The 115,343-nt window shown below is 72.1% G+C and carries 100 protein-coding genes, 1 tRNA gene and 1 other RNA gene (1 of these 102 running past the window's edge); 36 read left to right on the top strand and 66 right to left on the bottom strand.

Going from position 1 to position 115,343, the window contains the following annotated elements; genetic code table 11:
* Positions 1 to 113 carry the end of a DUF4153 domain-containing protein gene (locus SM450_RS02185; RefSeq protein WP_474617933.1) on the top strand. Its footprint begins 2,116 nt before the window's first position, so only the last 113 of its 2,229 coding nucleotides appear in the window; the start codon falls outside the window, past its left edge; the stop codon is at positions 111 to 113.
* A gap of 154 nt (positions 114 to 267) precedes the next feature.
* On the opposite strand, the gene SM450_RS02180 is transcribed toward SM450_RS02185, so the two are convergent.
* The 8 genes from SM450_RS02180 to SM450_RS02145 form a co-directional block, all read right to left on the bottom strand.
* Positions 268 to 1,101, bottom strand: a complete 834-nt coding sequence (locus SM450_RS02180) for a fumarylacetoacetate hydrolase family protein (protein WP_474617932.1) — start codon at positions 1,099 to 1,101, stop codon at positions 268 to 270.
* Positions 1,098 to 2,150, bottom strand: coding sequence for a fumarylacetoacetate hydrolase family protein (locus tag SM450_RS02175; RefSeq protein WP_474617931.1), 1,053 nt, complete (start codon positions 2,148 to 2,150; stop codon positions 1,098 to 1,100). The genes SM450_RS02180 and SM450_RS02175 overlap by 4 nt, the downstream gene beginning before the upstream one ends.
* Positions 2,147 to 3,232 (bottom strand): ABC transporter substrate-binding protein, encoded by a 1,086-nt coding sequence (locus SM450_RS02170; RefSeq protein ID WP_474617930.1) that lies wholly within the window; start codon positions 3,230 to 3,232, stop codon positions 2,147 to 2,149. The genes SM450_RS02175 and SM450_RS02170 overlap by 4 nt, the downstream gene beginning before the upstream one ends.
* A gap of 69 nt (positions 3,233 to 3,301) precedes the next feature.
* Positions 3,302 to 5,302 (bottom strand): oxidoreductase, encoded by a 2,001-nt coding sequence (locus tag SM450_RS02165; RefSeq protein WP_474617929.1) that lies wholly within the window; start codon positions 5,300 to 5,302, stop codon positions 3,302 to 3,304.
* Positions 5,299 to 6,054 (bottom strand): N-acyl homoserine lactonase family protein, encoded by a 756-nt coding sequence (locus SM450_RS02160; protein WP_474617928.1) that lies wholly within the window; start codon positions 6,052 to 6,054, stop codon positions 5,299 to 5,301. The genes SM450_RS02165 and SM450_RS02160 overlap by 4 nt, the downstream gene beginning before the upstream one ends.
* Positions 6,051 to 6,902: an ABC transporter permease gene (locus SM450_RS02155; RefSeq protein ID WP_474617927.1), complete on the bottom strand. Its 852-nt coding sequence runs from the start codon at positions 6,900 to 6,902 to the stop codon at positions 6,051 to 6,053. The genes SM450_RS02160 and SM450_RS02155 overlap by 4 nt, the downstream gene beginning before the upstream one ends.
* Entirely contained in the window at positions 6,899 to 7,723 is an 825-nt protein-coding gene (locus SM450_RS02150) for an ABC transporter ATP-binding protein (RefSeq protein ID WP_474617926.1), read from the bottom strand. The genes SM450_RS02155 and SM450_RS02150 overlap by 4 nt, the downstream gene beginning before the upstream one ends.
* Before the next feature lie 25 nt (positions 7,724 to 7,748).
* On the bottom strand, positions 7,749 to 8,660 hold the full coding sequence (locus tag SM450_RS02145) for an aminopeptidase (protein WP_474617925.1): 912 nt from the start codon (positions 8,658 to 8,660) through the stop codon (positions 7,749 to 7,751).
* Positions 8,661 to 9,075: 415 nt separating this feature from the next.
* Between SM450_RS02145 and SM450_RS02140 the strand changes: the two genes are divergently transcribed.
* Genes SM450_RS02140 through SM450_RS02120 form a run of 5 tightly spaced genes read left to right on the top strand, consistent with a single transcriptional unit; the run spans position 9,076 to position 13,544 of the window.
* Positions 9,076 to 9,864 (top strand): cyclase family protein, encoded by a 789-nt coding sequence (locus SM450_RS02140; RefSeq protein ID WP_474617924.1) that lies wholly within the window; start codon positions 9,076 to 9,078, stop codon positions 9,862 to 9,864.
* Positions 9,865 to 9,904: 40 nt separating this feature from the next.
* On the top strand, positions 9,905 to 10,381 hold the full coding sequence (locus tag SM450_RS02135; protein ID WP_474617923.1) for a RidA family protein: 477 nt from the start codon (positions 9,905 to 9,907) through the stop codon (positions 10,379 to 10,381).
* A 5-nt stretch (positions 10,382 to 10,386) separates the two neighbouring features.
* Positions 10,387 to 11,772 carry an MmgE/PrpD family protein gene (locus SM450_RS02130; RefSeq protein ID WP_474617922.1) on the top strand — a complete coding sequence of 462 codons (1,386 nt, stop codon included), beginning with the start codon at positions 10,387 to 10,389 and terminating at the stop codon, positions 11,770 to 11,772.
* Positions 11,769 to 12,524 (top strand): SDR family NAD(P)-dependent oxidoreductase, encoded by a 756-nt coding sequence (locus SM450_RS02125; protein WP_474617921.1) that lies wholly within the window; start codon positions 11,769 to 11,771, stop codon positions 12,522 to 12,524. The genes SM450_RS02130 and SM450_RS02125 overlap by 4 nt, the downstream gene beginning before the upstream one ends.
* A gap of 15 nt (positions 12,525 to 12,539) precedes the next feature.
* Positions 12,540 to 13,544, top strand: coding sequence for a bile acid:sodium symporter family protein (locus SM450_RS02120; RefSeq protein WP_474617920.1), 1,005 nt, complete (start codon positions 12,540 to 12,542; stop codon positions 13,542 to 13,544).
* 155 nt (positions 13,545 to 13,699) lie between these two features.
* Here SM450_RS02120 and SM450_RS02115 read toward each other — a convergent pair whose 3' ends face one another.
* On the bottom strand, positions 13,700 to 14,506 hold the full coding sequence (locus SM450_RS02115; RefSeq protein WP_474617919.1) for an IclR family transcriptional regulator: 807 nt from the start codon (positions 14,504 to 14,506) through the stop codon (positions 13,700 to 13,702).
* A gap of 386 nt (positions 14,507 to 14,892) precedes the next feature.
* On the opposite strand from SM450_RS02115, the gene SM450_RS02110 reads away from it, so the two are divergent.
* From SM450_RS02110 to SM450_RS02100, 3 genes are all read left to right on the top strand, one after another.
* Positions 14,893 to 15,708, top strand: a complete 816-nt coding sequence (locus SM450_RS02110; RefSeq protein WP_474618354.1) for a Kelch repeat-containing protein — start codon at positions 14,893 to 14,895, stop codon at positions 15,706 to 15,708.
* 81 nt (positions 15,709 to 15,789) lie between these two features.
* Positions 15,790 to 16,596 (top strand): hypothetical protein, encoded by an 807-nt coding sequence (locus SM450_RS02105; protein ID WP_474617918.1) that lies wholly within the window; start codon positions 15,790 to 15,792, stop codon positions 16,594 to 16,596.
* Between the two features lie 181 nt (positions 16,597 to 16,777).
* Complete coding sequence (locus SM450_RS02100) at positions 16,778 to 17,668, top strand: hypothetical protein (RefSeq protein WP_474617917.1); 891 nt, start codon at positions 16,778 to 16,780, stop codon at positions 17,666 to 17,668.
* A 91-nt stretch (positions 17,669 to 17,759) separates the two neighbouring features.
* On the opposite strand, the gene SM450_RS02095 is transcribed toward SM450_RS02100, so the two are convergent.
* Positions 17,760 to 17,832 (bottom strand) — tRNA-Ala (locus tag SM450_RS02095).
* An 88-nt stretch (positions 17,833 to 17,920) separates the two neighbouring features.
* Positions 17,921 to 18,511: a YqgE/AlgH family protein gene (locus SM450_RS02090; RefSeq protein WP_474618353.1), complete on the bottom strand. Its 591-nt coding sequence runs from the start codon at positions 18,509 to 18,511 to the stop codon at positions 17,921 to 17,923.
* A gap of 149 nt (positions 18,512 to 18,660) precedes the next feature.
* Here SM450_RS02090 and SM450_RS02085 point away from each other — a divergent pair, with 149 nt between their 5' ends.
* Complete coding sequence (locus SM450_RS02085) at positions 18,661 to 19,461, top strand: S-methyl-5'-thioadenosine phosphorylase (protein ID WP_474617916.1); 801 nt, start codon at positions 18,661 to 18,663, stop codon at positions 19,459 to 19,461.
* Positions 19,462 to 19,564: 103 nt separating this feature from the next.
* Positions 19,565 to 21,157 (top strand): benzoylformate decarboxylase, encoded by a 1,593-nt coding sequence (gene mdlC / locus SM450_RS02080; protein ID WP_474617915.1) that lies wholly within the window; start codon positions 19,565 to 19,567, stop codon positions 21,155 to 21,157.
* Between the two features lie 43 nt (positions 21,158 to 21,200).
* On the opposite strand, the gene SM450_RS02075 is transcribed toward mdlC, so the two are convergent.
* From SM450_RS02075 to pruA, 8 genes are all read right to left on the bottom strand, one after another.
* Positions 21,201 to 22,166, bottom strand: a complete 966-nt coding sequence (locus tag SM450_RS02075) for a hypothetical protein (RefSeq protein ID WP_474617914.1) — start codon at positions 22,164 to 22,166, stop codon at positions 21,201 to 21,203.
* 187 nt (positions 22,167 to 22,353) lie between these two features.
* Positions 22,354 to 22,729: a transfer-messenger RNA gene (gene ssrA / locus SM450_RS02070) on the bottom strand.
* A 106-nt stretch (positions 22,730 to 22,835) separates the two neighbouring features.
* Entirely contained in the window at positions 22,836 to 23,315 is a 480-nt protein-coding gene (smpB, locus tag SM450_RS02065; RefSeq protein ID WP_474617913.1) for an SsrA-binding protein SmpB, read from the bottom strand.
* A gap of 132 nt (positions 23,316 to 23,447) precedes the next feature.
* Positions 23,448 to 24,323 carry a permease-like cell division protein FtsX gene (ftsX, locus tag SM450_RS02060; protein ID WP_474617912.1) on the bottom strand — a complete coding sequence of 292 codons (876 nt, stop codon included), beginning with the start codon at positions 24,321 to 24,323 and terminating at the stop codon, positions 23,448 to 23,450.
* Between the two features lie 67 nt (positions 24,324 to 24,390).
* Positions 24,391 to 25,071 carry a cell division ATP-binding protein FtsE gene (gene ftsE / locus SM450_RS02055; RefSeq protein WP_013284225.1) on the bottom strand — a complete coding sequence of 227 codons (681 nt, stop codon included), beginning with the start codon at positions 25,069 to 25,071 and terminating at the stop codon, positions 24,391 to 24,393.
* A 118-nt stretch (positions 25,072 to 25,189) separates the two neighbouring features.
* Positions 25,190 to 26,311 (bottom strand): peptide chain release factor 2, encoded by a 1,122-nt coding sequence (prfB, locus tag SM450_RS02050; RefSeq protein WP_474617911.1) that lies wholly within the window; start codon positions 26,309 to 26,311, stop codon positions 25,190 to 25,192.
* A gap of 45 nt (positions 26,312 to 26,356) precedes the next feature.
* Positions 26,357 to 26,872, bottom strand: a complete 516-nt coding sequence (locus tag SM450_RS02045) for a PadR family transcriptional regulator (RefSeq protein WP_474617910.1) — start codon at positions 26,870 to 26,872, stop codon at positions 26,357 to 26,359.
* 154 nt (positions 26,873 to 27,026) lie between these two features.
* On the bottom strand, positions 27,027 to 28,655 hold the full coding sequence (gene pruA, locus SM450_RS02040) for an L-glutamate gamma-semialdehyde dehydrogenase (protein ID WP_474617909.1): 1,629 nt from the start codon (positions 28,653 to 28,655) through the stop codon (positions 27,027 to 27,029).
* A 359-nt stretch (positions 28,656 to 29,014) separates the two neighbouring features.
* On the opposite strand from pruA, the gene SM450_RS02035 reads away from it, so the two are divergent.
* Entirely contained in the window at positions 29,015 to 30,028 is a 1,014-nt protein-coding gene (locus SM450_RS02035; protein WP_474617908.1) for a hypothetical protein, read from the top strand.
* Positions 30,029 to 30,049: 21 nt separating this feature from the next.
* On the opposite strand, the gene SM450_RS02030 is transcribed toward SM450_RS02035, so the two are convergent.
* A complete protein-coding gene (locus SM450_RS02030) occupies positions 30,050 to 30,559 on the bottom strand; it encodes a DUF6912 family protein (RefSeq protein ID WP_474617907.1) in 510 nt (169 codons plus the stop codon).
* A gap of 197 nt (positions 30,560 to 30,756) precedes the next feature.
* On the opposite strand from SM450_RS02030, the gene SM450_RS02025 reads away from it, so the two are divergent.
* Both SM450_RS02025 and SM450_RS02020 read left to right on the top strand, forming a co-directional pair.
* Entirely contained in the window at positions 30,757 to 30,984 is a 228-nt protein-coding gene (locus SM450_RS02025; RefSeq protein ID WP_474617906.1) for a helix-turn-helix domain-containing protein, read from the top strand.
* A 102-nt stretch (positions 30,985 to 31,086) separates the two neighbouring features.
* Positions 31,087 to 31,908, top strand: a complete 822-nt coding sequence (locus tag SM450_RS02020) for an Rv3235 family protein (RefSeq protein ID WP_474617905.1) — start codon at positions 31,087 to 31,089, stop codon at positions 31,906 to 31,908.
* Positions 31,909 to 32,071: 163 nt separating this feature from the next.
* Here the strand turns inward: SM450_RS02020 and secA are convergent, their stop codons facing one another.
* Positions 32,072 to 34,981, bottom strand: coding sequence for a preprotein translocase subunit SecA (gene secA / locus SM450_RS02015; protein WP_474617904.1), 2,910 nt, complete (start codon positions 34,979 to 34,981; stop codon positions 32,072 to 32,074).
* A 170-nt stretch (positions 34,982 to 35,151) separates the two neighbouring features.
* Here secA and SM450_RS02010 point away from each other — a divergent pair, with 170 nt between their 5' ends.
* On the top strand, positions 35,152 to 36,309 hold the full coding sequence (locus SM450_RS02010) for a GNAT family N-acetyltransferase (RefSeq protein ID WP_474617903.1): 1,158 nt from the start codon (positions 35,152 to 35,154) through the stop codon (positions 36,307 to 36,309).
* Positions 36,310 to 36,430: 121 nt separating this feature from the next.
* Here SM450_RS02010 and hpf read toward each other — a convergent pair whose 3' ends face one another.
* The 18 genes from hpf to SM450_RS01920 form a co-directional block, all read right to left on the bottom strand.
* Positions 36,431 to 37,075 carry a ribosome hibernation-promoting factor, HPF/YfiA family gene (gene hpf / locus SM450_RS02005; RefSeq protein WP_474617902.1) on the bottom strand — a complete coding sequence of 215 codons (645 nt, stop codon included), beginning with the start codon at positions 37,073 to 37,075 and terminating at the stop codon, positions 36,431 to 36,433.
* A 250-nt stretch (positions 37,076 to 37,325) separates the two neighbouring features.
* Positions 37,326 to 38,027 (bottom strand): ComF family protein, encoded by a 702-nt coding sequence (locus SM450_RS02000; RefSeq protein ID WP_474617901.1) that lies wholly within the window; start codon positions 38,025 to 38,027, stop codon positions 37,326 to 37,328.
* Positions 38,028 to 38,035: 8 nt separating this feature from the next.
* A complete protein-coding gene (locus SM450_RS01995; protein WP_474618352.1) occupies positions 38,036 to 39,832 on the bottom strand; it encodes an LpqB family beta-propeller domain-containing protein in 1,797 nt (598 codons plus the stop codon).
* A gap of 2 nt (positions 39,833 to 39,834) precedes the next feature.
* Positions 39,835 to 41,586, bottom strand: a complete 1,752-nt coding sequence (mtrB, locus tag SM450_RS01990) for an MtrAB system histidine kinase MtrB (protein ID WP_474618351.1) — start codon at positions 41,584 to 41,586, stop codon at positions 39,835 to 39,837.
* A gap of 16 nt (positions 41,587 to 41,602) precedes the next feature.
* Positions 41,603 to 42,292, bottom strand: coding sequence for an MtrAB system response regulator MtrA (mtrA, locus tag SM450_RS01985; protein WP_091060316.1), 690 nt, complete (start codon positions 42,290 to 42,292; stop codon positions 41,603 to 41,605).
* A gap of 210 nt (positions 42,293 to 42,502) precedes the next feature.
* On the bottom strand, positions 42,503 to 43,825 hold the full coding sequence (gene efeB, locus SM450_RS01980) for an iron uptake transporter deferrochelatase/peroxidase subunit (protein ID WP_474617900.1): 1,323 nt from the start codon (positions 43,823 to 43,825) through the stop codon (positions 42,503 to 42,505).
* The gene (gene efeO, locus SM450_RS01975; protein WP_474617899.1) at positions 43,822 to 44,949 is read right to left on the bottom strand and encodes an iron uptake system protein EfeO; all 1,128 of its coding nucleotides are present in this window, start codon (positions 44,947 to 44,949) and stop codon (positions 43,822 to 43,824) included. Before efeO ends, efeB begins: the two co-directional genes overlap by 4 nt.
* Positions 44,950 to 44,978: 29 nt before the next feature.
* Positions 44,979 to 45,899, bottom strand: coding sequence for an iron uptake transporter permease EfeU (gene efeU, locus SM450_RS01970; RefSeq protein WP_474617898.1), 921 nt, complete (start codon positions 45,897 to 45,899; stop codon positions 44,979 to 44,981).
* A 192-nt stretch (positions 45,900 to 46,091) separates the two neighbouring features.
* The gene (ahcY, locus tag SM450_RS01965; protein ID WP_474617897.1) at positions 46,092 to 47,579 is read right to left on the bottom strand and encodes an adenosylhomocysteinase; all 1,488 of its coding nucleotides are present in this window, start codon (positions 47,577 to 47,579) and stop codon (positions 46,092 to 46,094) included.
* Between the two features lie 266 nt (positions 47,580 to 47,845).
* Positions 47,846 to 49,006 (bottom strand): mannose-6-phosphate isomerase, class I, encoded by a 1,161-nt coding sequence (manA, locus tag SM450_RS01960; RefSeq protein WP_474617896.1) that lies wholly within the window; start codon positions 49,004 to 49,006, stop codon positions 47,846 to 47,848.
* Between the two features lie 3 nt (positions 49,007 to 49,009).
* The gene (locus tag SM450_RS01955; protein ID WP_474617895.1) at positions 49,010 to 50,050 is read right to left on the bottom strand and encodes a cation diffusion facilitator family transporter; all 1,041 of its coding nucleotides are present in this window, start codon (positions 50,048 to 50,050) and stop codon (positions 49,010 to 49,012) included.
* A 25-nt stretch (positions 50,051 to 50,075) separates the two neighbouring features.
* A complete protein-coding gene (locus SM450_RS01950; protein ID WP_474617894.1) occupies positions 50,076 to 51,278 on the bottom strand; it encodes an SIS domain-containing protein in 1,203 nt (400 codons plus the stop codon).
* Complete coding sequence (locus SM450_RS01945) at positions 51,275 to 51,481, bottom strand: Trm112 family protein (RefSeq protein ID WP_281584844.1); 207 nt, start codon at positions 51,479 to 51,481, stop codon at positions 51,275 to 51,277. Before SM450_RS01945 ends, SM450_RS01950 begins: the two co-directional genes overlap by 4 nt.
* 182 nt (positions 51,482 to 51,663) lie before the next feature.
* Entirely contained in the window at positions 51,664 to 52,611 is a 948-nt protein-coding gene (locus SM450_RS01940) for a hypothetical protein (protein WP_474617893.1), read from the bottom strand.
* Between the two features lie 403 nt (positions 52,612 to 53,014).
* Positions 53,015 to 53,461, bottom strand: a complete 447-nt coding sequence (locus SM450_RS01935) for a hypothetical protein (RefSeq protein WP_474617892.1) — start codon at positions 53,459 to 53,461, stop codon at positions 53,015 to 53,017.
* Positions 53,462 to 53,478: 17 nt separating this feature from the next.
* Positions 53,479 to 57,816 (bottom strand): toxin glutamine deamidase domain-containing protein, encoded by a 4,338-nt coding sequence (locus SM450_RS01930; RefSeq protein WP_474618350.1) that lies wholly within the window; start codon positions 57,814 to 57,816, stop codon positions 53,479 to 53,481.
* Positions 57,817 to 57,840: 24 nt separating this feature from the next.
* Positions 57,841 to 58,197 carry a hypothetical protein gene (locus tag SM450_RS01925; protein ID WP_474617891.1) on the bottom strand — a complete coding sequence of 119 codons (357 nt, stop codon included), beginning with the start codon at positions 58,195 to 58,197 and terminating at the stop codon, positions 57,841 to 57,843.
* Between the two features lie 3 nt (positions 58,198 to 58,200).
* Positions 58,201 to 58,614: a YbaB/EbfC family nucleoid-associated protein gene (locus SM450_RS01920; protein ID WP_474617890.1), complete on the bottom strand. Its 414-nt coding sequence runs from the start codon at positions 58,612 to 58,614 to the stop codon at positions 58,201 to 58,203.
* A gap of 78 nt (positions 58,615 to 58,692) precedes the next feature.
* Here SM450_RS01920 and SM450_RS01915 point away from each other — a divergent pair, with 78 nt between their 5' ends.
* Entirely contained in the window at positions 58,693 to 59,928 is a 1,236-nt protein-coding gene (locus SM450_RS01915) for an SUKH-3 domain-containing protein (RefSeq protein WP_474617889.1), read from the top strand.
* Positions 59,929 to 59,965: 37 nt separating this feature from the next.
* Here the strand turns inward: SM450_RS01915 and SM450_RS01910 are convergent, their stop codons facing one another.
* On the bottom strand, positions 59,966 to 60,625 hold the full coding sequence (locus tag SM450_RS01910; protein WP_474617888.1) for an RlpA-like double-psi beta-barrel domain-containing protein: 660 nt from the start codon (positions 60,623 to 60,625) through the stop codon (positions 59,966 to 59,968).
* Between the two features lie 196 nt (positions 60,626 to 60,821).
* On the opposite strand from SM450_RS01910, the gene SM450_RS01905 reads away from it, so the two are divergent.
* Both SM450_RS01905 and SM450_RS01900 read left to right on the top strand, forming a co-directional pair.
* A complete protein-coding gene (locus tag SM450_RS01905) occupies positions 60,822 to 61,238 on the top strand; it encodes a hypothetical protein (protein WP_474617887.1) in 417 nt (138 codons plus the stop codon).
* Between the two features lie 136 nt (positions 61,239 to 61,374).
* Positions 61,375 to 64,197: a hypothetical protein gene (locus SM450_RS01900; RefSeq protein ID WP_474617886.1), complete on the top strand. Its 2,823-nt coding sequence runs from the start codon at positions 61,375 to 61,377 to the stop codon at positions 64,195 to 64,197.
* Here the strand turns inward: SM450_RS01900 and SM450_RS01895 are convergent, their stop codons facing one another.
* From SM450_RS01895 to SM450_RS01880, 4 genes are read right to left on the bottom strand one after another with little or no spacing between them, the layout of a single operon-like run.
* Positions 64,198 to 64,866 carry a hypothetical protein gene (locus SM450_RS01895; protein ID WP_474617885.1) on the bottom strand — a complete coding sequence of 223 codons (669 nt, stop codon included), beginning with the start codon at positions 64,864 to 64,866 and terminating at the stop codon, positions 64,198 to 64,200.
* A complete protein-coding gene (locus SM450_RS01890; protein WP_474617884.1) occupies positions 64,863 to 65,105 on the bottom strand; it encodes a zf-HC2 domain-containing protein in 243 nt (80 codons plus the stop codon). Before SM450_RS01890 ends, SM450_RS01895 begins: the two co-directional genes overlap by 4 nt.
* Entirely contained in the window at positions 65,083 to 66,339 is a 1,257-nt protein-coding gene (locus tag SM450_RS01885) for a GNAT family N-acetyltransferase (protein WP_474617883.1), read from the bottom strand. Before SM450_RS01885 ends, SM450_RS01890 begins: the two co-directional genes overlap by 23 nt.
* 56 nt (positions 66,340 to 66,395) lie before the next feature.
* A complete protein-coding gene (locus SM450_RS01880) occupies positions 66,396 to 66,764 on the bottom strand; it encodes a DUF3499 domain-containing protein (RefSeq protein ID WP_474617882.1) in 369 nt (122 codons plus the stop codon).
* Positions 66,765 to 66,920: 156 nt separating this feature from the next.
* Between SM450_RS01880 and SM450_RS01875 the strand changes: the two genes are divergently transcribed.
* A complete protein-coding gene (locus tag SM450_RS01875; protein ID WP_018787548.1) occupies positions 66,921 to 67,370 on the top strand; it encodes a metallopeptidase family protein in 450 nt (149 codons plus the stop codon).
* Between the two features lie 55 nt (positions 67,371 to 67,425).
* Here SM450_RS01875 and SM450_RS01870 read toward each other — a convergent pair whose 3' ends face one another.
* The 6 genes from SM450_RS01870 to SM450_RS01845 form a co-directional block, all read right to left on the bottom strand.
* Positions 67,426 to 67,686 (bottom strand): WhiB family transcriptional regulator, encoded by a 261-nt coding sequence (locus tag SM450_RS01870; protein WP_013284161.1) that lies wholly within the window; start codon positions 67,684 to 67,686, stop codon positions 67,426 to 67,428.
* A gap of 460 nt (positions 67,687 to 68,146) precedes the next feature.
* Entirely contained in the window at positions 68,147 to 68,491 is a 345-nt protein-coding gene (locus tag SM450_RS01865) for a phospholipase (protein ID WP_474617881.1), read from the bottom strand.
* A gap of 12 nt (positions 68,492 to 68,503) precedes the next feature.
* Positions 68,504 to 69,901, bottom strand: coding sequence for a DUF4331 domain-containing protein (locus SM450_RS01860; RefSeq protein WP_474617880.1), 1,398 nt, complete (start codon positions 69,899 to 69,901; stop codon positions 68,504 to 68,506).
* Between the two features lie 72 nt (positions 69,902 to 69,973).
* Complete coding sequence (locus SM450_RS01855) at positions 69,974 to 70,264, bottom strand: hypothetical protein (protein ID WP_282286905.1); 291 nt, start codon at positions 70,262 to 70,264, stop codon at positions 69,974 to 69,976.
* A 150-nt stretch (positions 70,265 to 70,414) separates the two neighbouring features.
* A complete protein-coding gene (locus tag SM450_RS01850) occupies positions 70,415 to 72,982 on the bottom strand; it encodes a bifunctional FO biosynthesis protein CofGH (protein WP_474617879.1) in 2,568 nt (855 codons plus the stop codon).
* Positions 72,983 to 73,123: 141 nt separating this feature from the next.
* A complete protein-coding gene (locus SM450_RS01845) occupies positions 73,124 to 74,167 on the bottom strand; it encodes a hypothetical protein (protein ID WP_474617878.1) in 1,044 nt (347 codons plus the stop codon).
* A 99-nt stretch (positions 74,168 to 74,266) separates the two neighbouring features.
* On the opposite strand from SM450_RS01845, the gene cofD reads away from it, so the two are divergent.
* Together cofD and SM450_RS01835 are read left to right on the top strand one after the other, a co-directional pair.
* Positions 74,267 to 75,214 carry a 2-phospho-L-lactate transferase gene (gene cofD / locus SM450_RS01840; protein ID WP_474617877.1) on the top strand — a complete coding sequence of 316 codons (948 nt, stop codon included), beginning with the start codon at positions 74,267 to 74,269 and terminating at the stop codon, positions 75,212 to 75,214.
* A complete protein-coding gene (locus tag SM450_RS01835; RefSeq protein ID WP_474617876.1) occupies positions 75,211 to 76,296 on the top strand; it encodes a coenzyme F420-0:L-glutamate ligase in 1,086 nt (361 codons plus the stop codon). The genes cofD and SM450_RS01835 overlap by 4 nt, the downstream gene beginning before the upstream one ends.
* An 18-nt stretch (positions 76,297 to 76,314) precedes the next feature.
* On the opposite strand, the gene SM450_RS01830 is transcribed toward SM450_RS01835, so the two are convergent.
* The gene (locus SM450_RS01830; protein ID WP_474617875.1) at positions 76,315 to 77,313 is read right to left on the bottom strand and encodes an ArsR/SmtB family transcription factor; all 999 of its coding nucleotides are present in this window, start codon (positions 77,311 to 77,313) and stop codon (positions 76,315 to 76,317) included.
* A 274-nt stretch (positions 77,314 to 77,587) separates the two neighbouring features.
* On the opposite strand from SM450_RS01830, the gene SM450_RS01825 reads away from it, so the two are divergent.
* Positions 77,588 to 78,166, top strand: a complete 579-nt coding sequence (locus tag SM450_RS01825) for an NUDIX hydrolase (RefSeq protein WP_474617874.1) — start codon at positions 77,588 to 77,590, stop codon at positions 78,164 to 78,166.
* A gap of 32 nt (positions 78,167 to 78,198) precedes the next feature.
* Here the strand turns inward: SM450_RS01825 and SM450_RS01820 are convergent, their stop codons facing one another.
* On the bottom strand, positions 78,199 to 79,290 hold the full coding sequence (locus tag SM450_RS01820; RefSeq protein WP_474617873.1) for a mannose-1-phosphate guanylyltransferase: 1,092 nt from the start codon (positions 79,288 to 79,290) through the stop codon (positions 78,199 to 78,201).
* Positions 79,291 to 79,353: 63 nt separating this feature from the next.
* On the bottom strand, positions 79,354 to 80,499 hold the full coding sequence (locus SM450_RS01815; RefSeq protein WP_474617872.1) for a glycosyltransferase family 4 protein: 1,146 nt from the start codon (positions 80,497 to 80,499) through the stop codon (positions 79,354 to 79,356).
* Positions 80,500 to 80,649: 150 nt separating this feature from the next.
* Between SM450_RS01815 and SM450_RS01810 the strand changes: the two genes are divergently transcribed.
* Positions 80,650 to 81,339, top strand: coding sequence for a TIGR03089 family protein (locus SM450_RS01810; RefSeq protein WP_474617871.1), 690 nt, complete (start codon positions 80,650 to 80,652; stop codon positions 81,337 to 81,339).
* A gap of 2 nt (positions 81,340 to 81,341) precedes the next feature.
* Here the strand turns inward: SM450_RS01810 and SM450_RS01805 are convergent, their stop codons facing one another.
* Both SM450_RS01805 and SM450_RS01800 read right to left on the bottom strand, forming a co-directional pair.
* The gene (locus SM450_RS01805; protein WP_474617870.1) at positions 81,342 to 83,312 is read right to left on the bottom strand and encodes an acetoacetate--CoA ligase; all 1,971 of its coding nucleotides are present in this window, start codon (positions 83,310 to 83,312) and stop codon (positions 81,342 to 81,344) included.
* Between the two features lie 292 nt (positions 83,313 to 83,604).
* Entirely contained in the window at positions 83,605 to 84,120 is a 516-nt protein-coding gene (locus SM450_RS01800) for an acyl-CoA thioesterase (protein WP_474617869.1), read from the bottom strand.
* Between the two features lie 23 nt (positions 84,121 to 84,143).
* On the opposite strand from SM450_RS01800, the gene SM450_RS01795 reads away from it, so the two are divergent.
* The gene (locus SM450_RS01795) at positions 84,144 to 84,806 is read left to right on the top strand and encodes a hypothetical protein (RefSeq protein WP_474617868.1); all 663 of its coding nucleotides are present in this window, start codon (positions 84,144 to 84,146) and stop codon (positions 84,804 to 84,806) included.
* A gap of 95 nt (positions 84,807 to 84,901) precedes the next feature.
* Here the strand turns inward: SM450_RS01795 and SM450_RS01790 are convergent, their stop codons facing one another.
* Complete coding sequence (locus tag SM450_RS01790) at positions 84,902 to 86,065, bottom strand: acyl-CoA dehydrogenase family protein (protein ID WP_474617867.1); 1,164 nt, start codon at positions 86,063 to 86,065, stop codon at positions 84,902 to 84,904.
* Positions 86,066 to 86,308: 243 nt separating this feature from the next.
* Between SM450_RS01790 and SM450_RS01785 the strand changes: the two genes are divergently transcribed.
* Together SM450_RS01785 and SM450_RS01780 are read left to right on the top strand one after the other, a co-directional pair.
* On the top strand, positions 86,309 to 87,736 hold the full coding sequence (locus SM450_RS01785) for a UDP-glucose dehydrogenase family protein (RefSeq protein WP_474617866.1): 1,428 nt from the start codon (positions 86,309 to 86,311) through the stop codon (positions 87,734 to 87,736).
* 161 nt (positions 87,737 to 87,897) lie between these two features.
* Entirely contained in the window at positions 87,898 to 92,808 is a 4,911-nt protein-coding gene (locus SM450_RS01780; protein ID WP_474617865.1) for an SCO7613 C-terminal domain-containing membrane protein, read from the top strand.
* Between the two features lie 43 nt (positions 92,809 to 92,851).
* Here the strand turns inward: SM450_RS01780 and purE are convergent, their stop codons facing one another.
* The 3 genes from purE to SM450_RS01765 all read right to left on the bottom strand — a co-directional run bounded on the left by purE (position 92,852) and on the right by SM450_RS01765 (position 96,601).
* A complete protein-coding gene (gene purE, locus SM450_RS01775; protein ID WP_474617864.1) occupies positions 92,852 to 93,343 on the bottom strand; it encodes a 5-(carboxyamino)imidazole ribonucleotide mutase in 492 nt (163 codons plus the stop codon).
* Positions 93,340 to 94,500 (bottom strand): 5-(carboxyamino)imidazole ribonucleotide synthase, encoded by a 1,161-nt coding sequence (locus tag SM450_RS01770; RefSeq protein ID WP_474617863.1) that lies wholly within the window; start codon positions 94,498 to 94,500, stop codon positions 93,340 to 93,342. The genes purE and SM450_RS01770 overlap by 4 nt, the downstream gene beginning before the upstream one ends.
* Before the next feature lie 64 nt (positions 94,501 to 94,564).
* The gene (locus tag SM450_RS01765) at positions 94,565 to 96,601 is read right to left on the bottom strand and encodes a thioredoxin domain-containing protein (RefSeq protein ID WP_474617862.1); all 2,037 of its coding nucleotides are present in this window, start codon (positions 96,599 to 96,601) and stop codon (positions 94,565 to 94,567) included.
* A 141-nt stretch (positions 96,602 to 96,742) separates the two neighbouring features.
* Between SM450_RS01765 and SM450_RS01760 the strand changes: the two genes are divergently transcribed.
* Entirely contained in the window at positions 96,743 to 97,768 is a 1,026-nt protein-coding gene (locus SM450_RS01760) for a phosphatidylinositol-specific phospholipase C domain-containing protein (RefSeq protein WP_474617861.1), read from the top strand.
* 9 nt (positions 97,769 to 97,777) lie between these two features.
* Here SM450_RS01760 and SM450_RS01755 read toward each other — a convergent pair whose 3' ends face one another.
* The 3 genes from SM450_RS01755 to mca all read right to left on the bottom strand — a co-directional run bounded on the left by SM450_RS01755 (position 97,778) and on the right by mca (position 101,703).
* On the bottom strand, positions 97,778 to 100,267 hold the full coding sequence (locus SM450_RS01755; RefSeq protein ID WP_474618349.1) for a putative bifunctional diguanylate cyclase/phosphodiesterase: 2,490 nt from the start codon (positions 100,265 to 100,267) through the stop codon (positions 97,778 to 97,780).
* Positions 100,268 to 100,488: 221 nt separating this feature from the next.
* Positions 100,489 to 100,773, bottom strand: a complete 285-nt coding sequence (locus SM450_RS01750; RefSeq protein ID WP_474617860.1) for a hypothetical protein — start codon at positions 100,771 to 100,773, stop codon at positions 100,489 to 100,491.
* 48 nt (positions 100,774 to 100,821) lie between these two features.
* On the bottom strand, positions 100,822 to 101,703 hold the full coding sequence (mca, locus tag SM450_RS01745; RefSeq protein ID WP_474617859.1) for a mycothiol conjugate amidase Mca: 882 nt from the start codon (positions 101,701 to 101,703) through the stop codon (positions 100,822 to 100,824).
* Between the two features lie 241 nt (positions 101,704 to 101,944).
* Here mca and SM450_RS01740 point away from each other — a divergent pair, with 241 nt between their 5' ends.
* Both SM450_RS01740 and greA read left to right on the top strand, forming a co-directional pair.
* Positions 101,945 to 102,379 (top strand): DUF4307 domain-containing protein, encoded by a 435-nt coding sequence (locus tag SM450_RS01740; RefSeq protein ID WP_474618348.1) that lies wholly within the window; start codon positions 101,945 to 101,947, stop codon positions 102,377 to 102,379.
* Between the two features lie 146 nt (positions 102,380 to 102,525).
* On the top strand, positions 102,526 to 103,026 hold the full coding sequence (greA, locus tag SM450_RS01735; protein ID WP_474617858.1) for a transcription elongation factor GreA: 501 nt from the start codon (positions 102,526 to 102,528) through the stop codon (positions 103,024 to 103,026).
* A 66-nt stretch (positions 103,027 to 103,092) separates the two neighbouring features.
* Here the strand turns inward: greA and ilvA are convergent, their stop codons facing one another.
* The 4 genes from ilvA to SM450_RS01715 are packed head-to-tail and all read right to left on the bottom strand — an operon-like array spanning position 103,093 to position 107,848.
* A complete protein-coding gene (ilvA, locus tag SM450_RS01730; protein WP_474617857.1) occupies positions 103,093 to 104,313 on the bottom strand; it encodes a threonine ammonia-lyase in 1,221 nt (406 codons plus the stop codon).
* The gene (locus SM450_RS01725) at positions 104,310 to 105,224 is read right to left on the bottom strand and encodes a DUF4328 domain-containing protein (RefSeq protein WP_474617856.1); all 915 of its coding nucleotides are present in this window, start codon (positions 105,222 to 105,224) and stop codon (positions 104,310 to 104,312) included. Before SM450_RS01725 ends, ilvA begins: the two co-directional genes overlap by 4 nt.
* A 51-nt stretch (positions 105,225 to 105,275) precedes the next feature.
* Complete coding sequence (locus tag SM450_RS01720; RefSeq protein ID WP_474617855.1) at positions 105,276 to 106,688, bottom strand: amidase; 1,413 nt, start codon at positions 106,686 to 106,688, stop codon at positions 105,276 to 105,278.
* Positions 106,689 to 106,705: 17 nt separating this feature from the next.
* On the bottom strand, positions 106,706 to 107,848 hold the full coding sequence (locus SM450_RS01715) for a cystathionine gamma-synthase (RefSeq protein WP_474617854.1): 1,143 nt from the start codon (positions 107,846 to 107,848) through the stop codon (positions 106,706 to 106,708).
* Positions 107,849 to 107,942: 94 nt separating this feature from the next.
* On the opposite strand from SM450_RS01715, the gene SM450_RS01710 reads away from it, so the two are divergent.
* From SM450_RS01710 to SM450_RS01680, 7 genes are all read left to right on the top strand, one after another.
* Positions 107,943 to 108,269 (top strand): hypothetical protein, encoded by a 327-nt coding sequence (locus tag SM450_RS01710; protein ID WP_474617853.1) that lies wholly within the window; start codon positions 107,943 to 107,945, stop codon positions 108,267 to 108,269.
* A gap of 9 nt (positions 108,270 to 108,278) precedes the next feature.
* Complete coding sequence (locus tag SM450_RS01705) at positions 108,279 to 108,965, top strand: nucleotidyl transferase AbiEii/AbiGii toxin family protein (protein WP_474618347.1); 687 nt, start codon at positions 108,279 to 108,281, stop codon at positions 108,963 to 108,965.
* Positions 108,966 to 109,098: 133 nt separating this feature from the next.
* Entirely contained in the window at positions 109,099 to 109,512 is a 414-nt protein-coding gene (locus SM450_RS01700) for an HIT family protein (RefSeq protein ID WP_474617852.1), read from the top strand.
* A gap of 74 nt (positions 109,513 to 109,586) precedes the next feature.
* On the top strand, positions 109,587 to 110,249 hold the full coding sequence (msrA, locus tag SM450_RS01695) for a peptide-methionine (S)-S-oxide reductase MsrA (RefSeq protein ID WP_474617851.1): 663 nt from the start codon (positions 109,587 to 109,589) through the stop codon (positions 110,247 to 110,249).
* Between the two features lie 193 nt (positions 110,250 to 110,442).
* On the top strand, positions 110,443 to 112,233 hold the full coding sequence (locus SM450_RS01690; protein ID WP_474617850.1) for an N-acetylglutaminylglutamine amidotransferase: 1,791 nt from the start codon (positions 110,443 to 110,445) through the stop codon (positions 112,231 to 112,233).
* A 2-nt stretch (positions 112,234 to 112,235) separates the two neighbouring features.
* Positions 112,236 to 114,074 carry an N-acetylglutaminylglutamine synthetase gene (ngg, locus tag SM450_RS01685; RefSeq protein ID WP_474617849.1) on the top strand — a complete coding sequence of 613 codons (1,839 nt, stop codon included), beginning with the start codon at positions 112,236 to 112,238 and terminating at the stop codon, positions 114,072 to 114,074.
* Positions 114,071 to 115,255: an osmoprotectant NAGGN system M42 family peptidase gene (locus SM450_RS01680; protein ID WP_474617848.1), complete on the top strand. Its 1,185-nt coding sequence runs from the start codon at positions 114,071 to 114,073 to the stop codon at positions 115,253 to 115,255. Before ngg ends, SM450_RS01680 begins: the two co-directional genes overlap by 4 nt.
* Positions 115,256 to 115,343: the final 88 nt, after the last annotated feature.

Genomic DNA, 115,343 nt, shown 5'->3' with positions numbered 1-115,343 from the left:
GACACCGGGCCCGCCAGGCCCTGGACCGGGTCGGCCCGGCCGCGGTCGGCGGCCCGAAGGACTGCCGCCGGGCGGACCAGTTCGACCTGCCGAAGACCCGGCGTCCCCGCTGACGCCACCGGCCGGGCCGCGCACGTCGCGGTCCGGCCGGACCGGCGCGCCCGCGCTATCGGCCCGTCAGCGGACGCCCACACCAGAGCCCCGGTCGCGAAGGGCCGGGTAGGTCACTGAGAGTGACTCACCCGGCCCGCAGCACGGACGACCGGCTCAGCCGGCCACTTCGTCCTCGACCACGTTGCGCAGTTCGCCGAGGCCCTCGATGGCGCTGACGACGACCTGGCCGCTGCGCAGGAACACCTTCGGGTCGCGCCCGTCGCCCACGCCGCCGGGCGTCCCGGTGGCGATGACGTCGCCCGGCAACAGCGTCGCGAAGGAGCTGAGGAAGGCGATGAGCGCCGGCACAGAGTGGATCAACAGACGGGTGTTGGAGTGTTGCATCTGTTCGCCGTCGATGGTCAGGCTGATGTCGAGGCCGGACGGGTCCGGGATCTCGTCCGAGGTGACCAGGTAGGGCCCGAGCGGTCCGGTCTGGTCGAAGTTCTTGCCAGGCGTCCACTGTGTGGTGCGGCGCTGGTAGTCCCGAGCGGTGAAGTCGTTGAAAATTGTATAGCCGGCCACATGGCGGTAGGCGTCTTCGGGCGCGATGTGGCGACCCGCCTTACCGATGACGACCGCCAGCTCCACCTCCCAGTCGAACCGGTCCGACAGCTTCGGATTGATGACCGGGCCGTACGGCCGGGCGAGGGTGGTCGGGGTGCGTACGAAGATCTCGGGTGCCTTGGTCACCTTGTTGCCGAGTTCCTCGACGTGTTCGAGGTAGTTGCGCCCCACGCACAGGATCTTGCCGGGCTCGGGGATCACCGGGAGGAGGTCGGCTTCGGTGAAGGTCACCGGTTCCGTCGCGCGGCTCGTGGCCTCGGCCAGCGCCTCCGGCCCGGACCGGAGCAGTTCCAGCACGCTCGAGTCGAGCCGCCGGAACGCCCCGTCGCGCTCGACCACGGCCACCGCTCCCTGCGGAGTGTCCACCGTACCTAGCTTCACGAGTGCAGCCTCCTTTGCATGACCGCCGGCGGAAGTGACGTGGACTCACCATCCGCGCAGACGGTGATCGGATTGCGCAGCGTGCCGATGCCGGAGCCGTGCAGCTCGATCGCGCCGTTGTGGTATTCCGCCATGTTGTTGTCGCGCAGGTGCCGACCGGGCACGTTGCTGACCGCGCCGAGTGCGACGACATCGCCCGGCTCCAGCGTCATCCACTCGGTGATGGTCACCAGTGCCTCGGCCGGGCTGAACCGCTGTTCGCCGATGGTGCCGTCCTGGATGGTCAGCCGCTTGCCGTCGGCGTCGACCATGTCGGTGGTCAGCCGGATGCTGCCCAGATCGGGCAGGGCGGCAAGCGGTATCAGCCACGGGCCGATGGGCGAGAAGGTGTCCACGCCCTTCGCCCGCGCCATCGGCCGGTTGATGAAGTCCTCGACGCCGTCCTTGCTGGAGATGTGCAGGACCACGCCGTCCTGGAGGCCGAACGTCGACGCCGAGTAGTCGCCCAGGAGGGAGACGCCGGCGACGTGGTCCAACGCGTTCTCCTTGGTCAGCCGCCGCGCCTGTCGGCCGATGACCAGGCACATCTCGCCCTCGGGCTGGACCGGTCCCATCTGCGGCTCGACGAGAATGTGCTCCTCGTGACCGATGACGGCGCTTGGCGCCTTCAGGAAGAACTGGGGCCGGGGCCAGATGCCGCCCCACTTCGGTTCGAGGAGTTCGACGTTGGAGTTCGCGCGGTTCGAGTTGACACACACGATCTTGGTCGGGCGGGGAATCGGGGCCAGGTACCGGGCCGATCCGGCCGCGAAGGTGTAGTCCTCGGACCGGCCGGCGTCGATCGCCTCCTGGCACAACTCCAGGAAGTACGTCATGGTCCGGCCGGCCGATATCAGGTCGAGCATGTCGCGGGGGAAGCCGACCGGGCCCAGGTTGAGCCCGGCCGACATGGCCGCCAGGTCGACGAGGGACTCGTCGGTCTGGACGGCCACCACCCGACGCACGCCGCCAGCGATCTCAGCAGTGGTCAGTTTCATCGGTGTCGTCATCCGTCCTTGTAGTTCTTGGCGTATTCGACCCACTTCTTCACGTCGATGTCACCCATGGCGGCGGCGATCTCGTTCGTGTACATGACGGTCGGGTCCTTGACCGTGAGGTCGTTGAACTCGAGTACGGCCGCCCACTGCTCCGCGGTGAACTGCCCGAGGTCCGGAGTCTGCTTCTCCAGGTCGAAGCCGTACTTCGCGGAGCGGGCCGCCAACACCGGCAGGTCCGCCTCCACCTGCTTGTCGACTGACAGGCCGGGCGTGATGAACTGGGGGTACACCTGGTAGAACTTCCTGATCACGGCCTCCGGGTTGACGATCGTCATGATGGTGGCCCGGGCGATCATGCGGGCGAACTCGACGGCGAGTTCCTTGTTCGACTCGAGCCACTTCGCGTTCGCGGCGTACGAGGCGCCGAAGGTCTGCGACTTGGGCGCCGAGGCGGTCAGGTCCCGGAACTCGAAGCCCTGCGCCTTGAAGGTTCCCCACCGGATGTCGACCTGCGACATCGCGTCCACTTTTCCTTCTTGGAGCGACTTGGCCGCCGCCGCCCCGTTGCCCACCGCGATGAACGTGACGTCGGACGCGGCGAGGCCGACCGACTTGAGCGCGCCGACCGCGAAGGACTGCTCGACGCCGCCGGCGCCGTTGATGCCGACCCGCTTGCCCTTGAGATCCTGGTAACCCTGGATGGGCGAATCGGTCTTGACCATGATGTTGAAGGTGTCCGAACGGGCCAGCTCGTAGAAGTACTTGACGCCGATGTCGCCGTTCTCCGACACGGGCGTGGCCAGGGCGGCCGGAGCCGGCGACGAGACGTGGGCCTGCCCGGTCGACAGCGCCTGCACGCAGGCCCCGGTTCCGGACACACTCGTCACGTTGATGGTGAACTTGTCGGTCAGGCCGAGTTGCGGGCCGAGGAAGATCGCCGACGAGTTGCTCGCCAGGGTGGGCGAGCAGTGATACTGCTGGATGACCGGCTTGGCACCGCCATCGGTGCTCGATCCGCCGTCCGATTCCGAACACGCACTCGCCGTGAGTGCGAGGATGACCGGGACAACGACCCATCTCGCTCTACGTGCCATCGCTGTTTCCTTTCGGGTACGAAGTCTGCTTCTGGCACTGGCTTGGGGTACCGGGCCAGCTCGCGCCGCTCAGTCGGCGTCGTCGCGGCCGAATCCGGCCGTGGCCAGGGCAGCGGCACGCGCGCCGTCGGAGACCGCGTGCAGAATGTTGCGTGGATTTCGCGAGTCCCCCGCGTTGACGACGACCGCCTGGCGTGGCAGGAGATCGCGCAACCGTTGTACGTCGAATGGTTTGGACCGCACGCCGGCGGCCCACACCACGCTTCCGGTCCACAGCTCGGCCGGCGGCCGGAGCCGGGAGATCTGTACGCCGTCGGGCGCCGGCGTGCAGACGCATGACTCCTCGACGACGACACCCAGCTCGTCGAGCGTGGCGCGGACGTCGGATCGGGACAGGTTCTCCAGACCCTGAGCCAGGCCGGCGCGCAACGACCGGGTCACCAACCGCACCTGGTGCCCTCGTTCGGCCAGGAGCATGGCCGCCTCGCACCCGGTGGGTCCGCCGCCGACGACCACGACCGGGCCCGGTGGCAGCCGCTCTCCGGTGCGCAGCAGGTCGTACGCGGTCAGGGCGTGCGGGCCGTCGGGGGTGCGCGGATCGACGCCGACGGCGACCACCACGGCATCCGGCGCCGCATCCGCGATGGACTCGACGGTGGCCGTCGTCCCGGTGCGGAGCAGGGCTCCGGCTCGCCCGGCCTCGTCGACAAGCCAGCGACGCAGGCTCTCCAGCCGGTGTTTGAACGGGGGGATCGCCCCCCAGATCAGTTGCCCGCCCAGTTGGTCACTGGCTTCCCACACCTCGGCCCGCCAGCCGTCGAGCGCCGCCCGGCGGGCCGCCTCGAGCCCGGCGGCGCCCCCGCCCACCACGATCATCTTCCCGCCCGGCTCCGGACGCGCGAGGCGCACCCGCTCCCGGCCCACCTCCGGGTTGACCGCGCACCGGATCGGCCGGTCGAGTTCCTGACGCACCCGGCTGCACTCGTTGCAGGAGATGCACGGCCGGATCCGGTCGACCGTGTCCCGGCGAACCCGCGTCAGCCAGTCGGGGTCGGCGATGAGGGCACGTCCGAGCGTCACGTAGTCCGCCACGCCGGTGGCCAGTAGCTTCTCGGCCGCCGCGGGCGTCCGGATGACACCGACCGCCGACACCGGGATGGACACGACCGAACGGATCTGACCCGCGAGTCCGGCCTTCCACCCCTCGGCGAAGGACATCGGCTCGATGGCCGCCCGCAGCGCCTTCCACTGCCCCTCGGCGCCGGCCGAGGTGTCCACGACCGGCGCGGAGGCCCCGGCGGTGACGTCGAGCATCGCGACACCAAGCGCTTCCAGGCGCCTGGCCACCTCCTTGGACTCCTCGATGTCGCGGCCACCGTCGAGGAACTCGTCGGCGCTGAAGCGGTAGATGATCGGAAAGTCGGCACCGGCTCTGGACTGGATCTGCTCGATCACCCGGGTCGCGAACCGCATCCGGCCGTCGAGATCGCCACCCCACGCGTCGGTACGCCGGTTCCGCAGCGGAGACAGCATCTGGGCGAGCAGGTAGGTGTGCCCGCCGTGCAGGTTGACCGCCGAGAAGCCGGCCCGTTTGGCGCGGGCCGCCGCCTCGCCGAACTCGACGCACAGGCGTTCGAGCGTGGAGGGATCAGCCTCGACCGCGAGGGTGCGACCGCCGAGAAACGCCGTCGCGCTGGGTGCGACAGGCGCGATGCCTCTGGTCTTGCGCACGGTCGTGTTGCCACCGGCGTGGCCGATCTGCAACGCCACCGGGGTGTCGAAGAACTCGACCGCGTCGACGAGCTTGTGCAGGGCCGGGATGACGTCGTCGCCGTCGATCCGCAGCGACACGGTGCCGGCGTTGCCGCGCGGCGCGTCGACGACAGTCATTTCCACGGTGATGAGTCCCGGCCGCGACCGCGCGCGCCGCGCGTAGTAGGCGACCATGTCCTCGCTGACGGTGCCGTCGGCGTTCGCGAGGTTCGTCGCCATCGGCGACATGATCACCCGGCTGGACAGGTCCAGGCCGCCGATCCGCCCGGGCGCGAGCAGGTGCGGGTACGGAGTCATCCGTACGACTTCTGATCGAAGACCCGGATGTCGTGGCCCGGAAGCACTGTCGCGTCGAGACCCTCGATCTTCTCGTACGATCGGTAGTAGTGGCCCAGATCGACGTAGGTCCGCGACGGGATGTGCCGGTGCGACCCGAGGCCCTCCCAGTTTTCCCGCAGCGAGCAGTGGTCGCCCGCGAGCACGTACCGGCCGGCCCGGGTCTCCACGACGAGGCCCATCATGCCGGGCGTGTGCCCGGGCAGATGGATCGCCCGTACGCCGGGCGCCAGGTCGACGTCACCGTCGACGAGGCGCAGCCGTCCGGCCACGCCCATCCACGGCGGGGTGAAGCCGGCGGTCGGCGCTTCGTAGACCGCGCCGTGCACCGGGTACGGCGCGGACGCGTAGGCGACCTCCGCGCGGTGCGCCACGAACTCGGCCGCGCTGAACAGGCCGTTGTTGGAGCAGTGGTCGTAGTGCAGGTGGGACAGCAGCACCGTGCGCACCGACGCCGGGTCGACACCGGCGGCGGCGAGCGCGCGGAGTGGTTCCTGCTCCGGCGTCCGACGGAACGGGCGGTGGTGCGCGCTCACCCACTCGGGCGTTCCGGAGCCGGTGTCCATCACGATCGTGCCCCAGCCGCCGGTCACCGCCCAGATGATGCTGGGACTGTCGACCCGTTGACCGGCCTGCATGCCCCACAGGAACGCGGACTTGTCCACGTCCGGCGCGACGCCGACCAGGATGGGGGTGATGACGTTGCCGGTCACCGCCCACCTTCCCAGAACAACACGCGCTTGCGGATCGCCCGCAGCCCGTACAGCGCGATCAGGCCGAGGATCGCGAGGTTGAGCAGGATCGCGAAGACGGCGGCGGTGGCGAGGTTGTTGTTGGCGTTGAGCAGTTGGACGCCGAGCCCTCTCTGCGCACCGACGAACTCGCCGACGATCGCCGAGATGATGGAGTAGACGATGCCGACCTCCAACGCGGCGAACAGGAACGGCATGGCGGCCGGGAGGGTGAGCATCCGGAAGGTCTGTAGCCGGCCCGCCTGGATCGAACGGAAGAGATCCCGCTTGTCCTTCTCCACCGACCGGAACCCGGCCATCGAGTTGATCATGATGGGGAAGAAGGTCACGGTGACGGTCAGGAACACCTTCGACTCGAGCCCGAACCCGAACCACAGCACGAAGAGCGGTGCGATGGCCACCTTGGGCACCGCGTTGAACATCGCGATGTAGGGGTAGAGGATCTTGTCGATGACCGGCGCCTGCGAGATGAGGAACCCGAGCAGCAGGCCGACGATGGTGCCGATGGTGAAGCCCAGCACGATGGCGATGAGTGTCGCCTGGGCGTTCTCGGCGAAGCCGGCCAGGCCCGGTGTCGTCCACCCGGTCCACCACGCGTCCCAGACCGCCGCCGGGCTCGGGATGATGATCGGCTTCACGTTGAACCCGGTCACCACCAGGTGCCAGATCAGCACGCCGGCGCCGAGCACCACGATGGTGCGCACGAACCCGAACAGCAGCTCCCGGCGGCGCCGCGCCTTGCCGGACCGGGTCGGCACCGACGAATCGGTGAGGGACGGGTTCCTCGTGTTCAGCGAGATGTCGGTCACGACTTCGCTCCAGTCGTCGATGCGGTCAGGTCGGATCCGTCCACGAGCACGTGCCGCACCTGGGCCGTGAGAGAGGCGAACTCGGGGGTCTCGGTCATCGCCATCGTGCGGGGCTTGTCGAAGGGCACCTCGATGTCGGCCAGGATGCGACCTGGGCGGGCGCCGAAGACCACCACCCGGTCGGCAAGCAGGACGGCCTCCGAGATGCTGTGCGTGACGAACAGTGTGGTCTTCCGGCTCTCGTGGGTGAGCTGGGACAGGTCCACGTTGAGCTGCTCGCGGGTGAGCGCGTCGAGGGCGCCGAAGGGCTCGTCCATCAGCAGCAGGACCGGGTCCGAGACCAACGCGCGGGCGATGGCGACGCGTTGTTGCATGCCACCGGAAAGCTCACCCGGGTACTTGTTCTCGAAGCCGCCGAGCCCGAAGGCTTCCAGCAGGCCGCGGGCCCGCTCGGTCGCCTCGCGGCCGGCCTTCCTCTTCACCACCATCGGCAGCGTCACGTTGGCGAGCACCGATCGCCACGGCAGCAGCACGGCGGCCTGGAAGACGAAGCCGGCGTTGGCCGTCGGCTTGTCGACGTTCACGCCGTCGATGAGGACCGCGCCGTCTGTCGCGTCGTCCAGGCCGGCCACGATGCGCAACAACGTGCTCTTGCCGCATCCGCTCGGACCCACGATCGCCACGAACTCGCCCGGACGAACGTCGAGGGAGATGCGATCCAGGGCGTGCACTGAGGTTGAGTCGGCCGCCTCGTAGACCTTGGAGACATCCCGGATCTGGATGGGCTGCGAAGTCTGGACGGCGGGGGTCGTTGTCGCCATGTTGAACTCCCGGAGTCGATGGGCGCTATACGCAGACCCGGCCGTGCTCGACGACAGGTGTGTCGTCGATCCAGACGTTGGGCTGCAGGATGAGAAGGTCGATGTGGATGGGACTGGGTGGTCCGCCGGAGCCCACAACGCTGTGGCCGAGCGCGAAGTGCACCCGACCGATCCCCTTCTTGTCTTCGGTGATGTTTCCGGTGAAGCGCGCCATCGCGTTCGTGCCGATGCTCAGCTCACCCAGATGCCTACCGTTCTCGGCAGCGTCGATGATTTTCACGAGATCCGCGGCCTGCGCGCCGCCGCTGACCTCCGTCGCCCAGCCGTTCTCGAACCGCACCGCGAGCGGCTGTTCCAGCCGGCCCAGCATGTGCGCGCTGCCGTCCGCGACGAGGACGCCGTTCGCCGACCCCTCCGCCGGGGTCAGCCAGCACTCTCCGCTCGGGAACCCCGAGACCTGGCCGGGCTCACGGGCGAAGGACGCCCCGCGGCCGACCCGTACGCCACGGATCGACGCGGTCAGTTCGGAGCCGTGGTCGCTTGTCACCCGCATCGTCGCGCCCGCCTCGGCCAGGTCGGCGAGCCGGCCGGTGACGGCGTTCACCTCGTCGTAGTTCGCAAGCGCGGCCCCGGCGACCAGGTTCTCGCCGCGGATACCGGTGAGGACGAGACCGCGTGCGCCGCGTTGCAGCGCTTCGTTGAACTCCTCGTTGAACCCCAGCGCCGTGGTGGTCGGGGCGAGAATGACGTCGGCGCCGGCGAGCGCGGCGCGTACCACGGCGGTGGCCTTGTCCCCCGCTTGCAGCCGCGGTGGCATCACCACGACTGTCGGCTCGCCGCGGGCCGCGAGAACCGCCGCCGTCAACGCTTCGACGACGGCGAAGTCCGAGGCCAGATCCGCGACCACGGCAACCTGTTCGCCGGGGGCCACGGCCACGCACGACCTGACGATCTGGTCCGCAACCGAACTGAGTCTCAATCGCCCCAGATCCATCAAGCACTCCTGACTTCATCAGCTCGGGCAGCTCGCGTCACAGCGTTCCATTCTGAAGAACGCCGTTCCACTTGGCCGAAGAGTAGACCCCGACCCCGAGGGCGTCAACGGTCGAATCTTGGCCGTGAGCAGCAGGGCTTCCCTCGCCACACTGATCCTTACCGGCGGTCGAGACGACGCTTCCACCACCGGCGATCGTGCGGTATCGTCCCCGCTGGAACTCCGTTTCCCTGGAAGGAACAGTCACTTCCATGAATACCGAAGCCCTCAGTGACCCGTTGGCGTTCTGTTCCACGCTCGAGGCGGCGGTCTTCCTACGAGTGAACGGAATCGTATGAACCCGCAACCCCTATGGCCGATGCTCCGGGACTCGAAGGTCGTCGACCTCTCGCACCCGTACCGGATCGGCATGCCACAGTCGCCGAACCATCCGCCGTTCCGGCTGGCGCTCGAGCGCCGCCACGGAGACCTCGTCCGCGGCGACGGCGCCTCGGCGGCAAACGAGATCATCGTCATCGGCGGCCACGTCGGCACGCACGTCGACGCCCTCGCCCACGTCTCCAAGGACGGACGTGTGCACGGCGGCCAGTCGGCACAGGCGTTGCAGAGCAACAAGGGATTCGCGCACCTGGGCATCGACGAGTTCGAGCCGTACGTGGGGCGCGCCGTCCTGCTCGACGTCACCGCCGTGCACGGCGTCGCCAACCTCCCACCCGGGTACGAAGTCACAGTCGACGACCTCGAACGCGCGCGGCGGGACGCCGCGGTCGACATCGGTCCCGGCGAGGTGATCCTCATCGGCACCGGCTGGTCGCGGAACTGGGGCGACAAGGCGTTGTTCACCGGCCAGGAGTTGGGCGCTCCCGGTCCCGGACCGGCTGCCGCGCACTGGCTCGCCGAGCACCTGCCCCGGGCCGTCGGCGCCGAGACGATCGCCTTCGAGCACATCCCGGCCGGAGGCGGCCACGCCCTGCTGCCGGTGCACTCCATGCTCCTCGTCGAGCGGGGCGTCAACATCGTGGAGACGATGAACCTGGCCCCACTGATCGACCTGGGGGTGACCGAGTTCGCCCTGGTCCTGAACCCGCTCAATGTCGTCGGCGCGACCGGCGGGCCGGTCCGGCCGCTGGCGGTGATCCCCGCGTGAACATCCGGCCACGACGCGAACGTAAACGAGAAGGAGACCCGTGGAGATCGAAGCCAGAATCAGCGCGATGGGGTTCACGTTGCCCGAGTTGCCCGTGGTCAAGACCCGGCGGGTACGGGCAACCCGCTCCGGCAACCTCGTCTTCCTCGCCGGCCACGGCCCCTTCAAGGACGGTGGATACCCGTTCAAGGGACCGGTTCCCGAGGCGATCACCGTCGAGGAGGCCGGCCAGGCGACCCGGTACAACGCGCTGGCCCTGCTCTCCACGCTCAAGGGCACGATCGGCGACCTCGACCAGGTGACCCGCATCCTCAAGGTGGTCGCCTTCGTCAACGCCGTACCCGGATTCAACCGCGCCTCCGAGGTCGCCAACGGATGCTCGGACCTCCTGATGGACCTGTACGGCGAGCGCGGCCGGCACTCGCGTTCCGCTATCGCGGTCACCGGGCTGGGCCTGGACATCTGCTGTGAGACCGAAATGGTCGTCGAGGTGGCCGACGGCGGCGCGGGGCGGTGAGCGGCGTGCTTCTGCGGGACCTTCTCGCCGAGCGGTGCGAGGCCGTCCGGGCGGCCCCCGACGAGGTTCCGCTCGACGTGGCGACCCGACGCCTCGTCGACGGCGTGGGCGTGACGCTGCGCGGAAACGCGACGTCGTCCGCCCGCATCGCCCACGCGTACCTCGGTGTCGCGGACGGCCCGCCGCTCGCCCGCCTCGACGCGCTGCTGACGCTCGCCGGGGCCGAACCGGCCCGGGCCGCGTTCGGGCTCGGGGTCGCGGCCGGCGCCAACAACTGGGCCGACACGTCGTTACGGTCGCTTGCCCACCCCGGGGCGGCGGTCCTGCCCGCGCTGCTCGCGGCGGCGGCCGGTCGGGCACTCCGCTGGCACGAGCTGGCGACGGCCATCGCGGCGGGCTACGAGGCGATGGAGGTCGTCGGGCGTGCCCTCAACGACGGCGTCCCCCGGTTGAGCAGCCAGCGGGCCGGGTTCCGCAGCGCGGCCCTGTGCGGCGCGTTCGGCGCTGTCGGCGTGCTCACCGTCCTCGACCGGCTACCCGCCGCCACGAGCGCCGCGGCCTTCGGCATCGCCTGTGACCTGGTCGGTGGGCTCACCAGACAGGCGCGCGGCGCCGACTCGGCCATCCGCATGCAGGCCGGCAGCGCCGTGCGTGCGGGCTTCGAGGCGGTCGCGCTGGCCCGCGCCGGGGTGAAGTCGGCCCCCGACGTCTTCGAGGCGGCGGACGGCTTCCTCCGCGCCCATCACGCGACGGCCGCGCCGCCGACGGATGCGCGTCCGCGGTGGCACATCCGCGGCGCGGCGCAGAAGTTCCACTGCGCGCCACACAACTTCGCCACCGCGCTCGACCTCATGCGGGTCGTCGCGGCCGGCGGACAACAGGCGCTTGTCGCGGTGCGCGTGCCGCAGGAGCACCTGGATCTGGCCCGGTCCTCGTCCGCGTTCCCGGACACGCCGGCGCAGGCGGCGTTGAACCTCAGATACTGCTGCGCCCGGGTGCTCGCCACGCGCGACTTCCTCTGGCCGGACGACATCGCCGCCGGCCTGCGCGACGAGGCGACCCGGGCGAGGTTCGACGGAGTCACCATCCGTGGCGACGAGGTGTTGAGCGCCCGACTTGAGGACGATCGGGAGGTGTGGCCCGCCGTCGTGCGGGTGACCTCGCGGGACGGCCGGGTCGTCGAGCACAGCGCGGACCATCCGTTCGGCACCACGTTCGACGACCGGGTCGCCGAGGCGGCACGGGCGAAGTTCGACCGGGACGCCGCCGCCGGCGGCGTACGCGAGCCGCAGCGGTGCCGGGAGGAACTGGTTTCCGCGGTGGCGGACGACCGCGCCGTGGTCGACACCCTGACCGGCATCGTCCGGCGCGAGTCACGGGTGGCGGCATGAACCTCGAACTCGCCGGCCGGGTGGCACTTGTCACAGGCGGCACCCGCGGCATCGGCCGCACCATCGCCGAGACCCTTCGCGCCGAAGGCGCCCACGTGATGGTGGTCGGCCGGCCGAACCCGGCCGCCGGCCGCGCGGACGACGACGACACGCTGCGCGCCGACCTGCGTGACGAGGCGGCACATCGGCCCCTCGTCGACGCGGTGGTCGCGCGGTACGGGCGCCTGGACGTGCTCGTCAACAACGCCTCGCTGCCGGCGAGCGGCCCCACGTTGGCCGGCTGGCTGGAGATGGTGGAGACCAAGGCCTACGGCTACTGGTCCCTGGCGATGGCGGCGCTACCGGCGCTGCGGGAGCAACGCGGCAGCGTCGTCAACATGTCGGGTGTCGCGGCGATCCGACCGTCCGGCGGCAATCCGCAGTCGGGCGCGGTGAACGCGGCAGTCGAGCATCTCACCTCCCTGCTCGCCGTGACGTTCGCCGCGCACGGCGTCCGGGTGAACGCGGTGCGACCCGGCAGCGTCGACTCGCAGCGACGGCGTACGCACCTCGCGGAGGTGGCGAGGTCCACCGGCCGGTCGACCGAGGCCGCGCTGGCCGACGAGGCGGCGAACATCCCCCTGGGTCGGATGACCTCGCCGGACGAGGTCGCCGCCGTCGTGGCGATGCTCTGTTCGCCGAGGTCGGGCGCGACCACCGGCCAGGTCGTCGCCGCCGACGGCGGCCTGGGCCTCGCGCCGCTGATCGGTTGACCTGATGGTGATCACATGAGCTGGCCCCGACGCCTACCCGTCGACCCGTACGTCGCCGCGATGGTCGCGACGGTCGCGGTCGCGACGGTGCTCCCGGTCCGCGGCGACGCCGCGACGATCGCCGGCTGGGCGACCACGGCCGCCGTCGCGCTGCTGTTCTTCCTGTACGGCGCCCGCATCTCGCCGCGCGAGGCATGGGCCGGAGCCTCGCACTGGCGGCTGCATCTCGCCGTGCTCCTGGCCACCTTCGCGCTCTTTCCCGCGTACGGGCTGCTGCTCGGGCTGCTCTCCCCAAGCGTCCTCGACCCGCAACTCCACCAGGGGCTGCTGTTCCTGTGCGCGGTGCCGTCCACCGTGCAGAGCGCGATCGCGCTCACCTCGATCGCCGGCGGCAACGTACCCGCCGCCATCTTCAGCGCGTCCTTCTCCAGCGTCGCGGGCATCGCACTCACCCCGCTGCTTGTCGGCGCGATGATGGGCGGCACCGGGACGGTCCATCTCTCCCCGGCGGCGTTCGCCGACATCGCGCTCCGGTTGCTGCTGCCGTTCGTCGCCGGTCAACTGGTCCAGCCCTGGCTCGGCGGCTGGATGAAGCGACACAGGAAGCCGCTCACCGTCGTCGACCGTGGCTCGATCCTGCTTGTCGTCTACACCGCGTTCAGCGCCAGCGTCGTCAGCGGCGTCTGGGGCCGCGTCAGCATCTCCGACCTGCTTGTGCTCCTCGTCGTCGAGGCCGCGCTGCTCGCCGCCGTCCTGCTGACGCTCGCCGTCCTGCCCTTCACCCGGCCCGACAGGATCGCCATCGCGTTCTGCGGGTCGACCAAGAGCGCGGCGGCCGGCCTGCCGATGGCGACGGTCCTCTTCTCCGGCCCGACCGCCGGCCTGCTCATCCTGCCGCTGATCATCTTCCACCAACTCCAGCTCATCACCGGCACCGTCCTCGCCCGCCGCTGGGCCGACGGCGGGCGGACCACGCCGGGCGACGACCCCGCGGCGCAGGCCGAGCCGTCGCCGGCATAGCCCGGACCAGTGGGCTACCGCGACGTCCGCCGTGGTCCGGGCCGTCGCTCCCGCGGCCTCGCCCGCCGCCGCTTGTCGCGCTCGACCCCTGAGCCAAGGCCCGAACGCGCGACCTCGCGAGCCTCGTCGTTTCTCTCAGCGGATCGTCGTTCCGGCTAAGCCGGGACGTTGCCCTCGAAGCCCAGCCGCGCGGAAAGCTCCGCGGTTTCGGCGAGCAGCGGCTTGGCAAGCTCGTCGATCCGGCCACGGATCCGCTCGACCGGGCCGCACACGCTGATGACCGCCACCGGCTGGCCCTCGTGGTCGAGCACCGGCGCGGCGAGGGAGCCGGCCCCGGTCTGCCGCTCGCCGAACGACACCGCATAGCCCCGCTCGCGGATCAGGCGCAGCTCGTCCCGCAGGTGACTGGCGTCGATGAGCGTGTGGTCGGTGAGCGCGGGCAGCGGACCGGAGGTCAGATACGCCTCGCGCTCCGCCTGCGAGACATAGGCGAGGAAGACCTTGGAGGAACTCCCCGCGTGCAGCGGAAACGCCTCGCCGATCTGGACCTCCATCTTCACGTCCCGTGCCGGCGTGACCTGGTCGAGGTAGACACGCAGGTCACGGACCCGGATGGAGAGGGTCGAGGTCTCCTTCGTCTGCGCACTGAGCCGGCGCAGCGGCTCGCGGGCGAGCTGGCGCACGTCGACGCGATCGAGGAAGGCGCGGCCGAGAGCCAGCGCGGCCGGGCCGAGCACGTATCGCCGACTCCCCTCGTCGACGGTGACGAGCCGCCGGCCGCAGAGCGTGGTCAGGATGCGGTGCACCACTGCCTTGGAGACGCCGAGCTCGCGGCCGATCTCCGAGACCCCGAGGTTCGTCACGCCGGAGCGGGAGAACAGCAGCAGGACGTCGAGCGCCCGCTCCAGGCCGTTGACGGTACGCCCGTCGGGTCCGGCCTCGGTCCGCTGGTCGATCGTCAACGTTCACTCCAGAAGTAGGTCGCCCGTCCGCCACTCCACCCGCCCGGGACGGCGCTTCGGCGGCGGACCGAACCACAGCACCGCGTCAGCTCCCCGACGGCCCGCCCCGGCCAACTCGGCAGGGGCATGTCCCGGCACGTGGAGGTGGCTGCGCGGCGCGCAACGCTTTCACCCACCGGAACATCGTACCTCTCTCCGAGACGATGCCGAGCGCCGCCATCACTCCGAATCGCCGGGCGGACCGGCGACGCCCCCGGCGCGGCCCTTACCGGGCGTCGCAAAATAGTGAGAAACAGATTCCCGAGGGACCAAGTGACAGTTTCCTCTAGCCTCACGACGAGCGGAAACACCCACCGACGCATGGCGAAAGGAGCACCTTAGCCGTGATGACATTTCGCATTCTCGGCCACGCCACGCCACTCAGGACACTGAGCGTCGCCATTGCCGTCGCGGTGGCCCAGATTCTGGCGCCCGTCGCCGGCGCCGCAGGCAGGGGCGACCAACCCACAATCCGTTGGCGGACGGACGATCCGCTGTCGAGCTCCCGCTACGCGCTGGCGGCGGCCACGGCGTCGGACGGGTCGATCTTCGCGATCGGGGGCTCCGACGGGACTTCGGTCACCAGGGTGGTGGAGGTCTACACACCTCGGACGAGACGGTGGAAGGCCGGTCCGTCGCTGCCCAACCCCAGGTACCGCCATGCGGCAGCCACCGGCGGAGACGGACGCGTCTACGCGATTGGTGGCAGCTCTCCCGGCGTCGAGGGACCGTTCCTCAGCTCGGTGCTCGCCCTGACGCCGGGCGACGACCACTGGGTGCCCGTGGCGCCGATGCCCACCGGACGGCAACTGCTCGCCGCGACAGCCGGCACCGACGGCCGCGTCTACGCCGTTGGCGGCCACCGTGGCGCCGCGCTCGCCACCCTGGAGATCTACGACCCGACGGTGGACCGCTGGGCCACCGCAGCGCCGATGCCCACGCCGCGCTACAACCTGGGAGTGACGGGCGGACCGGACGGACGGATCTATGCGATCGGCGGGCACACCGCCGCGGTGGAGTCCGCGCGGGTGACCGCCCGCCGCCGGGTCCCCCAGCCTCCGGCCGGCGACTCTCCCCCCGCTCCCCAGCCTGGTGCGGACGCGGAGCCGGCCCCACCGTTGGGAGGCCTGAGGCGTACTGCCGCGCTGACGGAATCGCGGTGATCCCGCTCTGCTTGCTCGAACCCTGACAACCGGCGCCTTGCGAACGCCGTCTTTGACCGGGCACCATCAGACAATCGCACGATGTCGACGGGGGCCACCATCTTCAGTACGTCACCAACCATAGACACCGCGCTTTCGGGTCACCGGCGGGCGGGAACGGTGGCTCTGGTCGCCGCCGCGGCGAGCGCCGTGGTGCTGGCTGTGCCCGGTGGCTTTCGTATCTTCGACGGCTACGCCACCCTCTACGGCGCGAGCCGCTGGGTGCTGCTGGCGCTGATGGCCGCAGGCGGACTCATGCTGCGACGGGGCGGACCGGTCGCTACCGGCGTCGCAGCGACAGTGGGCCTGTTCGCCGCCGGGCAGCTCAGCGCTACCGGCATCTGGGCGGTGAAGCACTGGCGCCCCTTCTCCGGCATGGTCGGCACCGGCTACGACATGCTTCCCCTGCTGATGTCGCTGGCAGCCGTCCTCGCCGTCGCGGGCGCATCGGCCGCAGTGTTCTGCCTGACCGCGATGCGCCGCAGCGGTGTTTGGGCCGTGCAAGCCACTGGAGCTCAGCGCTGGGTCACATTCTCAGCCGGCGCGGTAGTCGTGGTCGGCCTGCCGGTCGCGATGCTTGGCGGACTGTCCCCGATCACTATGCTCGGTACGTTCACGCTGCTGTTCGGCCTGCCGTGGGGCGTCGCCCTGGCTGCGACCGGCTGGCTGCGCCGCGACGCGGCGATCGCTGCAGGTGCCCTTGTGACCGTCAGCGCGCTGACCGCCGTTGGCTGGAGCATCGGCCACCGCACTGAGTGGCGCTCCGTTTTCCCCCATTTTCTCGCCGTCGCCGTCGTAGCCGCCCTGACTACCGCCGCACGCCTGCGCCGTCCTACCCAAGCCCTCTGAGCACCTCCGGCCGTCTAACCACCGGCCATCACCTCCCACCACCAGTGCGGGGAGGCAGCCTGCCCGATCTGGCCCCGCCTGTGCTGGCTGCTGCGGTCAGGCGCCCCTAGTGGGTGGCATGGGGGAAGGTCGGGGGGCTCCTCCGGAGGCATGGAGCCTGGCCACGGGCCAGGATGAGGAGGTGACCCTGCCTGCGTCCGCAGCCTCCGATGACCTGCCCCGGGCCCATCGCCTGGTCCGGGACGAGGGCGGCGCGGACCGGTTCACGCTGTTTCTTGTCGCCGCGGTGCTCACCATCCTGGTGACCCGGGCGTTCCTGCACATGACCGGCTATCCGCAGGTCGGCGGCGGAGGGCTGCACGTCGCGCACGTGCTGTGGGGCGGCCTCGGGATGCTCGCCGCCCACCTGATGCCCATGCTGTTCCTCGGCATCGCGGTGAGAAACGCCGCCGCTGTCGTGGCCGGAGTCGGCTTCGGCTTGTTCATCGACGAGGTCGGCAAATTCCTCACCGCCGACAACAACTACTTCTATGAACCCGTCGCCGCCATCATCTACGCCGTTCTCGTCGCGACCTACGCCCTAGTAAGACTCGGCGTCAACCGCCGGCCCCTGAGCGAACGGGAGCGACTCGTCAACGCGGCACAGCGGACGGCAGATGGCCACGCCGGCTCGCCGACGGGTGGTGAATGGCCGACGCGCATCCGCGAGCAATGGCGGGCAGGGCTTGCCGACTTCTGCCAACGGCCGTTGCTCCGCCGCTGGACCGCACCAGCGGTCGCGTTGTTCACCCTCTTCTCGCTGGGCCGCCCGCTCGTGCTGCTGTCCCGGGCTCCGAACCTGCCCAACGTCATCTATGCCGCGTTCGCATCCGTCGCGTTCGTGCTCGCGGTCCTCGGACTGTGGCGCTCGACCCGTGGCCGGTCCGCAACCAACCTGTTCGAGGTTGCTCTGATGATGGAGCTTCTGGTGGTGCAGGTCTTCTGGCTCCTGGACAACGAGTTCGCCGGAATCCTGCCAGTCGCCTGGACCGTGGTCCTGCTGACCGCCAACCGATGTGACACGCGAGGCTGACGCGAGAAACCGTGAGACGCCGGGCCGGAGAACGAATCAGCGGCCCGGTCGATGATCAATCGACCAGGCCGCTGACCCGCAATTTCAAGGGTGGAGCCGAGGGGACTCGAACCCCTGACCCCCACACTGCCAGTGTGGTGCGCTACCAGCTGCGCCACGGCCCCTTGCGGTCGGCCCGGTCGCCCGGGCACGGGAAGAACTATACACACGCCGCTTTGCATGGTCATCTGGCGGGGGTCCCCCCGAACGGGGTCAGTTCAGCGCCACGTCCGGCGGGAAGTGGGCCACCGCCGCCATCATCCCACCCTGCCGGCGCAACACCATCGGCCAGAGATCATCCGGGCGGTCGACGAAGGCGTCGCCGGGGAGCGCGTCCAACACGAACCAGGACCCCTCCTCGATCTCCCGCTCCAACTGACCGGCGCCCCAGCCGGAGTAGCCGGCGAACACCCGGATCCCGCCGACGGCTTCCCGCAGCTTCTCCGGGTCGATCGAGAGGTCGATGGTGCCGACCGCGCCGGAGACCCGGTGGAAGCCCCGGACCGGTTTGACCGGGTGGCGCATCCGGGCCAGGCAGATGGCGGAGTCGGGTTGCACCGGGCCGCCCTCGAAGAGCACCGCGGGGTCGCGCGCCAGGTCGCTCCAGTCGCCGAGGACGTCGGCCACCGGAACCTCGGTGGCCCGGTTCAGCACCACGCCGAGGGCGCCGCCGGGCTCGTGTGCGACAAGCAGCACGACCGTGCGGTCGAAGTTCGGGTCCTTGAGCACAGGGGTCGCGACCAGCAGCCGTCCGGTCATCGATTCCATGGCTCGGCCACCGATCGCCTGCCCCTCACCCTGCATGTCCGACACCCGTCAGCCGTGCGCCCGTGCGGGCCTGACGCCGTCGACCGTCCACCCTGTCAACGCCATGTCACGCACCATAGCTTGCGTCCCGCCCGCTGGCTAAGGTCTGACCGGCGGGTGAGCGCAACGGATCGAGGGAGGGTCGGATGGCGGCGGAGGCCGAACTGGCGGTGATCGGCGGGTCGGGTCTCTACGCCCTGCTCGACGGCGTGGAGCACGTGGTGGACACCCCGTACGGCGCGCCGTCGGATCCGGTCACGATCGCCGAGGTGGGTGGGCGCCGGGTGGCGTTCCTGCCGCGACACGGCCGCGACCACAGGCATCCGCCGCACCGGATCCCCTACCGGGCCAACCTCTGGGCGTTGCGTTCCCTCGGCGTACGCCAGGTGCTGGCGCCCTGCGCGGTCGGCGGTCTCCGGCCGGAGCTGGGGCCGGGCACGTTCGTGGTGCCGGACCAGTTGATCGACCGCACCAGCGGGCGGGCGCAGACCTACTACGACCGGGGCGCGGTGCACGTGTCCTTCGCCGATCCGTACTGCCCGGCCGGGCGGCGGACGCTGCTGTCGGCGGCGGCCGGCCGGGGCGTGCCGGCGGTGGACGGCGGGACGGTGGTGGTGGTCGAGGGGCCCCGCTTCTCGACCCGCGCGGAGTCGCGCTGGTTCGCCTCGATCGGCGGCACGGTGGTCAACATGACCGGGCACCCGGAGGCGGTTCTCGCCCGCGAGCTGGCGCTCTGTTACACCTCGATCGCGCTTGTCACGGACCTGGACGCGGGTGTCGAGGCGGGTGAGTCGGTCACCCAGGAGGAGGTGTTCGGCGTCTTCGCGGAGAACACCGACCGGCTGCGCGGGCTGCTGCTCGACGCGGTCGCCGCGCTGCCCACCGAGCGGGACTGCCGCTGCGGCGCCGCGTTGGACGGCATCACGCTGCCGTTCGCCCTGCCGTGAGCGAAGTGCCCGAAAAGTCCGCCTCGACCCGCTAGATTCGGTGGGTCGGGGGCTGCGCACCGGGCCGTCTCCGGCACCGCGGCCAGGACGGAGGCAGCCGGCGATGGCGACGGTGCGCGAGGCCACGTACGACCTGCTGCGCGCGCTCGGGCTGACCACGGTCTTCGGCAACCCCGGCTCGACCGAGGAGCCGTTCCTCGCCGACTTCCCGGCCGACTTCCGCTACGTGCACGCGCTCCAGGAGGCGTCGGCGGTGGCCATGGCCGACGGCTACGCGCAGGGCACCGGCCGACCCGCCCACGTCAACCTGCACACCGCGCCGGGCACCGGCAACGGCATGGGCAACCTCGTCACCGCCTGGCACAACCGGACCCCGCTTATCGTCAGCGCCGGCCAGCAGACCCGCGAGATGCTGCTGATCGAGCCCCGGCTGTCCAGCCCCCGGGCGGTCGAGCTGGCCCAGCCGTACGTCAAGTGGGCCCACGAGCCGTCCCGCGCGCAGGACATCCCGGCGGCCTTCATGCGGGCGTACGCCACGGCGGTGCAGCCTCCCGCCGGGCCGATCTTCCTCTCCCTGCCGATGGACGACTGGGACCGCCCCGCCGGCCCGCCGCCGCAGGTGCGTACCGTCGCCACCCGGATCGGGCCGGACCCGGACCGGCTGCGCGGCTTCGCCACCGCGCTTGCCGCTTCCCGCGCCCCGGCGCTGGTGCTTGGCGCCGCCGTGGACCGGGCCGGCGCGTGGCCGGCCGCCGTCGCGCTTGCCGAGCGGCTGGCCGCCCCGGTGTGGGCCGCCCCGGCGCCGGAGCGGGCCGTCTTCCCCGAGCGCCACCCGCTGTTCCGGGGCGTCCTGCCGTACGCGATCGGGCCGCTGGCGGAGGCGCTGCGCGGACACGACACCGTGCTCGTGGTCGGCGCGCCGGTGTTCCGCTACTACCCGCACGTGCCGGGCGACTACCTACCCGAGGGCACCCGGCTGCTGCACGTCACCGACGACCCCGACGAGGCGGGCCGGGCCCCGGTCGGGGAGAGTCTGCTCGGTGACGCCGGGCTGACCATGGCCGCGCTGCGGGAGCTGCTGCCGCCGAGCGACAGGCCCCCGCCGCCGCCCCGTGAGCCGCCGCCGGAGCCGGAGCCGACGGACCCGCCAAGCGCGGACACGCTCTTCGTGGCGCTCGCCGCCGCCTGGCCGGCGGACGGGGTACTGGTGCAGGAGTCACCGTCCAATCTGTCCGCGTTGCGCCGCCGGCTGCGCATCGACAGGCCGCGCTCGTACTTCACGATGGCAAGCGGCGGCCTGGGCTTCGGGTTGCCGGCGGCGGTGGGCCTGGCGCTCGCCGAGCGGGACACCGGGCGCGGCCGGCCGGTGGTGGCGGTGATCGGCGACGGCTCGTTCCACTACTCGGTGCAGGCGCTGTGGACCGCGGCGCGGCTGCGGCTGCCGCTGCCCGTCCTGGTCCCGGTGAACCGGCAGTACGCGATCCTCAAGGCGTTCGCCGAGCTGAAGCACACGCCGGGCGTGCCGGCGCTGGACCTGCCCGGGCTGGACGTGACAGCGGTGGCGCGCGGCTACGGCTGCGCCGCCGAGGTGGTGTCGCCGGACCGGCTGGGCGGGGCGCTTGCCGACGCGCTGGCCGCGGACCGGCCCACGGTGCTGCCGGCGCCGATCAGCACCGAGGTGCCCCGGATCCTGTGACTCAGCCGGGTCGACTCAGCCGGGTCGACTCAGCCAGGTCGGCTCAGCCGGGTCGGACGGTCAGCGGGAGGCCGCTGCCGAGGTCAAGCACGGTGCGGTCGCCGAGCGGGGCGTCGAGCGTGACGCTCACCGGCGCTATCTTGAGCTGCAGGGTGCAGACGCCTGTCGGCCTGACCACCTCGGCGCCGACCACCACCACGTCCGGTCGTTCCAGCACCAGCGGGGTGGGCGCGCCGTCGCAGGCGCCGACGCCGACGGTGTAGTCGAGGCGGCTGCCCTCCACCGCCTTCAGCCCTTGCGCGGCGACCAGGCCGCCCGGCAGCGGCTTGCCGTCCGCCGCGCCGCTCGGCACCGCGCCGACCGCGCGCGGCGCGACCGCGAGCCGGGCCACCGGTACGGCCATCTCGTCCACCGTGAACAGCCACGCCGGCACCTCGGCCCGGCCCCGGCTGGTCCACACCGGCGCGCTTCCCAGCCGCACCGCGGTCACGGTGAGCGGGACGCAGGGCGTCGACGCGGTGGTCGACACCGGGCCCTCCGGACCGGGCTCGACGGTCGGCCCGCCCGGCTCCGGCGATCCGGGCTGGGACATCCGCGGTCCACCGGGCCGCCCGTCGCACGGCGGCGGATCCCCCTGGTCCAGTTGGGCGTACGCGTCGGCGGCGCTGACCAGCGGCACCCGCAGCTCGCCGTCGGGGAACCGGATCGACCCGTCCGGCGGGACGGCGGCCGGCATCTTCATCTGGTCCCGATACCAGCCGGCGCTGAACGCCACCTTCGTGTCGCCGCTGAAGCGCGGGTCGCCGGTGAGCACGGTGGCGTCCTGGAGCGGGACGTACCCGTCGCGCCACTGCTGCCCGGGCTGCCAGCGCTCGGCAACCTCCTCGGCCCGTTGGGTGAACGCGGAAGGCTGGTCCGGGACGGCGGGCGGTGCCGTGCCGGCGCCGGGCGTGGCGCAACCGGAGAGGACCAGCAGCGGAAGCCCGAGCAGGGCGACAGATCGGCGCATGCGGATTGGACGCCCCACCCCCCGTCCCGGTTCCCCGTTCTTCCCACCCACCCGGGCGCGGTTTCCCGGAAAGAGTGCTCATGCGGGCCCGGATAGCCACTCTTTCCGGGAAACCGCGCGGCCGAGGGGGTGGGGAGGGAGGGGGACGACTGTGCGCCCCGGTCCTGGTGGACCGGGGCGCACAGGGTGGTGGAGGTGCCGGGAATCGAACCCGGGTCCTTCGCCGGTTTGTCAGGGCTTCTCCGAGCGCAGCTCGCTATGCCTCTACTCGGCCCCACCGCTCACGCGAGCAAGTTGGTGTGACGGGCCCAGTCGCTGATTAATCTCGCCGCACGGACCCCGCGACCGGGTCCGGTTGGCCAGCCTTCTAGCTGATGCCGGCTAACTGGGTCGAAGGCGCTCCCAGGCCGACAGACTTGCTACTCGCCTCAGGCGGCGAGAGCGAAGTCAGCGCGATTGTTCTTGGCGCTTATTGGTTTCCGACGACCGATTCTCGAGACGACGTCGGCTTCCTCGGCTCGCTTCCCCTGTCGCTGCGTACGAAGTCGAAACCAGTCACCCCCTCGACGGGCTGCCCCTGTCGGCAGCACCACCAAGCCTAACGCCTGCCGCAACCGAATTCATCCCGAGGCCGGCCCGCCGAGCCAACAACCGGATGAACCGGACTTTTCACTCATCCATCCCCTTGCCGCGCCGGCCCGCCGCCCGGGCGATCTCCCGGTCGGCGTCCCGCTTGGCGAGGTCCTGCCGCTTGTCGTACGACTTCTTACCCCGGGCCAGGCCGATCTCCACCTTCGCCCAGCCGTCGGAGAAGTAGACCTGCAACGGCACAAGCGTCAGGCCGCTCTCCTTGAGCTTGCCCAGCAGCCGGTTGATCTCCAGCCGGTTGAGCAGGAGCTTGCGGGTACGCCGGGGCTCGTGGTTGGTCCAGGTGCCCTGGGCGTACTCCGGGACGTGCATGCCGTGCAGGTAGAGCTCGCCGTCACGCTCCTGGGCGAACGCGTCGACGAGCGACGCCCGCCCGGCCCGCAGCGACTTGACCTCGGTGCCGGTCAACGCCATGCCTGCCTCGTACGTGTCGAGGATGGCGTAGTCGTGACGCGCCTTCTTGTTGGAGGCGACCACCTTGCGACCCTTTTCCCGTGGCACCGGCGCCACCCCCTTCCGATCGGCTCCCCGGTCGACGGCCGGCGAGCGAAGATCATGCTACCGGAACCACAAGAGCCCTCCCGCGCCGTTTATTCCGGCGCGGGAGGGCTCCTGCCAGAGCCGTACGGGCAACTAGACCCGCAGGTAGAAGCGGAGCGTGACCCAGGCGGTGATCGCGCTGACCAGGCCACCGACGGCGGCCATCAGCGGGAAGGTCAGGAAGATCTCGGACCAGGAGATCGGGGTGATCAGCCCCTCCAGGGCCGCCATCGAACTGCCGGCCGCAAGCGTCTTCACGCCGATCAACGCGACCAGGCCGAGGATGGAGCCGATCAGGCCGGCCACCACCGCCTCCAGCACGAACGGCGCCTGGATGAACCAGTTGGACGCGCCGACCAGCTTCATGACCGCGACCTCACGCCGCTTGCTGTACGCGGCCACCTGAATGGTGTTCGCCACAAGCAGCAGAGCGGCGGCGGCCATCACGATCGCCAGCGCCAGCGCGCCGTTCTGGATGCCGGTGAGCACGCCGAAGACCTTGTCCAGCAGCTTGCTCTGGTCGACGATCGTGTCGATGCCCTCGGCGGCCTTGTACTGGTCGTAGATCTGCTTGTACTGCTGCGGGTCGTTGAGCGTGAGCCGGAACGACTCCGGGAGCTGGTCGGGCTTGACGGCGTTCACCAGGTCCGGCGCGTCCGCGTACATCTGCTGGAAGCGCTTGTACGCCTCGTCCTTGTTGACGTACGTGACGTCCTTGACCAGCGGGTCGGCGTTGAGCTTGGTTTCCAGGTCGGCGCGCTGCTGCTCCTGGACGTCGGTCTTCAGGAAGATCGAGACCTGGACGTTCTCGTAGTAGAGATCCTTCATGTCGCCGACCTTCTGGTAGAGAAGGCCGCTGCCGCCCAGCATGAACAGCGACACCGCCATGGTGATGATCATGGCAACCGTCATCGTGACGTTGCGCCACAGTCCGACCAGTACCTCGGACAGGACGTACTTCATCCGCATCGGGATATTCCTCCGGCTCTCCGGCGTGAGGTGTTCGTCGTCGGGATCAACGGGTCGCCTGGTCGGCTCAGCCGTAGACGCCGCGGGCCTGGTCGCGCACGATGCGGCCACTCTCGATCTCGATCACCCGGCGCCGCATCTGGTTCACGATGTTGGAGTCGTGCGTCACCATCACGACGGTCGTGCCGGTGCGGTTGATCCGGTCCAGCAGGCGCATGATCTCGATCGAGGTGTCCGGGTCCAGGTTTCCGGTCGGCTCGTCGGCCAGCAGGATGAGCGGCCGGTTCACGAACGCCCGCGCCACCGCGACGCGCTGCTGCTCACCACCGGAGAGCTCGTGCGGGTAGCGGTGCTCCTTGCCGCCGAGACCGACCAGCTCCAGCACCTCCGGCACGACCCGACGGGCGACCGCCTTCGTCTTGCCGATCACCTCGAGCGCGAACGCCACGTTCTCGTACGCGGTGCGGTTCGGCAGCAGCCGGAAGTCCTGGAAGACGCAGCCGATGGAGCGCCGGAAGTGGGGTCGCTTCCAGGACCGCATCGACGTGACGTCCTTGCCGTTGACGACGACGCGACCCTTGTTCGGCGTCACCTCGTGCAGCAGCAACTTGATGATGGTGGACTTGCCGGAGCCGGATGGACCGATGAAGAAGACGAACTCGCCCTTCTCGATCGAGACGGACACGTTGTCGAGCGAAGGCCGGGACGCCTTCGGGTACGTCTTCGTCACTTGCTCAAGCTGAATCACGGGTCGAGAGTCTACGCGGTGTAACCGCAGAGCCAAGCCCCACGCCCCCCAGATGCGGGGCGCGTCATCGATTTACCGGGTCAGACCGAGATCGATGACGCACTCCGTCCGGCCGCGATCACGCACCGTCAGCGCTGAGCTGCTGCTGCTTCCGCCAGCGGATACCCGCCTCGATGAAACTGTCCAGCTCACCGTCGAAGACCGAGGACGGATTGCCCGTCTCCTGCTCGGTACGCAGATCCTTCACCATCTGATAAGGATGCAGCACGTACGACCGCATCTGGTCGCCCCACGAGCCGGCGGCGTCGGTCTTCAGGCCGGCCATCTTGGCCTGCTCCTCCTGCCGCTTGCGCTCCAGCAGCCGGGCCTGGAGCACCCGCAGCGCGGAGGCCTTGTTCTGGAGCTGGGACTTCTCGTTCTGGCAGGTGACCACGATGCCGGTCGGGATGTGCGTGATCCGGACCGCCGAGTCGGTGGTGTTGACGCTCTGCCCACCCGGACCGGAGGACCGGTAGACGTCGATCCGCATCTCGTTCTCGGGGATGTCGATGTGGTCGGTCTGCTCCACCACCGGCAGCACCTCGACGCCGGCGAAACTGGTCTGCCGGCGGCCCTGGTTGTCGAAGGGGCTGATCCGCACCAGCCGGTGGGTGCCGGACTCCACGCTGAGCGTGCCGAAGGCGTATGGCACCTTCACCGTGAAGGTGGCCGACTTCAGGCCCGCCTCCTCGGCGTACGAGGTCTCGTAGACCTCCGTCGGGTAGCCGTGGCGCTCCGCCCACCGCAGGTACATCCGCAGCAGCATCTCGGCGAAGTCCGCGGCGTCCACCCCTCCGGCGCCGGCCCGGATGGCGACGAGCGCCTCCCGCGAGTCGTACTCGCCGGAGAGCAGCGTGCGGACCTCCATCTCCTGGATGGCCTTGGTCAGCCCGGTGATCTCCGACTCGACCTCGGTCAGCGCGCCCGGGTCGGACTCCGCCTGGGCGAGTTCCAGCAGCACCCCGGCGTCGTCGAGCCGGGAGCGCAGGTCGCCCAGCCGGCCGATCTCGCCGTTGACGTACGACAGCTGCGACGTCACCTGCTGCGCCTTGGCCTGGTCGTCCCACAGGTCGGGCGCGGAGGCCTCCTGCTCCAGGCGGGCCTTCTGCTCGCGCAGCTTGTCGAGGTCGAGCACGGCCTCGATGTTGCGCAGCGTGGCGTCGAGTTCCTTGAGCTGTTCGGCGTAATCGGCAGCGGTCACGACAGACAAGACTACTGCGTGCGTCCGTCGACTTGTCGCAGGTGGTCAGCCGGCCGGCGCGGTCTTCAGCCAGGACAGCGCCGCCCGGTGGTACGCGACGGCGAACTCCAGCGCGCTGGCGTCGTAGTTGTCGCCCTCCTTCTTCGCGTTCTTGACCTGCTCCCGCACCGCCGCCAGCGCCTCGGTGTGGTATTCGTTCGCCGAGGCGAACAGGTTCTTGAGCTGGCTCGACGAGTGCAGGCTGCCGAAGGCCATCCGCAACGCGATCGGATTTCGGATGGTGTCCTTGCCGGGATTCTCCGCCAGCCAGCGAGAAAATGTCCGCTTTCCGGACGCCGTGAGCGCGTACGGCTGGCTCATCCGCGGCCCGGGCTTCCCGAGCCGCACCAGACCCTTCTCAGCCAGGACCGGAAGCTCCCGGTAGACCTGGCTGCGGGTCATCGACCAGTACGGCGCCAGCCGGCGCTCGGCAGCGGCCATCAACTGGCCGCCAGTCATCGGGCCGTCGTGCAGCAGACCCAGCAGGGCTGCCGCCGTCGGGTTGACTCCGGATTCCGCCATGCCCTCTAAGCTGCCACTTTGTCGGCTCCGGCGTCCACGTTTTGCCGTTTTCGCCACTCCCAGGCGGTCCAGAGTGCACCGTCGACCGACGACAGAGGTAAGGCGGGGGCCCTTATTAACAGACGTCTGTTAATAAGGGCCCCCGCCTAACACCTCAGCCCATGTGGGGGTAGCTGTGGTCAGTGGGCGGCACGAACGTCTCCTTGATCGTCCGCGGCGACGTCCAGCGGACCAGGTTGTGCCAGGAGCCCGCCTTGTCGTTGGTGCCGCTGGCCCGGGCGCCGCCGAACGGCTGCTGCCCGACCACCGCGCCGGTCGGCTTGTCGTTGATGTAGAAGTTGCCGGCCGCGTACCGCATCTTCTCCGCCACCCGGTCGACCACCCGGCGGTCGGTCGCGAAGATCGACCCGGTGAGCGCGTACGGCGCGATCGACTCGGCCTGGGCGACCACCTCGTCGAACCGGGCGTCGTCGAAGACGTGCACGCCGAGGATCGGGCCGAAGTATTCGGTGGTGAACGTCTCGTGCGCGGCGTCCGAGCACTCGAAGAGCGTCGGCCGGACGAAATATCCGACCGAGTCGTCGGCGGTGCCGCCGGCCAGGACCCGGCAGGAGTCGTCGCCCCTGATCAGCTCCAGCGCGGCGGTGTGCCGGCCGAACGCCTTGTCGTCGATCACCGCGCCGCCGAAGTTGCTGAAGTCGGTCACGTCGCCGTAGGTGAGCGCGTCCGCGGACGCCGCGAGCCGGTCCCGCAGCCCACCCTCCCAGATCGACCGCGGCACGTACGCCCGCGAGGCGGCCGAGCACTTCTGCCCCTGGTATTCGTAGGCGCCCCGGAGCAGCGCGGTGTGCAGCGCGTCCACGTCGGCGCTCGGGTGCGCGACCACGAAGTCCTTGCCGCCGGTCTCGCCGACCAGCCGGGGATAGCCCCGGTAGCGGGCGATGTTGTCGCCGACGGTCCGCCAGAGATGCTGAAAGACCTTCGTGGAGCCGGTGAAGTGGATGCCGGCCAGGTCCGGGTCGGCGAGCACGACGTCGGAGACCTCCTCGCCGCGCCCGGTGACCATGTTGATCACACCGGGCGGCAGGCCGGCGGCCTCGAACAGGCGCATGGTGAAGTGCGCGGCGAACTGCTGGGTCGGACCCGGCTTCCAGACCACCGTGTTGCCGAGCAGGGCCGGCGCGGACGGCAGGTTGCCGGCGATCGCGGTGAAGTTGAACGGGGTGACCGCGTAGACGAAGCCCTCAAGCGGCCGGTGGTCGAAGCGGTTCCACACGCCCGGCGAGGACAGCGGCTGTTCGGCCAGGAGCCGGCGGGCGAAGTGGACGTTGAACCGGAGGAAGTCGATCAGCTCGCAGGCCGCGTCGATCTCGGCCTGGACCACGGTCTTGGACTGGCCGAGCATGGTCGCCGCGTTGAGCGTGTCCCGCCAGGGGCCGGCGAGCAGGTCGGCGGCGCGCAGGAAGATCGCGGCCCGCTCCTCGAACGGCAGCGCCCGCCACATCCCGGCGGCGCCCTTGGCCGCCTCGACCGCGGCGCGGGCGTCGTCGTGGGTGGCGTGCCCGGTGACGCCGAGCACGTGCGCGTGCTTGTGCGGCTGGACCACGTCGATCGACGCGCCCCCGGCCATCCGCTGCTCGCCGGCGATGGTCATCGGCAGCTCGATCCGCTCGGCGGCCAGCTCGGCCAGCCGCCGCTGGAGCCGCTCCCGGTCGGCACTGCCGGGCTCGTAGGTGTGGACCGGCTCGTTGCGCGGCTCGGGGACGGAGAACACGGCGTCCATCACAGGCTCCTGTGCGATCTCGACGGCGATGGCGAAACCGGACCCGCGGGCACCGACCGGGCGGCCGGGTGCCCGGACACCGCGCGGCGGACCGGTCGCGGCGGCGGGACCTGCGCCGATTGTTTCACGCGGCCCGCGCTCCGCGGGTTCGGCACCGCACCACGGACGTCACCCCCGTCTACGGACCCTCGGCCGGACCCCTTCAGGGCCGATGAAACATCGGCGAAAGGCATACTCGACCAGTGATCCTTCGGCTCGCGCTGCCCGCCCGGGAGTGCGTGCCGTGCCGCGTACGCTTGGTGCCCGGTGACCTGCCCGGCCCGGCGCGGGGAGATCCGGCGTCCGTCGAAAGGGAGACGATGAGCAACAAGCCCGGCAGCTCCACGGCCGCGGAGCCGGACCAGCCCGAGGCCGTCGCGCCGCCCGCCGGCGACCAGGCCGTGGGCGAGGGCACGCCGGCGGTTGGCCGGCCGGAGTACGCGCCTGGCGCGCTGCCGCTGGCCCTGCTGTCGATCGCCTGGCTGGCGGCCATGCTCTGGTCCACCCGGGAGGCGATCACCTCGACCGCGGCCGGGGTCACCGCGATCAGCCTCTCCGCCTACGCGCTTCCCGGCGTGATCACCGCGGCGCTCGTCACCGGCGCCACGGTCGCGCTGGCGGCCACCAACCGGCTGGGCCGGGCCTCGCTGCGCTTCCTGGCCACCGTCGGCGCCGGCCTGCTCGCCGGGCTCGCCGCCGCGGTGGCGATCAACCTGACGTACGCCGACAACGCCACCACCAACACGATCGCCGGCACCACGGCCGCAGCCGCGATCATCGGCGGGGCAATGGCCGGCGCGCGCCAGGCGCGGGTGGTGGCCGGTCTCGCCGCCGCCACGCTCGCCGCGCAGGTCTTCGTGGTGGTGTTCAGCCGGGCCCGGGATCCGCTCTCCGAGCTGTTCGGGGCCGGCGAGACCCAGCAGTCGGTGCTCGACGCCGCCAAGTGGGTGTCCCGGACGGAATCGCTGCTCGCCGGGTTGCTCGCCGGCCTGGTGGCCTACCTCTACCTCGCCTGGTCGCGTCGTCGGGCGGAACGCCGGGACGGTGCCGCGTCGCCGCTGCGCTGGCCGGCGTATCTGGTCGCCGGCGCCGGCGCCGGCCTGCTCCTGCTGCTCACCGAGGTGATCATCCGCATCGGCGGGCGCGGCCTGCTCGACCTGGCCGCCGCGCTCAGTGATGCCGACCAGGTGGCGCAGACCGCCCTCGGCACCTCCCGGGTGGACAACGGGATCTGGGTGCTCTTCGTGGGCGCGCTCACTACGCTCATCGTCTTCGGGCGCACGCTCGGGCCGCGCGCCGTCCCCGACGAGGACGAGGACGAGCCGGCGGCCTGAGCCCCGGGGCGCCCGCCCGCCTCAGCCGACCTCGCGCAGCAGCAGGTCCAGCTCGGTCACGTCGTACCACTCCAGCTCGTGGTCCTCGACGCCGTCGACGGTGAACTGGGCGTCGGGGTCACCGGCCTGCGCCTCAGCCACCACGTCGACGGCGGCGGCCACGTCCTCGGCCGCCTCCGCGCCGTCCACATGGATCGCGGCGATCGACTTCACCGGCACCGGCCCGACCGGCCGCACCACGCTGGAACCCAACTCGCCGCCGTTGCGACCGATCGCCCGGGTGGGCAGGTCGACCGAGACCACCACCCGCCGCCGGGAGGCGTCGGGATCGGCCCGCAGCAGGAGCAGCGCATCCTGGGCGGCCCGGGTGAACGCCACGTACTCCAACTCCTCCTCGTCACCCTCGGCGTACCACTCGCGCAGCTCCGGGGTGACCGCATGCGCCGCCTCGACGCTCAGGCCCTCGTCACGCAGCCGGGCGAGCATCGGGACGGTCGCCGGCAGATACACCCGGACAATCTCGTCGGTCACCGGTCTCTCCCCGCACTCTCCGCCGCTCGCCGGCGGGTGCCGGCTCCGGGCGCCGATCATGCCGTACGCCGTGACCGTCATACACCCCGCACCGCGGAAGGAGAAGCGTTCCGCCGGTGTGTCCGCCGAAGTCGGCCTGGGAGGTGTCACCGGCTGGTGGCAAACTGAGGCAAACGAAGCCAACCCCGGGAGTCACCGTGGAGTCGAGGTTCCTGCTGCTGTCCGACGTCGCTGCCGAGCTGAACGTCTCGGACTCGCAGGTCTACCACATGGTGCGCAGCGGCGAGCTGCCCGCCATCAAGATCGGCGGTCGGGGTCAGTGGCGGGTCGAGCGCGCGCGGCTGGAGGAGTACATCGAGCGCAAGTACGCCGAGACGGCCGAGTGGGTACGCGGAAATCCGCTTGGTGAGCGCGACCTGGAGTGACCTTCCGCTGACCGAGGGCCATTGACTCGCCCCGTTGCCGTGGCCGAAGATGAGGATCAGTCGCAGGCAAACAAAGGCAAACGCAAGAATTCGAGGGCTGACATGGTTGACACCCGCCGTCCCCGGGCACCGCGTCCACCGGTCCGTCTCCGGCCCGCCCCACCGCTCGACCCGCCCTGCACCGACGAGGAGCCGGCCTGGAGCCATACCGGCCAACTCGCCCTCGACCTGGTCGACCCGCGCCGACGGGAGCCCGACCGGCCCGTCAACCGGGCACCCGACCGCGCCCCCGGCTGGCCCCGCTGGTCGGCCGCCGGCCCACCGGGTGGCCTCACCGCCCCACCCGCTACCGGCTCCCCCAGCAGCGCCCCACCCGATGCCGGCTCCCCCGGCAGCGCCCCACCCGATGCCGGCTTCCCCGGCGGCACCTCGTCCGCTACCGGCTCCCCCGGCACGTCACCCGCTGCCGGCACCCCTGGCGGCGCGGCTGGACCGCGGCACCACGGTCAGGCGGCGCCCGGCAGTCCCGCTACCACGTCCGAGGCCGTGGGCCAGGCGGTGCTGCCCGGCATGCCCGCCGCCACACCCGACGCCGCGCGGGCGGCGCACCGGTTCATCCGCACGTTCCTGGAGATCGTCAACGGGTTCCGGCCGCCCGGGCAACTGCGGCCACTCTGCCTGCCCGAGGCCGTCGCCACGGTGTCGGCCGAGCTGACCCGGGCGGCGCGCCGGGTGACCCCGGTCCGCCGGCGCACCGCTCGGCCGGCCCTGCACCTGCGCCGCCTGCGGGTCTGCGAGCCCCGGGCCGGCGCGGTCGAGGCCACCGCCGTGTTCCTCGGTGCCGGCGGTGCCAGTTGGGCGGTCGCCGTGCGCCTGGAGCGCCGCCGAGGCAACTGGTTCTGCCTAGTCCTGAATGTCCTCTGACCACTTGGTTGACCTGGCCCAGCCCGGCCCGACTTGAGCGGGCCGATCATGAGGTTGACGGCGGAATCTGAGATCAACGCCGCCGCCAACTTCATGATCACCATCGGGAATCGGCCGTCGACCCGACCCGGATGCCGCCACCTCGCCGAGCTGGACTTGAAGGTCAGTTGCCGCCGTTGGGCGAACCGTGGCAGCGCTTGTACTTCCGGCCGGAGCCACACGGGCAGGGCGCGTTACGGGAGGGGCCCTCGCCGCCGTCGACCTGCGGCGAGGCGGACCGCCGGGCGGTGCTCGCGGCGAACGCCTGACCGCTCGACCCGCCCGCGCCGGCCGGGCTCCGGCGTGGCGTCGAGGAGGCGGGGCGCTCCGGCGCGGCCTGGCCGATGCCCAGCGCCGGCGCCTGCTGCTCGACCCGCTCGATCACCGGGGCGCCGCGACCGGCCTCCCCGTCGACGGCCGGCGCGGAGTATTGCAGGCCCTGCTGCTGCGGCGTGCGGTTGAGACCCTTGGCCCGGATCTCCACCGGCTTGTCCAGCAGCTGCACCTCCTCGGCCTCCGGCTCGGCCTCCTCGACCTGCACGTCCAGGTTGTAGAGGAAGCCGACCGTCTCCTCCTTGATGCCGTCCATCATGGTGGCGAACATGTCGAAGCCCTCGCGCTGGTATTCGATCACCGGGTCGCGCTGGGCGTAGGCCCGCAGGCTGATGCCCTCCTGGAGGTAGTCCATCTCGTACAGGTGCTCGCGCCACTTGCGGTCGATCACCTGGAGCAGGACCATCCGTTCGAGCTGGCGGACCGCCTCCTCGCCGAGCTGCTCCTCACGCCTGTCGTACGCGGCGTTCGCGTCCTCCTTGAGGCGGGCGAGCAGGAAGTCCTGGTCGAGGCCGGCCCGGGAGCCGACCTCCTCCTCCAACTCCTCGACCCTGACGGCGACCGGGTAGAGCTGCTTCAGGCTGGACCAGAGCTGGTCGAGGTCCCAGTCCTCCGCGTAGCCGTCGGTCGTCGCGCCGACCACGTACGCGCCGACCACGTCGTCGATCATGTTGCGGACCTGGTCGGACAGGTCCTCGCCGTTGAGCACCCGGAGGCGCTCGGCGTAGACCACCTGGCGCTGCTTGTTGAGCACCTCGTCGTACTTGAGGACGTTCTTCCGGATCTCGGCGTTCTGACCCTCGATCTGGGCCTGGGCGCTCTTGATCTGGCGGGTGACCATCTTCGACTCGATGGGCACGTCCTCCGGGATGTTGAAGCGGTCCATCACGGCCTCGACCGCGCCGGCCCGGAAGCGCTTCATCAGCTCGTCCTGGAGGGACAGGTAGAAGCGGGACTCGCCCGGGTCGCCCTGCCGGCCGGCGCGACCGCGCAGCTGGTTGTCGATCCGGCGGGACTCGTGCCGCTCGGTGCCGAGCACATAGAGCCCACCGACGGCGGCGACCTCCTCCGCCTCGGCGTCGCATGCCTGCTTCCAGGTCGGCAGGATCTCCTCAAGCGCCTTGGCGTACTCCTCCGGCTGCTCGACCGGGTCGAGGCCGCGCTGGCGGAGCTCGTTGGCGGCGAGGAACTCGGGGTTGCCGCCGAGCAGGATGTCGGTGCCGCGGCCGGCCATGTTGGTGGCGACCGTGACTCCGCCCTTGCGCCCGGCCTGGGCGACGATCTCCGCCTCCTTGGCGTGGAACTTCGCGTTCAACACGGCGTGCGGAATGCCCCGGCGGCGCAGCATGTGCGACAGGATCTCGGAGTTCTCCACCGAGACGGTGCCGACAAGCACCGGCTGGCCCTGTTCGTGCCGCTCGGCGATGTCCTCGACGACGGCGTTGAACTTGGCCTTCTCGGTCTTGTAGATGACGTCGGGCCGGTCCATCCGGACCATCGGCCGGTGCGTCGGGATGGTCACGACGCCTACCTTGTAGACCTTGTTGAACTCGCCCGCCTCGGTCTGGGCGGTGCCGGTCATGCCGGAGAGCTTCTCGTAGAGGCGGAAGTAGTTCTGGAGGGTGATGGTGGCCAGGGTCTGGTTCTCCTGCTTGATCTCCACCCCCTCCTTGGCCTCGATCGCCTGGTGCATGCCCTCGTTGTAGCGGCGGCCGTGCAGGATGCGGCCGGTGAACTCGTCGACGATCAGGACCTCGCCGTCGCTGACGATGTAGTCCTTGTCGCGCTTGTAGAGCTCCTTGGCCTTGATCGCGTTGTTCAGGTAGCCGACAAGCGGCGTGTTCACCGACTCGTAGAGGTTGTCGATGCCGAGCCGGTCCTCGACCCGGGCGACCCCGCGCTCGGTGACCGCGATGGTGCGCTTGGCGTGGTCGACCTCGTAGTCGCCCTCGCCGTCGGTGCCGGGCTGGAGGCGGGCCACCACGGTCGCGAACTCCTGGTACCACCGGGCGGAGTGCTCGGCCGGGCCGGAGATGATCAGCGGGGTCCGGGCCTCGTCGATGAGGATCGAGTCGACCTCGTCGACCACCGCGAAGAAGTGGCCGCGCTGGACCAGCTCCTCCTTCGACCAGGCCATGTTGTCGCGCAGGTAGTCGAAGCCGAACTCGTTGTTGGTGCCGTAGGTGATGTCGCACTCGTAGGCCGTGCGGTGCTCGGTGGCGGGCCGGTTGGGCAGCACCACCCCGACGGTGAGCCCGAGGAACTCGTGCACCCGGCCCATCCAGGCGGCGTCGCGCTCGGCCAGGTAGTCGTTCACCGTGATCACGTGCACGCCCTTGCCGGCGAGCGCGTTCAGGTAGACCGGCATGACCGAGGTGAGCGTCTTGCCCTCACCGGTCTTCATCTCGGCGATGTTGCCGAAGTGCAGCGCCGCCCCGCCCATCACCTGGACGTCGTAGGGCCGCTGGCCGAGCACCCGGGAGGCGGCCTCGCGGCACACCGCGAACGCCTCGGGCAGCAGGTCGTCGAGCGTCTCGCCGTCGGCGAGACGCTCCCTGAACTGGTCGGTCATGCCGCGCAGCTCGTCGTCGCTGAGGTTGACGTAGTCGTCCTCGATCGAGTTGACGGCGGCCGCGATGGCCTTCAGCCGACGCACCATGCGGCCCTCGCCGGCGCGAAGGACCTTTTCCAGAATCGACACGGATCAACGCTCCCCTAGACGGTCTCGAACCATCGTAGGCGCTCCGGCGCGGTGATGGTCACTGGTGGCGGCGGTCCGGACCCGCGAACCCGACATAACGCCGCGACCGCGCGGGCGGTGGCGGCCAATCGGGTTACGCCGTCCGCGAACGATCCGGCACCATGGCTCGGATGGAGCCTGTGGAGATCGTCGAGGACGGGCTGGTGCTGCGCCCCTGGCGGGCGGAGGACGCCGACGCGGTGCACCGCGCCTGCCAGGACCCGGACATCCAGCGCTGGACCACCGTACCTCGCCCATACCTGCCCGAACACGCCCTCGCGTTCGTGACCACGGTCAGCGCGACCGCCTGGGCGGACGGCACCGGGGCGCCGTTCGCGGTCTGCGACGCCGGCACCGGCGAACTGCTCGCCTCCTGCGGCCTGGTCTCCGTCGACCGAGCGCTGGACTCGGCCGAGGTGGGCTACTGGACCGCGCCGTGGGCCCGTGGGCGGGGCGTGGCGGTACGCGCCACCCGGGCGGTCGCCCGCTGGGCGTTCGACGCGCTGGAACTGCGCCGGATCACCTGGCAGGCCGAGATCGGCAACCACGCCTCCCGGCTGGTCGCGCTGCGGGCCGGCTTCCGGGTCGACGGGGAACTGCGGCTGGCGCACCCGTCCGACGGGGGCCGGCCGGAGGGGTGGATCGGCTCCCTGGTCCCGGCCGACCTGGCCGCGCCGGGCGATCCCGTCCCGTACGGCCCGGCCACGCTCCAGGCCCACCGGGCGGCGGTCTTCGGCCGGCCGCAGCCCGTCCTGTTCGCCACCGCGGGCGAGACCGAGCTGCGGCTGCGCCCGCTCGAGGAACGCGACCTCGACGCGCTCGTGACCACCTGCCGGGACGAGGACACCGTGCGCTGGACCACGGTGCCGCACCCCTACCACCGCGAGCACGCCGTGGGTTACCTGCGGGACCTGGTCCGGCCGGCCTGGGCGCGGGGCACCGCCGCGATGTTCGCCGTGACCGACCCAGACGACCGCTACGTGGCCTCGGTCGACCTGCGTGTGCTGCCCACCGATCCGGTGGTCGCCGACGTCGGCTTCATGACCGCCCCGCACGCCCGCGGGCGGGGCTATCTGCCGGCCGCGCTGGCCGCGCTCTGCGCCTGGGGTTTCACCACGCTCGGCCTGGCCCGCGTCGAGTGGCGGGCCCACGTGGGCAATACCGCGTCCCGCCGGGCCGCCGAGAAGGCCGGCTTCACCGTCGAGGGCACGCTGCGCGGCGGCATCACGCACCGCGGCGAGCGGCAGGACGTGTGGATCGGCGGCCTGCTGCCGCAGGACCTGCAATGACCCCGGAGACGATCGAGGGGTACGGGGTACGCCTGCGACCGTGCCGCCAGGGTTGGCCTCGGACCCGGGCTGAGCGGGGCCCCCGGCGAGCACGCGGGGGCCCCGGATCGTCGGTCAGGGGTCAGGTGTCGAGCGAGAGGATGCCGTAGTCGTACGCGCGTCGGCGGTAGACCACGCTGGGGCGGCCGGACTCCTTGTCGAGGAACAGGTAGAAGTCGTGGCCGACCAGCTCCATCTGGAACAGCGCGTCGTCGACGGTCATCGGATCGGCGGGGTGGACCTTCGCCCGGGCGATGTGCCACGGCTGGTCGTCGGGTTCCTCATGGGCGCTCTCGTCGGGACGGTCGGCGACGGCGGTGGCCGTGCCGAGGCCGTCCAACGCCGCGAGGCCGGGCCCGTCGAGGTCGGCCACCGGCAGGCCGGCGGTCGCGGCGGCCACCGAGAGCGGGGCGTGCCGCCCACGGTGCACCCGGCGGCGGTCGGCCGCCCGGCGGAAGCGGGTGTCCAGCTTGGCGATGGCGGCGTCGAGCGCGCTGTAGAAGTCGTTCGTGCAGGCCTCGGCCCGGATGACCGGGCCCCGCGAGACGCAGGTGATCTCCACCCGCTGGCAGTGGTCGACCTGGCGCGGATTGCGCTCGTGGAACAACTCGACATCCACGCGAATGAGCTTGTGGTCGTAGCGTTCGATCTTCGCGAGCTTTTCGGCTACGTGCACCCGGTAATGGTCCGGCACTTCGACGTTACGGCCCTTGACCACGATGTCCACGTGACCTCCCTTGTTCGGACGGTCGTTCGGTCCGGATCTTCCGGTCGACGCGCCTGGGAGAGCCCCGCTCGGCGTCGACCGGTGTCGTTCGGCTACGCCTCCTTCCAGTGCCGGGGGAAGGTGTGCATTCTCACTACCCCCGACACCGAAACGCTAACTCCTGTTCGGCCGTCCGTCACCCCCGGTCGCGGAAGGTGGTCGCGAAATTTAACAGCTCATACACCATGGGGTGAAAGGGATGCACGAAGCGTTACCGTAGGCGCCGCTTTTGCGTTGCCGCGAGTACCGCCGCGACCTTTGGCGTCATTCCCGCGCGGCGCAATTTTCGGCTCACCGCCGCCAGGGTGGCGCCGGTGGTGACGATGTCGTCGAGCAGCACCACGGTCCCGGCCGGCGTCGCCGGGGCCGGACGGCGCAGCCGGAACGCCGCCTCCGCCGCGGCGGCCCGCCCGGCGCTGTCCAGCGCCACCGAGTCCGGCCGGGGCAGCGCCCGCAGCGGCCGTAGCACCCGCACCGGCCAGCCGGCGGCGCGCAACCGGGCCGCGGCGGGACGGACCAGCCGCTCCAGGTGGTCGCCGTAACGGGACCGGGCCGCCCGGGCGGTGTCCGGCACCGCGACAAGCGTCACCGGGCCGGCTTGCCCCACCGCCGTGGCCACCACCTCGGCAAGCAACGCGCCAAGCGGCCGGGCCAGCCCGTGCCGGCCCCGTTCCTTGTACGCCAGCAACCCCTCGCGCAACGCCCCGCCGTACGGACCGAGCGCGACGCACGGCGGCAGGCCGGGCGGGGCCGGGTCGGGCCGGGTCGGCGCGGGCCGCAGCGACTCCAACTCGTCGACGCAGCGCGGGCAGAAGCCCTGCCGCAGGGTCGTCACCCGCGCCGCGCAGCCGGCACAGCCGGTGGGCAGCACCAGATCGGTCAGGTCGGACCAGAGTCCGCCCAGGCCCGGCACCGGTGGCCTCAGTAGAGGAAGAAGGGCGCGGTCGGGTTGGCCGTCCGGCTGCCCGCCGGCAGGTCCAGCACCTGCTCCGGCGTGACGAAGTCGAACGGGTTGTTCCGCCAGGCCCCGCCGTTCGTCTCCCACATGTAGGAGAACGCGGGCAGGCCCCGGTCGCCACCTCCGGGGTACGCCGCGAGCTGGGTCACCGATGCCCCGATCTCGGACTTCAGCGTGGACTCCCAGGCGCCGTCGATGGTGAGCTGGTGGATGGCCGAGCGGCGCTCCGGGTCGTTGCCGGCCAGGACCAGTTGGTCCTCCGTGATCCAGTCGACGGCCGTCACGCCGGTGAGCAGCGTGGGCAGCCGGCGGGGCGGGCCCAGGCTGAACACGCCGCCCTCGACGCTCACCGGCGCGACATAGACGGCGCCGCCGCTGACAAGCGCGATCCGGTGGCCGTCGAGGGAGCCGGCGACCGCCACCACGCTTCCGGCGACGTTGAGCGGGACCTGGCTCATCTCGGCCGCCCCGTCGAACCGGTAGAGCTTCCCGTCGGCCGCCACCAGCCCCGCGGAATGGTTCTCGTCCAGGGAGCGGAGCCAGGTGGGCCGGCTCATCGAGCCGTACGTGCGGCTGCTGCGGTTGAACACCGCCACCGGCTCGGGGCCGGCGCCCACCTTGAGCTGGAGCTTCCGGTCCGGCGCGGCCACCACCATGGCGGCGAGCGTACGTTCGTCGGCGCGGGCGAGCGAGGCGGAGACGACGTTCCGGTTCTCGGCCGCCGGCAGCGGCACGGGGTTCCGCCGCTCGTTGCCGATGGCGAGCGGGTGGATGACACCGTCGTAGACGCTGAACCGGCTGGGATTCGCGCCACGCGGGTAGGCCGGCGTGTCACGCTCCCTCGCCAGGTCGACACTGAACCGCTTCTGGTTCTGGATCTTCAGGTCGAGCTGGCCGGTCAGCTCCGGCAGCGACCACGCCAACTGGGTGCCGAGCCGGGCCAGCCGCGCCTCGGTGGCACCGGGCATGCTCAGGTTGACCTCCCACTGGGAGTCCGCGCCGGTGGCGTTGTTGATCGGCCGGGTGCCGTCCGGCAACCCGGTCACGCCGAATCCCAGCCAGTCCGACGGGCCGCCGGTCAGCCACTTCACCACCTCGGTGACGCGCCGCTCCGCCGGCACCGAGGACGGCAGGTAGCGCAGGTCGGGCACCAGCCGGGTCTGGTCCGAGTTCCAGAAGTAGACGGTGCGCGATCGGTAGTATTCCCGCAGCGCCGCGTCGCTCGTCAACAGCACGTTCGGCAGGTTGGTGATGAGCAGCCCGGCCCCGGCCGGCTCGACCCGGCGCAGTTGGAAGACGTACTCCGTCTCGGTGGCCCCCGGCGGGCCGAGCGAGCCGTCGGCGCGCAGCACGCCTACCTGCTGCACCTTGATCGTCACGGTGAAGATGCCCTGGGGGTTCGCCGGGGTGCTCTCCGGCTTCCCCCGCAGCCGGACCACGGTCAGCTCGACCTCGCTCGTCTGCGGCTTGCCGGGCAGCAGGTTCCGGGCCTCGTCGGCGAGGAACTTCCGGGCCCGGGTGTACGCCTGGTCGCGCTCCCCGGCCGCCGCGGCCCGCAGGTAGTTCTCGATGAACGGCACCGGCTCGTCGCTGTCGGTCGGCGCGGGCGGCGAGGCGGGTGGGCCGTTGAGCGAACCGGCCTCGCCGGCGGGCACCGAGCCGTCGACCTGGACGTCGGTCTCGGCCGGGATGCCGCATCCGGCCAGCCCGGCGGGGAGCAGCACACCGGCCAGCAGCACCGCCAGCAGACGCCGTCGCACCGTCACGGCCCCACCTCCACCCGCTCCGGGCCGTCGGCCGGACCGACGGCAAGCGCCCCCGCGCCGCTGCCCGGGCCGATGGCGAGCGGACCGCCGGCACGCGGGCCGCCGAACGGCAGCGTGGCGTCGGCCGGCACGAGCCGCAGCGGCGAGGTGGTCAGCCGGTCCCCGGCCCGGGCCGGCAGGGTGAGGCGGAACTGCGCGCCCTGGCCCGGCGCGCCCCACGCCTCCAGCCAACCGCCGTGCAACCGGGCGTCCTCCACGCTGATCGACAGGCCCAGGCCGGTGCCGCCGGTCTGCCGGGCCCGGGACGGGTCGGCCCGCCAGAACCGGTTGAAGACCAGCTTCTCCTCGCCCGGCTTCAGGCCGACGCCGTGGTCCCGCACGGTGATCGCCACCGCGCTCTGGTCGATACCCAGACTGATCCGCACCGGCTTGGCCTCACCGTGCTCGACCGCGTTGCCGACCAGGTTGCGCAGCACCCGCTCGACCCGGCGCGGGTCGACCTCGGCGATCACCGGGGTGCCCGGCAGATCCAGCTCGATGGCCACCCCGACCCGCTCGGCCAGCCCGGCCAGCCGCTCGGTCACCCGGTGCACCACAGGCACCAGGTCGGTCGGCTCGCTGTCCAGCACCGCGAAGCCGGCGTCGAACCGGCTGATCTCCAGCAGGTCGGTGAGCAGCTCCTCGAACCGGTCCAGCTCGGCCTGGAGCAGCTCGGCGCTGCGGGCCACCGCCGGGTCGAACTCGTCCCGCTCGGCGAAGATCAGGTCGGCCGCCATCCGGACCGTGGTCAGCGGCGTCCGCAGCTCGTGCGAGACGTCCGAGGTGAACCGGCGTTGCAACCGGGACATCTCCTCCAGCCGGAGGATCTGCCGTTGCAGGTTCGTCGCCATCTGGTTGAACGAGGCGGCGAGCAGGGCCAGGTCGTCCTCGCCGGAGACGACCATGCGCTGGTCGAGCAGGCCGGCGGAGAGCCGCTGGGCGGTGCGCGCGGCCACCCGGACCGGAGTCACCACGAGGCGGGTGACCAGGGCGGCCAGCAGGCCGAGCAGGAGCACGAGCGCGACGCCGGTGGCGACCACGGTGGCCCGGGCGTCGGCCGCCGTGGCGTCCTGCCGGGCCAGGGGTACGAGGTAGTAGAGCTCCACCTGCCCGAACTTGGTGGGCACCGGGGATCCGTAGACCAGGTATTTGGTGCGGTCGCCGTCGAGCGTGCCGGTGCGGATCTGGTGGGCGACCTTGCCCGATGCCACGGTGGCCCGCAGCTCGTCGCCGATCACCGGGCGCACCGGCACGTCCGGGGACACGCGCGGCTCGATGAACTCGGCGAAGTTGTCGGCGGTGATCGCCACCACCACGCCGCTTGTCTGCGCCGGGTCCCCGCCGGCCAGGTAGTTGACCGTGCCGTCGATGGTGTCCTGGAGCTGGGCCTCCTGCGGCTGGCTGTAGAGGTTGAACTGCTTCGCGGCGTATTCGCTGCCGTTGTTCAGCCGCAGCCGGACGTCGGTCTCGGCGTTCTCCAGCAGGATGTTGGTGATCTTGTCCGCGATCAGGTAGGCGAACCCGCCCACGAGCAGGCTCGACGCCACGAGTGTGATGGTGACCACACGCACCTGGAGCGACCGCCGCCAGGCCAGGCGCACGCCGGCGGCGAAGCGCGTCGAGCGACCGGCAAGCGCACGCCACAGCGCCCGCGCGGCGGGAAGCCGGCGGGACTCGGCGGTCGGCGGGTCGGGCAGCGGGGGGGTCACCACAGTGCTGCCCAGGTTATCCGGTGCCCGCCTTGTAGCCCACGCCTCGCACGGTGAGGATGATTTCGGGTCGCTCCGGGTCCGGCTCGATCTTGGCGCGCAACCGCTGCACGTGCACGTTGACGAGTCGGGTGTCGGCGGCGTGCCGGTAGCCCCACACCTGCTCCAGCAGCACCTCGCGGGTGAAGACCTGGCGCGGCTTGCGGGCGAGCGCGACAAGCAGGTCGAACTCGAGTGGGGTCAGTTTCACCTCCTCGGCGTCCCGGCTGACCGTGTGCGCCGGCACGTCGATGGTGATCTGGTTGCCGGGCGGGCCGATGGTGAGCAGCTCCGGCGCGACGTCCTCGCCGCGGCGCAGCCGGGCCCGCATCCGGGCCACCAGCTCCTTGGGCTTGAACGGCTTGACCACGTAGTCGTCGGCGCCGGACTCCAGCCCCAGCACCACGTCGACGGTGTCGCTCTTGGCGGTCAACATCACGATGGGCACGCCGGACTCGGCCCGGATCGCGCGGGCCACGTCGATGCCGCTCATGCCGGGCAGCATCAGATCGAGCAGGACGATATCGGGCCGGCTGTCCCGGAACGCGGCCAATGCCCGTTCTCCGTCGGCGACGAAGGACGGCACGAAGCCCTCGCTGCGCAACACGATGCCGAGCATCTCGGCAAGGGCGGGGTCGTCGTCGACCACGAGTACGCGGGCTCTCATGGGGTTTATCGTTCCATCCCCGTTCATTCAGAGGTCGGAGTCTTCACGGCACGGTAACGCCGAGCGCGCCCGCGCACCACAGCCCACGGCGTGGCACAAGCGTGGCGCGCCGCGGCGGACGGGTCCACCGGATGCGAACCCGTCGTACCCCCATGATCCCCCGGTGATCGGCCCGCCCGCCACCTCTGCGCGGCCCTCTCCCCTGCCGGATCAGGCGAACAGGTCGCGCCCCCACCAGTCGGCCGCGTCCCGCACGCCCGGCGGGCAGGCGAACAGGCCGCTGGAGACGTGCCGCAGGTATTCGTTCATCGCGTCGTTGCGGGCCAGCCGGGTCTGGATCGGCACGAACTGCCTGCGCGGGTCCCGCTGGTAGGCGATGAAGAACAGACCGGCGTCGAGCCGGCCCAGCCCATCCGAGCCGTCCACGAAGTTGTAGCCGCGCCGCAGCAGGCGGGCGCCGCCGTTCTGGTCCGGATGGGCGAGCCGCACGTGCGCGGTCTCCGCGATGGCCGGCTCGCCGTCGTCGCCCTTCGCGGCGAAGTCCGGCTCGTCGAACTCGTCGCGCCGGCCCAGCGGGGCGCCGCTGCCCTTCGTCCGGCCGACGATCATCTCCTGCTCGGCCAGGGGGCTGCGGTCCCAGGTCTCGATCAACATCCGGATCTTCCGGGTGACCAGGTACGAGCCGCCGACCATCCAGTCCGGGCCGTCGCCGGGCTGCACCCAGAGCTGTTCCCGGAGCAGGCCGGCGTCCTCGGCCTTGAGGTTGGCGGTGCCGTCCTTGAAGCCGAACAGGTTACGCGGCGTGGCCTGGTCCCGCGACGTCGACGAGGTACGCCCGAACCCGAGCTGTGACCAGCGGACGCTCACCACGCCCATGCCGATCCGGGCCAGGTTGCGGATGGCGTGCACCGCCACCTGCGGGTCGTTGGCGCACGCCTGGACACAGATGTCGCCGCCGGACAGCTCCGGTTTGAGCGCGTCGCCGGCGAAGTGCGGCAGGTCGGCAAGCGCGGCGGGGCGGCGGTCGGCGATGCCGAACCGGTCCCGGCCCTGGGCGTCGCGGAACAGCGACGGGCCGAAGCCCACGGTCACGGTCAGCTGCGACGGGGGCAGCCCGAGCGCCTCGCCGGTGTCGTCCGGCGGGGCCTCCGGCATGCCGCCGACCGCGCCGATCACCCCGGCGTCCCGGCCGGCGGTCATCCGGGCCGCCGCGGCGGTCCACTCCTGGAGCATCGCGACCAGCCGGTCCCGGTCCTTGGTGACCACGTCGAACGCGACAAAGTGCAGCCGGTCCTGGGCCGCGGTGGTGATGCCGGCCTGGTGCTCGCCGAGGAACGACACCGCGCCCGCGGCCGTCCCGGTCGCCGACGCCTGGTCGCCGCCGGCAAGCAGCGCGCCCGCGCCGGCCGCCACTCCGGCGACGCCTGCCACGCCGACGCCGGCCAGGGTCATCGCCCGCCGCCGGGAGACCCGGCGATCGGCCCGGGAGTCGGTCGGCTCGCTCGTCGCGTCGCCGCGGGCCGCGGTGGTCATCGCGCGACGGCCGCCGCGATCTTGCTGACCGGCTCGGCCAGCGCGTTGATCCGGTCCGACAGCTCCTTCAGCTCGGTCTCGGTGAGCTGGGTGTGCAGCTTCCAGCCGTCGCCGGCCCGGTGCTTGCCGAGCGCGGCCTCCACGTCGGCGAACTCGCTGTCGAGCTGCTTGACCAGGTCGGGGGCGCGCTGCTCAAGAGCGGGACGCAACGCGCCGACCGCTGCCTTGGAGCCCTCCAGGTTGGCGTTGAAGTCCCAGAGGTCGGTGTGCGAGTAGCGCTCCTCCTCACCGGTGATCTTGCCGCTGGCGACCTCGTCGAGGAGCGCCTTGGCGCCGTTGGCGAGCTGGAGCGGGGTGAGCTTCTCGGCGTTCGCCTTGGCCACGATCGCCTTGACGTCGACCAGGAGCCGGTCGGCGATGGCGCCGTCCTTGCTGACGTCGCCGGTGGTCCAGAGGTCCTTCTCGATCCGGTGGAAGCCGGTGAACTCCATGCCCTCCTCGACCACCTCCTCGCGACCGTCGATCTTCGGGTCGAGGTCGCCGAAGCTCTCCGCGACCGGCTCGATCCGCTCCCAGTAGGTGCGGGCCACCGGATAGAGCGCCTTGGCCTTCGTTACGTCGTTGGCCTTGACCGCGGCCACGAACTCCTCGGTCTTCGTCAGCAGCGCGGCGGTCTGACTCTGCACGTAACGCTGGTAGCTGGCGGTGGCCTCGGTAAGCGCGGCGTCGGGCGCCACGCTCTCGGCGGTGCCGCTGACCTTCAGCGCCCCCCGGATGCCCCGGCCGCTCATGCCCGGCTTGCAGGCGGTCTCGTAGGTCCCGGCCGGCAGCTCGACCCGCAGCTCGCGGCTGAGCCCCGGGGCGATGTTCTCCACCTCGCCCATCACCCGGTCGCCCGCGGCGTAGACGTAGAACTCGTTGACCTTGGAGCCGTTGTTCGTGACCTTGAACGTCACCTGACCGGCGTCGATCTCGGTGCTGTCGACCTCGCAGGCGCTGTCGGTGGCCTTGACGGCGATCGGGCCGCCGGCCGTGGCGTCGGCGTCACCGCCCCCGCAACCGGCCAGTCCGGCGACGGCGAGCAGCCCGGCGGCGGCGGGCGCGGCGAATCGAGTGGTACGCATCGAAGTGGATCTCCTCGGAGAAGGGCGGATCAGGCGCGCGGGGACGGGACGGCGGCGGCCTCGGCCGGGGTGGCGTGGTCGGCCGGGGCGGCCTGATCGGTCACGGCCGGCTCGGTCGGGGCGGGAACGGGCTTCGCCGGTCGGGTCGGCTTGCGCAGGAAGAGCACGAGCACCGGCACCGCGTACGCGACCCAGGCGATCAGCTCCAGCACGGTCGGCGCGGCGGTGATGTTGAACATGCCGGCGAGAAGCGCGCCGTACCAGGCGTTCGGGTCAAGCGTGGCGGAGATGTCGAACGCCTGGTTGTTCAGGCCGGGCAGCACGCCGGCCTCCTGGAAGTCGTGCACCCCGTACTTGAGGATGCCGGCGGCGACCAGGATCAGCAGCGCGCCGGTCCAGGTGAAGAAGCGGCTCAGGTTGATCTTCAGGGCGCTGCGGTAGAGCCCGAAACCGATCACCACGGCGGTGACGATGCCGCCGGCCAGGGCGAGCAGCGAGCCCAACCCGGTGCCGCCGGCCACGCTCTCGGCCGCGGCGTAGAAGATCAGCGCGGTTTCCAGACCCTCCCGGACCACCGCGAGGAAGGCCATCCCGGCGACCGCCAGGGAACCCACGGCGAGCGCGTCGGTGAGCCGGCCGCGCAGCTCGCCCGCGATCGTCCGGGCCGCCTTGCGCATCCAGAAGATCATCCAGGTCACGAACACCACGGCGGCGACGGACGTGACCGCCTCGAAGAACTCGCGCGACTCGGAGGTCCGCAGCAGCGAGGTCGAGGTGTACTGGATCAGCGAGCCGAAGCCGACGGAGAGCGCCACGGCCAGGCCGACGCCGGCCCAGACCTGCGGCAGCCGGTCACGCCGCTGCGACTTCACCAGGAAGGCGATCAGGATGCTGACCACAAGGGTCGCCTCCAGGCCCTCCCGCAGGCCGATCAGGTACGTGGCGAACATCCGTTACTCCGCAGTAGGTCAGGGTTGCCTCAGGTAACTTAGGGCAGCCATACCTTGCTCCTGTTCCCGCGCCCGCGTCAAGTCGTTCACGGCAACGTCACCCCGGCCGGCCGGGGCCGAGAGTCCGCGTACGCGAAAGGGACCGGGACGACCGCGCGGCGGCCGACCCCGGTCCCTCCCGGGAGTGGGAACTCAGTAGCGGTAGTGCTCGGCCTTGAACGGGCCCTCCGGGGAGACGCCCAGGTAGGCGGCCTGCTCCTTGGTGAGCGTGGTCAGCTTGGCGCCGAGCGCGCCCAGGTGCAGCCGGGCGACCTTCTCGTCCAGGTGCTTGGGCAGCACGTAGACGCCAGTGGGGTATTCGTCGGTCTTGGTGAACAGCTCGATCTGGGCGATTGTCTGGTTGGCGAACGAGTTCGACATCACGAAGCTCGGGTGCCCGGTGGCGTTGCCCAGGTTCAGCAGGCGGCCCTCGGAGAGCACGATGATGGCGTGGCCGTCGTCGAACCGCCACACGTCGACCTGCGGCTTGATGTTCTCCCGGGTGACGTCGGAGCGCTTCGCCAGGCCGGCCATGTCGATCTCGTTGTCGAAGTGGCCGATGTTGCCGACGATGGCCTGGTGCTTCATCCGGGCCATGTGCTCGTTGGTGATGACGTCGAAGCAACCGGTCGCGGTGATGAAGATGTCAGCCTGCTCCACCACGTCGTCGAGCGTGGCGACCTGGTAGCCGTCCATCGCCGCCTGCAACGCGCAGATCGGGTCGACCTCGGTCACCACGACCCGGGCGCCCTGGCCGCGCAGCGACTCGGCGCAGCCCTTGCCCACGTCGCCGTAGCCCATGACGACGGCCATCTTGCCGCCGATCAGCACGTCGGTGGCCCGGTTGATGCCGTCGATGAGCGAGTGCCGGCAGCCGTACTTGTTGTCGAACTTGCTCTTGGTCACCGAGTCGTTGACGTTGATCGCCGGGAACAGCAGGGTGCCCGCGCGGTGCATCTCGTAGAGCCGGTGCACGCCCGTGGTGGTCTCCTCGGTGACGCCCTTGATGCCGGCGGCGATCCGGGTCCAGCGCTGGTTGTCCTCACCGAGCGAGCGGTGCAGCAGTTCGAGGATGACCGCGTACTCCTCGGAGTCGGCGGACTCGACCGGCGGCACGGCGCCGGCGGACTCGAACTCCGCGCCCTTGTGCACGAGCAGCGTGGCGTCGCCGCCGTCGTCGAGGATCATGTTGGGGCCCGCACCGTCCGGCCAGGCCAGCACCTGCTCGGTGCACCACCAGTATTCCGGGAGGGTCTCGCCCTTCCAGGCGTAGACCGGGACGCCGGCCGGGGCCTCCGGGGTGCCCTCGGCGCCGACCACGATGGCCGCGGCGGCGTGGTCCTGGGTGGAGAAGATGTTGCAGGACGCCCAGCGGACCTGCGCGCCGAGCGCGACCAGGGTCTCGATCAGGACGGCGGTCTGGACGGTCATGTGCAGCGAGCCGGTGATGCGGGCGCCGGCGAGCGGCTGGGCCTCGGCGAACTCGCGCCGGATCGCCATCAGACCGGGCATCTCGTGCTCCGCGAGCCGGATCTCCTTGCGCCCGAACTCGGCGAGCGACAGATCCGCCACCTTGTAGTCGCCCTCGGCGAGGGTGCTCGGCCGGGCGCCGCTGGGGGCCGCCGGAAGCGTGCTGGTCATGGAAGCTCCTGTCGAAGGAAGTGCTGCGCAGCCTTTCACCTTACGCGCGTGGGCCGGCTCACCCCGGCCCGGTTGGCCGGGCCGGTCGACGACAGCGCACGGGGCGGTCGGTCGTGAACGGACTTTCCGCTCACGGCCCGGCCGCCCCGTGCATCCCCCCGGTTTGGTTCCCCGCGCGTTCCCGGACCTTCGTCGCGACAACGCTGCGCAGTCATAAGGTAACAGCGAGTGCTCGCAGCGTCGGGCCGTTTCGGGAAATCAGCGGATCAGCGCAGGCCGCAGGTGGCCACGAACGCCTCGCCGTCCCCGGCCAGCACGAGCGCGCCGCCCGCCGCCGTACCGACCGCGGACTGCCCCGCCTCCAGGGTCACCTCGCCGACCCCGTCGGTCACGGTCAGCCGGCCGGCCCGGCAGAGCACCACCCGCGGGCCGGGCAGCGTCAGCCGCGTCCCGGTCGAGCCGGCGATCACCGTGACGTGGTGCAGCGCGAAATCCTCCACCGGCACCGGCCAGCTCAGCACCCCGGGCGCCACCGGCTCCGGCCGGACCACCGGATCGGCAAGCACCTCGAACCGCAGCACCCGCAGCAACTCGTCCACGTCGACGCGCTTCGGGGTCAGCCCGCCGCGCAGCACGTTGTCGCTTGCCGCCATGATCTCCACACCGGTGCCGCGCAGGTAGGCGTGCAGGTTTCCGGCCGGCATCCAGATGCCCTCACCTGGCGACAGCCGGACGTGGTGCAGCAGCAGCGCCACCACCACGCCCGGATCGTCCGGATAACCGGCCGCCAGCGTGCGCACAAGCGCGGCGTCCGGCGACGCCGGACCGGCGACCGCCCCCGCCAGCACGGCCGCCACCAGCCCCGCGCGCTCCGCCTCCGGCCAGCTCAACAACGCGCGTACGGCCTCCCGCAGCCCCGCAGGACCGGTGCGCAACGCCGCCACCACCGGCTCCAGCGCGGGTACGCCGAACCCGGCGAGGGCCGCCGCCGACTCGACCGGGTCGCGGAAGCCGCAGAGCGCGTCGAACTCCTCCAGCGCCACAAGCAGTTCCGGCTTGTGATACGGGTCGACGTAGTTGACCTGCCCGACGTCGGCCGCGTGTCCGGTGCGGGCCTGATCGGCGTCCGGATGCGCCTGGAGGCTCAGTGGCGCGTCCGCGGCCAGCACCTTCAGCAGGAACGGCAGCCGGGTGCCGAACCGGCCCACAAGCCGCTCGCCAAGCCAGTGCTCCGGCTCGGCCACCAGCAGGTCGGTGAGGCTCACCGGCCGGCCGTCCCGATCCACCGTGGCCGGGGCGCCCGGGTGGGCACCCAGCCACAGCTCGGCCTCCGGCCCGTCGCTCGGCACCGGGCGGCCCTGCAACTCGGCGATCGCGGTACGCGAACCCCAGGCGTAGTCCCGGATCCGGCCCTGCAACAACTCCATCGGTCAGCTACCGGGCCGTCCGGCCACCTCGTCGACCGCCGCGGCCTGCGGCGCGGTCACGCCGGCTCCGTCAACCGTCTCCTCCGGCACGGCGGTGTCGGCCGCCTGCCCGGTGCCGGCCCGCTCCGCCGCCACGCTGTAGATGTCCGGCTCCAGATAGATCACCCGGGCGATCGGCACCTCGCGGCGGATCCGCGCCTCGACCGCGTTGATGCCCCGGGCCAACTCCTCGGCGCTCTCACAGGGTTGCACCGCGATCTTCGCGGCCACCATCAGCTCCTCCGGGCCGAGATAGAGCGTCTTCATGTGGATGATCCGCTCGACCTCCGGGCCGCCGGTGACCGCCCGCTCGATCTTGACCAGTTCGCTCCGCTCGGCGCCCTCACCGAGCAGCAGGCTCTTGGTCTCGATCGCCAGCGTGATCGCGATGACCACAAGCAGCACACCGATCATCGCGGTGCCGGCGGCGTCCCACATGCCGTTGCCGGTCGCGAGCGTCAAGCCGACACCGAAGAGCGCGAAGACCAGACCGATCAGGGCGCCGAAGTCCTCCAACAGCACCACCGGCAGCTCCGGGGCCTTGGCCCGACGGATGAACCGGATCCAGGTCTGGTTGCCCCGGATGTGGTTGGACTCCCGGATCGCGGTGCGGAAGGAGAAGCCCTCCATCACGATCGCGGCGAGCAACACCACCACCGGCACCCACTGCCAGCTCTCGATCGGGTGCGGATCGGACGCCTTGTGGTACGCCTCGTAGAGCGCGAACAGGCCGCCGAGGCTGAACAGTACGATCGACACGATGAACGCGTAGATGTAGCGCTCCCGCCCGTACCCGAACGGGTGCTGCGGCGTGGCCTCCCGCTTGGCCCGCCGGCCGCCGATCAGCAGCAGACCCTGGTTGCCGGAGTCGGCCACCGAGTGGATCGACTCCGCAAGCATCGACGACGAACCGGTCAACAGGAACGCGACGAACTTGGTGACGGCGATGCCGAGGTTCGCCGTCAGGGCGGCGACAATCGCCTTCGTGCCCCCGTTTGCGCTCATTCTCCGCCTCGCTCGATGCACGTGTTCACTGGTTAGCCAGCTCCTTCATTTCCGTGATGGCCGGAACCGCCATCGGGTCCAGCCCGTGTGCCAGGGCGAGGTAGACCGAGGCGAAGTCGGGGACCGCCACAAGCGACGCGAGCCGCTCCAACGCGGAACCACCCTCGGCGGTCACCATGTCACAGCGCACCCCGCGCCGTTCGGCGAGCGTCTGCACCGCGTCCGCGCGGCGCTCCTCCACCGCCAGTGGCTCGTCGGTGTCGTCGTCGGCGTTGAGCCCGCCGTCGCGCAACAGCACCAACCGCAGCCGGATCCCGTCCGAGTCCGAGTCGGAGTCGTCCGGATCGGCGAAGATGTCGCGCTCGCCCTCCGCAAGTCCGCCGAAGACGCCGTCGAGCAGGCCCACCCGGCCCCGACCCGCCTCACCCAGTGCGCCGCTGACCACCGGGTAGCGGGCGTTCGCCGACAGCGTGTCACCGAACCGGCGGGCGGCGACGGTCGCCAGCGGGGACGACCCCCAGACGATCGGGACCGAACCGGCCAGGCCCAGCGCGAGGGACTTCGCCGGGTTGACGAAGGACTCGGCGGTCGACCGGCACCTGTCGGCGTCGGCGTCCAACCGGGCCGCGGTCTCGGCCAGGTCCGCCTCGTTGACCTTCACCAGGCCGAGCGCCCGGGCGGCGAGCAGGACCGGCACGGTCAGCGCCCAGAGGCTGGCCCGGGCCGGGGCACGCCGGGGCACCGGGACGAACGGCGCCCGGGCCCGCTCGGCCACCGACTGGAGTTGCGAGTCAGGCGCGCCGACCGCGACCAGCCGGGCCCCACGCCGGTGCGCCGCCTCGGCCGCACCCAACGCCTCCGGACTGCGGCCGGAGGCGCTCACCGCGATGACCACGTCCGCCGCGCCCACCCAACCCGGCACACCGGCGCTGCGATGCGGGATGACCGGCACCGGGCAGCGCGGCCCGGCGACCGTGGCCAGCACGTCCCCGGTACGCCCGGCGGTGCCGATGCCGGCGATGACCACCGCCCTCGGTCGACCGTCGTCACCGAGCACGCCCAGGTTCGCCTCGGCCGCCAGCGCCGCCGACTCGCGCACCTGCGCGCCCGCGGAGGCGGTGAACCGCAGCATCCCGCCCGGGTCACGCTCGGCCAGCAGCGCCGGGTTGTCCAGCAGCGCCTCGTCCGCGTGCCGGTGCCCACTGACCCCGGCCGTCCCGTCCATCACCGCGACGACCCGCCACGCGCGTCGTCGGCGCCGGGGCCACCACGCGCCTCGTCCAGGAGCAGCACCGGGACGTCGTCCCGTACCTCGAAGACGCGACCGCACTCGGTGCAGGTGAGCGTCTGCGCCTGCGGGTCGTAGTCGAGCGGGGCGTGGTGCGTGTCCGGGCAGGCGAGGATCTCGAGCAACTGCGGGTCCAGGGCCACGGCGCGGCTCCTTCCACGTATGCGGTCTCACCGGTCGGCGGTGCCGTCCGGCGCACGCGATCTTAACGGCGAACCGGCCCCGGCACCGGGATGTGTTCGGCACCCGCCGATCGACTCGACGGCCGGGTCACGCCGCCACCACCCACGGTCACGGTAACCCTGGTACCCGGCCGGGTACCGGCTCAGTCCGGCAGCCGGGGCATGACGCTCGTGGCGTCCCCGGCCGGCGGGGCCGGAGGCGCGCCGTACACGTTGCCGGCCGGGCGGGGCGGGGTCGCGCCGCCGTACACGGTCGGCGTCGGCCCGGGCGTCCCGGAGCGGTAGGTGGTGCTGCCGCGCGGCAGCAGGACCGGCGGCTGGTCGGCGGCCGGGCCGCCGTCCGTCCGGTCCGCCCGGCTGCGACGCACCAGCAGGACGATCAGAGCGGCGCCGACGACGACAAGCGCGATACCGAACCACATGATCAGGGAACCTCCGAAGGACGAGTCGTCGGCAGCGGTGTCGGCGGCCGGGCCGACGGCGGCGACCACCGCCGACGTACCTGCCGTCCCGGCCGGCGTGGACGCGGCGGCGCTGGGCGTGGGGGTCGGCGTGGGCTTGCGGGACGGGGTCGGGCTCGGGCTCGGCGGACGCTTGGCGCCCACCAACCGGGCCGAGCCGCCGGCCCGGCCGAGCACCTGACCGTTCGCGGCGCTCGCCTCGCCGGCCAACTCCAGCCGCCCGCCGACAGCGCCGGCCAGGAACGTCACCCGATAGCGCACGTTGGCAGCGCGCCCCTTGCACAGCGGACGGTCGACCGGCGCCACCTGGGCGGTGGAGACGGCGCCACCACCACCGGAGACCGGCGCCGCCACCCAGCGTCCGCCGGTCGCCACCTCCACCCGGACCTGGTCCGCCCGCAGGCCGTCAAGCCTCAACCCGAGCGCGGTACGCAGCAGCACGCAGCCCTCGGTGCGCTTGCGTACCCCGATCGTCACCGCGCCCGCCGAACCGCCCGCGGTGAAGCTGCCCGCCGAGCGCAGCCCGACCCGGTCGCCCTCGGCCATCGCCGGGGACGCCGGGACGGCCGCCAGGCCACCCAGCATCACGCCGACCGTGGCCCAACGCGCCGCGTGCCGCCTCACCGACATCGCCACCTCACCGTTTCCGTCCCGGACGAAGATCCGCCGGTCAGGTTACTACCGGGTCTCCCGGGCACCTGCCCATCGAGCCTCCGACATGTGTGCCGCGACACCCGACGGATGTCAGCCCAGGTCGCCGGTGGCCGCACGTGCTCGACCGCAGAGCCGGTCGGCCGTCCGGATGCTCTCCGACGGTTGGTGCCGGAGCGTCAGGGTCAGTACCCGCAACACCGCCTCGTCCAACCCCGCGCCCCCTCTCGGCGCTGGCGCTGGCGCTGGCGCTTCGAGATCTTGGAAGGAGATGGCCCCCATAGGGGCACTTTCCTTCCAAGATCTTCGTATTTCTTGTCAGGTGGGAGGCGTATCCCTGTTGGTGGGACGGGGTCGGGGTGGCCTCGGGAGATGGGTACGTCTACGGGCGTTCGGTGTCACTGCCGGGGACGGCGGTCTCGATGGTGGGGTCGGCTCCGGGGTCGCCGGCCCGCTGGAGCTGCTCCTCGAACATCACGAAGGTCCGCCGCCTGATTCCCGCGATGAGCGCAGCTTCCTCCGGCGTGTACGCACGCCGCTCGGCGACGGCCTGCTCCTCGATGGCCCGCACGGTCTCGTAGAGCGCAAAGATCGGCCCCTCGCCCCTCAGGTAGCGACCTCGCGCGGCCTCGGTCCGCTGAACGAATTGAGCCGGCGTCCGGACGAAAATTTCACCGCCGATGGCGGAGATGACGTCGTCAATCAGGTCATCGGCCAGCTGCCAGCCGCCTGTCCTTCTGTCCAGCCGCCATGCGGTGATGCCTCCTTCAAGCGTGGAGACCAGCTTCACCGGCGTTTTGTAGTGGTCGTAGTAGGCGGGCAGTTGCACGCCCTCAGCTCTGTCCGTCACTCGGACCCTCCATGCAACGCTGCCTGCAGAGCAGTCCAGAAGAGCTCGCGCTGACGATCGATGATGCCCCTGCGAATGGCCGACTCCATCGCGGTCACGCTACGTCCCTCCTCCTTGGCGACAGCACCGAGATCACGCCGCACCTCGAAGAGGGAGTGCTCCCAGGTAGCCACCTCATCCAACGCGGCCAACTGCAGTCGGAACTCGGCGATGTGACCGTTGGAAGTACGCAGGAACATCTGTACATCCCGATAGCCACCGCTCTGCGGTGACCGGAAGCGATCATCGAACTCGATAAGTTCCCACCGCGTATGGCTCTTAAGGGATGCCAGTGCGCCGTAGAGTTCGTCCAAATTGCGGTAGGAGACGTAGCCGCCTGCCAGATCCGTCAGTTGTGAGGCGTCTCCACCGTAGCTCTCGATCTTGTCCTCGGCCCGCTCACGATCCTTGGGTTTGCTGCGCGGATGATATTCAGCTCTTTCACCGGAGGCCGCCGCCAGGTGGCGTCCCAAGGCGTCGATCTCAAGCTGCGCGACAACCGCCTTCTCGTACAGTTGGTCGAGATAGTCCTTCCGGTAGCGCATGTCGTCGAGGCGATCGTGGTCAAAGCCCGGCTGCGCCGCCTCCGGACCATTGACGAAGAACGACTTGCTGAGTCGGACCTGGTCATCGCTCAACGGCGTCGGCTGGATGTCTGTCACCGGAGCCACTGAGAGTGCTTCGGCTCCCCGGTCAGCGATCTCGTCCAACACGTTCTGCAGGACGTCGATGGCTTGCTGGTGGCTGGCCAGGTGGTGCAGGGTCACCGGCCTGGCGGTCAGCGAGTTGGCGAGTTCCGGGGTCGCCCGGATCATCCGGACCAGGTCGGGCCGCTCCGCGAGCTGCCGCACCAGCGTCTCGGCCAGTAGCTCCTCCCGCCGTGGCGGCGCCTCCCAGCTCTGGTCGAGCATCCGCTGGACGCGCGGGTCGGCGAACAGGTGGGTCAGGTCACCGGCTGCGGTCTCGTCCAACCCCGGCACGAGCCGTCGCAGCGTCGGCCCGTCGGCGTGCTGTGCCAACTCGACAGGCGTCACCCCGGCGGCGAAGGCATCGTCCAGGCTGCCGCTCGTCGCCAGCGCGTCCCGGACGTAGAGCCCGGCGGCGATCCGGTCCGCATGCGCCTCCCGGTGCGACCGGCGGATCCGATCCGGCTCCGGCTCGACCCGCGGCACGCTTCCCGGTCGCACGCCGCCCGGGGGCACGCTTCCCGACGGCAGGCCGCCCGGGGAAGCGCTGTCGGGAGAAGCGCTGCCGGGGAGCCAGGTGCCCGCCGGGCGGTGGAAGGTGGTGGACTCGCCGAGCAGGTGGACGCGGTTGAAGTCCGGCGCTGTCCCGCCGTCGTACGTCGGCGGGTCCGGAGGACGTGGCGGCGCCGCACGGTGCCGAGGCTCGGGCAACACGTTGTAGGCGCCGGGCGGTCGACCCGCGAGCGGCATCGGCCGGCCGTCCGGCCCGAGGACCAGGGCGTCGATGCCCACCACGTTGCTGTCAAGCGGAACGCCACGGTGGCGGTAGAGCGGTTGGCCCGCCACTACCCCGGTCTGCGGATCGAGGTAGAGGACCGTGCCGTTCTGGTTGAGCGCCACCCAGGCGTGCGAGCCGCCGCCCTCGAAGCTGGTGATGAGGAAGGCGTAGCTGCCGTGACCGCCCGCCGCCAGTTGCGCGTGCAGGTCACGGTAGCCGCTGTCGACAAGCATCCGCGGGCCCCCGCCGGTCCTTCCGGAGCGTTCGGGCCCGCACAGGTCCTGGAAACGCCCGCCGGTCGTCTCCTCGACCCGCAGTGGTCCGTCCAGCTCGCCGCCGACCGGCCGGTGGACGTCGCCCGCCAGGTAGCCGTCGAAGGTACGCGGCGCGGCGACCCGCGGCCGGCCGTGCATCCAGGTGTCGTAGAGCGAGAGCGTGCAGTCGAGGCAGTTGATGCCTCGGGTGGCGTCGGCGGCCGGCCCGCCGTCGTTCGCCAGTCGGAACCACCCACCGCGCCGGGGATCGGCGGTCCGGACCACGGTGCCGTCCGGGTTGCGGGGCATCTGCCGTTCGAGGTCGGTCTGGTGCAGTGCGAGCGGAGGCCGAAGGCCGCCACGGCGGCCGTAGGGGCGGGACCGGTCGACCGGCGGTGGGTACCCGTGGCCGGTGAGCGCGGAGTGGTCGACCGTCTCCACCGCGCCGAGGGCCAGGTCCGCCACGTCGTCGTTGATCCGGTAGAAGTCGAGATCGTCCTCGACCATCACCCGCTCAGGTGTCTGCTTCCCGGCGAGGACGTGCCGGGCCTCCTCGCGCAACTCAGACGCCTCGATGCCGGCCTCATGCGCTTCTCGGTGCCAACGCTCGGCTGCCAGTGTGCGTCCCGCTCGGCGGAGTTCCGTCGCCTGCGCCGCCCAGTCACTGGCCCGTTCCTCGTGATAGGTAGCACGTTCGTGAAGCCAGTCCGCTCGCGTCTGACGCCTGCGGTCCTCGAACCAGTCTCGTTGAGATCGTAGATAGCCCCGATAGCGACGCCGATCGAAGGCTTCCCGGTCGGCGGCCACGCGCGCGGCCCGCTCCCGCTCGTTATGGCGGTTCGGGGGCGTCGAGTCGAGCGGGTGGGAGACGCCCGGCAGTGCAGTTGTCGAGTGCTGCGGGGCCAGCGTCTCCAGCATCGGGAAGCGAGGATTTGGTGCGTTCCGCACATCCGGATGGGACATCGTCGGCCCCGGGGCCGACGACAATGGGGCGTGGGTCGGTGGGGCGGGCAGCGGCCCGGGTTGCACGGGACCGGCCACCGGCGAAGCTCGGTCCGGAGATGGGGGCACCGCGGAATGCGGAGCCTCGGCAGCCGATGCGCTGATCGTGGTCGGAGCCCCGGCCGCCTGCACCGAGGCCGACTGTTGGGGAGAACCGGTGTCGGGCACGACGGGCGTGAGCACCGCGCCACCCCGGGTGTCAGCCGGACCGGCCAGGGATGTGCCGGCGGCGGGCAGGTCGGTGGCTACCGAGGACAGTGTCGGATTGGCGGTGGTGGACAGGTGCACCGGATTTGCCGTCGTGACGCTCGGCCCAGCATCCCCCGCGACTGGCGACGGTGCGGTGGTCACCTCCGGGGCCGGCCGCGCCGGGTCGACCGGGGCGGGGTGGTGCGTCGCCGCATCGGCCGTCGGCAGGGCCACCGGTGGCGAAGTGGCGGCCGGTGGGTGACCGACGATCGGATCGCCGTGGTGGGCGGGGGGCGAGTCGGTGGAGGGTTGCGCCGGGGCGAGCCCGGCCGCCTCGGTGCCGGGCGGCACGTCCAAGCCGACCGGCGGAGCGGTGAGACCGCCCAGCTTCCCGTCGAGCCGGTGGTGCAGCGCCGTGTCGGCCTGCCCGGTGGCGGATCCGCTCACGCCGGACGCGGCGGCGCGGGCCAGGTCCTCCAACGACGGGCCCTGGCCGGTGGCGAGGCCCGCCGCGGTCTCGGCGAGGCTCTCGCCCGCCATCTCCCGCCCGAAACGTTCCCCGATCTGCGCGAACCGCCCGCTCGCATGCCGCCCCAGGCCGGCGAGGGGCACGGCGGCGCCACCGGCGAAGCCGCCCAGGCCCGACGCGCCCACGTCGGTCAGGTCCAGGCCGTCCCGGCGACCTGTGGAGTTCTGGTACGCCTGGGTCGCCAGGCTGGTGCCCGCCTCCTGCCCGGCCTCCACCAGACCACCGAGCACCGCCTTACGGGCGAGCCCCCGGGCGCCACTCTTGACGACCTCCTTCGCGGCCCGCTCACCCGCCTCCTTCAGCCCTTCCCTGATCGCCTTGCGGGCCAGTTGGGCGACAAGCCGTTTGAAGATCTGCTGCACAGCGACCCGGGTGGCGGCGACCGCGGCGCCGGCCGCCGGCGACGCCGCGCCAAGCGTGAGCACGGTGACCACCGCGAGGGACAGCAGCTCCACGACCAGGATGCCCAGCTCGATCCAGGCTTCCAGCTTCGCGCCCTCGATGTCGCACCCGCAGGAGTCGACCAGCCGCCCCAACTCGTCGGTGGCCGCCACGAGGACGTGCAGCGGGGCGTCCTCGCCCCCGGCCACCTTGTCCCAGGCCGTGTCGAACGCGTGGGCCACCAGCCCGACCCCGCCGTACCCGCTCTTCACCTCGCCGGCGGCCGTGGTGGCGTCGTCGCGTGGGCCGGCCAGGACGCCGGCCACGCCGTACCACCGATCGGCCAGGTCCCAGACGGCGCGCTCGTTGCCCTCCGGCCACTCCACGCCGACCACCCAGTCGAGTGCCTCGTAGATCCAGCCGGGCACGTCCCAGGGGCAGTAGTCGAGCGGGTGTGGGATCGGGCTGGGCAGCATGCTCACGCGCGGATCCTCCGGTCGTCAGCGCCAGGGCCGATGCGGGTTGTGCCGTTGGTGCGGGATCTTTCCGAGATCCCGGGCGGTGCTCAGGTCCGTCTCCACGGTGGCGGTGACCGAACGGACCACGTCGGAGCCGATCCCGTCGAGCGACCGGCCGAGCAGTTCCCACGCCCGCAGCAGCGTCTCGGCGTACCCCTGGTATTGCTTGTCGAACGCGGCGCCGATGTCGTCCCGCCCCCATGGGCGCTGCGCGCCCGCCGCGGCGATCGGATCTCCGGTCTCACGCCGGGCCGCGGTCACGGCCCTACCGGTCACGGCCAGATCGGCGCCGCCGCGCCGGGCCCGGTCCGCGTCCAGCCAGATCTCTCCCCCGGCCACCTGTCACTCGCCGCGCGAGGCAACGGCGTCGGCCCGGCCCAGCAGCGCACCGAAGTCATGGGTACGCAGGAAGTCAACCGACGGTGAGCCGGGTGGCAGATAGCCGGAGACCAGCTCGCGGGTGGCGTCGGACGCGGCGGCGGAGGCGCGCAGCACGGTTTCGGTGATCTTCCGGCTCAACGCCCGGGCATCCCGGTCGTGGAACACGCCGGGACTCACCTCGACGCTGATCAGCTCACCCCGCGCCCCGACCACCGCGGTGACCTGACCGTCGTCGGAGCGTTCGGTCACCCGCAACTCGGTCAGCTCGCGCTGGAGTTCGTCCAGACCGGATCGGAGTCGTTGGTATTGGCCGTACACCTCGTCGAACCGCGCCCGAAGTGCACGGTTCGCATCCCGGTCCACACTCTCCGACACCGCCACACCCCTCTCGTCACCGTGGGTAGGGCCGACCATACCGGGTGCCACGAATTCCGTGGGGTCCGGTAATTTCAGGTGGTGATCGAGCGACAGCAGGCCGAGCGGATCGCCTCGGTGTGGGCGCGGCGGGACTCCGACCGCCTCGGCTTTCCCTGCACTCCGGTGATCGACGAGTTCGACCTGGGCTACGTGATCGTGTCCACGGTGTCCACCGGGGCCCGTGCCCTGCCCGGCGACCTCCCGACCACGGTCATCGACAAGGAGACCGGCGAGGTGTCCACCTGGCCCCGGGTGCCGGCGGACGCGGTCGAGCAGATGTACCGCCTACGCCGGCCGACCGAGCCCCGCGCTCCCCGCACCGTCGATCCGGCCGGGCAACTGCTCCGCGAGCTGAGCCGGCTGCCCACCCCCGGCGCCGCGGCGCACCTCACCCTGGACGGCCGGCTGCACGTCGCGCAGGGCGCCAAGGGCGACGTCGAGTTGCGGCACCATCCGCTCGTCCGGTCCTACCTGGACGATCTACCCGCCGGCCACCTGGTCCGGGGCGGCGAGCGGCACGCCGAGATGATCGTCGTCTCCGACGCGCTGCACGAACACGACCACCGCCGCGCCGCCGAGGGGCTTCCGCCGCTCTCCGGCGAGGATGCCCGCCGCCTGTTGGCCACGAGTCGGATCGAATCCTTCCGCGTCCGCGAATCGGGCGACCCCGCCGGCGGTTTGTCCGACCTGCGCTGCGAGTCGTGCATCAGGTTCCTCGTGCAGTTCGAAGTGCTGCCCTGGCCGGAGCTGGCCTACGCCGAGGAGTGGCGTCCGGATCCGCAGACCCCTCCTGATCGCGACCGGTTCCCCACGGAGGTCGCGGACGCACTCGTGATCGCCGGCTGGCGGCCGCACTTCGGGGACGAGGTGTCGGCTGCCACCTCGGTCCGGAAGGTCACCGACGTCAGTGGCACGCAGCACGACCATGCTTCCTTCCCGGCCGCGCTGGCGACACTCACCGCCTTTCCCGGGCTGGTGAGCGCCCGGCAAGGTCCGGGTGAGGCGGTATGGATCTCGCGCTTCGAAGTGCGACCACGAAAAGTCGCGCACACCGCGGACACCCTTGCCGACTTCGGCGCGGTCCTGGGCACCCGCCTCTTCCCGCTCGGCAGCGAGCGCCAGGAGAGCATCCTCGCCGTCGACGAGCAGGGCCGGGTCTTCGCGCTCGACCAGGCCGGCGAGTGGTTCCTCGGCGCCGACATCGACGCCGCCCTCACCACCCTGCTGCTCGGCCGCGCCCCCGCCCGGGTGCGCGACGACGGCACCTGGTGAGCCGCTGACCCGCGGCTCACCCCGACCGTCGCGGGCCTCAGCGCAGCAACTGCACCAGGTTGCGGCGGACCAGATTCTTGCCCGGCTCGCGGATCACGTCCATGGCCGCCGCGTTGAGCAGCACGCAACTGCCCGACGGTCCCGTGATCGTCACGGTCACCACCCGGTTGTTGTCCAGGTTGGTCACCCGCAGCCGGGTGCCCACCGGGAACTGCCCGCTGGTGGCGGCCGGGGCCCCGCCCTCGGCGGAGAACGTGATCGCCCCGGTGCAGGCGCTGCGGCCGACCGGCTGGGCGTTGCCCGGTCGGGTCTCGACCGGCTGCACGTCACCGGGGACCGGGGCGGTGCCGTCGAGGCGTTCCACCACGTTACGGCGGATGACGTTCTTGCCGGGTTCGCGGACCAGGTCCATGGCCGAGGCGTTGAGCAGCACGCAGCTGCCCGACGGCCCGGTCACCGTCACGGTGGCCGCCTTGTCGTTGTCCAGGTTCGTCACCCGCAGCCGGGTGCCTACCGGGAACCTGTCACTTGTCGCCGCGGGCGGGCCGCCCTCGGCCGAAAAAGTGACAGACCCGGCGCAGACCGCCCGCCCGGCCGGCGCGGTCTGCGCGAAACCCATCCCTGTGCCCACCGAGACGACCACGCTGGCGGCCACCGCCATGGTCGCCGCCAGCACGTGCTTGCGCTGCACCCTCACGTTCTCTCCCGTCGTCGGTGTCGTTCGATGCCTGGTACGGATGGGAGGGCCGGACCGTTCATTCGACCTGAGGGATCAACACGGAGAGCGACGGGCGTCTTCTGTCCGAGATCTTGCAGCTCGCGTCCGGGACACCGATGGGATGCTGAGGCACCCGCACCGGACCGAAATCCCACCTCTCGGCAGGAGTCCACGTATGTTCGTCGCGCTCGTCACCGCCGCCGCCGTCGGGCTCGCACCGGGAGCCGCCGTCGCCGCCTCGGAACCCACGATCTCGGTCAACTGGCTCGGCACCGCCGACGTCCGCGCGCACAGCGCCACGGTCGGCGGCCGGTACGACTGCGGTGACGAGCGCGGCCTGGCGTACATCGAGGTTCACCTCGGCCAGCGGGTGCGGCGTGCCTCGATCACCGGCTTCGGCTTCGGCGTGATCGGCTCGTGCACCGACGAGCGCACCGCCGGCACCTGGACGGCGACCATTCCGGCCGACCAGGGCGCCTTCCGGGGCGGGCCCGCCACCACCACCGCGCGCCTGGTCGTCGAGCCCAACTCGCTCACCGAGACCACCGAACCGCTGCGCCTGGTCGCAAATTGCTCCCACCGCCGGGCGTGATCCGCTGATCCGCTGATCCGCGGCGTATCGGATAGCTGACAGCACAACGGTTTCGACCAGCAATTCACCGTTCCGCGACGGGAACCACCCGAGTAAGGGATCGAATTTCCTTCTTGTCGTGTCCCACAGTGTCGGCATGCCCTCTTCGACATCTCGAAAGCTGCGCACCCTGGCCGCCGCCGCTTCGGCACTCGGCCTCGCGATCATCGCGATCGTCTGGGGTCTGCGTGGCGTGGAGGTGGCCAGCTGGCTGGCCGGTGTCGGCAGCTTCGTGGCAGCCGTCGCATCGCTCTCCGCCGGCACCGGCGGCCAGCTCTCCCCCAGCCGGTTGGGGCACGTCTTCACGGCCCGCCTCGGCGGACGGATCCGCAGGGTGACCCTCTCCGGTGAGGGCGCCAGCACGTTCCGCGCCACGAGCGGCGGTGTGATCGAGGATATCCAGGCGACCAGGACGCCTGTCACGTCGACGTCGCCTCCCGAGCCGGCCCCGGCGCAGGGAGGCGTCGTCGCCACCGAACCCGCCATCCGGGTGGTCGACGGTCTGATCGACCGCGGCGATCAGCTGCGTACGGTGCTGGGTGGCATTCGGGCATCCGGCCGCGGAACCTTCGCGGTGGTCGGTGGGCACGGCATGGGTAAGACCTCGTTCCTGACCATGCTGCGCGACGCCGTACAGCGGGAGTTCCCGGACGCGGTGCTGATGCCGATGCGGCCACACGAGTCGGCGGAGTTGTACGGGCTCAGCGACGCCTACAGTGGCCAGTACGGGTTCGCGGTCACGCCTGCCGTCGCCGCGCTGCTCCTGGACAAGTCGGCGCAGTTCCTCGGCGACCTGGTGCAGGACGTGATCGGGCAGTTCGGCACCTTCGTCGTCGCCAAGGAGGGGGTGCCGCGTGCAACGAACGTGACGATGAACAACACGTTCGTCGCGAAGTCCTGGGGCGCCATCTCCAATGCCCAGTTCGACGTCAACGTGAAGGGGCCGAAGGAAAGCGCCATCGAACGGCTGAGTCGGGCCCAGCGGCGGGTCGACGACGCCTTCCTCACCGACTGGCGCACCTTCCTGGCCGGCCGGCGGGCGATCCTCATCCTCGACGGCTTCGAGACGCTCATCGACGACGCGGTGGGACAGTGGTTCGTGCGGCTCGCCCGACGCCTGCCGGACACCGCTGTGGTGTTGTCGCTTGTGCCGCGCGAATATGCCGAGCACGGCCGTCCGGTCCTGGATCCGGACCTCATCGAGGAACTCCCGAGGTTCACGGTGGCCGAGGCGCACTCCTACCTGACGTACCACTTCGGCGACCGGGCCGGGATCGGCCTCGCGCAGGCGGTCACGAAGTTCACCGGTGGCCATCCGTACGGGCTCCGGCTCGTCCGCCAGTTCATCAGCGCCCACCTCGACGAGGCGCTGGTCCCGGGCCGTCTCCGGGAGATGCTCATCGACCTCTCCGAGGGCGGTGACCCGCAACTCGACCGGCTGGTCCGCGAGGTGATCCAACCCGACCGGAACCCGAACGTGTGGCGGGTGGCCGAGGTGGCGTCGCTGTTGAACAGCTTCGACGTGCCGATGCTCGTCGACCTGCTCGGCAGCGAGGATCCCCCGGTCGGTCCGGAGCAGGTGAGCAACGCCGTACGGCAGATCGAACGGCTCGGTCTGCTCGATCCGCTGTCGGTCGCCGGGCGGTTCCGCCTGCACGACTTCATCCGGCCCGCGATGTCCGAGGCGGTCCGGCGGTTCACGCCGGACCGGTGGACGCGCATCCACAGCCGGGCGGCCGGCTACTACTACCGCCAGATCACCGAGATCGAGGCGAAGACGGAAACGCCGTACGGGTCCTGGTTCAAGTACGAGGACGCCGTGTGGCAGATGCACGAGACCGAATGGATGTACCACTCCGCCCAGTTGTCCGGCGACCGGGACCTGACCCGGGCACAGTTCGTCGTGCTGTTCCTGGAGGCGTTCTGGTGGTGGGGCCTGTACGTGGACTTCGCGTTCTGCCACCAACTGCTGGAGAACTGGCGGCGGGCGGCTCAGACCGACATGGATCGGGACCTGCTCGACGAGGTCCGCCGCTTCCATGCGAACTATCCGACCGGGCCGGACAAACCGGCGGGTGCCCATTGGACGGAGGCTCGCCACGCCCTGCGTACGGTGGGCGAGCTTTGCGGGGTGGGCCACGGCTGGCAGGCTCCGGGGCGCTCGCCGGAGGCCGAGGGGGTCTTCCGTCGGGCGTGGCTCTACCTGCGGCTGTTCACCGCCCACACCTTCTGGTACGACAATCGGTTCGCCGACGCCGAGCGGACCTACCGGCAGTTGGAGTCGGAGTTCGCCGACCTCGACGACGACTGGATGGTCGCCTGGCTCTACTTCGAGTGGGCGGAGGTCGCGTACGCGGCGGGTGACCACGGGTCGGCCGCGGCCCGGTGCCGCCTGTCGAGCGGGATGATCCGCCGGGTGGCGGAGGCGGGCGAGGTCGACTCGGAGTTGCTAGCGTACGTGCACCGGCTGCTTGCCGACCTGTTGCGCGACACCGATCCGGTCGCCGCCGCGCGGGAGTACGGGCAGGCGGTCAAGCGGGCCTTCGTGTTCCACCGCATGGCCAACTCGCTCGATCCCGCGGTCAGCGCTCCGGACGAGTACACAAGCCAGTTCTACGAGGAGATGGCGACACGGGCGGCCGGCCGGGTGCCCGGGTGGGCCGGGCATCGCTCCTTCCCGGACATTCTGGCGGCTCTGGTCGAGCCGACCGCCGGCGAGGTGCCGGACGTGTCGCTCCTCGACGGGGAGGGTCCGGCGCTTGCCGCCACGCTCTTTCCGCGTGGGCCGCGGCCGAATGAGCTGTACCAGCGCAGAGGTGCCTTCACCGACTACTGGGGTGATGTGGTGGAACGGCTGGACCTGGACGCCGACGTCGAGCTCGACACCATCGACCGGCTCACCGAGGCACTGCGGGGCTGATCAGTCGCCTGTGGTCAGCCGGAGGCGGTCGACCAGCCAGCCGGCCTGCCAGCGTCGCTCCTCGTCGTGGCGGTCACCGCCCGGGTCGAGGCGGCGGGCCTGCGCTGCCCGTGCCGCGACATAGCCGAGCGCGGGGGCCGGGTAGGCGGTGGCCATCTCGACCGCGTCGGCGAGGTAGCCGCACACCAGGGCAGCCGATTGTCGACCGGCCCGCGCCGCCGTCTCCTGCCGGCGCAGCGCCAGCTCACGCAGGCCGGTGAGCGGGTCCGGACCGGCGGGAGACCCGCCGGCCGGTGACGCCAGCAGCCGTTCGGCCGCCTCGGCCAGGGGACCGTCGTCGAGGTCGCCGCACTCGGCGGCGGCGTGCCCGGCCGTCCGTCCCACGCATGCCCGGGCGAACGCGGCCGACGTGTCGGGGTTCCATTCGCCCACGCGATCCGCCAACCGGGCACGTCGCCCGACGACCTTGCGGCCCACCACGGTGACCGGTCCGTCGAACTCGATCGACCACAGTTCGTCGTGCAACCAGTAGGGCAGGTCCGTGACCCGGCAGGCGTGCAGCCCACGGTGGCACGGAGAGACCTCGGGCGCCTCCAGCCAGTCGGTGGACCAGACGTGGCCGGAGAAGGGCCCGACCCGTCCCGCGCCGAGGAACTTGTAGTACGTCACGACGGGGCATCCTCCGCGGTGGATCCCGGCGTCAGGGCGACCAGGTGTTCCGGGACGTGCCGGCCGGGCAGCGCGGCGAGGCTGCTCCGGACGAGTTGTGCCTTGCGGACGTGCTGAAGGCAGGACGGGCAGGTCAGCAGGTGCATCTCCACCAGTTCCCGGGAGTCCGTGGCCACGGTGCCGTCGGCCAGCCGGGCGGTGAGCGTCACCACCCGGTCACAGCGCAGGAAGGCGTCCATCCTCCTCCTTCCCGTCGAGTCGCTTGTCGATGAGGGCGACCACCTCGGCGCGGGCGGCGCCGACGAGTTCCTGGTATTCCTGCTCCGCACACCCGACGAGGGCGGCCGACTCGGCGGGCGTGACGCCGAGCACGTCGGCCAGGATGAGGGCGACCCGTGGCAGCGGGGGCAACCGCCGGACGGCCTGCGCGACCAGGTGCTTCAGCGGCATGTCGTCGGCCCAGTCCGGCGGGTCCGTGCGCCACCACCCGGCCCACGGGTCGTCCTCGCCGGCGAACCACCACTGGAGCACGGACCCGTCGGCCGGATCCGCCGACACGAAGAGCAGCCCGTCGTCCGACAGCGCGTCGAGCAGTTCGGTAAGCACGGCGACCCGTGGCCGGGGTAGCTGTTCCCCACCGGCGAGCCGGGCCAGCACCCGCGCCCAGACGGTGTCGAGCACGGCCCCGGCGCGGTCGTCGGTGGCCAACAGGTCAAGTGCGGCGGCGGTCGCCGGGTAGTCCCGGTGGAGCAGTTCGCCCGCCACGTCGAGGGTCGGTATCTCCGCGTACCGGTCGGTGGTCAACGGGGTCAGTGCGGGCGGCTGCCGTTCGACGGCCGCCAGCAGGGCGGCGAACTCGGGATCGTCATGGACGTCCGGCCCTTCGGCGTCCTCGTAGTAGTCGACGACGAACGACCGGACCAGGTCCTGGGGGATCGCCGCGCCACTCGGACGGACGGCGAGGAGCATGCCGCGTTCCCGTGGCGCGTCGTCGCGTACCCGCGGTTGGACGAAGGGGACGGGCAGCAGGCCGAAGCCGGCGCGCTTGTAGAAGCGCAGCCGGGCGGCGGGGTCGCCGAAGTCACCGGCGGCGTGTGCGCGGGGATCCTCGACCTCGGCGAGCACCACGTCGGCTCCGGAGCGGCGCCACCAGGCCGGCAACACGTGGTCGAGCAGGACCGCGCCGACCCCGCTCCCCCGCAGGCCGGGCCGGACCGCCAGATAGCTCAGCAGCAGCACCCGCTCGAAGGGGTCGGTCACGATGACACCGACGGGAGTGCCGTCGTGCACGGCGACTGCGACCCACGTCGCGTCGGACCCGGCGATGGAATCGAAGGTCACCATCTGCTCCGACGTGAAGCTGGGCTGGAGCACCTCCCGGTATGCCTGCCGCAGCAGGGTGGGGTCCGGCTCCATCGACAGGTCACGCAGGTGGATCCGCCCGAGGGCCGCGTCGACGGTCGGCGGGATCATCCCCACATCCTCGGCCCCGGACGACTCACCCCGCAAGGGGCCCGGGGGACCGGGTGTCAGTGGTTGGGCGGGATCACCCGAAGATGACCCCGGCGGCCCTGTTGGGGGGCCTGGGGCTTGGACTGGTCGCCCTCGGGCGGACGGGGTGGGGCCGGACGGGCGGCCTCCCGGACCGCCTCGGCCAGCGCGACGAGGTCGTCGGTGGTGGGCGGCGGCGGCTCGAACTCGCCCTCGTGCCGCACCACGTCCCAGCCGCGCGGGGCGGTTAGGCTGCGGGCGTGCTGCTCACACAGGTCGTACGTGTGCGGCTCGGCGAACGCCGCGAGCGGGCCCACAACCGCCGTCGACTCGTTGTAGACATAGGTCAATGTGGCGACCGCTTGCCGGGGGCAGCCGTTACGGGAGCAGCGCCGTGGTGACCTCACGTGCGGCAGGGTATCCCCATTACCGGGTTCGGCGCACCGCTTCGCGTTACGACACGCCCGTCATGGTGATCACAATCTGTCCGTCTCGGCGCACCGGCACGCCGGTCGAGCCGCGCGACGGCGAACCGGCCCGGTCACCGGGCTACCCTGTCGGTCATGACGAGCCCGCAGAACCGCCGCCCCGGCTCCGGCCGGCGCACCCATCGCGACCGGCACGGTCGGGGGCTGCGCGGGCGGCTGGTGCCGGCCACGGTGCCGCTGGCCCGGACCAAGGCGGAGGTCTTCGACGACCTGGTGCTCGACACCGTGGAGACGCTCGAACGCCGGTTCGCCAAGGAACTGGCCGGGGTGGAGTTCGCCGTCGAGGACGTCCCGCCGGATTTGAACGTCTACGACTCGGACGTGCTGGAGGACGGCGAGGTGCCGCTCGCCCGGCTCCTGCCGGGCCGCCCCGGCCGGCAGGAGGTGCCGCCGCGCATCGTGCTCTACCGGCGGCCACTTGAGTTCCGCGCGATGGACCGGGAGGACCTGGCGGATCTCGTGCACGACGTGATCATCGAGCAGGTGGCGAACCTGCTCGGGGTCGACCCCGACGAGCTGGCCTGACCCACGTCGACCCCACGGACCGGGCGGCCCCCAACCGCCCCGGCCCGTACGCGGGTCAGGCGGCGACGCGCCGCTTGAGCTTGCGCCGCTCCCGTTCGGAGAGGCCGCCCCAGATCCCGAACCGCTCGTCGTGGCCGAGCGCGTACTCCAGACATTCCGTCTTGACTTCACACCGCGAGCAGATGCGCTTCGCCTCGCGGGTCGAGCCGCCCTTCTCGGGAAAGAACGCCTCCGGGTCGGTCTGCGAGCAGAGCGCCCGCTCCTGCCACTCCGGCGCGTTCCCGAGCAGGTCGGCCACCTCGAGCTGGCCGTCCATCAATTGCCTCCTTGTCGCGCACCGGCGTCATTCGCCGCTGCAACCCCCCACGCGAAAGGCGTGCGTGTCCGTACGGGCCCCATTTGATGTGTTCCGTGCGAACAACCCCATTCAAATTACACGCGTGTAATGCGTGCGCCGTCAAGCCAAACTTGATAATGGAGTCGCCCTCCCGACACGACCGGGACGACCGCTGCGGTCGCCCGTAGCCTCGCAACCTGCCCTATCGATTCAGACCCCGGACGAGTAACGCCCCTCCCGGCGAGTTGCCCCAAGTTTTCTGCCGTGGCGCACTACAGGCGGGCCGACCGGACACCCCCTGCCGGCCGTCGCCCCAAGATCACCAATGGTGGGGCAAAGGGTAACGCGCCCGACTGGGCGCCGCTCGTCGAGCCGGTCAACGCCGATCGCGCCCCGTCCAACATGTGGACGGGGCGCGACGGGTACACGGAGCGGCCGATCAGTCGTTTCTGGCCGGTGAGCTGGTCGGCCAGGCGAACTCGGCGATCGACCCGCCGGCGACGGAAATCGCGCCGGCCGGCGTGTCCTCGTCCCACCAGACGGTATAAACGCCCGCTTCCAAATCCGGATAGACCGCACTGTGGAACACGCCGTCCTGGACATGCCGCTCCCGCACGGCGGAGTGGGTCCGCGGGCCGTCCCGGTCCGCGCGGCTGATCTCGATCTCACGCCCGTGCAGGTCCCGCCCGGTGTGAATGATGAGCGCGCCGGTGTCGCCACCGAGGTCGAGCATGACGGTGCCGCTGAACGACGGGCCGAGGTCGTGGTGCCGGTGCCTGTGCATCCCGCGCTCCCGTCAGGACTTCTTCGCCGGCGGGTTGTTGAACCCGTCGTACGGCGTGCCGAGGAACGGGAAGTCGGCGAGGAACGGCGCGGTCACGTCGGTGGCGTCCAGGCCCGGCGTGACGGCCGCCGCCGCGGCGTCCGGCTTGAACGTCTTGTCCACAAGCGGCACGGTGAGCCCGGCGATCGCCCGCAGCGCGATCGTCACCACGTCGTCACCGACCCGCCGGCCGTTCGGGAAGCCGGCCAGGTCGCCGCCGAGCACCCCGAACCGGTCCGGCTTGGCGCTGGGGCGGATCGCCGTGTTCAACCGCAGCATGTCGGCCTGCGTGTCGCCGGTGGTGTTGGCGAAGCCGTCGATCAGCCCGGCCGGTACGCCGGTGAGCAGGATCGCCACCAGGTCGGCACGCGGCTTCTTCGCCTTGTTCAACGCGTCCAGGTTCGCGAACACGCCCGGATAGAGCGCCGGCAGCAACGCGGCCAGCTCGGGCCGCTCGACGAACCCGGCGAACCGCTTGTCGTCCGACGGCGGCAGCGTGTTCCATAGGTCCTTCTTGGACATCGGCACGATCACCTCGTTGAACAACGGGTTGCCGAGTCGTGACACCTGGACGAAGGGGCCGGTGGCGGTGTCCGCCGACACCCGGTCCCCGAGCACCCGGACCTGCTGGCGGGACGCGCTGGTCCAGACGCCGATGGTGGACGCGCGGTCGGCGTAGCCGTACCGACTCGCCTTGCGGCGGACCTTGCTCAACGGCACCTGGACGGCGATGCTGTGCACGTTCAGCCGGTCCAGCGCGTTGACCGGCTCGCCCTCGGTCTTGAACAGCTTCTTGCCGGCCACGTGCAACTGCTGGAACGGCCGCAGCGTACCCAGGTCGAACACCGCGCCCAGGTCCACGAAGAAGCCGTCGGCCCGCTGGCCGGCGAAGACCTTCTCCCCGGTGGACAGCTTGAACGTGGCCTGCCGCACCAGGTTCTGGTAGTTCGGCGTGGACAGCGGGCCGACGTTGCACGGCGGGCAGGGCAGCTTGTTCGCAAGCACGTGCTCGCGGCCGTCCGCCACCCGGGTCAGCTTGTAGAACTGCCGCCGGTTCCAGTTCTTGCTGTCGAGCGACTCGATCGGGCCGGTGTTGTAGAGAAAGCTGTTCTGATTCGTGATCTCGGTGGTGAATTCGAACCGGTAGGTGACGTCCGGGTAGCCGTCGCCGTCGTTGTCGACGTGGATCTCGTACCGGACGTCGTCGCCGAACTCGAAGAAGTTGGGACCACCGGACGGAAGCTGCACCGGCACGTAGTTGGCGATCAACGTGACCGTGTCCGGTCGGCTCGGGCTGACGAACGCGTACAGGTCGGAGCTGTCGGCGACCGGATCCTTGGCGATTTCCGGGGCCTCGCGGTGAGAGGACATGGCGGACCAAACCTTCGTCGGGGGGACGTGAGTCGGACCGGCGCCGGGAGCCCGCGCCGGGAGCGAGCGGGATCAGCGGCGGGCGGCGCGCACCAGACGGTCGGCCAGGCCACGGTCGCGTACCTGGACCCGGGTCGTGCCGACGAAGACGTCCATCGTGCCGGTGGCGGCGTCCCGGAGATGGACCACGATCGGTTCGTCCCGCCGGCTCGCCGAGGGGGAGTTCTGGGCGGCGGACAGGCCCGGCACGGTGAGGGCAGCCGCGCCGAGCGTGGCGCTCGCCGCGGCGGTAAGCGTCTGCCGGCGCGTCAACCGCGGCCAGGTCCGCCGCTTGGGCGCGTCGGTGGTCTCGTCAGTGCTCATCGGCAACCTTTCCGGACCGGCGCCGTAGCACCGCGGGGGCCGGGCACCCGGACGCCGCCGGGTCCCCGGGCTGGGGTCACCGGCGGCGGTCCTCGCCGCAACCGCCGCCGGCATCCACAGGTACGGCGCGGGGCGGAAAAAGGTTCGACGTCAGGCGCCGACGTGACCGTACGCGGTCGTCCGCTTGCGGAACGGCCGCCCGGCCGCCGTCGCGATCCCCCGCAACTGCTCCTCGGTACGCGCCGAACCGTTGCCCGAGCCGGCCATCCGGGAGATGGTCTCCTCCATCAGCGTGCCGCCGAGGTCGTTGCAGCCACCTCGCAGCATCTCCACCGTGCCGGTGTCGCCGAGCTTCACCCAGGAGCACTGGATGTTGTCAATCCGGCCGTGCAGCAGCAACCGGGCCATCGCGTGCACCACCCGGTTCTCCCGCCAGGTCGGCCCCGGACGGGCGATCCCGGCCAGGTAGATCGGCGCGTTGGTGTGCACGAAGGGCAGCGCCACGAACTCGGTGAAGCCGCCGGTGCGGTCCTGCACCCCGGCCAGCACCCGGAAGTGGGCCAGCCACTGGCCGGGGTGGTCGACGTGCCCGTACATCATCGTGGAGCTGGACCGGATGCCCAGCTCGTGGGCCGTGCTGACCACCTCGACCCAGGCGGAGGCCGGCAGTTTGCCCTTGGTGAGCACCCAGCGCACGTCGTCGTCGAGGATCTCGGCGGCGGTGCCCGGGATGGTGTCCAGGCCGGCCTCGCGCAGGCGGCCCAGCCACTCCCGCACCGGCACGCCGGCCTTCGCCGCGGCGGTGACGATCTCCATCGGCGAGAACGCGTGCACGTGCATCCCCGGCACCCGCGCCTTGATCGCGCGGACGATGTCGGCGTAGCCGGTGACAGGCATCTTCGGGTCGATGCCGCCCTGGAGGCAGACCTCGGTGGCGCCGGCCGCCCACGCCTCCTCCGCCCGGTCGGCCACCTGCTCCAGGGAGAGCCGGAACGCGTCGGCGTCGCTCTCCCGCTGGGCGAACGCGCAGAACCGGCAACCCACGTAGCAGACGTTCGTGAAGTTGATGTTCCGGTTCACCACGTACGTCACGTCGTCGCCGACCGCGTCCCGGCGCACGTCGTCGGCGATCCGGCACAGCTCGTCAAGCGCCGGCCCGTCCGCGCCGAACAACGCCAGCGCCTTCGCCTCGTGCGCCGGCGCCAGCAACGCGGCCGGGTCGTCCGCCGCCAGCCGCAGGCCCGCGCGCAGGTCGCCGTCCGCGCCGCCGGTCCCGTCCGCGCCGGTCCCGTCCGCGCCACCGGTCGCGGGTACGCCGGCGCGCACCGCGAGCGCCTCCGCCGTCACCTTGCCGGCCACCTCGGACCAGTCGCCGTAGACGCTGTCGAAGTCGCCCCGACGGTCCTCGGTGCGGCCGGTGACGTCGATGGTGGCGTGCAGGTCGGTCCGGCCGCCGAAGACCTCCTCCGGCTCCTGCCAGGGCCGCCCCACCGGACGGGCCTCCTCCACCGCCAGCCCGGTGGCCGGGTCGGCGAGCGCGGTGACGTGCGGCAGCAGGCGCGGATCAAGCCACGGGTCGCCGGCCCGGACGTACTCCGGGTAGACGGTCAACCGCTCGCGCAGCGTGAACCCGGCGCTCGCCGTACGCGCGGCCAACTCGTCCAGGTGCGGCCAGGGCCGCTCCGGGTTGACGTGGTCGGGCGTGACAGGCGAAACCCCGCCCCAGTCGTCGATGCCGGCGCGCAGCAGCAGGTCGTACTCGCCGGCGATGAGGTTCGGCGGCGCCTGGATACGTGCCCTCGGGCCGAGCAGCAGCCGGGCCACCGCCACGGTGGCGGCCAGGTCGTGCAGCTCCGCGTCCGGCATGCCGCGCATCGCGGTGTCCGGCTTGGCGCGGAAGTTCTGCACGATCACCTCCTGGAGGTGGCCGTACTCCCGCATCGCCCGGCGGATCGCGAAGAGCGCGTCGACCCGCTCGGTGAGGTTCTCGCCGATGCCGATCAGGATGCCTGTGGTGAACGGCACGCCGACCCGGCCGGCGTCGTCGAGCACCCGCAGCCGCACCGCGGGCTCCTTGTCCGGCGAGCCGAAGTGCGGGCCGCCCGGCTCCGACCAGAGCCGGGTCGCGGTGGTCTCCAGCATCATGCCCATGCTCGGCGCGACCGGCTTGAGCCGCTGCAACTCCGACCAGGAGAGCACGCCCGGGTTCAGGTGCGGCAGCAGGCCGGTCTCCTCAAGCACCGCCACCGCGCACGCGCGCAGGTAGTCGAGCGTCGAGTCGTATCCCCGCTCGTCCAGCCACCGCCGGGCCGCCGGCCACCGCTCCTCCGGACGGTCGCCGAGCGTGAACAGCGCCTCCTTGCAGCCCTGCGCGGCGCCCTCGCGGGCGATCGCCAGCACCTCGTCGCGCTCCAGGTAGGCGGCGGGCAGCCGGTGCGGCACGGTGGCGAACGTGCAGTAGTGGCAGCGGTCCCGGCAGAGCCGGGTCAACGGCACGAAGACCTTCTTGGAGTACGTGACCACGCCCGGCCGGCCGGCGTCCCGCAGCCCGGCGTCGCGGACGTCAGAGGCGACGCGGAGCAGTTCGTCAAGCGCCGCCCCCCGCGCGGTGAGCAGCGCCGCCGCCTCACCCACGTCAAGCGCCCGCCCGGTGGCGGCGCGGCCGAGCGCCCGCCGGACCCCGGCCTCATTCGGAACGCGCCCACCGTGATCACCCATCCCCCCAGCCTATGCGCTCGCTCAGGGGCAAGGAGGGGCCCCTTCTTAACGCATTCGGTAGAGGAGGGGCCCCCGCTTAACACCCCGCGCGGCGGAGCAGCGGGCGAGCAGCGGGAAGGCCGCCGCCCGCCGCCCGCTGGCTCATCGGGGCTGGTTCGGGTCCTCGCGGTCGAAGCGCTGGGTGCGCTCGTCGTCGGTCGGGGACGCCGGCTGGCCCGGCTCCCCGGGCTGGCGCGGGATCGTCTGGGTCGGGTCGGCCGACGGCGGCTGGCCGAACGGCGGCGCCGACGGCGTCGAGCCGGGCTGGGACCCGGCCGACGGGGCACCGGGCTGGGATCCAGCCGGCGGGGCACCGAACTGCGGACCGTCGAACGGCGAGCCGGGCTGCGGGCCGCCGAACTGCGGACCGGCCTGCGGGCCGCCGGGCTGCGGGGACCCGAACGGCGGTGCCGACTGCGGGGCGTGCGGCGGGGCGGTGTTGAACGGCGGCGCGGACTGCGGCTGGCCGTACGGGCCGGCCTGCGGCCAACCGGGCTGCGGCGCGCCGGCCTGCGGGTAACCCGCCGAGGGGTGACCGGGCTGCGGGGGCACACCGGCCGGCGGGTAACCGCCCGGAGCCGGGTAGCCGCCGGGCTGGCCGGGCTGCTGCGGCCAGCCCGGCTGGGCCTGGCCGTAGACGCCGGGCTGCGGCTTGGGCCTCGGCACGTAGTAGAGCGTGCGCCAGATTTTGAACACCACGTACGCGGCGACCGCGAAGATCGCCAGCCAGGCGGCCCGGGTGAGCAGCCCGAGGAACGCGTCGAGCACCTCACCGTCGGCGAGCCGGCCGAGCAGCCAGATCAGGAACGTCAGCACCCCGAAGACGGCGGAGACGCCGTACTCGATCAGCGCCACCAGGGTGATCAGTTTCGCCTTCGCAAGCGTCGGGCGGATGTGCGTGGCGAGCAGGACGGCGAGCAGTGGCAGGACCGTCGACTCCAGGCCGACGAAGGCGTAGAAGGTGCTGCCGGCCCGGCCGCCGAACGTGCTGTAGTCGTCGACCGGCACCAGCAGGCGCAGCAGGCCGACGAAGAGCAGCACGGCGTTCGCGCCGAGCAGGACGAGCGCGGCCAGTTCGCGCAGCGGCTTGGTCAGTTGGCTGGCCTGCGCGGCATCACCGGACGCGGGCTCGGCGGGGCTGGTCACGGACTCCCCCAGGGGACGAAAGCGGACAGTTGGCGAAGTGAGCCTAGTCTCTCCGGCCACCGGGCGATCGACGGCGGCACGTGCGGAAGGATGGACGTCATGCGCATCGTGGTACTGACCGGCGGCATCGGGGGCGCCCGCTTCCTGCTCGGCGTCCGGGCGTACGCCCGGGAGGTGGGCGCCGAGGTGACCGCCGTGGTCAACGTCGGCGACGATCTCCTGCTGCACGGGTTGAAGGTCTGCCCCGACCTGGACAGCGTGCTCTACACGCTCGGCGACGGCGCCGACCCGGAGCGTGGCTGGGGCCGGGCGGGCGAGACCTGGACGGTCAAGGCCGAGTTGGCGGCGTACGGCGCGGAGCCGAGCTGGTTCGGCCTCGGCGACAAGGATCTCGCCACCCATCTGGTCCGCACCACGATGCTCAACGCCGGCTATCCGCTGTCCCAGGTCACCGAGGCGCTTGCCACCCGCTGGCAGCCCGGCGTACGCCTGCTGCCGGCCACCGACGAGCGACTGGAGACCCACGCGGTCATCTCGGACGAGCAGGGGCAGCGGGCGATCCACTTCCAGGAGTGGTGGGTGCGCTACCGGGCCGACGTACCGACGCACCGGTTCGTCTTCGTGGGCGCGGAGTCGGCGAAGCCGGCCCCGGGCGTGGTCGAGGCGATCGCCGCCGCGGACGTGGTGCTGATCGCGCCGAGCAACCCGGTGGTGAGCGTCGCGCCGGTCCTGGCCGTGCCCGGCCTGCGCGACGCGGTGGCCGGCGGCCCCGCGCCGGTGATCGGGGTGTCGCCGATCATCGGCGGTGCGCCGGTACGCGGCATGGCCGACCGTTGCCTGGCCGTGCTCGGCGTCGAGTGCAGCGCGGCCGGCGTGGGTGGCCTCTACGGCGCCCGCTCCGCCGGGGGCCTGCTCGACGGCTGGCTGGTCGCCGAGGAGGACGAGGGCGCCGTGGTGCCGGGCGTGGTGGTCCGCGCGGCGCCGCTGCGGATGACCGACGAGGCGGCTACCGCCGCGATGGTGCGCGCCGCGCTGGAGTTGACGTGAAGCTGGAGATCCTGCCGGTGCCGGGCATCGGCCACGTGACCGAGGGCGACGATCTGGCGGCGCTGATCGCCGGCGCGGCCCCCTGGCTGCGCGACGGCGACGTGCTCGTGGTCACCAGCAAGATCGTCTCGAAGGCGGAGGGCCGGCTTGTCGACGTGCCGGCGGACGGTCCGGAACGCCTCGCCGAGCGGGACCGGGTGCTGGCCACCGAGACCGCCCGGGTGGTCGCCACCCGGGGCGCGACCCGGATCGTGCAGACCCACCACGGGTTCGTGATGGCCTCCGCCGGCATCGACGCGTCGAACGTGGACAAGACCCGGCTGGTGCTGCTCCCGGTGGATCCGGACGCCTCGGCCCGCGCGTTGCGGGCGGCGCTGCGCGACCGGTACGGCCTCGACGTCGCAGTCGTCGTCAGCGACACCATGGGTCGCCCGTGGCGCAACGGGCTCACCGACGTGGCGCTCGGGGTGGCCGGCATGCCGGCGATCCGCGACCACCGCGGCGAGGTCGACCCGTACGGCAACGAGCTGCATCTCACCCAGATGGCAGTCGTCGACGAACTCGCCGCCGCCGGCGAGCTGATCAAGGGCAAGTGCGACCAGGTGCCCGTCGCCGTCGTCCGCGGTTACCTCACCGCGACCCGGGACGACGACGAGGGCGCCCGGACCCTCGTGCGGGACGCTTCGCTCGACCTCTTCTCGCTTGGTACGGCCGAGGCGCGGGCCGACGGCCTGCGGGCGGCGGCCACCCTGCCCGACGTGACAGGTCCGGCCCCGGCCGACCCGGCCGCGGTGGAACGGGCGATCGCCGCGGTCGCCGACGCGGTCGCCCCCGGCACCGTCTTCACCCACGTCACCGACGAGGAGGTACGTGCCGGATTCGCCGCCACCGTGCCCGGCTGGCCGGCCGCCGCCACGGGCCTGGTGCTCGGCGCGGCGCCGACCCCTGTCGATCCGGCGGACCTGGTCCGGTTCGGCGGCGACATGCAACGCCTGCGCACCGCGCTTGCCGCCGAGGGCGTCGGGTCGGTCCTGCTGCCGCCCCCGGCCGGCAGTACGGCAAGCGCCACGCTGGCGCTCTGACCCGCCGAGCGGTGTCGGTCAGGCGTCGAGGACGGCGCGGCCCAGCGGCGTCAGCGTGTGCAGCACGGTGTTGCGGTCGCGGTGGCTGACCAGCAGCCCGGCGTTGCGCAGCACGGAGGTGTGCTGGCTGGCCGCGGCGGCGGAGATGCGCAGCCGCCGAGCCATCTCGCCTGTGGTGCAACCCTCGTCGGCGACCTGGAGCACCGCCGCGCGGGTGCGGCCCAGCAGCGCGGCGAGCGCCTCGCGCTGGGCGGCTGCGCCGTCCCGGCTGCCGCCGGTCTCGGGGGTGAGGCCGCCGAGCCGGTCGACCGGATAGACAAGCACCGGGGGCAGGCTCGGGTCGAGCAGCGCCACCGGGTTGCCGGTGCAGAAGAACGACGGGACGAGCAGCAGGCCCCGACCGTCCAGGTGCAGTTCCCGGGTGTCCGGGTAGTCGAGCACCTCAAGCGCCCCGTCGGCCCACCGCATGGTGGGTCGCAGGCTGGCCAGCAGCCCTTCGGCGCCACCGTCGAGCATGGCCCGCGCACGCCGTGACCGGTCGGCCTCGACGGCGGCCTGGACCCGCGCCCAGTACGGGGTGACCGCCAGCTCCTGATAACGCGCCATGGTGTCGGTGAGGTCCTGCAACACCTCGGACTCGCCCCGGGCCAGCGCATTCGCCGAGGACGGCAGCGAGTTCTCTCCGGCGAGGACGGTCAGGTCGCGGCGCAGCCTGCCGAGCGGGGTGCCGCGGACCGCTTCCAGCCCGGCCTCGAAACCGTCCCGGCTGGCGGACGGGGTGAGGAAGTCGGGAAAGTAGCCACGCGGCGGGTTGAGCGCGAGGAGCAACCGGTAGCGTTCGGCGCCGGTGTCGGTCCGCAGGCCGCGCGCCACGCCGCGTCGCCAGGTGGTCGACAGCGGGTCACGGCTGCGCCCCTGGAGCAGGTGCAGGCTGAGAACCAGTTCCCACAGCGGGTCCGCGGCCGGGGCGACCCGCGTCCGCAGAATGTCCTCGCGCGAGAATATGATCTTCAACATGGAGCGCTCCCGGGTGGACGGCGGAGGTGCCTGCCACCCCTCGCACTTTACCCGCCGGCACTGATCTCCATTTTTAAGCGTGACGTGAAAGACCTCGACGCTTGGCGCACCGGTTCGGCAAACTCTCCCTTGCCCGCCGACGCCGGGGCGCGTTGCCGACCCGGTCGCCGGCCGACGGGCATGGCCGGACGGCACCACGAGGGTCTGCGGATCGCTCCGCAGGGGTGCCGTCCGGCCTCACTCTTCCGAGCCACCGAGCTCGTACAGTGTGCGGATGCCCGACACCTCCCGCACCGCGTACGCCGACCTGCACGCCGACGCCAGCGCGACGCTGAGCCGCTGGACGGCGACCAGCCCGGCCGCCGCCGCGAACCGGGACCGGACGCTGACGCTGCTTGCCGACGGGCCGGTGGCGATGAGCCGCGCACACCGGCCGGGGCACGTCACCGCGAGCGCGCTGGTCCTCGACTCCACAGGCGACCGGGTGCTGCTCTGCCTGCACGGCAAGTTCCGTCGATGGGTGCAGCTCGGCGGGCACTGCGAGCCCGGCGACCTGACGCTTGCGGCAGCCGCCCTGCGCGAGGCCACCGAGGAATCCGGGATCGTCGGCCTGACGCTCGATCCCGAACCGATCGACGTCGACATCCACCCGGTCGCCTGCCAGGGCGGCTCGCTGCACTACGACGTCCGGTACGCGGTGTTCGCCCCGGCGGGAGCGACGGAACGGGTCAGCGACGAGTCCGAGGCGCTCGGCTGGTTCCCGCCCGACGAGCTGCCCGAGCCGCTGGCACACGGCACCGCCCACCTGGTGGAGCCGGCGCTTGCCGCCCTGGCCCGCCGCGCCGCCGGCTGACGCACACCGGCGGCCCGACGGGCCCGGAGGGCTCAGATCAGGCCCTCCTCGCCGCGTTCCTTGAGCTGGTCGACGATCTTCTTCACGTCCTGCGCCCGGTCGCGGGGGCAGACAAGCACCGCGTCCGGAGTGTCCACCACGATCAGGTCGTGCACGCCGACCGTGGCAACGAGGCGGCCCGAGTGCGGCACCACCACGGTCCCGGAGGTGTCGTGCAGCAGCACCCCCGGCTTCGCGTCGCCGCCGAGCACCACGTTGCCGTCGTCGTCGGTCGGCAGCACCTCACCGAGGGTGTCGAAGTCGCCGACATCGTTCCAGCCGAAGTCACCCGGCACGGTCGCCACCCGACCGGCGGTCGCCGCGCCCTCCATCACCGCGTAGTCCACCGAGATCTTCGGCAGCGTCGGCCACACCGTGCCGAGCACGTCGTCCTGTTCCGGGGTGCCCCAGGCCGCCGCGATGGCGGTGATCCCCGCGTGCAGCGCCGGCTGCTGCCGGGCCAGCTCGGCCAGGAAGACGTCCACCCGCCACACGAACATGCCGGCGTTCCAGAGATGCCGGCCGGAGCGGACATAGACCTCCGCCACCTCGGCGGCGGGCTTCTCCTTGAACTCGCGTACCGGACGCAGCGGCCCGTCGCCCACCGGGTCGCCGGTCTCCAGGTAGCCGTAGCCGGTCTCCGGCCTGGTCGGGGTGATGCCCACAGTCATCAGCAGCCCCTGCTCGGCGCCGCCGATCGCCTGCCGCACCACCTCGGCCCAGCCGGCCGGGTCGCCGATCAGGTGGTCGGCGGCGAACGAGCCCATCACCGCGGCCGGGGCACGCTCGGCGATCACCGCGGCGGCAAGCGCGATGGCCGCGCAGGAATCCCGCGGCGACGGCTCGACCAGAACGTTCTCCTCCGGCAGGCCAGCCAGTTGCCGGGCCACCGCCGCGGCGTGCGCGGCCCCGGTGACCACGAGCGTGCGCTCCGGTGTGGTCAGCGGCGCCAACCGGTCGACCGTGGCCTGCAACAGCGAGGCGGGGGTGCCGGTCAGCGGGTGGAGGAACTTGGGATGGCCCGCGCGGGACAGCGGCCACAACCTTGTGCCGCTGCCGCCCGCCGGGATGACGGCGTAGAACATCAGCACATCATGCCCGAAGCGGGCGAGCCACCACGGCCGTCGCCGGGGATCCGCAGCGGACGCTCAGGAACGCGCCCGCCGCCAGGCGGCAATGTGCACTTCCGCGCTTGACTCCCAGGTGAACTCCTTGGCCCGATCGAAACCGGCCTTCGCCAGGGAGAGCCGCCGCTGCTCGTCGTCGAGCAGGGCGCCCAGGTCGGCGGCGATCTGGTCCGGGTCCTCACTTGTGTACGCCACCGCGTCGCCACCCACCTCGGGCAGGGAGAGCCGGGGCGTGGTGAGCACCGGCGCGGCGCACGCCATCGCCTCCAGGATCGGCAGCCCGAAGCCCTCGCCGTACGACGGGTAGGCGGCGACGAGCGCACCGCCGAGGAAACCGGGCAGGTCGGCGTAGCGCAGGTAACCCGGGCGGAGCAGCCGCAGGTGCGACGGCACCTCGGCCACCGCGCGGTCGATGTCGTCGTCGTGCCCCTGGCCGCCGGCGACCACGAGCACCGGCGGGTTCGGCCGGTCGGCCACCGCCCGGGCCCAGCCACGGATCAGATTGGGTACGTTCTTGCGCGGCTCCTTGGCCCCGAGGAACGCGACATAGCTGTTGTCGCCCAGCCCCAGCCGGGCCCGGACCCGGGCCTTCTCCTCGTCGCCAGGCGCGTGGAACGCGGCCTGGTCGACGCCGTGATAGGCCACGTCGATCCGGGTCGGATCGGCGTCCAGCAGTCGGATCAGCTCGTCCCGGGTGGCCTTGCTCGGCACGATCACCCGGGCCGCGCGACGCAGCGAGGTCTTGATCGCGCTGCGGAAGAACGTCCGGCGCGACTTGTCGTAGTGCTCCGGCTCGGTGAAGAACGTCGCGTCGTGCACGGTGACCGTCACCGGACACCCGGCCCGGAGCGGACAGGTGTAGAACGGTGAGTGCAGCACCTCCGCGTTTACCTGCTGGGCCAGCAACGGCAGGCCGGTCTGCTCCCAGGCGAGCCGCGCCGGGCGGTGCGCCACCGCCGCCGGCGCGGGGATGATCTCGGCGCCGGGCAGCATGCGGGTGTAGCGCTCCAGGTCGGTGCGGAGGCTCACCACGGCCAGGTCGACGCCGTCGCCGCAGACCCGGCCGAGCGCGCCGAGCAGGCCGTCGACGTATCTACCGACGCCACCGCGATCGGCGGGGACACTCGTGGCGTCGATGAGAACGCGGGGCGGGCGACCGGCGGTCACAGGGCGACTCCTCAGGTGGCGCGTTTGTGGGGAACAACACTGTCGGCAAGCCTACGCCGGACCGGGTGTCCCACGCTGACTGCGACCCGACGGTACGCCGACTTGTCGTTGTCATCGAGTACGTACCCGGGGCGCGTATCGTTCGCGCCGATGGCCGACAACATTGCCCGGGTGTTCGCCGACGCGATCGCGACCGACCCCACCCGACCGCTGCTGACCTGGTATGACGACGCCACCGGCGAACGCACCGAACTCTCCGGCGCGACGCTCGCGAACTGGGTCGCCAAGACCGCCAACCTGCTCGTGGACGAGGCCGGCTGCGCGCCCGGCGACGCCGGCGGGGTGCTGCTGCCGCCGCACTGGCAGACCGCCGCGGTGCTGCTCGGCTGCTGGTCGGCGAAACTGACCATGGTCGACCCCCCGGGCCCGGTGGAGGTGCTGTTCACCGCCGTCGACCGGGTCGACGAGGCGAACCGGTGGCCGGCCGGCGAGCGGTACGCCCTGGCGCTTGATCCGTTCGCGCTGCCGATGCGGCAGGTGCCGGCCGGCTGCGCCGACTTCGTCGCGGCGGTACGCGGGCACGGCGACCACTTCACCCCGTACCCCTCGGGTGGCGAAGGGGACGCGGCGCTGCTGGCCCGCGCGGAGGCCCGCGCCGCGGAGCTGGGCCTCGGCCCCGGCGACCGCCTCCTGGTCGACGTGACCCGCCACCCCGACCCGGTCGACTGGCTGCTGGCCCCGCTGACGGCCGGCGCCAGCGTCGTCCCCTGTGCCCACCTCGACCGCTCCCGCCTGGACTCCCGCGCCGCGACCGAGAAGGCCACCCACACCCTGGCCTAGGCTCAGGGGGCGGCGCGGCGCTCGGCGAACGCGGCGAACGCCGTGAGGGACTCGGGGTTGGCCAAGGCGCCCTTCGCGGCGGCGCGGTCGACCGGGGTGCCGGTGAGGATCTTCTTGACCGGCACCTCAAGTTTCTTCGCGCTCAGCGTGCGGGGCACGGCGCGGACCTGGTGGATCTCGTCCGGCACGTGCCGCGGCGACAGGGCGGTACGCAGCTCGCGGCAGATCTTCTTCCGCATCGCGTCGTCGAGTTCCAGGCCCTCGGCGAGCACCACGAACAGCAGCAGGTCCCCCGCGCCGCCCTCGTCGTCCTCCAGGTGCACCACCACCGAGTCGACCACCTCGTCGAGCCCCTCCACCACGGAGTAGAACTCGGCGGTGCCGAGCCGCACGCCACCCCGGTTGAGCGTGGCGTCGGACCGGCCGGTGATGACACAGCCGCCACGCTCGTTCACGGTGATCCAGTCGCCGTGCCGCCACACCCCGGGATAGACCTCGAAGTACGCCTCCCGGTAGCGCACGCCGTCCGGGTCGTTCCAGAACCCCACAGGCATGCTCGGCATCGGCTCGGTGATCACCAGCTCGCCGAGCTGGCCGATGACCGGTGAGCCGTCGGCGGACCGGGCCTCCACCTTCGCGCCGAGCGCCCGGCAGGCGATCTCACCGGCGTGCACCGGCAGCAGCGGCACCCCACCGACGAACCCGGTGCACACGTCCGTGCCGCCGGAGAGCGACTGGAGTTGGAGGCGGTCACCGACGTTCTCGTACACCCAGGTGAAGCCCTCGGCGGGCAGCGGCGCGCCGGTCGAGCCGAGGCCGCGCAGCGCGGACAGGTCGGCGATCTCCCGCGGCACCAGCCCGGCCTTGCGGCACGCCAGCAGGAACGGGGCCGACGTGCCGAAATAGGTCGTACCGGTCTCCGCCGCCAGCCGCCACAACGCGCCCAGGTCCGGGTGGCCCGGGTTGCCGTCGAAGAGCACGATCGCCGCGCCCACCGCCGGCCCGGAGACCAGGAAGTTCCACATCATCCAGCCGGTGGTGGTGAACCAGAAGAACCGGTCGGACGGGCCCAGGTCGTGGTGCAGCGCCAACATCTTCAGGTGTTCGAGCAGGATGCCGCCGTGACCGTGCACGATCGGCTTCGGCAGTCCGGTGGTGCCGGAGGAGTAGAGCACGTACAGCGGGTGGTCGAACGGCACCGGCGTGAAGGCCAACGGCTCGTCGGTCTCCGCCGCCAGGTCCGCCCAGGCGAGCGCGCCGTCGGGGGCCGGGCCGTCCGGATCGAGGTACGCGATGCCGACGGTGTGCCGCAGCGACGGCAGCGCGGCCCGGATCGCGGCCACCTCGGCGCGCCTGTCCACAGGCTTGTCGCCGTAGCGGTAGCCGTCGACCGCGACAAGCACCGTCGGCGCGATCTGCTGCCAGCGGTCGGTGACGCTGCGGGTGCCGAACTCCGGCGCGCAGGACGAGAAGATCGCGCCCAGACTGGCGGTGGCGAGCAGCAGGACGTACGTCTCCGGGATGTTCGGCGCGTACGCGGCCACCCGGTCGCCCGGGCCGACGCCGAGCCGGCGCAGGCCGGCCGCCACCCGGCGGACCCGCTCCCGCAACCGCGCCGCGGTGAGCGTCTCCGGTGGGCGGGTCTGCCCGTGCGCGATCACCGCCGGGTCGTCGTCGCCGAGCCCCGGCATGCGTAGCACGTTCTCGGCGTAGTTGAGCGTCGCGCCGGGGAACCAGCGGGCGCCGGGCATGGACTTCCCGGCCAGCGTTGCGGTCGGGGGCGTGTGTGCGAGCACCTGGAAGTAGTCCCAGATCGAGCCCCAGAACCCGTCCAGGTCGGTGACCGACCACTGCCACAGCGCGTCGTAGTCGGCGAACTCCAGCCCCCGGTGCGCGGCCAGCCAGCGCAGGTAGTCACCGATCCGGGACCGTTCGCGCACGTCGGCCGGCGGCGTCCACAGCACGTCACCCACTGTTCCACCCTCCCTGCGGCCGGCACGACACTGTGCATGGGCCGTGGCGCCATCTTGCCCTACCTGGTGCCGCCATTCTCCGCACCGGACCCCGCCGACGGGGCGTGCCCACCCCACACCCCCCGCCCCCTCCCCATGTGGATGTAAGGAGGGGCCCCTTCTTAACGCATTCTGCATAGGCGGGGGCCCCGCTTAACACCTCGCTCCCAGCGCGCGACGTCAGCGCGGGTGGGATGTTAAGCGGGGCCCCCGCCTCTACCAAAGGCGTTAAGCGGGGCCCCCTCCTTACACCTCAGGCGGCGCGGTGGGCCTGGATGGCGCGGCGGCGGGCCAGCCGGTGGGCACGCCGGATCTCCGCCTCCCGGAAGCGGCGCTCGTCGTCGGGTGACTCCGGCAGCACCGGGCGCACCGCGCGGGGCGCGCCACCGACGTCCACGCCCACGAAGACCAGGTAGGCCGTGGCGACCCGCACCGGCTCGTCCTCGGCCGAGTCCCAGCGCTCGGCGACCACCCGCACACCGACCTCCATCGAGGTGTTGCCGGTCCAGTTGACCTGGGCGTGCGCGTGTACCAGATCGCCCACCCGGACCGGCTCGGAGAAGACGATCTCGTCGATGGACGCGGTTACCGCGGTGCCGCCGCTGTGCCGGGCCGCCGCCGCGCCGGCCACGTCGTCGACGAACTTCATCAGCACCCCACCGTGCACGGTCCCGTACAGATTGACATCGACAGCGGTCATGATGCGACTCAGCGTGACGCGGGAGTATGAGGTCGGCTTACCCGGCGGGACCGCGGGATGATCTGTCATGCCGGAAACGGTACGGTGCGCGGATGCGACATCTCTGGAGCTTCCTCGCCGGGTTGGTGGTGGCGCCGGTCACCTGGGTGCTCGTCACCCTCGGTCAGGACGGATCTGGGCGGACCGTCAACCGCTGGGTCGAGATCGGTACGTACAGCACCCCCAACCTGATCGAGCCGGCCGTCTATCTCGGCGTGGCCGGCGTCCTGCTCGGCCTGCTCGGCACGCTGCGCTTCTCGCCGCTCGGCCCGCTCGTGGCGGGGCTGCTGCTCGCGGTCCCCTACCTCGGGTTGTTCGTCGCGCCCTTCAGCGTGCGGGACCGGGTGCCCGGCGACCTGAAGTTGCTCGGTGATCCGTTGCCGCTGCGCCAGCCACTCGACAACGGCACGCTGTTCCTCATCGGCATGCTGTTGCTGATGGCCGTGTTCAGCGGCCAGCGGTGGCGGAGTCGACCCGTACCGCGGACGGACGGGGCGGAGCTGACCCCGGCCGTTTCGCCTGTCGAGCCGACGCCCGCGCCCAGCGGCTGGCCCCCGCCGCCGACGCCGGCGCGGGACCCGGACACGGCCCCGCTCACCCTTGCCTATCCCGACACCCCCACCGAACCCCTGCCTCGCCGCACCGGCGGCGAGTCGCCGTGGTCCGCTCCCCCGCGCGGTGGCACCCGGCCGGACGGCGCCACCGACCCTCGTTGACCGGCGCGGGCGGCCGGGGAGTCCCGGCCGCCCCGCCAGAACAGCCCGACCGGGCGGGCCGGGAAGTCCCGGCCCGCCCGCCCAGAGCAACTCGATCAGCCCTTCAGCAACTGCCGGGCCATGACGATCCGCTGGACCTGGTTCGTGCCCTCGTAGATCTGGGTGATCTTGGCGTCCCGCATCATCCGCTCGAGCGGATAGTCACGGGTGTAGCCGTAGCCGCCGAGCAGTTGGACCGCGTCTGTGGTGATCTCCATGGCGGCGTCCGAGGCGAAGCACTTGGCAGCCGCGCCGAAGTAGGTCAGGTCCGCGTCGCCCCGCTCGGACTTGCCGGCGGCGGCGTACGTGAGCTGCCGCGCCGCCTCCAGCTTCATGCCCATGTCGGCGAGCATGAACTGGATGCCCTGGAACTCGGCGATCGCCTTGCCGAACTGCTTGCGCTCCTGGACGTACCCCTTGGCGTAGTCCAGCGCGCCCTGGGCGATGCCGATCGCCTGGGCGGCGATGGTGACCCGGGTGTGGTCGAGCGTCCGCATGGCGGTGGCGAAGCCGCTGCCCTCGGCGCCGATGATGCGGTCGGCCGGGATCCGGACGTTGTCGAGGTAGACCTCGCGGGTGGGCGAGCCCTTGATGCCGAGCTTCTTCTCCGGTGCGCCGAAGCTCACGCCCGGGTCGGACTTCTCCACCACGAAGGCGGAAATGCCCTTCGAGCGGGCTGTGGGGTCGGTCACAGCGAAGACGGTGTAGTACTCCGAGACGCCCGCGTTGGTGATCCACCGCTTCACGCCGTTGAGCACCCAGTGGTCGCCGTCGCGCACCGCCCTGGTGGTCATCGAGACCGCGTCGCTGCCCGCCTCCGGCTCGGAGAGGCAGTAGGAGAACATCGCGTCGCCGGCCGCGACCGGGGTCAGGTATCGGCGCTTCAGCTCCTCGGAACCGGCCAGCAGCAGCGGCATGGTGCCCAGCTTGTTCACCGCCGGGATCAGCGACGACGAGGCGCAGGCGCGAGCCACCTCCTCGATCACGATGGCCGTGGCAAGGGCGTCCGCGCCGGCGCCGCCGTATTCGACCGGAACGTGCGGGGCGTGGAAGTCGGCCGCGCGCAGGGCGTCGTAGGAGGCCTTGGGAAACTCGCTTGTCTCGTCCGCCTCGGCGGCATGCGGAGCCACCTTGGCCGCACAGACCTCACGGACCGCCTCCCGGATCGCCTCGTGCTCCTCCGGCAACCGGTAGACGTCGAACGACTGCTCTGCGGCCATGTCGGCCCCCCTTTCACGGCTATCATGCGCAGTCTGTGCTGCCCGGGGGCCGCCGACTGCCGCAGACTGAAGAATAGCCACCGGGCTTCGACCGGAGCTACCGGCGGGTAGGATCGCGCCCGAGCGTCGCCCACCCGACCCACTACCCTCACACCAGAATCAGTTTCCCTCGGTGCCCGGCCTAGGCGCCCCAGCAGAATGCGACGCGAGGATGCGCCGCCAGTGCGAGCGGAGAAGACAGGCGTGACGATCCCGTACCCGAATTCCCAGCCGATGCCCGCCATCGCCGCGGTGACCCCGCCCTCCGGCGCGGCCCGACCCCGGGTGACCTTCCTCGGCACCGGTTATCTCGGTGCGACGTACGCCATCTGCTACGCCGAGCTGGGCTACGAGGTGCTCGGCTTCGACGTCGACGCCGACAAGATCGCCAAGCTGAACGCCGGCGAGGTGCCGATCCACGAGCCCGGTCTCGACGAGCTGCTCCGGCGCAACCTGGCCGCCGGCCGGCTGCGGTTCAGCACCGACATCCAGGAGACCGCCGATTTCGGCGACGTGCACTTCATCTGCGTCGGCACCCCGCAGCGGGCCGACGGCATGGGCGCCGACCTGTCGTACGTCGAGGCGTCGGTGACCAGCCTGGCCCAGCACCTGACCCGCAAGGCGCTGATCGTCGGCAAGTCCACCGTGCCGGTGGGCACCGCCGAGTGGGTGGAGCAACTGGTCGGCAAGCACACCCCGACCGACCTCGGGGTCGAGGTGGCGTGGAGCCCCGAGTTCCTCCAGGAGGGCTTCGCCGTCGACGACGTGCTGCGGCCCAACCGGATCGTGGTCGGGGTCAAGAGCGAGTGGGCAAACGGCATGCTCTTCGCCGCCCACAAGGGCGTCTTCGACCTGGCCGCCACCGAGGACCGCGAGGTGCCGCTCGTGGTCACCGACTTCGCCACCGCCGAGTTGGTCAAGGTCGCCGCGAACGCGTTCCTGGCCACCAAGATCTCCTTCATCAACGCGATGGCCGAGGTCTGCGAGGCCGCCGGCGGCGACGTCACCCAGCTCGCCCGCTCCATCGGGTACGACCCGCGGATCGGCAACCGCTTCCTCCAGGCCGGGCTCGGCTTCGGCGGCGCGTGCCTGCCCAAGGACATCCGCGCCTTCCAGGCCCGTGCCCAGGAGCTCGGCGCCGGCGAAGCGCTGCGCTTCCTGCACGAGGTCGACCTGATCAACCTGCGCCGGCGTACCCGGGTGGTGCAGCTCGCCGCCGAGCTGCTCGGCCGCCGCTCCGGCCCCGCCGGTCCGGACCTCTCCGGCACCCGGATCGCGGTGCTGGGCGCGACCTTCAAGCCCAACACCGACGATGTACGCGACGCCCCCGCCCTGGCGGTGGCCGCGCTGCTCGGTAAGGCCGGCGCCGACGTGCACGTCTTCGACCCGCAGGGGATCGAGAACGCGCGCCGCGCGGTGCCCGACCTGACCTACGAGGAGACCATGACCGACGCCGTCCAGGGCGCCGACCTGGTCTGCGTGCTCACCGAGTGGGCCGAGTTCCGCAACGCCGACCCGGTGGCGCTTGGTGAGCTGGCAAACGGTCGCAAGGTCGTCGACGGGCGCAACTGCCTCGACTCCACACTGTGGACGCAGGCCGGCTGGGAATACCGCGGCCTGGGTCGCCCCTGACCGATCGACGTCGGGCCGGCCGGCCCGGGGACCAGTTCCCCGGCCGGCCGGCCCTTTTTGTTGTCCGGAACGCGCCCGCAACTGTCGAAATCCCGGCTCGCTCAGGGCATGCTGCCACTGAGAGGTCCACAGTGCGGGGCGTGGGCGGACGGGAGACTGCCGTGGAGAGCTTCAGGTGCGCGTCGTGCGGGCGGGAGATCAAGCCCGCCGCCGTCTGCCCGCACTGCGGCGCGGAGCAGCCCCAGTGGGCCGAGCACCTGGCCGACATCGAGCGCTCGATCGCCGAGATGAAGGCGCGCGACGCTGAGATCGCCCGCGAGCAGCGGCAGATCGCCGCCAAGATGCAGGCCGCGCTCTTCCAGCGCGACATCCTGGCGCACGCCGGCGAGGAGCGGATCAAACAGGCCACCCGGCCGCGTAAGGTGCTGCGCAAGCGTCCCGGGCGCCGGCCGCCCACCGCCGCCACCGGCGCGCCGCCCCGGGTGCCCCGGCAGGGCACGCCGCCCACTCCGGAGGACCTTCCCCCGTCACCGCCCCGCGGTCGCCCACAGTGGCTCGACGCCGACGACCCGGAGCACCCGCCCGAGGCGTCCTCCCGCGAGGTGCAGAACATCCCGCTCGGGCTCGCCGGGCTGCTGCTCGGCGTCGCGGCGGTCGTCTTCGCCGCGGTCGCCACCAGCTCGATGGACGCGCTGGCCCGGCTCGGCGTGCTGCTTGTCGCGACCGTGCTGATGCTGCTCGCCCCGCCGGTGCTGGCCCGCCGCGGGCTCACCTCGACCGCCGAGACCATCGCCGCCGTCGGGCTGCTGCTGGTGCCGCTCGCCGGGTACGCGGCCTGGACCGTCGAGCGGATCGGGGGCGGCACGTCCGGCGCCGCGTTCGCCGGAGCGATCTTCCTGGTCACCACAGTGGTCGCGGTCGGGTACGCGTACGGCACCGGGCTGCGCGCGCCCCGCTTCGCCACGGTGCTGGCCGCCCAACCGGTGCTGCCGCTGCTGGCGTACGAGCGGATCACCGGCCCGGCCGGTTGGGCACTGGTGCTCACCGTGGTGGCCGTGCTGGACCTGGCGCTGGCCCGGTCCGCGGTGACGCTCGAACGGCCGGCCCGGTCGGACCTGCCCACCCCGACGCCGAGGGCCACGACCCCGCGCCGCCAACACGCCGACGACGACCGGCCCGAGTCGGCGCCGGAGGAGTCCGCCGAGGTGCTCGGCGGCGAGCCGCCCGCCGGGCCGGCCACCGCCGCGCCGGCCCGTCCGGTGCCGTGGCTGCGCGAGGCGACCTGGCTGCTGCACGGCGTGGCGGGCGCGGTCGCCCTGGCGTACGCGGTCACCGCCCTGCTGCGCGCCACCACCGTCGTCGCCGCCGCCGGCGCGGGCACGGTGCTGCTGCTGGCCGCGCTGACCGCGCTTGCCGGCACGCTCGTGTTGCGCCGGCCGCCCCTGCCCGACCTGGGTGCCGGCATCGTCACCCTCGCGGTCATCGGCGCGCTCGGTCGGGTGGCCTCGGTGGCCCTGCCCGGCCGGTCCCTGCTGCTGATCGCCGCCGTCATCGCGCTCACCGGCGTCGCCGTGCGGGCCATGCCGGAGGTGACCCGCCGGGGCCCACAGCTCGCCTCCGCGGTGGCGTTGACGGTCAGCGGCCTGGTGGTCGCCGGCGGCGCGCTGCGCGCCGGGTTGGCGCCGGTCCGGGCGGCGTTGCCGGCCTGGTCGGCCGACCTGAGCGGTTGGCACGCCGAGCTGGCGCGGGCGGTCGGGCCGACCGGCTGGCAGCTCGCCGCCAGCGCCCTGCTGCTCACCGTCGCCGCCGTGGTCGCGCTGCCCACCGAGATCCGACGCGAGTTCGCGGTGGTCGGCGCGGCGCTCACCGCGCTCGCCGTGCCGGCCTCCCTCGGGCTGGGCTGGGCGGCGGCCTGCTGGCCGATGCTGCTGACCGCCGTCGCGATCGGGGTGCTCGGGCTCAGCGCCGGCACGGAACGCGCCGCCGTGGCCCACGCGGTGACCGCGGCCGTGCTGGGGCTGGCCGGAGCCGGGGCGGCGCTGGCCCGGCCCGCGCTCACCGCCGCCGCGTTGACCCTGCTCTTCCTGGCCGGGGCGTTGGTCTCGCTCGCGCCCCGGGTCCGCCTCGCCGCCGCCGCGACGGACACGGTCTGCGCCTGGGCCGCCGGCGGCGCCGCGTTCGCCCTGCCCGGCGCGGTGGCCGCGTTCGTCGCCGCGAGCGTGCCGACGCCGCCGATATCCACCCCGGCCAACCTGCGCGAGATCACCGTCCCGATCCTCGCCGCGAGTTTCCTCGGCGTCTGCGTGACGCTCGCCTACGCCGCCCTGGTCCAGGTGGCGCAGCGGCAACTGAGCATGCCGCACGCGCTTGGCACGGTGTTCGGCACGGTGGCCGTCATCGCCGCCGCGTTCGGCGCGCCCGGCGCGACCTCGGCGGACGCCTGGGTGGGCGGGCTGCTGCTGATCGCCGCCGCCATGCTGGCGCTGGCCCCGCGGATCGACGCCCGGCGCCGCGCCGACATGTCGTTCGACGGTTCGGACCTGGCCCTCGCCGCCACCACTGTGGCGCTCGTCGCCACGCTGGCCCGGATCGCCGCGGTGCTCGCGCCGGGCGGCCAACTGGTGGTGGCCGCCGCGCTTGTGCTCGTGGTGGCCGTCGCGGCCCGGGCGCTGCCGGAGGAGTGGCGTCGCGGGCCGGTCCTCGGTATCGCGGCCGGCGGCACGTTGATCGGCCTCATCGCGGCCTGGAGCGCGCTGCGCGGCGGGGTCGGCGTGCTTGCCACCCCGGGCCCGATCTGGGCGGGCGACCTGAGCGGCTGGCCTGCCGCACCCACCGGCGGGGCCGCCTGGCAGGCGCCCGTCGCGCTGGCGCTGCTGGCGGTGACCGCCGCCATCCTGCTGCCGCCGCCGTGGAAGTACGACGTCTCGGGTGTGGCCGCGGTGCTGGCCACCGTGGGCGCGCCGGCCGCGTTCGACCTGCCCTGGTGGTCGCCGGTGCTCGTCGGTTCCATGGTGGCCACGGTCTACGGGATGGCCGCGGCGGCTGCGGCGGACCCTCGGGCGGCGCTGTCCCGGGCCACCGTGGCCGGCGTGGTGGCGCTGCACGCCACAGGCGCCGGACTGGTCCGGCCCTGGACCACCGCGCTGGCGCTCAGCAGCGTCGTGTTGATCGGGGTGACGGTGGCGGTCCTGGCCCGGGCCTTCGCGCCGGCGCTTGTGGAGGACTTCCGCACCGAGGGTATGCCGCCGCACCTGGTGCAGGTGGGCGGCGCGGCTGCGGGGTCGGCCCTGCTGGCGCTGCCCGGCGCGGTGGCCGCGCTGTCCGCCGAGTTCGGCCGTCCGGCGCAGGTGGTGCTCACCGCCGCGCTCGCCGCCGCCAGCATCGGCCTCGCCGTGGTCGCGGCGGTCCGCCGGCAGGTGCCGCAATATCTGCCGTACGCGAGCGTGGCAGTGGTCGGCGCGGCCACCGTCACGGCCGCCGCCGCCCTCCTCGTCCACCTGCCCGCCGGCGTGTTCGCCGCCGCCGCGGCGCTGCTCGGCGTGCTCGCCGAGCTGATCCGGGCGGCCACCGTCCCGCCGGCCGGCTCGGCCCGGCCGGTACGCCGCCTGTCGGTGCTGCTGAACGGGGCGCTGCGCCGGGACCCGGACGCCGGCACGGAGCTGCGGTGGCGGGTCAGCCCGGCCGCCGGGGCGCTGGCCGCGGCGGCGCTGCCCACCGCGCTGGCGCTCGTCACGCTGGCGCCGTCGCTCGTGGTGGCGCTGTTCTCGACGTTCGTGGTGCTGGGTCGGGTGTGGCAGGGGCCGCCGCCGGAGTTGCTCACCCCACCGCCGGACGCGGTGAACCCCACCCACGTGCTCACCGCGCTGCTGCTCACCGCGACCGCGGCGCTTGCCGCGACCGGCTTCAGCGGCGGTCGCCGCTCCCGGGCGGTGCCCGTGGTCCTGCCCGGGGCGGCCCTCACGCTGCTGATCACGCCGGTGGCGCTCGGCCAGGGCTGGCCGGTGACCGCGCAGGCCGGGCTTGTGGTGTTCACCATCTCGATGCTGGGGCTGGCGCTGACGCCGCCGCCGGCACTTGCGGAGCCGGGCCGTTCGATCCGGGTCGCCCGGGTGCTTGTCTTCGCCATCGGGCTGGCCGCCGGCGGCGCCGGGCTCGCCGGCGCCCTCGCCACCCGTGATCTCACCCTGATCACGTTTGGTAGCGCGGTGGGTGTGGGCGCTGTCGCCGCGTTCTTCGGCACCACCCAGCGGGCCCGTATCCTCGGCTGGCTGTTCGCCTCGCTGATGGCTCAGCTCTTCGTGCTCACGTTGGGGCTGGTGGCCGGGCTCGCCGCGGTGTGGTCGGCGTTCGGGGTGCTCGCGGTGGGCGCGGCGTTGCAGGTCTTCGCCGCCACCCTGCCCCGGCTACGCCGACCCGAGGCGCACCGGGAGGCGGCCACCGTCGAGTGGAGCGGCTACGGGTCCGCGCTCATCGCGCTGGCCCTGGCGTACGACTCGCCCCGGCACATCGCCGCGCTGCTGGCCGCCTGGGGCGCGGTGCTCGGGGTGGCGGCCAGCCGCCCGGGACGGCGGCCGATGGAGCGGAACCTGCTGTTCTGGGCGGTGGTGGCGTGCGAGATCAGCGCCTGGTGGATCCTGATGCGGGTGTCCGACGTGGCGCTGCCGGAGGCGTACACGCTGCCGTTCGCGGCGCTGGCCCTGCTGGTCGGGGTGCTGCAACTGCGCCAGCGGCCCGACCTGTCGAGCTGGGTGGCGTACGGGCCGGCGCTGGTGACCGCGTTCCTGCCCACGCTGGCGATCGTGCTGGCGACCGACTCCAGCATGCTGCGTCAGGTGCTGCTGTTGTTGGGCGCCGTGGCGGTGCTGATCTTCGGCTCGACGAGCCGGCAGCAGGCGCCGGTGATCGTGGGCGCGACGGTGACCGCCGTGGCCGCCGTGCACGCGTTGTTCAGCCTCGGCCCATGGCTGGTGCTGCTCCCGGTCGGCCTGGTCCTGCTGGTGCTCGGCGCGAGCAACGAACGCCGCCGCCGCGCCCAGGAGCGCCTCCAGACCGCGCTGCGCGGGATGCGGTGAACCGCGAAAGGCCGCGTCGGCCCCAGCCGCGGGTGGCCGCGTGTCAGCCCAGCGAGGCGCGGAGCGCGGCTTCCTTCTCGGCCACCAGATCCTCCAGGCTGGCCTGGTAGGCGGCCATCCGGTCGCGCAGCGCCGGATCGGAGGCGCCCAGGATGCGGACGGCGAGCAGCCCGGCGTTGCGGGCGTTGCCGATCGACACGGTGGCGACCGGCACGCCGGCCGGCATCTGCACGATGGACAGCAGCGAGTCCATCCCGTCCAGGTGCTTGAGCGGCACCGGCACGCCGATCACCGGCAGCGGGGTGACCGAGGCGACCATGCCGGGCAGGTGGGCCGCGCCGCCCGCGCCGGCGATGATCACGCGGAGGCCGCGACCGGCGGCGGCCCGGCCGTACTCGATCATCTTGAGCGGGGTGCGGTGCGCCGAGACCACACCTACCTCGTGCGGCACGCCGAACTCGTCGAGCGCCTCGGCGGCGGCCCGCATGGTCGGCCAGTCCGAGTCACTGCCCATGATCAGCCCGACGGTGCTCATTGCGCTCCCTCGTGCAGCCAACGGGCGGCCCGCGCCGCCCGGACCCGTACGTCTGCGAGATCGGTCCCGAGCACTGTGACATGCCCGATCTTGCGGCCCGGCCGCACCTGCTTGCCGTACAGGTGCACCCTGGCGCCGGGTTCGGCGGCGAACAGGTGGTGCAGCCGCTCGTCGATCGACATCCCGCCCGGCTCCCCGCCGAGCACGTTCGCCATCACCACGACCGGCGAGGTGAGCGACGTGTCCCCCATCGGATAGTCGAGCACCGCCCGCAGGTGCTGCTCGAACTGCGAGGTGCGGGCGCCCTCGATGGTCCAGTGCCCCGAGTTGTGCGGGCGCATGGCCAGCTCGTTGACGACCAGCCCGGTGGGTGTGTCGAACAACTCCACCGCAAGCAGCCCCACCACGCCGAGCGCGGTGGCCAGGTCGATGGCGAGCTGCTGGGCGGCGACCGCCCGCTCCTCGGGCAGGGCGGGCGCGGGCGCCAACACCTCGACGCAGATGCCGTCGGACTGCACCGTCTCCACCACCGGGTACGCGGCGACCTGCCCGAACGGCGAGCGGGCCACCTGCACGGCCAGCTCCCGGCGCAGCGCCACCCGCTCCTCGACGAGCAGCGGCGTGCCGCCGGCCAGCAACGTCGCGGCCAGCTCGGCGGCCTGGTCGGCGTCGTCCACCATCCAGACGCCCCGGCCGTCGTAGCCGCCCCGGGCGGCCTTGAGCACCACCGGCCAGCCGGCCCCGGCGCCGAACGCGACCAGGTCGGCCGGGGACTCCACCGGACGCCAGGCCGGGTTCGGCGCACCCAACTCGCCGAGCCGCTCGCGCATCACCCGCTTGTCCTGCGCGTGCACGAGCGCCTCGGCCGGCGGGAAGAGCTTCACGCCCTCGTCGGCCAGGGCGCGGATGTGGGCGGTGGGCACGTGCTCGTGGTCGAACGTGACCACGTCGCAACCCTTCGCGAACGTGCGCAGCGCGGCCAGGTCGGTGTGGTCGCCGTACTGGACGTCGGCGGCGACAAGCGCCGCGCCGTCGTCGGGGGCGAGCGCCAGCACACGCAGCGACTGGCCGAGGGCGATGGCGGCCTGGTGGGTCATCCGGGCCAGTTGGCCGCCGCCCACCATGCCCACGACGGGGAGTCCGGTACGGGAGTCCATAGCGCCGCCAGCCTAGCCGGGGCGGTGCCGGGCCCGACCGCGAGGGCGGCCCGCCGGCGGGGGCTCAGCCGAGTTGGGTGACCAGCTCCTCGACCGAGGTCACCGGCCGCTGGCAGACGAAACCCCGGCAGACGTACGCGGTGGGCCGCCCGTCGACGAGGGGCCGACCGGCAAGCAGCGGCACACCTGGCTGGTCCGGCGAGCCGGCGACCACCACCGCGCCGGGCGGGGCGTGCCGGTGGGCGGCGGCCACGAGCGGGTCGCCCACCGGGTCGTCGGTCGCCACCGCGATCTCGTACGGCCCGGAGAGCAACGCCTCGCCGACCGTGGCGGCGTAGCCGGTGAACCGGGCGTGCCTGTCGACGATCGGCGCGACGGTGGACAGGGTCGCCTCCGCCGCCTCCCGGTAGCGGGTCTCCCCGGTCAACGCCGCGTACGCGACGAGCGCCGCGACGATCGCCGAACGGCCGGACGGTGTGGCGTTGTCGGTCGGGTCGGCCGGGCGGGTGACCAGGCGCTCGGCGTCGTCCGCGGTGTCGTAGAAGGCGCCGTCGGGCCCCGCGAACCGGGCAAGCGCCACGTCGAGCAGCTCACCGGCCAGGGTCAGCCACCGGCCCTCGCCGGTGAGCTGGTGCAGCGCGCAGAACGCCTCCGCGACGCAGCCGTAGTCCTCAAGCACCCCGGCCGGCTCGCCGACCACCTTGTCCCGGGACACCCGGCGGAGCCGGCCGTCCACCAGGTGCACGGCGGCCAGGTGCTCGGCGGCGTCGCGCATCGCGCCGTCGGCGACGATGACCACGCCCTCCATCAGGTTCGCGTCCTCGTCCGCCGGGTCCGCATAGAGCGCGGCGACCTGCTGGAACTCCGCGAGCGCCGTGATCGCCAACCCGTTCCAGGCGGCCACCACCTTGTCGTCGCGGGCCGGCTGGGGGCGGGTGTCCCGGGCGGCGAGCAGCCGACCCACCACCTCGCGCCAGCGGGCCCGGACCGCCGGGTCGGCGTCGTCGATGTCCCGGGCCAGCTTCAACACGCTCGCGCCTTCCTCGAACGTGCCTTCTTCGGTGACGGTGAACAGGTCGGCGGCAAAGCGGCCGTCGTCCTCCCCCAGCACCTCGACGAGCTGGGCGGGCGTCCAGACGTAGGTGAGCCCCTCGACGCCCTCGGTGTCGGCGTCGAGCGCCGAGGCGAAGCCCTCGCCGGCCCGGTGCAGCTCGTCGGCGAGGAAGCGCGCGGTGTCCCGGGCCACCCGGCGGGCCAGCCGGTCGCCGGTGAGCCGCCAGAGCTGCGCGTAGACCCGCAGCAGCAGCGCGTTGTCGTAGAGCATCTTCTCGAAGTGCGGCACGGTCCAGTGGCCGTCCACGGAATAGCGGGCGAAGCCGCCGGCGAGCTGGTCGTTCAGCCCGCCGCGGGCCATCGCCTCGGCGGTGTGCCGGACGATCTCCAGGCTCCGCGCCGACCCGGTGCGCCGGTGGTGGCGGAGCAGGAAGAGCAGGTTCATGTGCGGCGGGAACTTCGGCGCGCCGCCGAACCCGCCGTTCGTCTCGTCGTACTCCTTCGCGAGCTGGGCGGCGGCGGCGTCGAGCAGCTCGGCGGTGAGCGGGGCGGTCACGCCGCCGACGGCCTGGGCGCCACCGATCGCCTCGACCACGGCGGCGCCCTGGCGCAGCACCGCCTCGCGCTGGTCCCGCCAGGCGGTGGCGACCGAGTCGAGCAGCCGGACGAAGTTGGCGCGCGGGAAGTAGGTGCCGCAGAAGAACGGGGTGCCGTCCGGGGTGGCGAAGACCGTCATCGGCCAGCCGCCCTGGCCGGTCATCGCCTGGGTGGCGGTCATGTAGACGGCGTCGACGTCGGGGCGCTCCTCGCGGTCGACCTTGACGCAGACGAAGTCGTCGTTCATCAGCCGGGCCACGGCCTCGTTCTCGAACGACTCGTGGGCCATCACGTGGCACCAGTGGCACGCCGCGTAGCCGACGGAGATGAGCACCGGCACGTCGCGCCGCTTCGCCTCGTCGAACGCCTCGGCGCACCAGGGCCACCAGTCGACCGGGTTGCCGGCGTGCTGGAGCAGGTAGGGCGAGGTGGCCTCGGCGAGTCGATTCACCACCCGACCCTATCCGCCGACCCGCGACGCCGCCGCCGGACCGGTCGGAGCCACGGACCGTCCTTCCGCTATTCACTTTCGTCTATTTAGATCGGCGCATGCCCGGCGTACCCCCCGCCGGCACGTCCGAAGGAGACGGTCATGCGCAGAATCCCCGCCCTGCTCGCCCTCGCCGCCCTCACCGGCTCCGCCCTGGCCCCCGGCGCCGCGTCCGCCGGGGTGCCGCCGCAGACCCGGTGGTCCGCCACCACAGGCGTCGGGATCCACAACACGTACGAGCGTGGCACTTACACCTACCTCGCCCAGGCGCTCGACGCCCGCCCCGCGCTGATCGAGCTGGACGTATGGCCGGACGTGCTCACCCGGCAGTGGCGGGTCAGCCACGGCAACCCGCTCGGCAACGACAACAACTGTGTGGCCGCCACGAGCGCCGCACAGCTCTACACCAGCACCCGGAACAAGAACCTGGAGCACTGCCTCGACGACATCCGGCTCTGGCTGGGCGCGCACCCCGACGCCGGCCCGTTGGTCCTCAAGCTGGAGCTGAAGACCGGGTTCAGCAGCCGTACCGGGCAGGGGCCGGCCCAACTCGACGCGGTGCTCGCCGCGCGGCTCGGCGACCGGGTGTTCGGGCCGGCCGACCTGCTCGGCGGCCACCCCACGCTGGACGCCGCCGCCCGCGCGGACGCCTGGCCGACCCGGGCGCAGCTCGCCGGCAAGGTGATCGTGGAGCTGATCCCCGGCACCGTCGAGGAGGGCAACCCGACCGACACCCTCTGGACCGACGTGGAGTACGCCCGCCACCTGGCCGGCCTGGCGGCGGCCGGCACACTGGGCACCGCCCGGGCGTTCCCGGCCGTGCACCGGGCCCAGGCCGGCGACCCCCGATCCCGGTACGCCGACGCCGCGCTGCGGCAGTGGTTCGTGCTCTTCGACGGCGATGCCACCGCGTACGTCACCGGCGGCATCGACACCGCCTGGTACGACGCGAACCACTATCTGCTGGTGATGACCGACGCGCAGAACGTCCCGCCGGCGGTCGGTGCCGGTGACGCCGACGCGGCGGCGGCCCGGGTCGCCCAGTTGGCCGCCGCGCACGCCAGCATCGCCTCCGCCGACTGGGCGACGCTGCCCACGGTCCTCGCCAACGTCCTCCCCCGAGGCTGACACGCGGTCTCAGGAGGCGCCGTCGGCGCGCAGGGGGAAGACGTTGGCGCGGGCGGTGTCCCGCAGGGAGCCGAGCACCGCGCCGATCTTGTCTGCCGGCATCGGCTTGAAGAAGTGGTAGCCCTGGGCGGCGGTGCAGCCCAACTCCGCGAGCGCGGTGCGCTGCTCGGCGGTTTCCACGCCCTCGGCCACCACCCGCAGGCCCAGCTCGTGGGCGAGCCCGACGGTGGTACGCACGATCGCCGCCGCCTCCGGCGAGTCGGCCATCCGGATCACGAAGGAACGGTCCACCTTCAACTCGTCCACCGCGACCCGGGTGAGGAACGTCAGCGACGAGAAGCCGGTGCCGAAGTCGTCGACGGCGAGCTGCACGCCCATCGCCCGCAACGTCGCCAGCACCTCGTCGATGACCTCCAGCTCGCTCATCACCACCGTCTCGGTGATCTCCAGGACCAGCCGGTGCGGCGGAACCTGGTGCCGGCGCAGCGCCTCCTCGATCTCGGTGGGCAGCCGAGGGTCGAGCAGGCTCCGGGCCGACAGGTTCACCGAGATGGGCACGTCGAGCCCTTCCCGCGCCCACCCGGCGGCCACCTCCAACGCCTTGTTCAGCACGTAGCGGGTGAAACTGCCGAGCTGCTCGCTGTTCTCCACCGGGCGGATGAAGTCGGCCGGGCCGAGCCAGCCGCGGCGCGGGTGCCGCCACCGGATCAGCGCCTCCACCCCGGTCGGAGCGCCGGTGGCCAGGTCGACCGCCGGCTGCAACGCCAGCACCAACTGGTCGTCGGTGGCCAGGGCCTCCCGCAGCTCCGCGAGCAACGCCAGGTGGTCGGTGCTCGCGGCGTCCCGGGAGCTGTCGTACGCAGCGACGCTGCCCCCGCCCTCCTTCGCCTGGTACATGGCGATGTCGGCGCGGCGAAGCAGCTCGGTCAGGTCGGCGGCGCCCGCGTCGGCCACCACCACGCCGACCGCCACCTCGACGGACATCCGCACGCCTGCCACCTCCGTCGGAGCGGCGAGCCGTTCGGCGACCTCCCGGGCCTGGCGCAGCGCGTACGCCAGCGGAGCCGTCCGGTCCTCGACCACCGGGACGGAGGTCAGCAGCAGCGCGAACTCGTCGCCGCCGAGCCGCCCGAGCAGGTCACCGGGCCGGGTCAGCACGGCCAGCCGGTTGGCGGTGAGCCGCAGCAACTGGTCGCCGGCCGAGTGCCCGAGCGTGTCGTTCACTTCCTTGAACTGGTTCACGTCAAGCAGCAGCAGCGCCACCGGATGGTCGTGCGGGCGCTGCCGCAGCGCCTGGTCGCCGCGGGTCAGCAACGCCGCCCGGTTGAGCAGCCCGGTGAGCTGGTCGTGCACCGCGTCGTACGAGGATCGCGCGGTGACCAGCCGCAGCTCACGGTGGGTCGCGGCGTCGTGCAGGGCGGCGGCCAGGGCATCCCCGAAGGCGGCCACGCCGTCGCGCTCGCGGTGGCTGGGCGGGGCGGACCTGGCGAAGCGCACCCGCAACCGTCCCACCTCGACGGCGCCCACGGCGAGCCGCCGCACCAGCTCGTGCTCGCCGGCCCCGGTGGCCGCCGCGGGTGTCACCTCGTGGTCGCGCACCTGCCCGCCGAGGTCGGCCCGGTAGCGACGCCAGCGCCCGTCCCCGCGCGCCACGTCCACCTCGACCAACTCGGCCCCGAACAGGGCGAGGGCGCCGGACACGGCGGCGGTCGCCACGCCGCGTTCGTCGAGCTGGTTGAGCGCGGCGGTGGCCTCGGCGAACGCCCGCCAGGTCCGCCGCTCCTCCTCGGCCCGGAGCCGGTGCCGGTAGGTCTGTTGCAGCAGCCACAGGGGCGGCGGCAGGAGCAGCAGCCAGCGCGGGTCGAGCTCCAGCAGCGTGACCACCACCAGGCCGACGGCGACGTTGCCGACGAACATGAGCAGCTTGCCGCGGACCGCGGCCAGCAGCGGCGGCCCGACCGGGATGTCGTGCCGCAGCGCGATCGTGGCGGCGCCCAGCCAGGCGCTTGTGAGCAGGTAGGTCACGGCGCCGACGCTCAACGCGAGGGCCAGCTCCGGGGTGGGTGCGGCGAGCAGCGGCCGGCCGAGCGCGCTCGCGACCGCCCCGGCCAGCGCCGTGGCGGCGGTGAGCGAGGTGGTGATGCGCACCAGTTCCAGCGCCGGGCGGCGGTCGGCGACCAGGGACATGGTGGTCCAGGCGGCGCCGGTGCCGAGCAGCGCCGCGGCCGGGAGCCAGCCGGCGGGCACCAGCCAGAGGCAGACCACGAGCGCGGCCTCACCCCAGGTGATGCTGACCATGCCGGCCGCGGTGCGGAAACGCAGCCGCGCGAGCTGCGCGACGGCGAACGCGACCGCGGCGAGACCGAACCTAGCCGGACCGGGCAGCGGGTCGCCGGCCGGCAGGTGCGCCGGCGCGGCGAGACCGAGCACCGCGGCCAGCAACGCGGTGACCGCGACCGCTGCGGTCAGCAGCACGACGCTCAGCGGCGTGCCGCGCAGGCCGAGCCGGTCGGGGGGACGGTCGGCCGGTTCGGAGGTCACGGCCCCGCCCCGGAGGGACCCGGAATCGGGGCACGGTCGGGGACGGTTGCTGCCTTCGACATCGGCGCCCCCTTCCGCGCAGGGTCCGGGGCCTGACGGCCCCCCCGGCGGAAGGCTAAGCCAAAGCCGGTGGCCGCAACAGGGGTCGAGGACCGGTCTGGGCGTGATTCATGCGGTGTTCAGCTGTTGCGGCGCTGCTGGGGGCCGGTGGGAGCATTCGTCGGTGAATCCTGCCCATCAGGTCCATCTGTCGGATCGACGACTGCCGCGTCGGTCCGGCCCGGCTCGCTCTGGCGGGGAAACCGGTCCGGCAGGCGGCGCAGCCGGGCGTTCATGTTGCGGATGAGCAGAACGGTGACGGTGGCCAGCGCGATGATGAGGAAGAGGCCCATCGGGCCGGCCAGGCCACCCGTGCGGGTGTCACCGAAGTTGTTCTCCGCGAGCACCTGGGCGGTGGTCAGCATGGTGTTCCTCCGATGTGCGGCTGGTCACCAGGGTAGCCCTCGGGGATGTCAGCCGGCACGGCACGTCTCGCGCACCCCGGCGAAGAGATCGGACTCAGGGAGCGGGCTGTCGACGAGCGAGCGGGCGAGTTGGAAGTCTTCCGTGGGCCAGGCGCGCTGCTGGAGATCCATCGGCACCTGGAACCAGAACCCGTCCGGGTCGATCTGGGTGGCGTGGGCGCGCAGCGCGTCGTCGCGGACCGGGAAGTAGGGGGCGCAGTCGACCCGGGTGGTGATCCGCTCCCCCTTGTCGGGGCGTTCCTCCCACCGCTTCATCCATTCGCCGTACGGCGACTCGAAGCCGGCGGCGAGCATCGCCTCGTGCAGGCTGAGGATCTTGGCGCGGGAGAAGCCCACGTCGTAGTAGAGCTTGAGCGGCTGCCACGGCTCGCCCAGCTCCGGGTGGCGGTCGGGGTCGCCGGCCGCCTCGAACGCCGCCACGGTGACCTTGTGGGTCATGATGTGGTCCGGGTGCGGATAGCCGCCCTCCTCGTCGTACGTGGTGACCACGTGCGGGCGGAACTGTCGCATCAGCCGGACCAGCGGCGCGGCGGCGACCTCCACCTCCTGGAGCGCGAAGCAGCCCTCGGGCAGCGGCGGCAGCGGGTCGCCCTCGGGCAGCCCGGAGTCGACGAAGCCGAGCCATGCCTGCTCGACGCCGAGGACGGCGCGCGCGGCGTCCATCTCGGCCCGGCGGATGTCGCCGATGTTGGCCCACACGTCGGGCCGGTCCATCTTGGGGTTCAGCACACTGCCCCGCTCACCGCCGGTGCAGGTGACGACCAGGACATCCACCCCCTCGGCGACGTATTTCGCCATGGTGGCGGCGCCCTTGCTCGACTCGTCGTCGGGATGGGCGTGCACCGCCATGAGACGCAGCTGTTCTGCCACCTTCGGCGCTCCTCGTCTGTGCCCGCCGACCGGCACGCGCCGGCCGGCTGACGTGCCGGAATCTCCCCCCCGCGCCCGCGAAAGCCCCCGTGTTGGCCGGTCGGGACCGCCGCCGGGGTGGCGAGGACCACCCGGACCGGTCGGGGCCGACCTGCCATCCTTGACTCAGCGCCGGGCTGGGAAGATGGACCCTGCCATTCTTGCCGATGCCGCCGACAACAACGCCAGGAGATACCCGCCGGTGAGCGAGACGCACGCCACAGTCGCACCGGGAGCGCCGGTCTTCCCGCCGGGCCGTTACGGCCGTCGCCGGGAGCCGGGGCGCCGCCGGCCGCTCGCGCTCGCCCTGGCGGTGACGGCCGCGCTGGCCGTCCTCGGGCTGGGCGCGGTGAAGCTCTACCAGCAGTACGGCGACCCCGACTACCAGGGCGAGATGATCAGCTACACCGGGATCACCGACTCCCGGGTCGTGGTCGACTTCCGGGTCACCGTGCCACCTGGTGGCGCCGCCACCTGCCTGCTGCGCGCCCGTTCCCACGACGGCGCCGAGGTGGGCCACGTGGAGGCCACCGTGGCCGCCGAACCGGGTCAGCGGCACGTCCGCGCCCGGCAGGAGGTGCCGACAAGCGCCCGACCGTTCATCGGCGAGGTGTTGCGCTGCCGACCGGCCGGCTGAGCCGGACCGCCGGCGCGCCGCCGGCACCCGCACCCCGGGTCCCATCGCCGGCACCCGGGGTGCTGGACCGCACCTCGACGTGTGCGGCACTGGTAATCTGGTGGTTTCACCTGTCAGCCAGTTCGCACCAACCGAGGAGATCGCCTGTGTCCACAAACGGAAACGAGGCGCCCGCCACCTGGCTGTCCCAGGACGCTCACGACCGCCTCCAGGCCGAGCTCGACGAGCTGATCGCCAACCGGCCGGTCATCGCCGCCGAGATCAACGCCCGGCGCGAGGAGGGCGACCTGCGGGAGAACGGTGGCTACCACGCCGCCCGCGAGGAGCAGGGCAAGGCGGAGGGGCGCATCCTCTACCTCAAGGAGCTGCTGCGCACCGCCAAGGTCGGCGAGGCGCCGGACACCGACGCGGTGTCGCCCGGCATGGTCGTCACCATCTACTTCGACGACGACGCCGACGACACCGAGACGTTCCTGCTCGGCTCCCGCGAGATCGCCTCCACCACCGACCTCACCGTCTACAGCCCCGAGTCCGCGCTCGGCAAGGCGATCCTCGGCGGCAAGCCGGGTCAGACCTGCACCTACACCGCGCCCAGCGGCGCCGACATCAAGGTGACCGTGGTCTCGTTCGAGCCGTACTCCGGCTGACCCCCCGGCGGACCCGCGCCGAACGCCCCGACCGGTTGATCCGGTCGGGGCGTTCGCGGTGGCGCCTCACCCCTCGCCCGCGAAGACCACCTGGTAGCCGCTGGCACGCAACGCGCTGATAAGCGTGTCCGAGTGCGCCACCCCGCGGGTCTCCACGGAGAGCGCCACCTCCACCTCGCCGAGCCGCAGGTGCGGGTTGGCCCGCTGGTGCACCACGTCCACCACGTTCGCCCGGTGCTCGGCGATCTCGCTGAGCAGGGAGGCGAGCTGACCCGGCCGGTCGGTGCAGCGCACCGTGACGCGCAGGAAACGCCCGGCCGCCGCCAGGCCGTGTTCGATCACCCGGAGCATCAGCAGCGGGTCGATGTTGCCGCCGGAGAGCACCGCGACCACGGGCGTGGTCACCTCTACCGCACCGGCCATCAGCGCCGCCACGCCGACCGCGCCGGCCGGCTCCACCACCTGCTTGCCGCGCTCGAGGAGCATCAGCAATGCCCGGGAGATGTCCTCCTCGGTGACCGTGACGACGTCGTCGACGAGCTTGCGGACGTGGGTGAAGGTCAGCTCGCCGGGGCGGCCGACGGCGATCCCGTCGGCGATCGTGCCGAATGAGGGCAGCCGGACCGGCTCGCCGGCCACAAGCGAGGGCGGGAAGGCCGCCGCGCTCGCGGCCTGCACCCCGATCACCCGTACGTCCGGGCGCAGCGCCTTGGCCGCCACCGCGATTCCCGAGACCAGCCCGCCACCGCCCACCCCGGTCACGATGGTCCGCACGTCCGGGCACTGTTCCAGGATCTCCAGCGCCACCGTGCCCTGGCCGGCGATGACGTCCGCGTGGTCGAACGGGTGGATGAACACCGCGCCGGTCCGCTCCGCGAAGGTCTGCGCCGCGACGAGCGACTCGTCCACCGTGTTGCCGACCAGTTCGATCCGGGCGCCGTACCCCTTGGTCGCGGCGACCTTCGGCAGCGGCGCGTTCACCGGCATGAAGACGGTGGCGTGCGTGCCGACCAGGTCGGCGGCGAGCGCCACGCCCTGGGCGTGGTTGCCGGCGCTGGCCGCCACCACGCCGCGGGCCCGCTCCGCCGCGGAGAGCCGGGAGATCCGCACGTACGCGCCGCGCACCTTGTACGACCCGGCGCGCTGCACGTTCTCGCACTTGAGCCAGGCCGGCCCGCCGAGTTCGGCGCTCAGTGGCCGGGACGGCTCCAGCGGCGTGGTGCGGGTGACGCCGGCGAGCAGTTCCCGCGCGGCCTGTACGTCGGCGAGACCGACCAGTTCCGTCATGCCCCGATCGTGCCACCCACCCCCGGCGGGACCTGCGCCGACGTCGCCGACTGCGCACCGGGCGCGGGCAGGGCGGGGTCGGGCGCGGGCACGGCGGGGTGAGCCGGCCAGCCGGGGTGACCCAGGTGGCCTGGGTAGCCGGGCCACGCGGGCGCGGCCCGGGCGATGCGCTCCTGCTGGGCGGCGGAGATCCGGCGGATCAGCACGACGAACGAGGCCGCGGCGATCAGGCAGGCCACCACCGGCACCAGCCGCGGAGCGAGCGCGCCCTGGTAGAAGCTGACGTAGGTGGCGAACTCCTCGTCGTTGCGCGGCCACTCGGTCAACCGCTCGTACCGCTGCTCCTCCAACTGCGCGACCACGCGCTCACCGATCGAGAAGACCAGCCAGGTCGACCACCAGAGCACGACCGGCCACGGCGTACGGCGGCGCCACAGACTGTGCCGGGCCACCTCAGCCACCACCCGGACCGGCACGACGAAGCTGGCCAGCGGCACCAGCCAACCGGCGATCGCCCAGGCGGCGCTCTGGGTCGGCGTGGGACCCGGGAACGCGTCCAGGTTCTTACGCACCCGCCACGTCCAGATCACCACGAGCGTGGCGGCGACCAGAAGGGACAGCACGAACGGCAGCGTGAACAGGACCTCGGCCAGCGCCGCGCCGAGCAGCACGTCCCGGTCGAGTTGCTCGGCGGCCGAACGGGCGAGACGGACACCAAGCAGCGGGAAGAACGCGGAGAGCGTGAACAGCACGGCGGTCACGCCGACCGCGACGGAGGCAGCCCGCCCCAGCCCCCGGACGGCATAGGTGGGCACGTGCGGAAGGACGGCTGGCTGGCCGTGGCGGGTGCCACAGCGCTGGCAGTCGTCGAACGCGGGCGACGTGGCGTCCCCGCAGGTCTGGCAGTGCATCGGGGACCGTCCGAGTGAGTTGTGCGAAGGGGGTGCGCACAACCTAGACGATCATGCGGCGGCCGGGGATCCCGTTCCGACCCGGGGATAGCCGGGCGCGTGCCGCTGCCAGGGCGCCTGCATCTCGAACTGGCCGGCCACGCCGAGCAGCAGCAACTCCGAGCCGGGCGGCCCGACGAACTGCACGGCAAGCGGCAGCCCGTCCGGGCGACGGCCGACGGGGATCGTGATCGCCGGCAGCCCGGCGATGTTCCACGGCGCGGCGTACGGGGCGTACCTGATGTTCGTCGTCATGTTCGCCAGCCAGGACCGGCCGGACCAGCCGGCGGCCTCCGGCGGCGGCCCGGCCAACGCCGGGGTGAGCAGCAGGTCGACCGAGTGGTCGTCGAAGAAGTGCACCGACCGCTCGCGCCAGGCGGCCCGATCGGCCTCCCGGACGTACCCGCGGCGCTGCGCCCACTCGCCGAGCGCGACGTGCCGGCGACTGCGCCGCTGGAGCTGACGCGGGGCCACGCCGGCGGCCCGCACGTCGGCCGCGGCGGCGGCGAACCAGGTGGCGATGCCCTGGAGGCCGAGCCGGGTGGGGTAGACCGGGTCGGTGGGGACGGTGTCGTGCCCGGCGCCGGCAAGCAGCCGACCGGCGGCGGCGACGGCGTCCCGGTTCGCCGCGTCCGGGGAGACGCCGCGCACCGGTGAGCGCAGCGAGACGCCCACCCGCAGCCGCGGCGGCGGGACCAGCTTGGCCGGCCGGCGACCGGCCAGCACCGAGAAACCGACCACCGCGTCGGCCACCGTCCCGGCGAGCATGCCGTGCTCGGTGAGGCCGAACCAGTCGTCCGCGCCGAGCTGGCAGGGCACCACGCCCCGGCCGGGCTTGAGCCCGACCAGGCCGCAGCAGGCCGCCGGGATGCGGATCGAGCCGAGGCCGTCGTTGCCGTGCGCCATCGGCACCAGCCCGGCGGCCACCGCGGCGGCGGCGCCGCCGGAGGAACCGCCGGGGGTACGAGTCGGGTCCCACGGGTTGCGGGTCACCCCGCTGTCGTCGTCGGTGAGGGCCCACAGGCCCAGCTCCGGCATCCGCGTCACGCCGAGGATCACCGCGCCCGCGCCGCGCAACCGCCGGACCACCTCGTGGTCGGCCTCCGCCACCGGCGTACGCATCGCGGCCGACCCGTTCCAGGTGGGCAGGCCGGCCACCGGGGTGTTCTCCTTGACCGCCACCGGCACCCCGGCCAGCGGCAGGTCGGCCAGTTCCTCCTGCTCGTCGACCTTCTCCGCCTCGGCGATCGCCTCGCCGCCGCGTACCGCGCGGAACGCGGCGAGCTCGGCGTCGACCCGGGACACATGATCGAGGTGGTCGGCCACCACCTGGGTGGCGGAGACGTCGCCGCGGCGTACCGCGCGGGCGATCTGCTTCGCGGTCGCCCCGACCCAGGTCGTCGGCAAGATGTCCGGCACTGCCAACCTCCGTCGTCCAGCGGTCAGCCCAGTGCCTGCTCCAGATCGGCGAGCAGGTCGTCGACCGTCTCGATGCCGACAGACAGTCGCACGAGATCGGCGGGAACTTCAAGCGGCGAGCCGGCGGCGCTCGCATGTGTCATCCGGCCGGGGTGCTCGATCAGCGACTCCACCCCGCCCAGCGACTCCGCGAGGACGAACAGCTTCGCCCGGTTGCAGATCTCCACGGCGTGCTCCTCGCCGCCCGCCGCGCGGAACGAGATCATGCCGCCGAAGCGGCGCATCTGCTTGGCGGCCACCTCGTGACCCGGGTGCGACGGCAGGCCCGGGTAGATGACCTGGGCGACCTTCGCGTTGCCGTCCAGCCAGGCCGCGATCCGCTCGGCGTTGTCGCAGTGCCGGTCCATCCGTACCCCGAGGGTCTTGAGACCGCGCAGGGTGAGCCACGCGTCGAACGGGCCGTTGACGGCGCCCATCGCGTTCTGGTGGTAGCGCAGCTCCTCCCCGAGCGCCCGGTCCGCGGCGACGAGCGCGCCACCTACCACGTCGGAGTGCCCGCCGACGTACTTGGTGGTGGAGTGCACCACCACGTCCGCGCCGAACGCGATCGGCTGCTGGAGGTAGGGCGAGGCGAACGTGTTGTCGACCACAAGCAGCGCGCCGGCGTCGTGCGCCACGGCGGCCAGGGCGGCGATGTCGGCGATGCCGAGCAGCGGGTTCGTCGGCGTCTCCACCCACACGATCCGGGTGACGCCGGGCCGGATCGCGGCGCGGACCGCGTCCGGCTCGGAGACCTTCGCCGGGGTGTAGTCCAGGCCCCACCGCTCGGCCACCTTCGCGAACAGGCGGTAGGTGCCGCCGTACGCGTCGTCCGGGATCACCACGTGGTCGCCGGGCTTGCAGACCGCCCGCAGCAGCGTGTCCTCGGCGGCCAGGCCGCTGGCGAAGGCGAGCGCCACCGGACCACCCTCCAGCGCGGCCAGGCACTCCTGAAGCGCGTCCCGGGTGGGGTTGCCGGAGCGGCTGTACTCGTAGCCCTCGCGGGGCGCGCCGACGGCGTCCTGGGCGTACGTGCTGGTCTGGTAGATCGGAGGGATCACCGCGCCGGTGCGGGCCTCGGGGTCCTGACCGGCGTGGATGGCGAGCGTCTCGAAGCCGTGACTCATTACCGAGACGTTAGTCCGCCGGTCCGTATCGGTGCGGGGAACCCGGCGCGGGTCACAACCGCGAGGTTGTCGGCCGGTCGGCCATACTGGGCCGGTGAGTTCGACCGAAGCGCTGCCCTCCCGCCTGCACGGCGTCGCCGATCGGATCCCCACGTCCATCGACAAGCTGAAGGGGCCCGAACGCGGCCGGGTCAGTTTGCCGATCAGACTCGCCTGGTCCGGGCTGACCACTTTCGATATCGAGGACAGTGGGCAGCGACTGACCTTGTACCGCACTCTGATGGACTGCGGACAGCGCGAGGACATCGCCAGATTCGTCAACCCTGTCCTCCTGCGCGGCGATTGGGCCCGCATCCGCCGGCTGACCGCTCGGCGTGTCATCGCCCTGTGGGAGAGCAGGATGCCGGGATTGACCGCGTAGCCGTGGACGATCTGCACGCGCACCTGTTTAAGCATCGGGTTCCGCGCCGGGGACGAGCTCGGCTTGGTCCTCGCGGGCGGCTATGCTCTCGTCGCACATGATCTTGTTCGCCGCCCCTCGCGCGACATCGACTTTGCCACCGCCACCGCCCTACCGCTGCCTCTCGTGGCGGGGCGCCTGGCGGCGGCGTACCGGGCCGCGGGCTTCGAATGCCGTGTGGTCGAGGCGACGCCGCGGATGGCCCGGCTGCTGGTCAGCAGTTCGTCCGGCGACTGTGAGGTCGACCTGCTCAAGGAGGCGATCGGTCCGCCGGTCGCGCTGCACGTCGGGCCGGTGCTGGCATTAGAGGACGCGGTGGGTCTCAAGATCAGGGCATTGCACGATCGCGCCGCACATCGCGACTACATCGACGCCAGGGCCGCCAACACGTTGTTGGTATGCACCGAACTGGAAACGTTGGCTGCCCGGCACACCGCCGGATTCTCGCTTCACGAACTCGCCGACCGGCTCGGCGGGGTGGACGAACTCGACGTGGAGACGTTCGCGGCCTACGGCCTCGGTGAGGACGACATCGCAGAACTGCGGCACTGGGCGCGGCGGTGGGAAGCCGACATCCGGGCGCGTCTCGCCAACGGCGAACCCGGCCCGCCGGGCATCCCCGACGACGACTGGGACACCTACCTGGACGCCCTCTGAGAACCCCTCCACACAGCCCCGTCGATCATGAAGTTGACGGCGGCTGGCGTCCCAATTGTCGCTGCCAACTTCATGATCGACGGGGCTGTGTGGAGGAGGGCAACGTGGAGGGGGTTCGGGCTAGCCTGGGCGGATGGGCGGGTGCGTGTTCTGCGGGATCGTGGGCGGTGCGGTGCCGGCCTTCACCGTGACCGATGAGGCGGACGGCGTGGCGTTTCTCGACACCCGACCGGTGTTCAAGGGGCACGTCCTTGTGGTGCCCCGTGCCCACCTGGTGGCGCTGACCGACCTGCCGGCCGACGCCCTGGCCGGCTACTTCCGGCTGGTGCAGCGGATCGCTGCGGCGGTGGAGACCGGTCTGGATGCCGGTGGGACGTTCGTGGCGATGAACAACAGGGTGTCCCAGTCCGTCCCGCACCTGCACACCCATGTGGTGCCCCGGACGAAGGGCGACGGACTGCGCGGCTTCTTCTGGCCCCGCACCCGCTACGCCGACGACACCGAGGCCACCGGCTTCGCCGCTCGGATCTCGGCCGCGCTGGCCTGAGGTCGGGATGGGCGGGTAAGGAACCGGGGACCGGCGCTGTTACACGCTGGGAAAGCCACGAGAGGAGTCCCACCGTGTTCCTCCGCCGCATGAAGGCCGAGATGATCGCTCCTGACCAGGCCCTGCCGGGCCGTCCGCTCGCCATGCCGGTCGCCGACCGGCACGAGGTGCTGCCCGCCTCGCTGAAGGGCCCCTTCCCCGAGGGCGCGCAGGTCGCCGTCTTCGGCATGGGCTGCTTCTGGGGCGCCGAGCGCCTGTTCTGGACCCTTCCCGGCGTGATCACCACGTCGGCCGGTTACGCGGGCGGTTTCACCACCAACCCGACGTACGAGGAGGTCTGCTCGGGCATGACCGGGCACGCCGAGGTGGTCCAGGTGGTCTACGACCCGTCGAAGATCGCCTACGAGGATCTGCTGAAGGTCTTCTGGGAGAACCACGACCCGACCCAGGGCATGCGCCAGGGCAACGACGTGGGCACGCAGTACCGCTCGGCGATCTACACCACCACGGACGAGCAGCGCGCCGCGGCGGAGGCGTCCCGGGAGGCTTTCGCTCCGATCGTGGCGCGGGCCGGCAAGGGTGAGATCACCACGGAGATCACCCCGCTTGGCGACTACTACTTCGCCGAGGACTACCACCAGCAGTACCTGGCCCCGACCAAAAACCCGGGCGGTTACTGCAACCACGGACCGAACGGGCTGAGCTGCCCGGTCGGCGTGGCCCGTACCGGAAGCTAGACCGGCAGATCCCGGGCCTGCGGTGTTCGTCACACCGTGGGCCCGGCGCATTTCCGGCATTACTCACTGGAGGGCAGGAACCGAAGGCGTGACGGGCAACCACCCTCGGTGACGGCGCACTGTAGCAAGCTGTCACACGTTCGTCATCGTCTCAACAGGCGAACTGCAACAAGCTCTGGCAGCATTGGCTCGTATGTGCGGACTTGCGGGAGAGTTCCGCCGTGACGGTTCACGTGCCGACGTTTCGGCAGTGGAGCGGATGGCGGCCACGATGAGTGACCGAGGGCCCGACGACAGCGGCGTCTGGTCGCAGGGGCCGACCGCGTTGGGGCATCGACGCCTGAAGATCATCGACTTGTCCGCGGCGAGCGGCCAACCGATCGTGGATGCGGGCGCGGGCCTCACCGGGGTCTTCAACGGCTGCATCTACAACTACCGCGAGCTGCGCGCGGAGCTTCAGGCCAAGGGCCACCGCTTCTTCTCCGCCGGGGACAGCGAGGTCGTGGTCAAGGCGTACGCCGAATGGGGCCCCGACTTCGTCGACCACCTGATCGGCATGTTCGCGGTGGCGATCAGCGAGCGGGACACCGGCCGTCTGGTGCTGGCCCGGGACCGGCTCGGCATCAAGCCGCTCTACCTGGCCGAGAGCCCCGGCGTGGTGCGCTTCGCCTCCACCCTGCCGGCGCTGCTCGCCGGCGGCGGCGTCGACACCACCATCGACCGGGTGGCGCTCGCCCACTACCTGAGCTTCCACAGCATCGTGCCGCCGCCGCGAACCATCCTGCGCGGCGTCACCAAGCTGCCGCCGGCCACGGTCAAGGTGTACGAGGCGGACGGCACCAGCCGGGAGCGGGTCTACTGGGACCCGTCGTTCGGCCGGGCCGACGAGCGGGCCGGCTGGTCCGAGCGGGACTGGCAGGACGCGCTGCTCGACTCGCTCACCACCGCCGTGCGCCGCCGGATGGTGGCCGACGTGCCGGTGGGCGTGCTGCTCTCCGGCGGCCTCGACTCCAGCCTGGTGGTGGCGCTGCTCGCCGGCGAGGGGCAGGGCCGCTCCGGCCTCGCCACGTTCTCCATCGGCTTCGACGCGGTGGGCGGCCGGGAGGGCGACGAGTTCGTCTACTCCGACCTGGTGGCGAAGACGTTCGGCACCGACCACCACCAGATCCGGGTGCCCACCGGCGACCTGCTGCCGCCGCTGGAGGCCGCCGTCGCGGCCATGAGCGAGCCCATGGTCAGCCACGACTGCGTGGCGTTCTGGCTGCTCAGCCAGGAGGTCGCCCGGCACGTGAAGGTGGTCCAGTCGGGCCAGGGCGCGGACGAGATCCTGGGCGGCTACCACTGGTACCCGCCGCTCGCCGGGGTGGACCGGGAGGCGGCGCTCGACACGTACGCCAAGGCGTTCTTCGACCGGGACGCGGCCGGGCTGGCCCGGGTGCTCAACCCAGCGTGGCTGGCCGACGGCGACCCGGCGCGGGAGTTCGTGGCCGCGCACCTGGGCCGGGCGGGCGCGCAGACCGCGGTCGACGCCGGCCTGCGGATCGACACCCAGGTCATGCTCACCGACGACCCGGTGAAGCGGGTCGACAACATGACCATGGCACACGGGCTGGAGGCCCGGGTGCCGTTCCTCGACCACGAGTTCGTCGAGCTGGCCGCGAGCTGCCCGCCGGAGCTGAAGCTGGCCCAGGGCGGCAAGGGCGTGCTCAAGGAGATCGGCCGGCGGGTCCTGCCGCACGAGGTCATCGACCGGCCCAAGGGCTACTTCCCCGTACCCGGCCTCACCCACCTGGAGGGCAAGCTGCTCGACCGGGTACGTGACGCGCTCAGCGCCCCGGAGGCGCGCCGTCGCGACCTGTTCCGCGCCGACTACGTCGACGCGCTGCTCGCCGACCCGAATGCCGAACTGACCCCGTTGAACGGAAACAAGCTGTGGCAACTGGGACTCCTGGAAATGTGGCTCCAGAGCCACGGAATCGCCTGACCGTGACCGACACCCTCGCCACCGGCACGGCACGCACCGACCGGGAACGGGTGCTGGGCCGGCGCCGGGAACGCACCGGCCCCGGCGGCGACCCGGTCGCCCCCGGCACGCCGGAGCCGCGCCGGCCGTCCCTCGAGTCCGCGGACGCCTCCGGCGTGGTGCTTGACTGCGGCTGGGGCCGCCTGGTCTTCGGTCAGACCTTCACCGACCAGCTCCACGTGGCCGACGTGCTGCGCTCCGAGGCCAACGGCGCCCGGGACATCTGCATCTACCTGCGCGACCCGCACGTGCTTGTCTCCCGGCTGCCGGACGAGCTGTTCATCGACCCGTCGCTCACCTACCGGCTGCCGCTCGGTGAGCGCCGGCCGGCGGCCACCGAGGGTGAGGACATCCCCGGGCTGGCGATCCGCCCGCTGCGGGACGCCGCCGACGCGGACGCGGTGAACCGGATCTACGCCCGCAACGGCATGGTCACCGCCCCGGTCGAGGTGCTCGTGGACAACGCCGCCACCGACCGGTTCCTGCACCTGGTCGCCGAGGACGCGACAGGCGAGGTGGTAGGCACCATCACCGGCGTGGACCACGTCGCGGTCTTCGCCGACCCGGAGCGCGGCGCCAGCCTCTGGTGCCTGACGGTGGACTTCAACACCGCGCCGCCCGGCACGGGCCAGGCACTGCTCACCGCGCTCGCCGACCGGCTCGACGCCCGCGGCCGGGCGTACGTGGACCTGTCCGTGCTGGCCGAGAACTCCGGCGCGATCCGGCTCTACGAGCGGCTCGGTTTCCACCGCACCGGCACGCTCTGCGTGAAGCGGAAGAACCCGATCAACGAGCGGCTCTTCCTGCCCGCCATGCCGGCGGGGTACGACGAGCTGAACCCGTACGCGAAGATCGTCGCGGACGAGGCGATGCGGCGCGGCATCCGGGTGGAGGTGACCGACCCGCACTGGGGTGAGCTGAAGCTGACGAGCGGCGGCCGGACCATCCACACCCGCGAGTCGCTGTCCGAGCTGACCTCGGCGGTGGCGATGAGCCGCTGCGACGACAAGCGGGTCACCAGGCGCATCCTGACCGAGGCGGGGCTGTCGGTGCCGCGCGGGCGCACCGCCACCGGCGAGCCCGACGACCTGGCGTTCCTGGCCGACGTGGGCCCGGTGGTGGTCAAGCCGGCCCGGGGTGAGCAGGGCAACGGGATCACCGTCGGCGTGCGGACGCCGGAGGCGTTGACCGGGGCCGTCGAGCTGGCCCGGCGGTTCTGCCCGGACGTGCTGATCGAGGAGATGCGCGCGGGCGACGACCTGCGGGTGGTGGTGATCGACCACGAGGTGGTCGCCGCCGCGGTCCGCCGGCCGGCGCAGATCACCGGCGACGGGGTGCACGACGTCACCGAGCTGATCGAGCGGCAGAGCCGCCGCCGGGCCGCCGCCACCGGCGGTGAGTCCCGGATCCCGATCGACGACATGACCCGCGAGGTGGTGGCCGAGGCCGGCTTCCAGATGCACGACGTGCTCCCCGAGGGGCAGGTGCTGGCGGTCCGGCGGACGGCCAACCTGCACACCGGCGGCACCATCCACGACGTGACCGCCGAGCTGCACCCGGCGATCGCGGAGGCGTGCGTGACCGCCAGCCGGGCACTCGACATCCCGGTCACCGGGATGGACCTGCTGGTGCCCGCCCCGGACGCGCCGGAACACGTCTTCATCGAGGCGAACGAACGGCCGGGCCTGGCCAACCACGAGCCCCAGCCGACCGCCGAACGGTTCGTCGACCTCCTCTTCCCGGGCACGCGGGCACCGCAGCGACTCTGGTCGCCGGCCGGTGCGGCAGGCTCTGGGGCATGACCGCACGGAAACCCGAACCGCTCAAGCTCGACCTCGAATACCTGCGCCAGGTGCTGGTGGAACTGCTGGAGATCCCCAGCCCGTCCGGGCGTACCGACCACATCCAGCAGTACGTGGGCGAGCGGCTCTCCGCGCTCGGGATCAGCTCCACGCTGACCCGGCGCGGGGCGCTGAGCGCCTGCCTGCCCGGCCCCCGGTCGACCGGGGCGGACCGGGCCGTCGTGGTGCACACCGACACCATCGGCGGCATGGTGAAGCGACTCAAGGAGAACGGGCGGCTGGAGATCAACCCGATCGGCACGCACAGCGCCCGCTTCGCCGAGGGCGCCCACGTGCGGATCTTCACCGACGACCTGGACCGGGTGGTCACCGGCCAGATCCTTCCGCTGAAGGCGAGCGGGCACCGCTACAACGAGGCGGTCGACCTCCAGGGCGTCGGCTGGGAGCTGGTCGAGGTCCGGGTGGACGAGCCGGTGACCGACGAGGCCGGCCTGCGGGCGCTCGGCATCGACACCGGGGACTTCGTCGCGCTGCTGCCCAACCCGTCCATCACCCCCAGCGGGTACGTCAAGTCCCGACACCTGGACGACAAGGCCGGGGTGGCCGCGGTGCTCGCCGCGTTCAAGGCGCTTGTCGACGCCGGCGTCACCCCGGCGGTCACCGCGCACCTGCTGGTCACCGTCACCGAGGAGATCGGCCACGGTGCCAGCCACGGGCTGGACCCGGACGTGGCGGAGATCGTCTCGGTGGACGCGGCGGTGGTCGCGCCCGGCCAGCAGTCCCGGGAGAACGCCGCCACCCTGGCCATGGGCGACGGGGTGGGTCCGTTCGACTACCACCTGACCCGCAACCTGGCCGCGATCGCCAAGGAACACGGCGTCGACCTGGTCCGCGACGTGTTCGACTACTACCGGTCGGACGCGGCGTCGGCGGTCGAGGCCGGGGCGCACGCCCGGGTGGCGCTGCTCGGCTTCGGCGTGGACGCCACCCACGGCCACGAGCGCACCCACCTCGACGGCCTGCACCAGCTCACCCAACTGCTCTGCCTCTATCTGCAGAGCCCGCTTGTGTTCCCCGAGTGGGACGCCGAGCCGGAGGGCGACCTGGCCGACTTCCCGTCGTTGGCGGTGCAGCCCGCCCACACCGACGGCCCGCGCGAGGGCCCCATCGGCGTGGAGTAGGCGTCTGTGATCGAAATCCGTTGCCGAGGCCGCCGGGAAGTGGATAGCGTGGCGGTACACGGGAAAGGAGGTGGTCCAGACTTGTATA

Source organism: Micromonospora marincola, assembly GCF_056150385.1.
The sequence above is the reverse complement of the archived record's forward strand: the minus strand, read 5'-3'. Positions and strand labels throughout refer to the sequence as shown.

Coding starts and splice junctions, on each gene's coding strand:
- SM450_RS01850 (WP_474617879.1), bottom strand. CDS start 72,982: ATGGGTGATCACGGTGGGCGCGTTCCGAATGAGGCCGGGGTCCGGCGG.
- SM450_RS01810 (WP_474617871.1), top strand. CDS start 80,650: ATGGCCGACAACATTGCCCGGGTGTTCGCCGACGCGATCGCGACCGAC.
- SM450_RS01690 (WP_474617850.1), top strand. CDS start 110,443: ATGTGCGGACTTGCGGGAGAGTTCCGCCGTGACGGTTCACGTGCCGAC.
- SM450_RS01800 (WP_474617869.1), bottom strand. CDS start 84,120: ATGACAGATCATCCCGCGGTCCCGCCGGGTAAGCCGACCTCATACTCC.
- SM450_RS01885 (WP_474617883.1), bottom strand. CDS start 66,339: ATGATCCCGCCGACCGTCGACGCGGCCCTCGGGCGGATCCACCTGCGT.
- SM450_RS01905 (WP_474617887.1), top strand. CDS start 60,822: ATGTTCGTCGCGCTCGTCACCGCCGCCGCCGTCGGGCTCGCACCGGGA.
- mdlC (WP_474617915.1), top strand. CDS start 19,565: ATGGCGACGGTGCGCGAGGCCACGTACGACCTGCTGCGCGCGCTCGGG.
- mtrA (WP_091060316.1), bottom strand. CDS start 42,292: ATGAGAGCCCGCGTACTCGTGGTCGACGACGACCCCGCCCTTGCCGAG.
- SM450_RS02075 (WP_474617914.1), bottom strand. CDS start 22,166: ATGCGCCGATCTGTCGCCCTGCTCGGGCTTCCGCTGCTGGTCCTCTCC.
- SM450_RS01750 (WP_474617860.1), bottom strand. CDS start 100,773: ATGCTGACCACCGCCCAGGTGCTCGCGGAGAACAACTTCGGTGACACC.
- SM450_RS01830 (WP_474617875.1), bottom strand. CDS start 77,313: ATGTTGAAGATCATATTCTCGCGCGAGGACATTCTGCGGACGCGGGTC.
- SM450_RS01955 (WP_474617895.1), bottom strand. CDS start 50,050: ATGAGCGCAAACGGGGGCACGAAGGCGATTGTCGCCGCCCTGACGGCG.
- SM450_RS02140 (WP_474617924.1), top strand. CDS start 9,076: ATGCTCCGGGACTCGAAGGTCGTCGACCTCTCGCACCCGTACCGGATC.
- SM450_RS01795 (WP_474617868.1), top strand. CDS start 84,144: ATGCGACATCTCTGGAGCTTCCTCGCCGGGTTGGTGGTGGCGCCGGTC.
- SM450_RS01900 (WP_474617886.1), top strand. CDS start 61,375: ATGCCCTCTTCGACATCTCGAAAGCTGCGCACCCTGGCCGCCGCCGCT.
- SM450_RS02090 (WP_474618353.1), bottom strand. CDS start 18,511: ATGCAGGGTGAGGGGCAGGCGATCGGTGGCCGAGCCATGGAATCGATG.
- SM450_RS01875 (WP_018787548.1), top strand. CDS start 66,921: ATGACGAGCCCGCAGAACCGCCGCCCCGGCTCCGGCCGGCGCACCCAT.
- SM450_RS01700 (WP_474617852.1), top strand. CDS start 109,099: ATGGGCGGGTGCGTGTTCTGCGGGATCGTGGGCGGTGCGGTGCCGGCC.
- SM450_RS02010 (WP_474617903.1), top strand. CDS start 35,152: ATGGAGCCTGTGGAGATCGTCGAGGACGGGCTGGTGCTGCGCCCCTGG.
- SM450_RS01930 (WP_474618350.1), bottom strand. CDS start 57,816: ATGCTGCCCAGCCCGATCCCACACCCGCTCGACTACTGCCCCTGGGAC.
- SM450_RS02175 (WP_474617931.1), bottom strand. CDS start 2,150: ATGACGACACCGATGAAACTGACCACTGCTGAGATCGCTGGCGGCGTG.
- efeB (WP_474617900.1), bottom strand. CDS start 43,825: ATGACCACCGCGGCCCGCGGCGACGCGACGAGCGAGCCGACCGACTCC.
- SM450_RS02170 (WP_474617930.1), bottom strand. CDS start 3,232: ATGGCACGTAGAGCGAGATGGGTCGTTGTCCCGGTCATCCTCGCACTC.
- purE (WP_474617864.1), bottom strand. CDS start 93,343: ATGAGCACCGTCGGGCTGATCATGGGCAGTGACTCGGACTGGCCGACC.
- SM450_RS01820 (WP_474617873.1), bottom strand. CDS start 79,290: ATGTTCTACGCCGTCATCCCGGCGGGCGGCAGCGGCACAAGGTTGTGG.
- SM450_RS01725 (WP_474617856.1), bottom strand. CDS start 105,224: ATGCACTGCCAGACCTGCGGGGACGCCACGTCGCCCGCGTTCGACGAC.
- cofD (WP_474617877.1), top strand. CDS start 74,267: ATGCGCATCGTGGTACTGACCGGCGGCATCGGGGGCGCCCGCTTCCTG.
- SM450_RS02120 (WP_474617920.1), top strand. CDS start 12,540: ATGAGCTGGCCCCGACGCCTACCCGTCGACCCGTACGTCGCCGCGATG.
- SM450_RS02045 (WP_474617910.1), bottom strand. CDS start 26,872: ATGGCGGAATCCGGAGTCAACCCGACGGCGGCAGCCCTGCTGGGTCTG.
- SM450_RS02085 (WP_474617916.1), top strand. CDS start 18,661: ATGGCGGCGGAGGCCGAACTGGCGGTGATCGGCGGGTCGGGTCTCTAC.
- efeO (WP_474617899.1), bottom strand. CDS start 44,949: ATGCGTACCACTCGATTCGCCGCGCCCGCCGCCGCCGGGCTGCTCGCC.
- manA (WP_474617896.1), bottom strand. CDS start 49,006: ATGGAGTTGTTGCAGGGCCGGATCCGGGACTACGCCTGGGGTTCGCGT.
- efeU (WP_474617898.1), bottom strand. CDS start 45,899: ATGTTCGCCACGTACCTGATCGGCCTGCGGGAGGGCCTGGAGGCGACC.
- SM450_RS02165 (WP_474617929.1), bottom strand. CDS start 5,302: ATGACTCCGTACCCGCACCTGCTCGCGCCCGGGCGGATCGGCGGCCTG.
- SM450_RS01865 (WP_474617881.1), bottom strand. CDS start 68,491: ATGCACAGGCACCGGCACCACGACCTCGGCCCGTCGTTCAGCGGCACC.
- SM450_RS01715 (WP_474617854.1), bottom strand. CDS start 107,848: ATGAGTCACGGCTTCGAGACGCTCGCCATCCACGCCGGTCAGGACCCC.
- SM450_RS02035 (WP_474617908.1), top strand. CDS start 29,015: ATGAGCAACAAGCCCGGCAGCTCCACGGCCGCGGAGCCGGACCAGCCC.
- SM450_RS01770 (WP_474617863.1), bottom strand. CDS start 94,500: ATGGACTCCCGTACCGGACTCCCCGTCGTGGGCATGGTGGGCGGCGGC.
- SM450_RS01825 (WP_474617874.1), top strand. CDS start 77,588: ATGCCCGACACCTCCCGCACCGCGTACGCCGACCTGCACGCCGACGCC.
- SM450_RS01855 (WP_282286905.1), bottom strand. CDS start 70,264: ATGAGCACTGACGAGACCACCGACGCGCCCAAGCGGCGGACCTGGCCG.
- SM450_RS01860 (WP_474617880.1), bottom strand. CDS start 69,901: ATGTCCTCTCACCGCGAGGCCCCGGAAATCGCCAAGGATCCGGTCGCC.
- SM450_RS02020 (WP_474617905.1), top strand. CDS start 31,087: ATGGTTGACACCCGCCGTCCCCGGGCACCGCGTCCACCGGTCCGTCTC.
- SM450_RS02150 (WP_474617926.1), bottom strand. CDS start 7,723: ATGGCGACAACGACCCCCGCCGTCCAGACTTCGCAGCCCATCCAGATC.
- ilvA (WP_474617857.1), bottom strand. CDS start 104,313: ATGACGGAACTGGTCGGTCTCGCCGACGTACAGGCCGCGCGGGAACTG.
- ahcY (WP_474617897.1), bottom strand. CDS start 47,579: ATGACCAGCACGCTTCCGGCGGCCCCCAGCGGCGCCCGGCCGAGCACC.
- SM450_RS01760 (WP_474617861.1), top strand. CDS start 96,743: ATGCGCAGAATCCCCGCCCTGCTCGCCCTCGCCGCCCTCACCGGCTCC.
- SM450_RS01790 (WP_474617867.1), bottom strand. CDS start 86,065: ATGGCCGCAGAGCAGTCGTTCGACGTCTACCGGTTGCCGGAGGAGCAC.
- SM450_RS01870 (WP_013284161.1), bottom strand. CDS start 67,686: ATGGACGGCCAGCTCGAGGTGGCCGACCTGCTCGGGAACGCGCCGGAG.
- SM450_RS02125 (WP_474617921.1), top strand. CDS start 11,769: ATGAACCTCGAACTCGCCGGCCGGGTGGCACTTGTCACAGGCGGCACC.
- pruA (WP_474617909.1), bottom strand. CDS start 28,655: ATGGACGCCGTGTTCTCCGTCCCCGAGCCGCGCAACGAGCCGGTCCAC.
- SM450_RS02105 (WP_474617918.1), top strand. CDS start 15,790: ATGTCGACGGGGGCCACCATCTTCAGTACGTCACCAACCATAGACACC.
- ftsX (WP_474617912.1), bottom strand. CDS start 24,323: ATGCGGATGAAGTACGTCCTGTCCGAGGTACTGGTCGGACTGTGGCGC.
- SM450_RS02110 (WP_474618354.1), top strand. CDS start 14,893: ATGACATTTCGCATTCTCGGCCACGCCACGCCACTCAGGACACTGAGC.
- SM450_RS01890 (WP_474617884.1), bottom strand. CDS start 65,105: ATGGACGCCTTCCTGCGCTGTGACCGGGTGGTGACGCTCACCGCCCGG.
- SM450_RS01940 (WP_474617893.1), bottom strand. CDS start 52,611: ATGTCGGTGAGGCGGCACGCGGCGCGTTGGGCCACGGTCGGCGTGATG.
- SM450_RS01680 (WP_474617848.1), top strand. CDS start 114,071: ATGACCGCACGGAAACCCGAACCGCTCAAGCTCGACCTCGAATACCTG.